Annotated in this window: 116 protein-coding genes, 3 tRNA genes and 1 riboswitch (1 of these 120 running past the window's edge); of the genes, 47 read left to right on the forward strand and 72 right to left on the reverse strand. The window is 36.5% G+C overall.

Features of this window, described 5'->3' with window-relative positions:
• A partial coding sequence (locus RTX21_RS09080) for a hypothetical protein (RefSeq protein ID WP_312767022.1) occupies window positions 1–2,920 on the reverse strand: 2,920 nt, incomplete at its 3' end.
• An 8-nt stretch (window positions 2,921–2,928) separates the two neighbouring features.
• Complete coding sequence (locus tag RTX21_RS09085; protein WP_312767024.1) at window positions 2,929–3,987, reverse strand: T9SS type A sorting domain-containing protein; 1,059 nt, start codon at window positions 3,985–3,987, stop codon at window positions 2,929–2,931.
• A 1,182-nt stretch (window positions 3,988–5,169) separates the two neighbouring features.
• On the opposite strand from RTX21_RS09085, the gene RTX21_RS09090 reads away from it, so the two are divergent.
• Window positions 5,170–5,547, forward strand: a complete 378-nt coding sequence (locus tag RTX21_RS09090) for a hypothetical protein (RefSeq protein WP_312767025.1) — start codon at window positions 5,170–5,172, stop codon at window positions 5,545–5,547.
• Between the two features lie 334 nt (window positions 5,548–5,881).
• Here RTX21_RS09090 and rplQ read toward each other — a convergent pair whose 3' ends face one another.
• From rplQ to RTX21_RS09265, 35 genes are all read right to left on the reverse strand, one after another.
• Complete coding sequence (rplQ, locus tag RTX21_RS09095) at window positions 5,882–6,397, reverse strand: 50S ribosomal protein L17 (RefSeq protein ID WP_312767026.1); 516 nt, start codon at window positions 6,395–6,397, stop codon at window positions 5,882–5,884.
• An 8-nt stretch (window positions 6,398–6,405) separates the two neighbouring features.
• On the reverse strand, window positions 6,406–7,401 hold the full coding sequence (locus RTX21_RS09100; protein WP_312767027.1) for a DNA-directed RNA polymerase subunit alpha: 996 nt from the start codon (window positions 7,399–7,401) through the stop codon (window positions 6,406–6,408).
• A gap of 31 nt (window positions 7,402–7,432) precedes the next feature.
• Window positions 7,433–8,041, reverse strand: a complete 609-nt coding sequence (rpsD, locus tag RTX21_RS09105; protein WP_312767029.1) for a 30S ribosomal protein S4 — start codon at window positions 8,039–8,041, stop codon at window positions 7,433–7,435.
• Between the two features lie 20 nt (window positions 8,042–8,061).
• Window positions 8,062–8,451: a 30S ribosomal protein S11 gene (rpsK, locus tag RTX21_RS09110; RefSeq protein WP_027383298.1), complete on the reverse strand. Its 390-nt coding sequence runs from the start codon at window positions 8,449–8,451 to the stop codon at window positions 8,062–8,064.
• Window positions 8,452–8,463: 12 nt separating this feature from the next.
• Entirely contained in the window at window positions 8,464–8,841 is a 378-nt protein-coding gene (rpsM, locus tag RTX21_RS09115) for a 30S ribosomal protein S13 (RefSeq protein WP_074236363.1), read from the reverse strand.
• Window positions 8,842–8,855: 14 nt separating this feature from the next.
• Complete coding sequence (rpmJ, locus tag RTX21_RS09120) at window positions 8,856–8,972, reverse strand: 50S ribosomal protein L36 (RefSeq protein ID WP_007839480.1); 117 nt, start codon at window positions 8,970–8,972, stop codon at window positions 8,856–8,858.
• A 10-nt stretch (window positions 8,973–8,982) separates the two neighbouring features.
• The gene (gene infA / locus RTX21_RS09125) at window positions 8,983–9,198 is read right to left on the reverse strand and encodes a translation initiation factor IF-1 (protein WP_027383300.1); all 216 of its coding nucleotides are present in this window, start codon (window positions 9,196–9,198) and stop codon (window positions 8,983–8,985) included.
• A 9-nt stretch (window positions 9,199–9,207) separates the two neighbouring features.
• Window positions 9,208–10,587, reverse strand: a complete 1,380-nt coding sequence (gene secY, locus RTX21_RS09130; RefSeq protein WP_312767034.1) for a preprotein translocase subunit SecY — start codon at window positions 10,585–10,587, stop codon at window positions 9,208–9,210.
• A gap of 10 nt (window positions 10,588–10,597) precedes the next feature.
• Window positions 10,598–11,047, reverse strand: a complete 450-nt coding sequence (rplO, locus tag RTX21_RS09135) for a 50S ribosomal protein L15 (protein WP_074236361.1) — start codon at window positions 11,045–11,047, stop codon at window positions 10,598–10,600.
• An 81-nt stretch (window positions 11,048–11,128) separates the two neighbouring features.
• Window positions 11,129–11,305, reverse strand: coding sequence for a 50S ribosomal protein L30 (gene rpmD / locus RTX21_RS09140; RefSeq protein WP_027383303.1), 177 nt, complete (start codon window positions 11,303–11,305; stop codon window positions 11,129–11,131).
• An 11-nt stretch (window positions 11,306–11,316) separates the two neighbouring features.
• On the reverse strand, window positions 11,317–11,835 hold the full coding sequence (rpsE, locus tag RTX21_RS09145) for a 30S ribosomal protein S5 (protein WP_027383304.1): 519 nt from the start codon (window positions 11,833–11,835) through the stop codon (window positions 11,317–11,319).
• Between the two features lie 18 nt (window positions 11,836–11,853).
• Entirely contained in the window at window positions 11,854–12,207 is a 354-nt protein-coding gene (rplR, locus tag RTX21_RS09150; protein WP_116034131.1) for a 50S ribosomal protein L18, read from the reverse strand.
• Window positions 12,208–12,218: 11 nt separating this feature from the next.
• Window positions 12,219–12,764 carry a 50S ribosomal protein L6 gene (rplF, locus tag RTX21_RS09155; protein WP_312767037.1) on the reverse strand — a complete coding sequence of 182 codons (546 nt, stop codon included), beginning with the start codon at window positions 12,762–12,764 and terminating at the stop codon, window positions 12,219–12,221.
• Window positions 12,765–12,782: 18 nt separating this feature from the next.
• Window positions 12,783–13,181: a 30S ribosomal protein S8 gene (gene rpsH, locus RTX21_RS09160; protein WP_027383307.1), complete on the reverse strand. Its 399-nt coding sequence runs from the start codon at window positions 13,179–13,181 to the stop codon at window positions 12,783–12,785.
• Between the two features lie 128 nt (window positions 13,182–13,309).
• Window positions 13,310–13,579 (reverse strand): 30S ribosomal protein S14, encoded by a 270-nt coding sequence (gene rpsN, locus RTX21_RS09165; protein ID WP_027383308.1) that lies wholly within the window; start codon window positions 13,577–13,579, stop codon window positions 13,310–13,312.
• A gap of 3 nt (window positions 13,580–13,582) precedes the next feature.
• Window positions 13,583–14,134, reverse strand: coding sequence for a 50S ribosomal protein L5 (rplE, locus tag RTX21_RS09170; RefSeq protein ID WP_089870965.1), 552 nt, complete (start codon window positions 14,132–14,134; stop codon window positions 13,583–13,585).
• 11 nt (window positions 14,135–14,145) lie between these two features.
• The gene (rplX, locus tag RTX21_RS09175; RefSeq protein ID WP_089870963.1) at window positions 14,146–14,466 is read right to left on the reverse strand and encodes a 50S ribosomal protein L24; all 321 of its coding nucleotides are present in this window, start codon (window positions 14,464–14,466) and stop codon (window positions 14,146–14,148) included.
• A 17-nt stretch (window positions 14,467–14,483) separates the two neighbouring features.
• Entirely contained in the window at window positions 14,484–14,852 is a 369-nt protein-coding gene (rplN, locus tag RTX21_RS09180) for a 50S ribosomal protein L14 (protein WP_027383311.1), read from the reverse strand.
• Window positions 14,853–14,854: 2 nt separating this feature from the next.
• Entirely contained in the window at window positions 14,855–15,109 is a 255-nt protein-coding gene (rpsQ, locus tag RTX21_RS09185) for a 30S ribosomal protein S17 (RefSeq protein WP_015806738.1), read from the reverse strand.
• Between the two features lie 12 nt (window positions 15,110–15,121).
• Window positions 15,122–15,307: a 50S ribosomal protein L29 gene (rpmC, locus tag RTX21_RS09190; RefSeq protein ID WP_312767045.1), complete on the reverse strand. Its 186-nt coding sequence runs from the start codon at window positions 15,305–15,307 to the stop codon at window positions 15,122–15,124.
• An 11-nt stretch (window positions 15,308–15,318) separates the two neighbouring features.
• Window positions 15,319–15,744 (reverse strand): 50S ribosomal protein L16, encoded by a 426-nt coding sequence (rplP, locus tag RTX21_RS09195; protein ID WP_027383314.1) that lies wholly within the window; start codon window positions 15,742–15,744, stop codon window positions 15,319–15,321.
• A gap of 78 nt (window positions 15,745–15,822) precedes the next feature.
• Window positions 15,823–16,560, reverse strand: coding sequence for a 30S ribosomal protein S3 (rpsC, locus tag RTX21_RS09200; RefSeq protein WP_074236352.1), 738 nt, complete (start codon window positions 16,558–16,560; stop codon window positions 15,823–15,825).
• 8 nt (window positions 16,561–16,568) lie between these two features.
• Window positions 16,569–16,964, reverse strand: coding sequence for a 50S ribosomal protein L22 (gene rplV / locus RTX21_RS09205; RefSeq protein WP_074236351.1), 396 nt, complete (start codon window positions 16,962–16,964; stop codon window positions 16,569–16,571).
• A 2-nt stretch (window positions 16,965–16,966) separates the two neighbouring features.
• The gene (rpsS, locus tag RTX21_RS09210; protein ID WP_027383317.1) at window positions 16,967–17,245 is read right to left on the reverse strand and encodes a 30S ribosomal protein S19; all 279 of its coding nucleotides are present in this window, start codon (window positions 17,243–17,245) and stop codon (window positions 16,967–16,969) included.
• A 2-nt stretch (window positions 17,246–17,247) separates the two neighbouring features.
• Entirely contained in the window at window positions 17,248–18,069 is an 822-nt protein-coding gene (gene rplB, locus RTX21_RS09215) for a 50S ribosomal protein L2 (RefSeq protein ID WP_312767052.1), read from the reverse strand.
• Window positions 18,070–18,088: 19 nt separating this feature from the next.
• On the reverse strand, window positions 18,089–18,379 hold the full coding sequence (rplW, locus tag RTX21_RS09220; protein ID WP_027383319.1) for a 50S ribosomal protein L23: 291 nt from the start codon (window positions 18,377–18,379) through the stop codon (window positions 18,089–18,091).
• Window positions 18,380–18,382: 3 nt separating this feature from the next.
• Entirely contained in the window at window positions 18,383–19,012 is a 630-nt protein-coding gene (gene rplD / locus RTX21_RS09225) for a 50S ribosomal protein L4 (RefSeq protein WP_027383320.1), read from the reverse strand.
• Window positions 19,003–19,629 carry a 50S ribosomal protein L3 gene (gene rplC / locus RTX21_RS09230; RefSeq protein ID WP_312767056.1) on the reverse strand — a complete coding sequence of 209 codons (627 nt, stop codon included), beginning with the start codon at window positions 19,627–19,629 and terminating at the stop codon, window positions 19,003–19,005. Before rplC ends, rplD begins: the two co-directional genes overlap by 10 nt.
• Window positions 19,630–19,844: 215 nt before the next feature.
• Window positions 19,845–20,297: a low affinity iron permease family protein gene (locus RTX21_RS09235; RefSeq protein WP_312767059.1), complete on the reverse strand. Its 453-nt coding sequence runs from the start codon at window positions 20,295–20,297 to the stop codon at window positions 19,845–19,847.
• 82 nt (window positions 20,298–20,379) lie between these two features.
• Window positions 20,380–22,662: a reprolysin-like metallopeptidase gene (locus RTX21_RS09240; RefSeq protein ID WP_312767061.1), complete on the reverse strand. Its 2,283-nt coding sequence runs from the start codon at window positions 22,660–22,662 to the stop codon at window positions 20,380–20,382.
• Between the two features lie 237 nt (window positions 22,663–22,899).
• A complete protein-coding gene (rpsJ, locus tag RTX21_RS09245) occupies window positions 22,900–23,205 on the reverse strand; it encodes a 30S ribosomal protein S10 (RefSeq protein ID WP_002661363.1) in 306 nt (101 codons plus the stop codon).
• Between the two features lie 17 nt (window positions 23,206–23,222).
• The gene (gene fusA / locus RTX21_RS09250) at window positions 23,223–25,340 is read right to left on the reverse strand and encodes an elongation factor G (protein ID WP_312767063.1); all 2,118 of its coding nucleotides are present in this window, start codon (window positions 25,338–25,340) and stop codon (window positions 23,223–23,225) included.
• 6 nt (window positions 25,341–25,346) lie between these two features.
• Entirely contained in the window at window positions 25,347–25,823 is a 477-nt protein-coding gene (gene rpsG / locus RTX21_RS09255) for a 30S ribosomal protein S7 (RefSeq protein WP_312767065.1), read from the reverse strand.
• Between the two features lie 23 nt (window positions 25,824–25,846).
• The gene (rpsL, locus tag RTX21_RS09260) at window positions 25,847–26,260 is read right to left on the reverse strand and encodes a 30S ribosomal protein S12 (protein WP_031503575.1); all 414 of its coding nucleotides are present in this window, start codon (window positions 26,258–26,260) and stop codon (window positions 25,847–25,849) included.
• A gap of 144 nt (window positions 26,261–26,404) precedes the next feature.
• A complete protein-coding gene (locus tag RTX21_RS09265) occupies window positions 26,405–27,775 on the reverse strand; it encodes a hypothetical protein (protein WP_312767070.1) in 1,371 nt (456 codons plus the stop codon).
• A gap of 130 nt (window positions 27,776–27,905) precedes the next feature.
• Here RTX21_RS09265 and RTX21_RS09270 point away from each other — a divergent pair, with 130 nt between their 5' ends.
• The 6 genes from RTX21_RS09270 to RTX21_RS09295 all read left to right on the forward strand — a co-directional run bounded on the left by RTX21_RS09270 (window position 27,906) and on the right by RTX21_RS09295 (window position 36,893).
• Entirely contained in the window at window positions 27,906–28,382 is a 477-nt protein-coding gene (locus RTX21_RS09270) for a Dps family protein (RefSeq protein WP_312767071.1), read from the forward strand.
• A 177-nt stretch (window positions 28,383–28,559) separates the two neighbouring features.
• On the forward strand, window positions 28,560–29,714 hold the full coding sequence (locus tag RTX21_RS09275) for a hypothetical protein (RefSeq protein ID WP_312767073.1): 1,155 nt from the start codon (window positions 28,560–28,562) through the stop codon (window positions 29,712–29,714).
• Between the two features lie 64 nt (window positions 29,715–29,778).
• Window positions 29,779–31,413 (forward strand): T9SS type A sorting domain-containing protein, encoded by a 1,635-nt coding sequence (locus tag RTX21_RS09280; protein ID WP_312767074.1) that lies wholly within the window; start codon window positions 29,779–29,781, stop codon window positions 31,411–31,413.
• A 209-nt stretch (window positions 31,414–31,622) separates the two neighbouring features.
• Window positions 31,623–34,970 carry a methylmalonyl-CoA mutase family protein gene (locus tag RTX21_RS09285; RefSeq protein WP_312767078.1) on the forward strand — a complete coding sequence of 1,116 codons (3,348 nt, stop codon included), beginning with the start codon at window positions 31,623–31,625 and terminating at the stop codon, window positions 34,968–34,970.
• A 201-nt stretch (window positions 34,971–35,171) separates the two neighbouring features.
• The gene (locus tag RTX21_RS09290) at window positions 35,172–36,377 is read left to right on the forward strand and encodes an FAD-binding oxidoreductase (protein WP_312767080.1); all 1,206 of its coding nucleotides are present in this window, start codon (window positions 35,172–35,174) and stop codon (window positions 36,375–36,377) included.
• 60 nt (window positions 36,378–36,437) lie between these two features.
• Complete coding sequence (locus RTX21_RS09295) at window positions 36,438–36,893, forward strand: YciI family protein (protein WP_312767083.1); 456 nt, start codon at window positions 36,438–36,440, stop codon at window positions 36,891–36,893.
• Between the two features lie 50 nt (window positions 36,894–36,943).
• Here RTX21_RS09295 and RTX21_RS09300 read toward each other — a convergent pair whose 3' ends face one another.
• The 6 genes from RTX21_RS09300 to RTX21_RS09325 form a co-directional block, all read right to left on the reverse strand.
• Window positions 36,944–37,468 (reverse strand): DUF4252 domain-containing protein, encoded by a 525-nt coding sequence (locus RTX21_RS09300; protein ID WP_312767085.1) that lies wholly within the window; start codon window positions 37,466–37,468, stop codon window positions 36,944–36,946.
• Window positions 37,469–37,479: 11 nt separating this feature from the next.
• A complete protein-coding gene (locus tag RTX21_RS09305; RefSeq protein ID WP_312767087.1) occupies window positions 37,480–38,811 on the reverse strand; it encodes a DUF4252 domain-containing protein in 1,332 nt (443 codons plus the stop codon).
• Between the two features lie 103 nt (window positions 38,812–38,914).
• Window positions 38,915–39,637 carry a hypothetical protein gene (locus RTX21_RS09310; RefSeq protein ID WP_312767088.1) on the reverse strand — a complete coding sequence of 241 codons (723 nt, stop codon included), beginning with the start codon at window positions 39,635–39,637 and terminating at the stop codon, window positions 38,915–38,917.
• Window positions 39,603–40,121: a sigma-70 family RNA polymerase sigma factor gene (locus RTX21_RS09315; protein ID WP_312767089.1), complete on the reverse strand. Its 519-nt coding sequence runs from the start codon at window positions 40,119–40,121 to the stop codon at window positions 39,603–39,605. The genes RTX21_RS09310 and RTX21_RS09315 overlap by 35 nt, the downstream gene beginning before the upstream one ends.
• Window positions 40,122–40,314: 193 nt before the next feature.
• On the reverse strand, window positions 40,315–40,893 hold the full coding sequence (locus tag RTX21_RS09320; protein WP_312767092.1) for a hypothetical protein: 579 nt from the start codon (window positions 40,891–40,893) through the stop codon (window positions 40,315–40,317).
• 67 nt (window positions 40,894–40,960) lie between these two features.
• Complete coding sequence (locus RTX21_RS09325) at window positions 40,961–41,113, reverse strand: hypothetical protein (RefSeq protein WP_312767094.1); 153 nt, start codon at window positions 41,111–41,113, stop codon at window positions 40,961–40,963.
• A gap of 551 nt (window positions 41,114–41,664) precedes the next feature.
• Between RTX21_RS09325 and RTX21_RS09330 the strand changes: the two genes are divergently transcribed.
• Window positions 41,665–41,916, forward strand: coding sequence for a helix-turn-helix transcriptional regulator (locus RTX21_RS09330; protein ID WP_312767096.1), 252 nt, complete (start codon window positions 41,665–41,667; stop codon window positions 41,914–41,916).
• On the opposite strand, the gene RTX21_RS09335 is transcribed toward RTX21_RS09330, so the two are convergent.
• From RTX21_RS09335 to RTX21_RS18025, 8 genes are all read right to left on the reverse strand, one after another.
• The gene (locus RTX21_RS09335) at window positions 41,900–43,159 is read right to left on the reverse strand and encodes a serine hydrolase domain-containing protein (protein ID WP_312767098.1); all 1,260 of its coding nucleotides are present in this window, start codon (window positions 43,157–43,159) and stop codon (window positions 41,900–41,902) included. The two genes, RTX21_RS09330 and RTX21_RS09335, sit on opposite strands and share 17 nt — an antisense overlap.
• A gap of 103 nt (window positions 43,160–43,262) precedes the next feature.
• On the reverse strand, window positions 43,263–44,195 hold the full coding sequence (locus RTX21_RS09340; RefSeq protein ID WP_312767100.1) for a 2-hydroxyacid dehydrogenase: 933 nt from the start codon (window positions 44,193–44,195) through the stop codon (window positions 43,263–43,265).
• Window positions 44,196–44,285: 90 nt separating this feature from the next.
• Entirely contained in the window at window positions 44,286–44,807 is a 522-nt protein-coding gene (locus tag RTX21_RS09345; RefSeq protein ID WP_312767103.1) for an acyl-CoA thioesterase, read from the reverse strand.
• Entirely contained in the window at window positions 44,779–45,456 is a 678-nt protein-coding gene (locus RTX21_RS09350) for a hypothetical protein (protein WP_312767106.1), read from the reverse strand. The genes RTX21_RS09345 and RTX21_RS09350 overlap by 29 nt, the downstream gene beginning before the upstream one ends.
• Before the next feature lie 92 nt (window positions 45,457–45,548).
• Complete coding sequence (locus RTX21_RS09355; RefSeq protein WP_312767107.1) at window positions 45,549–46,217, reverse strand: T9SS type A sorting domain-containing protein; 669 nt, start codon at window positions 46,215–46,217, stop codon at window positions 45,549–45,551.
• Window positions 46,218–46,373: 156 nt separating this feature from the next.
• Window positions 46,374–48,473, reverse strand: coding sequence for a TonB-dependent receptor plug domain-containing protein (locus tag RTX21_RS09360; protein ID WP_312767108.1), 2,100 nt, complete (start codon window positions 48,471–48,473; stop codon window positions 46,374–46,376).
• A 121-nt stretch (window positions 48,474–48,594) separates the two neighbouring features.
• Window positions 48,595–48,686: riboswitch (TPP riboswitch) on the reverse strand.
• Between the two features lie 24 nt (window positions 48,687–48,710).
• Window positions 48,711–49,379, reverse strand: a complete 669-nt coding sequence (locus RTX21_RS09365) for a WG repeat-containing protein (RefSeq protein WP_312767110.1) — start codon at window positions 49,377–49,379, stop codon at window positions 48,711–48,713.
• A gap of 15 nt (window positions 49,380–49,394) precedes the next feature.
• Window positions 49,395–49,685, reverse strand: coding sequence for a DUF2752 domain-containing protein (locus tag RTX21_RS18025; protein ID WP_409414973.1), 291 nt, complete (start codon window positions 49,683–49,685; stop codon window positions 49,395–49,397).
• Window positions 49,686–50,118: 433 nt separating this feature from the next.
• On the opposite strand from RTX21_RS18025, the gene RTX21_RS09370 reads away from it, so the two are divergent.
• Both RTX21_RS09370 and RTX21_RS09375 read left to right on the forward strand, forming a co-directional pair.
• A complete protein-coding gene (locus tag RTX21_RS09370) occupies window positions 50,119–52,896 on the forward strand; it encodes a bifunctional aconitate hydratase 2/2-methylisocitrate dehydratase (RefSeq protein WP_409414974.1) in 2,778 nt (925 codons plus the stop codon).
• A gap of 300 nt (window positions 52,897–53,196) precedes the next feature.
• Window positions 53,197–55,467, forward strand: a complete 2,271-nt coding sequence (locus RTX21_RS09375) for an aconitate hydratase (RefSeq protein ID WP_312767111.1) — start codon at window positions 53,197–53,199, stop codon at window positions 55,465–55,467.
• Between the two features lie 86 nt (window positions 55,468–55,553).
• Here the strand turns inward: RTX21_RS09375 and RTX21_RS09380 are convergent, their stop codons facing one another.
• The 5 genes from RTX21_RS09380 to RTX21_RS09400 form a co-directional block, all read right to left on the reverse strand.
• Window positions 55,554–56,402 carry a neutral zinc metallopeptidase gene (locus RTX21_RS09380; protein WP_312767112.1) on the reverse strand — a complete coding sequence of 283 codons (849 nt, stop codon included), beginning with the start codon at window positions 56,400–56,402 and terminating at the stop codon, window positions 55,554–55,556.
• A gap of 228 nt (window positions 56,403–56,630) precedes the next feature.
• On the reverse strand, window positions 56,631–57,116 hold the full coding sequence (gene ribH / locus RTX21_RS09385) for a 6,7-dimethyl-8-ribityllumazine synthase (RefSeq protein WP_312767113.1): 486 nt from the start codon (window positions 57,114–57,116) through the stop codon (window positions 56,631–56,633).
• A 3-nt stretch (window positions 57,117–57,119) separates the two neighbouring features.
• Window positions 57,120–57,824 (reverse strand): tetratricopeptide repeat protein, encoded by a 705-nt coding sequence (locus RTX21_RS09390; protein ID WP_312767114.1) that lies wholly within the window; start codon window positions 57,822–57,824, stop codon window positions 57,120–57,122.
• 81 nt (window positions 57,825–57,905) lie between these two features.
• Window positions 57,906–58,442 carry an adenine phosphoribosyltransferase gene (locus RTX21_RS09395; protein WP_312767115.1) on the reverse strand — a complete coding sequence of 179 codons (537 nt, stop codon included), beginning with the start codon at window positions 58,440–58,442 and terminating at the stop codon, window positions 57,906–57,908.
• 9 nt (window positions 58,443–58,451) lie between these two features.
• On the reverse strand, window positions 58,452–59,615 hold the full coding sequence (locus tag RTX21_RS09400) for an NTF2-like N-terminal transpeptidase domain-containing protein (RefSeq protein ID WP_312767116.1): 1,164 nt from the start codon (window positions 59,613–59,615) through the stop codon (window positions 58,452–58,454).
• Between the two features lie 149 nt (window positions 59,616–59,764).
• Here RTX21_RS09400 and RTX21_RS09405 point away from each other — a divergent pair, with 149 nt between their 5' ends.
• The 4 genes from RTX21_RS09405 to RTX21_RS09420 all read left to right on the forward strand — a co-directional run bounded on the left by RTX21_RS09405 (window position 59,765) and on the right by RTX21_RS09420 (window position 62,231).
• Window positions 59,765–60,196 (forward strand): RNase adapter RapZ, encoded by a 432-nt coding sequence (locus RTX21_RS09405; protein WP_312767117.1) that lies wholly within the window; start codon window positions 59,765–59,767, stop codon window positions 60,194–60,196.
• Between the two features lie 83 nt (window positions 60,197–60,279).
• Entirely contained in the window at window positions 60,280–60,993 is a 714-nt protein-coding gene (locus tag RTX21_RS09410) for a sugar phosphate nucleotidyltransferase (protein ID WP_312767118.1), read from the forward strand.
• Window positions 60,990–61,700 carry a TIGR00730 family Rossman fold protein gene (locus RTX21_RS09415; protein ID WP_312767119.1) on the forward strand — a complete coding sequence of 237 codons (711 nt, stop codon included), beginning with the start codon at window positions 60,990–60,992 and terminating at the stop codon, window positions 61,698–61,700. The genes RTX21_RS09410 and RTX21_RS09415 overlap by 4 nt, the downstream gene beginning before the upstream one ends.
• 57 nt (window positions 61,701–61,757) lie before the next feature.
• Window positions 61,758–62,231 (forward strand): DUF6702 family protein, encoded by a 474-nt coding sequence (locus tag RTX21_RS09420; RefSeq protein ID WP_312767120.1) that lies wholly within the window; start codon window positions 61,758–61,760, stop codon window positions 62,229–62,231.
• A gap of 41 nt (window positions 62,232–62,272) precedes the next feature.
• Here the strand turns inward: RTX21_RS09420 and RTX21_RS09425 are convergent, their stop codons facing one another.
• The 8 genes from RTX21_RS09425 to RTX21_RS09460 form a co-directional block, all read right to left on the reverse strand.
• The gene (locus RTX21_RS09425; protein ID WP_312767122.1) at window positions 62,273–63,010 is read right to left on the reverse strand and encodes a sulfite exporter TauE/SafE family protein; all 738 of its coding nucleotides are present in this window, start codon (window positions 63,008–63,010) and stop codon (window positions 62,273–62,275) included.
• On the reverse strand, window positions 63,001–63,450 hold the full coding sequence (locus tag RTX21_RS09430; RefSeq protein WP_312767125.1) for a FixH family protein: 450 nt from the start codon (window positions 63,448–63,450) through the stop codon (window positions 63,001–63,003). The genes RTX21_RS09425 and RTX21_RS09430 overlap by 10 nt, the downstream gene beginning before the upstream one ends.
• Before the next feature lie 10 nt (window positions 63,451–63,460).
• Window positions 63,461–64,915: a cytochrome c oxidase accessory protein CcoG gene (gene ccoG, locus RTX21_RS09435; RefSeq protein ID WP_312767126.1), complete on the reverse strand. Its 1,455-nt coding sequence runs from the start codon at window positions 64,913–64,915 to the stop codon at window positions 63,461–63,463.
• Window positions 64,916–65,020: 105 nt separating this feature from the next.
• Window positions 65,021–65,905 carry a cbb3-type cytochrome c oxidase N-terminal domain-containing protein gene (locus RTX21_RS09440; RefSeq protein WP_312767127.1) on the reverse strand — a complete coding sequence of 295 codons (885 nt, stop codon included), beginning with the start codon at window positions 65,903–65,905 and terminating at the stop codon, window positions 65,021–65,023.
• Window positions 65,906–65,923: 18 nt separating this feature from the next.
• Window positions 65,924–66,121, reverse strand: a complete 198-nt coding sequence (locus RTX21_RS09445; RefSeq protein WP_027383357.1) for a hypothetical protein — start codon at window positions 66,119–66,121, stop codon at window positions 65,924–65,926.
• Window positions 66,122–66,134: 13 nt separating this feature from the next.
• Entirely contained in the window at window positions 66,135–68,420 is a 2,286-nt protein-coding gene (gene ccoN / locus RTX21_RS09450; protein WP_312767128.1) for a cytochrome-c oxidase, cbb3-type subunit I, read from the reverse strand.
• Between the two features lie 15 nt (window positions 68,421–68,435).
• Window positions 68,436–68,621 (reverse strand): cbb3-type cytochrome oxidase assembly protein CcoS, encoded by a 186-nt coding sequence (gene ccoS / locus RTX21_RS09455; RefSeq protein ID WP_312767129.1) that lies wholly within the window; start codon window positions 68,619–68,621, stop codon window positions 68,436–68,438.
• A 110-nt stretch (window positions 68,622–68,731) separates the two neighbouring features.
• Window positions 68,732–71,110: a heavy metal translocating P-type ATPase metal-binding domain-containing protein gene (locus RTX21_RS09460; protein ID WP_312767131.1), complete on the reverse strand. Its 2,379-nt coding sequence runs from the start codon at window positions 71,108–71,110 to the stop codon at window positions 68,732–68,734.
• Window positions 71,111–71,205: 95 nt separating this feature from the next.
• Here RTX21_RS09460 and RTX21_RS09465 point away from each other — a divergent pair, with 95 nt between their 5' ends.
• The 8 genes from RTX21_RS09465 to RTX21_RS09500 all read left to right on the forward strand — a co-directional run bounded on the left by RTX21_RS09465 (window position 71,206) and on the right by RTX21_RS09500 (window position 88,246).
• Window positions 71,206–71,919 (forward strand): Crp/Fnr family transcriptional regulator, encoded by a 714-nt coding sequence (locus tag RTX21_RS09465; protein ID WP_312767133.1) that lies wholly within the window; start codon window positions 71,206–71,208, stop codon window positions 71,917–71,919.
• 86 nt (window positions 71,920–72,005) lie between these two features.
• The gene (gene panB / locus RTX21_RS09470; protein WP_312767135.1) at window positions 72,006–72,821 is read left to right on the forward strand and encodes a 3-methyl-2-oxobutanoate hydroxymethyltransferase; all 816 of its coding nucleotides are present in this window, start codon (window positions 72,006–72,008) and stop codon (window positions 72,819–72,821) included.
• A gap of 71 nt (window positions 72,822–72,892) precedes the next feature.
• The gene (locus RTX21_RS09475; protein ID WP_312767136.1) at window positions 72,893–73,756 is read left to right on the forward strand and encodes an alpha/beta fold hydrolase; all 864 of its coding nucleotides are present in this window, start codon (window positions 72,893–72,895) and stop codon (window positions 73,754–73,756) included.
• A 248-nt stretch (window positions 73,757–74,004) separates the two neighbouring features.
• The gene (locus RTX21_RS09480; RefSeq protein ID WP_312767137.1) at window positions 74,005–74,556 is read left to right on the forward strand and encodes a hypothetical protein; all 552 of its coding nucleotides are present in this window, start codon (window positions 74,005–74,007) and stop codon (window positions 74,554–74,556) included.
• 346 nt (window positions 74,557–74,902) lie between these two features.
• Window positions 74,903–86,257 carry a GEVED domain-containing protein gene (locus RTX21_RS09485; RefSeq protein ID WP_312767140.1) on the forward strand — a complete coding sequence of 3,785 codons (11,355 nt, stop codon included), beginning with the start codon at window positions 74,903–74,905 and terminating at the stop codon, window positions 86,255–86,257.
• Window positions 86,258–86,338: 81 nt separating this feature from the next.
• Complete coding sequence (locus RTX21_RS09490; protein WP_312767142.1) at window positions 86,339–86,869, forward strand: hypothetical protein; 531 nt, start codon at window positions 86,339–86,341, stop codon at window positions 86,867–86,869.
• Window positions 86,870–86,895: 26 nt separating this feature from the next.
• Window positions 86,896–87,417: a hypothetical protein gene (locus RTX21_RS09495; protein WP_312767144.1), complete on the forward strand. Its 522-nt coding sequence runs from the start codon at window positions 86,896–86,898 to the stop codon at window positions 87,415–87,417.
• Window positions 87,418–87,568: 151 nt separating this feature from the next.
• Window positions 87,569–88,246 (forward strand): RluA family pseudouridine synthase, encoded by a 678-nt coding sequence (locus RTX21_RS09500; RefSeq protein ID WP_312767146.1) that lies wholly within the window; start codon window positions 87,569–87,571, stop codon window positions 88,244–88,246.
• Between the two features lie 36 nt (window positions 88,247–88,282).
• On the opposite strand, the gene RTX21_RS09505 is transcribed toward RTX21_RS09500, so the two are convergent.
• The gene (locus RTX21_RS09505) at window positions 88,283–90,430 is read right to left on the reverse strand and encodes an outer membrane beta-barrel protein (RefSeq protein WP_312767148.1); all 2,148 of its coding nucleotides are present in this window, start codon (window positions 90,428–90,430) and stop codon (window positions 88,283–88,285) included.
• Window positions 90,431–90,510: 80 nt separating this feature from the next.
• A complete protein-coding gene (locus RTX21_RS09510) occupies window positions 90,511–92,613 on the reverse strand; it encodes an outer membrane beta-barrel family protein (protein ID WP_312767150.1) in 2,103 nt (700 codons plus the stop codon).
• 171 nt (window positions 92,614–92,784) lie between these two features.
• On the opposite strand from RTX21_RS09510, the gene RTX21_RS09515 reads away from it, so the two are divergent.
• The 9 genes from RTX21_RS09515 (at window position 92,785) to RTX21_RS09555 (ending at window position 98,957) form a co-directional block, all read left to right on the forward strand.
• The gene (locus RTX21_RS09515) at window positions 92,785–93,132 is read left to right on the forward strand and encodes a hypothetical protein (protein ID WP_312767151.1); all 348 of its coding nucleotides are present in this window, start codon (window positions 92,785–92,787) and stop codon (window positions 93,130–93,132) included.
• Window positions 93,129–94,139 carry a sensor histidine kinase gene (locus tag RTX21_RS09520; RefSeq protein ID WP_312767152.1) on the forward strand — a complete coding sequence of 337 codons (1,011 nt, stop codon included), beginning with the start codon at window positions 93,129–93,131 and terminating at the stop codon, window positions 94,137–94,139. Before RTX21_RS09515 ends, RTX21_RS09520 begins: the two co-directional genes overlap by 4 nt.
• Entirely contained in the window at window positions 94,132–94,818 is a 687-nt protein-coding gene (locus tag RTX21_RS09525; RefSeq protein ID WP_312767153.1) for a LytTR family DNA-binding domain-containing protein, read from the forward strand. The genes RTX21_RS09520 and RTX21_RS09525 overlap by 8 nt, the downstream gene beginning before the upstream one ends.
• Window positions 94,819–94,904: 86 nt before the next feature.
• Window positions 94,905–95,126 carry an acyl carrier protein gene (locus RTX21_RS09530; protein WP_312767155.1) on the forward strand — a complete coding sequence of 74 codons (222 nt, stop codon included), beginning with the start codon at window positions 94,905–94,907 and terminating at the stop codon, window positions 95,124–95,126.
• The gene (locus RTX21_RS09535; RefSeq protein WP_312767157.1) at window positions 95,126–96,340 is read left to right on the forward strand and encodes a fatty acid--CoA ligase family protein; all 1,215 of its coding nucleotides are present in this window, start codon (window positions 95,126–95,128) and stop codon (window positions 96,338–96,340) included. Before RTX21_RS09530 ends, RTX21_RS09535 begins: the two co-directional genes overlap by 1 nt.
• A 66-nt stretch (window positions 96,341–96,406) precedes the next feature.
• Window positions 96,407–97,129: an SDR family oxidoreductase gene (locus RTX21_RS09540; RefSeq protein ID WP_312767158.1), complete on the forward strand. Its 723-nt coding sequence runs from the start codon at window positions 96,407–96,409 to the stop codon at window positions 97,127–97,129.
• A gap of 10 nt (window positions 97,130–97,139) precedes the next feature.
• A complete protein-coding gene (locus tag RTX21_RS09545) occupies window positions 97,140–97,715 on the forward strand; it encodes an acyltransferase (protein ID WP_312767159.1) in 576 nt (191 codons plus the stop codon).
• 241 nt (window positions 97,716–97,956) lie between these two features.
• Window positions 97,957–98,508: a sigma-70 family RNA polymerase sigma factor gene (locus RTX21_RS09550; protein WP_312767160.1), complete on the forward strand. Its 552-nt coding sequence runs from the start codon at window positions 97,957–97,959 to the stop codon at window positions 98,506–98,508.
• 11 nt (window positions 98,509–98,519) lie between these two features.
• On the forward strand, window positions 98,520–98,957 hold the full coding sequence (locus RTX21_RS09555; RefSeq protein ID WP_312767161.1) for a hypothetical protein: 438 nt from the start codon (window positions 98,520–98,522) through the stop codon (window positions 98,955–98,957).
• Window positions 98,958–99,069: 112 nt separating this feature from the next.
• Here RTX21_RS09555 and RTX21_RS09560 read toward each other — a convergent pair.
• The 3 genes from RTX21_RS09560 to RTX21_RS09570 form a co-directional block, all read right to left on the reverse strand.
• Window positions 99,070–99,153: transfer RNA gene (locus RTX21_RS09560), tRNA-Leu, on the reverse strand.
• Window positions 99,154–99,166: 13 nt separating this feature from the next.
• A tRNA-Gly gene (locus tag RTX21_RS09565) sits at window positions 99,167–99,239 on the reverse strand.
• A 42-nt stretch (window positions 99,240–99,281) separates the two neighbouring features.
• Window positions 99,282–99,363, reverse strand: a tRNA-Leu gene (locus tag RTX21_RS09570).
• A 166-nt stretch (window positions 99,364–99,529) separates the two neighbouring features.
• On the opposite strand from RTX21_RS09570, the gene RTX21_RS09575 reads away from it, so the two are divergent.
• The 5 genes from RTX21_RS09575 to RTX21_RS09595 all read left to right on the forward strand — a co-directional run bounded on the left by RTX21_RS09575 (window position 99,530) and on the right by RTX21_RS09595 (window position 104,121).
• A complete protein-coding gene (locus RTX21_RS09575) occupies window positions 99,530–99,913 on the forward strand; it encodes a DUF3127 domain-containing protein (RefSeq protein ID WP_312767162.1) in 384 nt (127 codons plus the stop codon).
• Window positions 99,914–99,999: 86 nt separating this feature from the next.
• Window positions 100,000–100,803: an N-formylglutamate amidohydrolase gene (locus RTX21_RS09580; protein ID WP_312767164.1), complete on the forward strand. Its 804-nt coding sequence runs from the start codon at window positions 100,000–100,002 to the stop codon at window positions 100,801–100,803.
• Between the two features lie 263 nt (window positions 100,804–101,066).
• Complete coding sequence (gene hutF, locus RTX21_RS09585) at window positions 101,067–102,431, forward strand: formimidoylglutamate deiminase (RefSeq protein ID WP_312767166.1); 1,365 nt, start codon at window positions 101,067–101,069, stop codon at window positions 102,429–102,431.
• A 161-nt stretch (window positions 102,432–102,592) separates the two neighbouring features.
• Entirely contained in the window at window positions 102,593–103,240 is a 648-nt protein-coding gene (aat, locus tag RTX21_RS09590) for a leucyl/phenylalanyl-tRNA--protein transferase (protein ID WP_312767168.1), read from the forward strand.
• Entirely contained in the window at window positions 103,237–104,121 is an 885-nt protein-coding gene (locus RTX21_RS09595) for a DMT family transporter (protein ID WP_312767171.1), read from the forward strand. Before aat ends, RTX21_RS09595 begins: the two co-directional genes overlap by 4 nt.
• Before the next feature lie 10 nt (window positions 104,122–104,131).
• Here the strand turns inward: RTX21_RS09595 and RTX21_RS09600 are convergent, their stop codons facing one another.
• Entirely contained in the window at window positions 104,132–105,079 is a 948-nt protein-coding gene (locus RTX21_RS09600; protein ID WP_312767174.1) for a hypothetical protein, read from the reverse strand.
• Window positions 105,080–105,459: 380 nt separating this feature from the next.
• Here RTX21_RS09600 and RTX21_RS09605 point away from each other — a divergent pair, with 380 nt between their 5' ends.
• The 11 genes from RTX21_RS09605 to RTX21_RS09655 all read left to right on the forward strand — a co-directional run bounded on the left by RTX21_RS09605 (window position 105,460) and on the right by RTX21_RS09655 (window position 113,474).
• On the forward strand, window positions 105,460–105,624 hold the full coding sequence (locus RTX21_RS09605) for a hypothetical protein (protein ID WP_312767176.1): 165 nt from the start codon (window positions 105,460–105,462) through the stop codon (window positions 105,622–105,624).
• 47 nt (window positions 105,625–105,671) lie between these two features.
• Entirely contained in the window at window positions 105,672–107,339 is a 1,668-nt protein-coding gene (locus RTX21_RS09610) for a hypothetical protein (RefSeq protein ID WP_312767179.1), read from the forward strand.
• Window positions 107,340–107,349: 10 nt separating this feature from the next.
• The gene (locus RTX21_RS09615; RefSeq protein WP_312767182.1) at window positions 107,350–108,015 is read left to right on the forward strand and encodes a response regulator; all 666 of its coding nucleotides are present in this window, start codon (window positions 107,350–107,352) and stop codon (window positions 108,013–108,015) included.
• Between the two features lie 370 nt (window positions 108,016–108,385).
• Window positions 108,386–108,676, forward strand: coding sequence for a membrane protein insertion efficiency factor YidD (gene yidD, locus RTX21_RS09620; RefSeq protein WP_312767184.1), 291 nt, complete (start codon window positions 108,386–108,388; stop codon window positions 108,674–108,676).
• Between the two features lie 10 nt (window positions 108,677–108,686).
• Window positions 108,687–109,019, forward strand: coding sequence for a YegP family protein (locus RTX21_RS09625; protein ID WP_312767186.1), 333 nt, complete (start codon window positions 108,687–108,689; stop codon window positions 109,017–109,019).
• Window positions 109,020–109,028: 9 nt separating this feature from the next.
• On the forward strand, window positions 109,029–110,099 hold the full coding sequence (locus tag RTX21_RS09630; protein WP_312767189.1) for a type I restriction endonuclease: 1,071 nt from the start codon (window positions 109,029–109,031) through the stop codon (window positions 110,097–110,099).
• A 7-nt stretch (window positions 110,100–110,106) separates the two neighbouring features.
• The gene (locus RTX21_RS09635) at window positions 110,107–110,385 is read left to right on the forward strand and encodes a hypothetical protein (protein ID WP_312767191.1); all 279 of its coding nucleotides are present in this window, start codon (window positions 110,107–110,109) and stop codon (window positions 110,383–110,385) included.
• A 2-nt stretch (window positions 110,386–110,387) separates the two neighbouring features.
• Window positions 110,388–110,828, forward strand: a complete 441-nt coding sequence (locus RTX21_RS09640; protein ID WP_312767193.1) for a DUF6804 family protein — start codon at window positions 110,388–110,390, stop codon at window positions 110,826–110,828.
• On the forward strand, window positions 110,821–111,231 hold the full coding sequence (locus RTX21_RS09645; RefSeq protein ID WP_312767194.1) for a hypothetical protein: 411 nt from the start codon (window positions 110,821–110,823) through the stop codon (window positions 111,229–111,231). The genes RTX21_RS09640 and RTX21_RS09645 overlap by 8 nt, the downstream gene beginning before the upstream one ends.
• Before the next feature lie 3 nt (window positions 111,232–111,234).
• Window positions 111,235–112,572, forward strand: a complete 1,338-nt coding sequence (locus RTX21_RS09650) for a beta-carotene 15,15'-monooxygenase (protein ID WP_312767195.1) — start codon at window positions 111,235–111,237, stop codon at window positions 112,570–112,572.
• An 11-nt stretch (window positions 112,573–112,583) separates the two neighbouring features.
• Entirely contained in the window at window positions 112,584–113,474 is an 891-nt protein-coding gene (locus RTX21_RS09655; RefSeq protein ID WP_312767196.1) for a hypothetical protein, read from the forward strand.
• Window positions 113,475–113,518: 44 nt separating this feature from the next.
• On the opposite strand, the gene RTX21_RS09660 is transcribed toward RTX21_RS09655, so the two are convergent.
• Entirely contained in the window at window positions 113,519–114,889 is a 1,371-nt protein-coding gene (locus tag RTX21_RS09660; protein ID WP_312767198.1) for a tetratricopeptide repeat protein, read from the reverse strand.
• A gap of 162 nt (window positions 114,890–115,051) precedes the next feature.
• Window positions 115,052–115,343: the 3' end of a hypothetical protein gene (locus tag RTX21_RS09665; protein ID WP_312767199.1), read on the reverse strand. It continues 389 nt past the right edge of the window; 292 of the gene's 681 nt are visible here — the last part of the coding sequence; its start codon lies off the right edge, out of view; it ends in the stop codon at window positions 115,052–115,054.

Below are 115,343 nucleotides of genomic sequence, written 5' to 3' on the forward strand. Positions count from 1 at the left end.
CTGTTACCAGATCCAATGCGGAGACGGATGTAGGTAGTAACAAATTTCCGGTCTGTGCATCTGGTAAAATATCAGGATAGATTGTCTCTGTCTTGGAAATGGTCTTTCCGTTCTTCTTTGTTTCCACAACTAATGGGATACCCACCATGTTCGCATCAATCAGTTTTTGATTGGGCTTGTCGTTAGGATATGTAAAAAGGGTATTTATAATATCGTTTCCAGCTCGTGATATAGATTCTATTGGATAGGTATGTTTATAGGATGGGATTGAGTAATTGTTGGTATGTAAAGTCTCAACATAGTCCACACCATTGGTATAGTTTCTTATCCTTGTACTATCTTCTCTAATCCAAGTATTTCTAAGTGAATAGAAATAAAGATTGAACGTGGATAAAAAGCCAGCAGGTATAGGATTTCCATCTAGATAGTATGGTTGTGCCCCTTTCTTTTGTATCTTTAATCCGTTACCCATAGAAACATCATTATTTGCATTACTATCATACTTAGTGTTGAAATGTCCGTCAAATTTATAGGATTTATATGTTTCCTTTACCTTTTGATTGTTAGAATTGAACAGGATCTCTTCTTTTAATAGTCCATTTTCCATATTGCCCGGCGACCAAGTTGAACTCATTGCATTATTCTCATTATACATAAGATCATAATCTTGGTTATTGATGAACTCATATTCTTTCCGGTAAGAATTCTCTGGATGGCTATCATCTTTATAGTGTTCCTGAACATAGGAATAAGCTATTGGTTTACCATTTATGTTGGATATTTGCCATCCAGGATTATTAACCACTAAAGTCTCTACGGCAGTTCCTACATCTGCATTTGCAGGGCTCACCCTTAAAACTTTACTGTTGAAAGATTCATCACCGTGGATAATTCCACTTGAATCCAAATATGGTAACAAATGATTCTCAGTGGGAATTCTGTAAGTATATTCCCTTGTGATTTTACCTCCATTGTTATCAAAAGATTCTATCTTTTTTACCCTTATGGTCCCAATTGGTTTGGTGTCTACATTAATTGTATCTATAGGCGTGGGATCTGCAATCGTAATAACATCTTTTTCTTCCCAAATATAAGATGCTGTACATTTTTGAGGTGGATAATCGCCTCCTCTTTTCATATATAATCGGTAATTTCCAGCAATATCATTTCGCTCAGTCGAAATTTGTTTAGTTCCAAAACCAACTTCCTTCTGCGTATCTAAATTATAAAGTTGCCAACTGCAAGAAAATGGGTTGGTATTTGTACCATCGGGAGGATATTTTGTTAATGTAAAATACTTATTTATAGCTTTTTCGGGGATATAAAAGGTTGATTCTTCAAGGTCGGGATTTTTTGTATAATCATATTTTGCCTCATAGATATGTTCCTCTTCCTTCACTTCAGTATGGTATTCGTATATAATCTTTGTGGTAAGGGAGCCATTATTATCTGCTTCATACTCGATATTGGTATAACCTCCTGTAGGATAGCTGATTCTCTTTAAGTTCCCAAGGATACCATAATTAATATTAGGATCTTTATTAGCCCTTAAATATTGTTGCCCTTTATTGTAATAGGGGATCTCAATAGAAGCTATGGCTTTAACGCCATTCCCTGCACCATTATAGACACCCCAAAAATCCTGATCGTTGGATGTACGGATTGGTAGATTATTACCATAATATTCAAATACATATTTGCCACCAGTAAGGTTATCAGTAACACCTGTCAATTTTAGACGGTAATTCATCCCTGCTATATACTCACCCATATTCATATATCCATCGTTTGAGGTTTTTGGAAGAGGGTCTGTAGATGAAAAATAATCATAATGAAGGATAAGGTCTTTTATAACCTGTCCATTATTGTTGACCACCTTTATGCTTTTAAGATAAACATCTCCAGGTAGGTCTGATCGTAGTTCTGCTGCCCTGTCACTATATGTAAACAGAACCTTTCCCCCATTGAACTGAATCTCACTCAAAACCGACTCTTTTGAGTCTGCATAATTGATACATTTAATATTTGGATTTGGAACAGCTGGAGGCCCGACTATGCTACCAGAAAATTTCCCCAAAGCTACTTGAGTCTGTACACTTGTAATGTATTTAGTATTGGCCACAAATGGAGTATAGACAAATTTTACACCTTCATTATTCGGAGATATGATCTGCTGAATTTTATAGTTTGGATCGTTATATTGAAAATCACCAATAGTGGTCACACAAGTATTCCTGTTTAATATCTGATTATCCACAGAACTGTTGAAATTGTATTTAAAACCTTGCTCATCATAAAGATCCATTACATTATGATTATTATATGTTGTTACAATTTTGGTCTGATCATACGGAATAGGCACCCCTTTTGCGCCTGTACGATCCAATATGTACTTGCCCGATTTATCGAGCAATCGATATGTGAATATATCTGGCTCGGGATCGAATTGTGGTTGCTTCAATCCTGCTGCTCTTGTTGCAAGAATATAGTCAGGATCTTGCGGACTGGAAGCACTATTTGGGTTGAAGTAAACAATATCAGGTCTTTCATGCATGTCTTGATTATCCAGATTGCCAATAACCTGTACCGATAAAGAAGGACCTGTGTCAAGTACCCACCCCAGTCCTACACGTGTAGCTATCTGGTCTACTTTGATTCCTGTTGTGCTATACTGCAAAGCTATGGGGATTTTCCGCCCATCGAATTCTATAGTATAGATAGGAATAGAAAAATCGGCTACGCCCGTATAGTTACCCGCTGGTATATCTACAAATCGAGATAAAGCAGCAGCCTCTGGCGATTTGGGAAACATATCTATAGTCTGTGAAATATTAGATGCATTACCTGCTTCATCTTGTGCCTTAATTCCTATAATAATTGTAAATAATAGGATTAATGATAATTGTAATTTCTTTCTCATAGTGTTTTTTATTCTTTCACAATTTTAGTAGTTAGTTTTTTATCTTTCAGTGTCGGGATAATCGCTTTGATGATGTAAACACCCTGTGGCAGCCTTGAGGTATCCACCTTTGTCACCCTGTTTCTGGTCTGCAACTGTTGGATGACCTTTCCCGTCATGTCATACACATAGATGTCCGCAGAGAACCCTCCAGCACTCACACCCTCAGACCCCCCAACACCTATCTCCACATAGGCATAATCTTTCACGGGGTTCGGGTAGATCCTGATGTCCCTGTTCTCCATCAGGTCATCCAGATCTTTATCTCCAAGCTTCACGACCTTCCAGTTCTCCTTGCCCAGTTCCTCGGCGCTCGTTCCGGCTAAAAGATAAGAGCCATCACTCTGCAATCTTGCAGATACCAGCCGCTCCTCATTCTTCTTCTCCTTGCCCTCCACATGTTTGCGCCATTCCTCTTTGCCATCCGTATCGATATACAGCATCCAGAACTTCTCATCATCTTTTTGTACTTTTCCCTCTGCCTGGGTATAACCTCCAAGCAAGAATCCCTTGTCCTCACTATAGTTATCCTTGTTGGTCCTCCTGATGACATCCAGGCTCATCGCAACATCCCGGTTCCCGAAGCTGTAACTCTTCTGCCATATCTCATTGCCTGATTTATCTAAATTGATTACCCATAAATCCGTTCCTTCTTTAATGTTTTCCTTCTTGTTGCCTGATGACCAGCTGGTACTTTCACCTGAAACGATGTATCCGTTCCGGGTATTGGCTATTGTTTTAGGTCTGTCGTCCCCACTTCCGCCATACGTCCTCTGCCACTCGACATTGGAGTTCTTGTCCAGCTTCACAATCCAATAATCGCCATTGCCATAGTTGTCTTCGGATTTACCAATGAATGTTTTTACCATTGAGGTTAGTTCCGGTCTTGTAGTTTCGTGTTGAGAATTCGCACTTTGAGAACTATTGCCTTGAGCAGAATTTTGACTTTCAATATTATTCAGGTTCTCGGATTTTCCGCTTGTAGAATAAATCAGGACGACAGCTCCTCCATCCTGGGTCGGGACCATATCGGTAACCTCGTCCAGAGCCTTTCCGCCGAGAATGGTCGTCTGTTTCAATTTGCCATCCTTGTCCAGTTTTGAGACGAACACATCCTTGGAACCGAACAGCCTCTTATTATCATTGATATTCCCTGCAACGAAGAATCCCTGGTCGGTGGATTGTACTATTGCCGATGCCTCGTCATTGCTTTTCGTTCCGAGAGTTTTCTGCCAGAGTTCCTCGCCATTGTCATTTAACCTTATCAACCAGGCATCGCTTCCGCCAAGGTTGTTCTCCCTCTTATCACCCGAGGCGTTGGAAAACGATGTCCCGAAGAGCACGAAACCTCCCTCCTGAGTGGCGATAGAGCCCATCAGATAATCGTGCCTCGTCCCACCGAGATATCTCTCCCAAACCTTGGAGCCTTGCTGGTCGAGCTTGACAATGTGGTAATCGTAGCCTCTGTTCTGTTGTTGGTTGTCGGTTGATAGTTGTTGGGACTTTTGATTGATGGAGCTTCCCGATAGCAATATCTGCCTGTCGATAGTGGTGGTCATTGTCGTGAGAAAATCCTGTGTGGTGGACGGGATGTCCCGCTGCCAGGTTACCTTCTGGCCATGGACATGGCATAGGGCGAGAATCCCCACGCCGAGGCTAAGTCTTTTCATGATCTGAGTTTTTTTTAATTGTTATTTCCTCTCTGCAATATTAGCAGCGAGGGACGACAAAACCTGTCGCTTTTTATTTTTAAATCATTAATATCTTAATTCTATTTCACATGTCACCAAAAAAACCGTGGAACTATGCTTATTCCTGTGCTCTTTAAAATTACCAGTTTTCCAGAACAAGAAAAGCAAATGCTTTAATTTTTTGTTGATGCAGATTGCTAAAGTATAGAAAAAAATTTACATATATCTATTTTTTATTAATAGCCTTTATCATATTTACAAAAAAAATACTAAATTTGATTCATAACATTAAAATTTATACACAAATGACACCAGAAACAGGACACGCAAACAACATTGCAAATGCAAATCTTCTGAACACCCACATTATGCAACTGGGTTCTCTTTATAAGCCAAGTAACCCGGAGCTATAATTGGCCAGCCTTCAAGCTTTCTATAATAATGCCTTTTCTTCCCAACAAGCGGTCAATACGGCATTACCTCCTTACACATTGGCAGTGGATAGCAGAGAAGCGGTATTTGCCCCGGTTAGCAAAAAGAGAAGACCCGCAAACGCAGAACTCGGTATCACACATGGGTTATGACCAGCGCACCAACAATTTCGGACAGCTGGTAGAATTACTTCAAAACACTCCAAACTATACCCCGAACGAAACAGAATACCAAATAGCAACATTACTGTCCGAGAAAGACAAAATGCTACAGGTGACTCAAGCAGTTGCAGACACCTTCATCCCGCTTGGCATTGCAAGAGGAGCCAGAAACAAGATAATGTATCAGGACACAAACAATCTGGTTGACACCTTCAACAAGGCAAAAGATTATCTCTTCACCATCCTGGACAGTAACTCTCCACAGTACAAAGCCATATCAAAGATCAGGTTTAGAAAAGCATAATGTCAACCAATAATGATATTAAGGTCTGTAATATTTACAGACCTTTCTTTTTTAGAAGTCTGTTCCTACAAAACAGTTATGACCTCCGCAAAAACAGTTAACACACCCGCAAAAATAGATAACCCATATTACAAAGCAAAAAAGGCTTCCGCCAAAATAGATAGAGCATCATGTAAAAAAGAATGAGCTTCCGCCAAAACAATATAGCCTATCGCACAATCAGATAAGCCATTCTCCAAATTATAATAGGAAACCTCACAATTTGAATATAGCAAATAGAAAAAAAAACCATCTCGATCGAGATGGTTTTTTATATTTCAAAAACTTGAGATTCTTATTCTTCAGTTTTTTCTTCTGTAGAAGTCTCAGCAGCAGGAGTTTCTTCAACTTTAGCTTCAGTAGCTTCCACAGTTGCAGCAGCTTTAGGCGCAGCAGTAGATCTTCTACTTCTTCTGGTTGTTTTCTTCTCTTCTGCATTCGGATTGTAGATATCGTTGAAATCTACCAACTCGATAAGTGCAGTATCAGCAGCATCACCAGGTCTGAAACCTGTTTTGATGATTCTGGTGTAACCACCATTTCTTTCAGCAATTTTAGGAGCTACAGTTCTGAACAATTCAGTAACAGCTTCTTTACTTTGTAGGTAAGAGAAAACTGTTCTTCTATTGTGTGTTGTATCTTCTTTAGCTTTAGTAAGGATTGGTTCCACGTAAACTCTTAAAGCTTTCGCTTTAGCAACAGTAGTGTTGATTCTTTTATGTTCAATTAGCGAACAAGCCATGTTAGAAAGCATTGCCTTTCTATGCGGCGCCGTTCTACCTAAGTGATTTATTTTTTTACCGTGTCTCATTTTAAGGATTATTTATCAGCGTCTAACTTATATTTTGCAACATCAAACCCGAAATTTAGTCCTTTTGAGTGAACCAATTCTTCAAGTTCTGTTAAAGATTTTTTACCAAAATTTCTGAATTTCATCAAATCAGACTTACTGAAAGAAACAAGCTCACCAAGAGTTTCTACTTCAGCCGCTTTCAGACAGTTAAGGGCTCTTACAGAAAGATCCATATCTGCTAATTTTGACTTAAGAAGTTGTCTTGTATGAAGTGTCTCTTCGTCATATTGGATAGAAGCTTTCACAGCCTCAGTCTCAAGAGTGATTCTCTCATCAGAGAACAACATGAAGTGATAAATCAAGATCTTAGAAGCTTCTGTTAAAGCATTCTGCGGTGTGATAGATCCATCAGTTTCGATATCCAATACTAGTTTTTCGTAGTCTGTTTTTTGCTCTACACGATAATTTTCTATACTATACTGTACTTTCTTGATCGGTGTGAAGATAGAATCAATAGCAATAGTTCCAATAGGAGCGTTGTTTGATTTGTTCTGATCAGACGGAACATATCCTCTTCCTTTTTCGATATTGAAAGTGATCTCAAAAGTTACATCGTTCGCCAAAGTAGCGATTACCAATTCTGGATTAAGAACTTCAAAGTTAACTATTGAACCTCCTAGATCGCCAGCAGTAACAACCTCTTTTCCAGTAATCTTTGCAGTAACCTGCTCGTTACCTGGATTTTCAGTTTTAGCTTTCAGACGAAGTTGTTTAAGATTAAGAATAATCTCCGTAACATCTTCGATAACACCTGGTATAGTTGAAAATTCGTGCTCTACGCCTTCTATTTTGATAGATGAAATAGCATATCCTTCCAGAGAAGATAATAAAACTCTTCTCAATGCATTACCGATAGTAAGCCCGAAACCTGGTTCCAAAGGTCTGAATTCGAATTGTCCTTTAAAATCAGTTGAGTTTAGTAGGATTACTTTATCGGGTTTTATAAATGTTAAAATTGCCATAGTCTGGTTGAGCAAAAATTTGAAAAAATTATTATTTAGAGTATAATTCGACGATCAACTGTTCTTTGATATCTTCAGGAATCTGAATTCTCTCAGGCGCACTTGTGAAAGTACCAGTTTTTTTCTCGTCATTGAATTGTAACCACTCATAATTTGCTTTGTAAGCTAATGCATCAGAAATCACTTCAAGAGATTTTGACCTCTCTCTTACTGCGATTACATCACCAGCTTTAAGCGAATAAGAAGGGATATTAACAAGTTCCCCGTTCACAGTGATGTGTCTGTGAGAAACCAATTGTCTAGCAGCAGCTCTTGTCTTAGCAAAACCTAATCTGTAAACAACGTTATCCAATCTTGACTCACAAAGTTGTAATAGAACTTCACCTGTTACACCTTTGCTTCTATGAGCTTTATCAAAAAGGTTAGCGAATTGTCTTTCCAAGATACCGTAAGTGTACTTAGCTTTTTGCTTTTCAGCCAGCTGAGTAGCGTATTCTGATTTCTTCGCACCTCTTCTTTTGTTAGGACCGTGTTGTCCTGGTGGTTGATTTTTTCTTTTCTCGAAGCTTTTATCGTCTCCGTAAATTGCCTGACCAAATTTTCTAGCAATTTTTGTTTTAGGTCCAATATATCTTGCCATAATGTGTAAATTCTAAAAAATTAAACTCTTCTTCTTTTAGGTGGTCTACATCCGTTGTGTGGCATAGGCGTCACATCAACGATCTCGCTTACTTCGATTCCAGAGTTGTGCAGAGTTCTGATTGCAGACTCTCTACCAGCACCTGGACCTTTTACAAACACCTTAACTCTTCTAAGACCAGCTTCGAAAGCTACCTGAGAACAGTTTTCTGCAGCCATTTGAGCTGCGAATGGAGTATTCTTTTTAGAACCTCTGAAACCCATTTTACCGGCAGAAGCCCAAGAGATAACCTCTCCTGCTTTATTTGTTAAAGAAATGATGATGTTATTGAAAGAAGCCTGAATATGCGCTTCACCAATAGCCTCAACTTTTACTTTTCTTTTTTTAACTACTTTAGTTTGTTTTGCCATAATTCCTAACGATTATTTACTTGCCTTTTTCTTGTTAGCAACTGTTTTTCTCTTTCCTTTACGGGTTCTAGAGTTGTTTTTCGTTCTCTGGCCTCTTAAAGGTAGTCCTAGTCTGTGACGTATTCCTCGTTGGCATCCTATGTCCATCAATCGCTTGATGTTCAATTGCACTTCAGAACGCAATTCTCCTTCAACTTTTACGTTGTCTGAGATATAACCTCTGATTGCAGCCAATTCATCGTCATTCCATTCGTTGACTTTCTTGTCTTCGCTGATTCCAGCGTTTTTCAAAATTTCTGAAGCAGTACTTCTACCTACACCATAGATGTAAGTAAGTCCGATAACGCCTCTTTTGTTCTTTGGTAAATCAATACCTGAAATTCTCGCCATAATTTAATCGGTTCTTAACCTTGTCTTTGTTTAAATTTAGGGTTCTTCTTGTTAATTACGAAAAGTACACCTTTTCTGCGTACAATTTTGCAATCAGCACTTCTTTTTTTGATAGATGCTCTAACCTTCATTTTGTTATTTTTAATATCTAAAAGTTATTCTCCCTTTAGTCAAGTCATAAGGAGAGAGTTCGAGTCTTACCTTGTCTCCAGGTAAGAGTTTAATATAATGCATTCTCATTTTACCAGAAATATGGGCAATCAATACATGCCCATTCTCTAGCTCTACACGAAACTGCGCATTCGAAAGTGCTTCCGTAATAACGCCGTCTTGTTCTATATGTTTCTGTTTTGCCATTTACTACAATTAATAGTTTGATGATCTCGATAATTTAGATTGCATCAACCCATCATAATGATGATTCAGCAGATACGTATTAATTTGTTGAACAGTATCCAAGATAACTCCAACCATGATTAACAACGATGTACCCCCAAAAAAGAGAGCAAATCTATCTGTCTGAACAAACGCTCCATGCACTATTGCCGGAAGGACTGCAAAGATAGATAAAAAAATCGCACCTGGCAAGGTTATTTTCGATAAAATATCATCCAGATAATCAGCTGTCTCCTTCCCAGGTCTAACCTTAGGAATAAGCCCACCATTACGCTTCAAATCATCAGCCATCTGATTCACAGGAATGGTAATTGCTGTATAGAAAAATGAGAAAATTATAATCAATAACGCAAACAATACATTGTACTGCCAGCTAAAAACATTCTTGAAACCTGCCAAAAATGTATTTGATTCATCAACTTTCGTAAGTAATCCCGGAACAAACATTAATGCCTGTGCAAAGATGATCGGCATTACACCTGCAGCGTTCACTTTCAGCGGGATCCACTGTCTGGCGCCCTCCATCAGGTTTCTGCTCACACCACCTCTTGCCTGAGCTCTACTTACATACTGAATTGGGATTTTTCTAACTGCTACCGATAAGATAATCGCTAAAAGAATCACCAACAACCAAAATACAATTTCTACCAATATCATGATGCTTCCCAATCCACCTTTACCATTCTGTGTAAGAACTTCTTGATAAAAAGCAGTTGGAAGATCAGCAAGGATACCCACCATGATCAAAATAGAAATACCATTACCGATGCCTTTGTCCGTGATCTTCTCTCCTAACCACATTGCAAATACAGAACCTGCTACGAGGATAATGATACTTGGCAACCAGAACATAATAGATGCGGGATCTATATAGTAAGCCGATTGGAACTGTGAGTAAGGTAAGAAGAACTGCGTAACTGATGTCAAATATGAAGGTGCCTGAACAAGACAAACCCCTATAGTCAACCATCTGGTAATTTGGTTCAAAGTATTTCTCCCACTTTCGCCATCTTTCTGTAGCTTTTGAAGATAAGGAATAGCCATTCCCATCAACTGTACAATGATAGAAGCCGAGATATATGGCATAATTCCTAATGCCATAATGGAAGCACGGCTAAATGCCCCTCCCGTGAAAGAAGACAATAAACCCAAAAGGCCGGCCCCTTGTTGGTTCCCGCCCTGGTTTTTGTAATGCTGTAGTAAGTTTCCTACTTCCGCAGTATTAATTGCAGGAAGAGAAACATAAGATGCGAATCTATACACAAGGACCAAAGAAAGCGTTAAGAGAATTTTGTCTCTAAGCTCTTTTAGACTCCAAATGTTTTTAAGTGTTTGTATAAATTCTTTCATTAGTTATTAATTAAAGAGTAATTGCTTTACCTCCTGCTTTGTTGATTGCTTCTTCAGCAGACTTAGTAAATTTGTCAGCAGAGATAGAAACACCAGATTTCAAATCACCTCTACCTAAGATTTTTACTAATTCGTTTTTAGATGCAAGACCGTTTTCTACCAATACGTCTCTAGTGATATCACCAGTGATATTTTTAGTATCGATCAAAGTTTGGATAGTATCAAGATTGATTGCTCTAAACTCTTTTCTATTAATATTTTTGAAACCAAATTTAGGTAGTCTTCTTTGCAAAGGCATCTGTCCACCTTCGAAACCGATTTTCTGAGAATAACCAGCTCTAGCTTTTTGACCTTTATGCCCTTTTGTTGAAGTACCACCGTATCCGCTTCCTTGGCCTCTACCAATTCTTTTTGTGCTGAATGTAGAACCAGCTGATGGTTTTAAATTATTTAAATTCATTGTTGTATTGAGATTATAGATTAAAAGATAAGAGACAAGAGACTGCTAAAAACGAGTCTCCTTTCTCTATGTCTATTGTTCTTATTTCTGAACTTCTAATAAGTGACTTACAGAAGCGATCATTCCTAAAATGGAAGGAGTAGCTTCGTGTTCTACAACTTGTTGAAGTCTCTTAAATCCTAGTGCTTCAAGTGTTCTTTTCTGAGTTTTAGAACGATTAATAGCACTTCTAACTAATTTTACTTTGATTGTTGCCATTGCTATATTGATTAACCGTTAAACACTTTACTTAAAGAAACTCCTCTCATTCTTGCAATCTCTTCTGGTCTCCTGATATCCAACAATGCGTTGAAAGTAGCTTTCACAACATTGTGCGGGTTAGAAGAACCTTTAGATTTTGACAATACATCGTGTACACCTGCAGATTCTAGTACCGCTCTTACCGCACCACCGGCGATAAGTCCTGTACCATGAGATGCTGGTCTCAAGAAGATATCAGCACCACCATATCTTGCAGAAGTCTGGTGAGGAATTGTATGGTTGATCACAGGAACTTTTACCAAGTTTTTCTTAGCATCTTCTACTGCTTTAGCAATTGCAGAAGCTACTTCTTTAGATTTACCTAGTCCGTATCCGATAATCCCATCCTCGTTTCCTACAACAACAATTGCAGAAAATCCGAATGCTCTACCACCCTTGGTTACTTTAGTTACTCTGTTAACAGCAACCAGACGATCTTTTAATTCTAATCCTCCAGGTTTAACTCTTTCTATATTACTATCTACCATGTTTTCTAGATTTTAAAATTAGAATTTAAGACCAGCTTCTCTAGCACCGTCAGCAAGAGCTTTCACTCTACCGTGGTATACGAAACCATTTCTATCAAATACAACATTCTCAATACCTGCTGCCTTAGCTTTAGCTGCAATAGCCTTACCTACCGCTACAGATACTTCTGTTTTCGTTCCTTTAGCGTCTACTCCCTTCTCTCTAGAAGATGCAGATACTAATGTTTTTCCGTCTTTGTCATCTACCAATTGAGCGTAGATCTCTTTATTGCTTTTGAATACAGATAATCTTGGTAAAGATGCAGATCCTGAAATCTTCCCTCTTACTCTTCTTTTGATTCTGATTCGTTTTTCAACTTTTGTTAATGCCATTTTCTTAAATTTTATGCAGATTTACCGGCTTTTCTTCTGATGATTTCACCCACGAATTTAACACCTTTTCCTTTGTAAGGTTCAGGTTTTCTGAAAGATCTGATCTTCGCAGCCACCATTCCAAGAAGTTGATTATCGTAAGAAGATAATGTAATGATCGGGTTTTTCCCTTTTTCAGTCAACGTATCTATTGTAACTTCTTTTGGAAGTTCCAAAACGATACCGTGAGAAAATCCAAGAGCCAATTCTAATCTTTGGCCATTGTGAGATGCTCTGTATCCAACTCCTACTAGCTCTAATTGCTTAGTGAATCCTGTAGAAGTACCAACAATCATATTGTTGACAAGCGCTCTGTATAAACCGTGAAGCGCTTTGTGTTCTTTTGAGTCAGAAGGACGGGTGAATGTAAGTACACCGTCTTCTTGTGAGAAGCTGATTCCTCCTGTAAGCTCCCGAGATAATTCTCCTTTAGGACCTTTTACCGTTACAACACCTTCTTTTTCAGAAACTGTAACTCCAGCAGGAACTTCTATAATTGCTTTACCAATTCTTGACATTTTCCTTGTTTTAAAAAATTAATATACGTAGCAAATTACTTCACCTCCCACTTTCTCCTGTCTAGCTTTTTTATCAGTCATTACTCCTTTAGAAGTAGAGATGATAGCTACACCTAGTCCGTTAAGTACTCTTGGAAGTTCTTCTGAACCTTTGTACTGACGAAGACCTGGTCTAGAAGCTCTTTGGATAGACTTGATAGCTGGTTTGTTCGTTTGCTTGTCATACTTCAAAGCGATCTTGATAGCTCCTTGAACTGCATTATCCTCGAACTTGTAGTTCAAGATATAACCTTGGTCAAAAAGAATCTTAGTGATCTCTTTTTTGATTTTCGATGCAGGAATTTCCACCACTTTGTGGCCTGCGCTTTGTGCGTTCCTTACTCTTGTTAGGAAATCTGAAATTGGATCTGTTACCATTTCTTTGTTTTAAATTATTGGTTAATGACAACCAGTATTGAAAAGACTTGAAGATAGAGATATCAAAAATTTGACATCTCTATCTTTAGTATCTCAACAACTTAATTGCCTCGATTTTTTTTAATTGCTTACCAACTAGCTTTCTTAACTCCTGGTATAAGACCATTGTTAGCCATTTCACGGAAAGTTACTCTGGAAATACCGAATGTTCTCATATATCCTCTTGGTCTTCCTGTCAATTTACATCTGTTGTGTAATCTTACAGGAGAAGCATTTTTAGGCAATTTTTGTAATGCTTCATAATCTCCAGCTTCTTTCAAAGCTTTTCTTTTTTCAGCATATTTAGCTACAGTAGCTTCTCTTTTGCGCTCACGCGCTTTCATTGATTCTTTAGCCATTTCTTAGTTCTTTTTGAAAGGTAAACCGAAGTGAGTTAATAACGCTTTTGCTTCTTTATCTGTATTAGCAGAAGTTACGAAAGTGATGTCCATCCCTTGGATTTTTTTCACCTTGTCGATAACGATCTCCGGGAAGATAATCTGCTCGGTAATACCTAAGTTATAATTACCTCTTCCGTCGAAACCTTCAGCTTTGATACCAGAAAAATCTCTAATTCTTGGTAGAGCAGAAGACGTCAATCTGTCAAGGAACTCATACATTTTATCAGCTCTAAGAGTTACTCTAGCTCCGATTGGCATTCCTTTTCTAAGTTTGAAAGCAGCCTCATCTTTTTTAGATAAAGTACCTACAGCTTTTTGTCCAGTGATAGCAGTCAATTCTTCTACAGCATAGTCAACGATCTTTTTGTCTTGAACAGCTGCACCAAGTCCTTGGCTTACAACGATCTTCAATAATTTAGGAACCTGCATTACAGATTTGTACCCAAATTCTTCCATCATTGCAGGAACAATCTTGTCTTTATATTGTTGTTTTGGTCTTACTATATATTCCATTGTAATTTAAATTATAAAGTTTCACCGGTTGTTTTAGCAACTCTTACTTTTTTATCACCTTCTACTTTGTATCCAACTTTGGTAGCTTTTCCGCTTTTATCAGTCAATGATACGTTTGAAATATGTAGTGAAGCTTCCTTTTCAACGATCCCACCTTGAGGATTCTGTGCAGACGGTTTAGTATGTTTTTTAACAATATTGATACCTGCAACGATAACTCTAGGATCTTTACCTTCTTTCTTGATCACTTCAAGAACTTCACCTTTACTCCCTTTATTTTTTCCAGTAGTAACGATGACGTTGTCTCCTCTTTTTATTTTAACTTTTGTCATTTTTGTAAATTTTAAAATTAAAGTACTTCAGGAGCTAATGAAATAACCTTCATATATTCTTTGTCTCTCAACTCACGAGCAACTGGTCCGAAAACACGTGTCCCTCTCATTTCTCCAGCAGCATTTAGAAGTACGCAAGCATTGTCTTCGAATTTGATGTAAGATCCATCTTTTCTTCTAACTGCTTTTTTAGTTCTTACTACTACTGCTTTAGATACTTGACCTTTTTTAGCGTTTCCTGATGGCGTAGAATCTTTGATAGTAACAACGATTTTATCACCAACTGAAGCATATCTTCTTCTAGTTCCTCCTAGAACTCTGATAACTAGTACTTCTTTTGCACCTGTGTTATCAGCAACTTTTAATCTTGATTCTGTTTGTAACATTATTACTTAGCTTTTTCAATGATTCTTACTAATCTCCATCTTTTGCTCTTGCTCAAAGGTCTAGTTTCAGTAATTAAAACTGTATCTCCTTCTGTGCACTCGTTGTTCTCATCATGTGCAGTATATTTTTTCGTTTTCAAAACGAATTTACCGTACATTGGATGTTTCACTCTTGTAGTTTCACTAACAACAATAGTCTTTTCCATTTTATTGCTGGAAACTATTCCAATACGTTCTTTTCTTAAATTTCTGTCCATTGTAAAAAGGAATTATTGTTTGTTAGTTAATTCTGTGTTAAGTCTTGCAATCGTTTTTCTCAAATCTCTGATCTGAATCGGATTTTCAACTGGGCTAATTCTGTGAGCTAATTTCAATTTTGAATAGTTAGCTTTAGCGTCATCCAATTGAACTTTGATATCCTCTACGCTTAAATTTTTGATGTCAGCTTTTTTCATTTTAATAGAGATTATAGAGGTTTAACGAAATCGTTTGCAACTACGAACTTGGTAACGATCGGTAACTTTTGAGCAGCAAGCCTAAGAGCTTCTTTTGCTACGTCATAAGGTACACCACCAACTTCGAACATAATTTTACCTGGTTTTACTACAGCTACCCAATATTCCACAGCACCTTTACCTTTACCCATACGTACTTCCGCTGGTTTTTTGGTAATTGGCTTATCCGGGAAGATTTTGATCCATAGCTGACCTTCTCTTTTCATATATCTTGTAGCAGCGATACGAGCAGCTTCAATTTGTCTTGCAGTAACCCAAGCTCCCTCTGTAGCTTTGATTCCGAAAGTTCCGTAAGCAAGTTGATTACCTCTTTGAGCAATCCCCTTCATTTTCATCTTATGAACTCTACGGAATTTGGTTCTTTTTGGTTGTAACATAATTTCTTAAATTTTAGATTTTAGAATTTAGATTTTAAAAAAGTAACGGTCATTTAAAAACTATCCTCTAAAATTTTATTAATTATTTCTTCTTGGTTTTCTGTCGCCTCTTTCTCCTCTGTCATTTCTTTCGTTTCTACCTCCAGCAGGCGCTTTTTTCTGTTGTCCCACAAGTGGAGTAAGGTCTCTTTTACCATATACTTCTCCTTTCATGATCCAAACTTTAACACCTAGCTTACCGTATTGAGTCAATGCTTCACCGATGTGGTAATCGATATCTGCACGGAAAGTAGACAAAGGGATTCTTCCTTCTTTGAAGTTTTCAGAACGTGCCATCTCAGCTCCGTTCAATCTTCCAGAAATCTGAACTTTGATACCTTCAGCTCCCATTCTCATTGTAGAAGCGATAGCCATTTTCACAGCTCTTCTGTAAGAGATACGGTTTTCGATCTGCTTAGCGATGCTGTCCGCAACCAATACTGCATCAAGCTCAGGTCTTTTGATTTCGAAAATATTGATCTGGATATCTTTTCCAGTCAATTTTTTCAACTCTTCTTTTAGTTTGTCAACTTCCTGTCCCCCTTTACCGATGATAAGTCCCGGTCTAGCAGTTGTGATAGTCACAGTTACTAATTTAAGTGTTCTCTCAATATAAATTTTTGAGATACCACCTTTAGATAATCTTGCTTCAAGGTATCTTCTGATCTTGTAGTCTTCCGCGATTCTGTCTCCATAATCGTTTCCACCAAACCAGTTAGAATCCCATCCTCTGATGATACCTAATCTGTTACCAATTGGATTTGTCTTCTGTCCCATACCTTGAATTAATTTTTAGTACCTAAGATTAATGTAATGTGGTTCGATCTTTTTCTGATTCTATAACCTCTACCTTGTGGAGCAGGTCTTAGTCTCTTCAATTGTCTTGCACTGTCTACAAATATTTCTTTAACGATTAGGTTAGCTTCTTCGATATCAGCACCTTCGTTTTTTGACTGCCAGTTTGCGATAGCAGAAAGCAATACTTTTTCTAATTTATTAGAAGCGTCTTTCTTAGAATATTTAAGAATAGATAAAGCTTTTTCTACCTCTACTCCTCTAATGATATCAGCAACTAATCTCATTTTTCTTGGAGAAGATGGGCAATCGTTGTGTAACGCTTTTGCTACATCTTGGTTTGCTATTTTACGTGCTAATGCACTTTCTCTTTTTCTTGATCCCATGATTATCTACCGCCTTTATTTTTGTTACCACCGTGACCTCTGAAAGATCTTGTCGGAGAAAATTCGCCTAATTTGTGTCCAACCATGTTTTCTGTAACGTAAACCGGGATAAAAGATTTCCCGTTGTGTACAGCGATAGTTTGACCTACAAAGTCTGGAGAAATCATAGATGCTCTAGACCAAGTTTTGATTACAGTCTTCTTACCAGACTCTACATTTGCCTGAACCTTCTTATCTAAAGTATGATGAATGAATGGTCCTTTTTTAAGTGATCTTGCCATAATTATTTTCTTTTAGATACGATGTAACGGTTAGACACTTTGTTTTTCTTTCTAGTTTTGTAACCTTTAGCCGGTTTACCGTTTCTAGATCTTGGGTGACCTCCAGAAGAACGTCCTTCACCACCTCCCATTGGGTGATCAACCGGGTTCATCACTACTGGTCTAGTTCTTGGTCTTCTACCTAACCATCTGCTTCTACCAGCCTTACCTGATACAGTCAACTGATGGTCTGAGTTAGAAACAGATCCAATCATTGCATAACACTCAGTAAGAATCATTCTAGATTCACCTGAAGGCAATTTAACGATTGCATACTTACCATCTCTAGAAGTCAATTGAGCTGAAGAACCGGCACTTCTTGCAAGGATAGCACCTTGTCCCGGCTTCATTTCGATACAAGAAATCACAGTTCCTAGTGGAATGCTTTTCAATTTCATCGCGTTACCTACATTAGGCTCTACACTTTCTCCAGAAATAACTTTCTGGTCAACTTTGATACCATTTGGTGCGATGATATATCTCTTTTCTCCGTCTGCATACTCCAATAGAGCGATAAATGCAGTTCTGTTTGGATCGTACTCCACAGTTTTTACCGTAGCTTCAATATCTTGCTTGTTTCTTTTGAAGTCGATAATTCTGTATTTCTTTTTGTGTCCACCGCCGGTGTAACGCATGGTCATTTTACCAGTTTGGTTACGTCCACCTGACTTTTTAATACCAACTGTTAGAGATTTCTCTGGTTTGTTGGTAGTAATTTCCTCAAAGTTATTAACAACTCTGAATCTCTGTCCCGGGGTGATAGGTTTTAATTTTCTAACAGACATTACTATTATTTATAATTAATTAATTTGTTGCGAAAATATCAATAACTTCTCCAGCAGCTAATGTTACCACAGCTTTTTTCAATTTATTGGTCTTTCCAACTTGAAGTCCTTTTTTTGTATGCTTAGCAGAAACTTTAGGCGCATAGATCATCGTTCTAACGTCCGCTACTTTTACACCGTAAGCTGCCTCTATAGCACCTTTGATCTGGATCTTGTTTGCTTTTGGGGCAACCAAGAAAGAATAAGCACCTCTTAGATCTGTAAGATAGTTTGCTTTTTCCGAAATAATTGGTTTAATAATAAGTGACATGATCTATTTCTTTAAGTTTTCCTGAAATTTTTCTACTGCATCTTCTAAGAAGATAATCTCACCTGCGTTGATCAAATCATAAGAAGAAATCTCGTTATAATTCAATACTCTTGTTTTAGGCAAGTTTCTTGAAGATAAATATACATTCTTGTTAGCCTCAGGAAGTACGAACAATGATTTCTTACCTGTAAGAGTCAAAGCATCCAACAAAGTGATGAATTCTTTGGTCTTAGGAGCTTCGAAAGTCAAATTCTCTACAACTCTGATACTATTATCTCTCAATTTTTGAGAAAGAACAGATTTTTTAGCCAATCTCTTAAGTGCTTTGTTCAATTTGAATCTGTAGTCTCTTGGTTTTGGACCAAAAACTCTACCTCCACCTTTGAAAGTTGGTGACTTGATATCACCATATCTCGCAGAACCTGAACCTTTTTGTTTCTTAAGCTTTCTTGTAGAAGCAGTAATTTCGCTTCTCTCTTTTGATTTATGAGTACCTTGTCTTTGTGCAGCAAGATATTGCTTAACCTCTAAGTAAACCGCATGCTGATTTGGCTCAATTCCGAAAACTGTTTCGTCTAGAGTTACTTTTCTTCCGGTCTCTTTTCCTGATGTATTTAATACTACTAGTTCCATTTCTTGATAATTACATAAGAATTTTTAGCTCCCGGAACAGCACCTTTTACCACTAAAAGATTTTGTTCTTCATCTACTTTTAACACTTGAAGGTTTTGAACAGTTACCTGCTTACCTCCCATTCTACCAGCCATTCTCATTCCTTTGAATACTCTTGAAGGATCCGATCCAGCACCGATAGAACCTGGAGCTCTAAGTCTGTTGTGCTGACCGTGAGTAGCTTGCATTACACCTCCAAATCCGTGTCTTTTAACAACACCTTGGAAACCTTTACCTTTAGAAGTTCCTGTTACATCCACATACTCACCTTCTGCAAACATGTTAACTTCTACCAAATCTCCTGTTTTAACCTCGTGCTCGAATGCATTTCTGAATTCTACCAACTTAGCCTTAGGAGTTGAACCAGCCTTTTTGAAATGGCCAGCTAACGCTTTACCAACGTTCTTCTCACTCTTGTCATCGAAACCTAGCTGTACGGCAACATACCCGTCAACTTCTTCGGTTCTGACCTGTAAAACCGCGCATGGACCAGCCTGAATAACTGTACAAGGAATGTTTTTTCCTTCTTCGCTAAACAAAGATGTCATACCGATTTTTTTACCAATAATACCTGACATTATTTATATATATCTATTATATTAAAACTTAGCATTTTAGCGGTGTTCGTCATATTCTATGTCTGAAATAGGCATACTCCTTCCCTAAAATGAGTGTGCAAATTTATGAATATTTTTTATATTGACAAATAAATATTCGGAAATTATTTGATAATTTGTGAGTTACGTGATTTTGGCAAAAAATTCTCTTCAAAATCAAGGTTTGGATAGCTTATTTATAATTTACTCTCCTCATCAAAATATTTACTCATATGCTTTTTCTCGGCAGCATCTATAGAATAACATTTGTGAATATTCTCTGCTTTTTTGGACAGCTCAGCTATCCTCACAAAATATTGATGCAGCTGATCCAATTCTTTTTCTGTGAGATCCTCTATATCTACCATTCTATTACTAGCCTGCTTGCTCGCAGCAATGAGTTCATTAAGTTTTAACTGAATTGCCTTACTATCCTTATTCTGAGATTTTTGAATCAGAAAAACCATAAGAAAAGTGATGATTGTAGTCCCTGTATTGATCACCAATTGCCATGTTTCAGAATAGTTGAAAACCGGACCACTAACTGCCCAGATTATAACAATTGATACAGCTGCTATGAAAGCATATGAGCTACCCGTAAAATTAGTAGCCCAATTTGAGAATTTCTCGAAGAGGTTTTTATTGCTCATTTTATTTTCAAAGTTAATTAATTTTATAAAGGAAAAGACCTCCAAAATTGGAGGCCTTGATTGAAATATCATACTAGAATTATTATTCTTTTACGAATTTAGTTTTAGTAACTGTTCCGTTATCATCTATGTTGATAAAATAAACACCTTTGGTTAATTTATTCACTAAAACTTTACCTGTTGACAAAGTTCCTTTAGAAACGATTTGACCGGCAGTATTGAAGATTTCGTAAGATGAAGTTGAGGCTGCATTAGAAACACTCAATACATCTTTCACAGGGTTTGGATAAACTTGGACTGATTTTCTGTTAACATCTGATACAGCCAAAGTTGCAACTGAAGCCGCTTTCACAGCATAAAATATATTCCCTATAGCAGACACTCTAATATGTCCTGATTTACCAGACAATGATGATGGCACATCAACACTAGCCGAGCCTGAGTTAGGTACAGATTCTGCTAAAGTAGTCCACGTAGCTCCATTGTCAGACGTGAAATCGATTTTAACATTCGCTACATTATAAGGCGAGGCCGTTGTTCCGGATGGCACCCAGGTAATAGTTGAATTAGAGCCCGCTGCCAATGAAGTTGTACTTACTGTAAATGCTGCAGCAGAACCTACCGTTACCACTTGATTAGCAAAAGCAGTTTGCGGATTGGTTGCATTTAAATCCCTAACAGTAACTCTAAATACCGTTGATCTTGCCACTGAAGATGTCGATTCCCAATTTGATAAGTTTTTCACAGCCCCACCTAGTACAGTTGCAAGTGCCGGAAAATATCTTGTTGGTGAGGATACAGGAGGCAATGATCTAAACATAGCTCCTGAAGCAGTTGCCCCTAACACATGACCACTTCCATAAGAGGTATTATTACTAATACCTGCACCTGTCCCCCATGGCTCGCCAATTGCAGAAGTAGAGCTATTTGCTTGCTCCCAACAATAAGTCATAGCATCTCCGTCAGGATCCGTAGCTGTAGCAGTCAACACAAAAGCTGTATTCAATGGAATTGTATAAGTAGGCATTGCGGTAATTACTGGTGGGCTATTTGTGATAGCTGTTTCTATATCGCAGGTTTTAGATGAAAGTGCCAAATTTGTCTGTATGTTCGTAATACTTCCAACATGGAAATAAGCATCTGAATGTGCTTGAACATCAAGGTCACTTCCTGTGATTCCAGCATAGCCCATTATGGTAGATCCTGAGCCTGGTTCATAATTAACACCTGTACCCTCATACCAGCTATAAGTATGATAAGCACCAAGCTGATGCCCCATCTCATGAGCAACATAATCTATATCGAAGCTATCGCCGGAAGGTGGATATGTTGTAGAAGCATTTTTAGTTCCTGTGGCAGGAGAAGTAATTCCCGCTCCTTTATATGTATCTGTAGCACTTCCATTTCCGATTGCGAGCGTATTGCTACAAACGCAACCAATACAACCTGCATTACCTCCACCGCCAGAAGCACCAAACAAATGCCCAATATCAAAATTAGCATCACCTACAACAGAATGCAAAGTATTCATTAATTGGCTATTCCAAGCACTTGGAGGAGATGTAGCACTAGTTACCGTAGAATAAGGGTCTGCAGTGACTGTGCCATAATATAATAAAGAGGGATAATCTTGCATGATCAAATGAAGACCCAATTCTTTTTCAAATACGCCGTTTACTCTTGTTAAAGTTGCATTGACTTGAGTCAAGGCCCCAGCAGTTGTTCCACTAAAGAAGTTACCATATTCTGCCGTAGTAGACATTGCCAAACGTAGTGTTCTGTATTTTTTATCAGAACTTCTTTGTGTAAACATTGGACTATTTACATAATCACTACCTTGTTGAATTAATTTGCTCATGTCTTCACGTCCTGGTTCTTTTGTAGAACAAAAGACTCCGTTCGCTTCCGATTTACCAGTTTTGTAATGGACACCATAAACTGTTTTGTCTGTATTGGCAGGCTCAATAAATTCTGAAACGCCATTTCTGAACATCATAGACTGGAAATCATTTGGAGCAACACTAAATCTAACTGTAACAGCAGGGTCAGACACACTCACGCCATAATATGACCCAAGCTGGTACTTCTCTGCAAGTTCGTCCACCATTACAGGGAAACTGAAAACTTTGAACCTTTCCGTCTTCCCATCTATAGTCGGGATACTGATTTCAATTCCATTGTTTCCTTCTCTCATTCTTTGAGCTGATGACAATTGATTTCGCAATTGAGACAAATCTAAAGTATAATAAGACTTATCATCCGCAGTTGCTCTAAGTTTACTGCCATGCATTTCTGTTTTGCGCCACTGTGCACTTACCAAAGGAAGTGTTGAAGCGAACAACAAAGTGATTAAAATTTTCTTCATATTTTTAAAATTAAGGCGACAAATGTAATATTTTATTACGATTAATTCATTGATTTTAAAAAAATAATAAAATTTTAACAATAGCATTTAATTTATCTATAAAAAACATAGATTTTAATAAATTTATTAAATACTTCTTTAAGCTTTTTTTAAGGTTTGTTAATCATCTATTGAATTAGATATAAATAAAAAGCCATTCTCAAAATGAGAATGGCCTTTGTTATAGTATGTGAATTATCACACTTTAATTTCTACGTCAACTCCTGAAGGAAGTTCTAATTTCATTAGAGCATCAACAGTTTTAGAAGAAGAAGAGTAGATATCCATCAATCTCTTGTGAGCTGATAATTGGAACTGCTCTCTTGCTTTCTTGTTTACGTGCGGAGATCTCAACACTGTGAAGATTCTCTTATTCGTTGGCAATGGAATTGGACCGTTTACAACAGCACCAGTAGCCTTTACCGTTTTTACGATTTTCTCAGCAGACTTGTCTACCAAGTTGTAATCGTAAGATTTTAGTTTTATTCTGATTCTTTGTGACATTTCTTGTACTTTAAAAATTAACCTTTTGCTTTAGCAATGATATCTTCAGCAACGTTTTGCGGAGTAGCTTGGTACTTCTCTAATTCCATAGAAGAAGTAGCTCTTCCTGATGAAAGTGTTCTTAGAGTAGTAACATATCCAAACATTTCAGACAATGGAACTGAACCTTTGATAACAACGGCACCGTTCTTCTCTTCCTGACCACTGATAGTACCTCTTCTCTTGTTAAGGTCACCAATGATGTTACCCATATATTCTTCCGGAGTTACAACTTCCAATTTCATAATAGGCTCCATGATTACCGGTTTAGCAGCTTTACCTGCCTCTTTGAAACCAAGCTTAGCAGCTAATTCAAAAGAAAGTGCATCCGAATCCACTGCATGGAAAGATCCATCTTTAAGAGTAACTTTGATACCTTCAACTTCGAAACCAGCTAAAGGACCGTTTTTCATTGCAGCTTTAAAGCCTTTTTCAATTGCAGGAACAAATTCCTTAGGAACGTTACCACCTTTGATCTCATTAACGAATTCTAAACCGATTTTACCCTCTTCAGCAGGCCCTAGTTCAAATACAATATCAGCAAATTTACCTTTACCACCAGATTGTTTTTTGTAAACTTCTCTGTGGCTAGCAACTTTTGTCAAGTTTTCTTTGTACTCTACCTGAGGTTGTCCTTGGTTTACTTCAACCTTAAACTCTCTCTTCATACGGTCAACAATGATATCCAAGTGAAGCTCACCCATACCAGAGATGATCGTTTGTCCAGAAGCTTCGTCAGTTCTTACAGTAAAAGTAGGATCTTCTTCAGCCAATTTAGCTAGAGCGTTACCCATTTTATCCTGGTCAGCTTTAGTTTTAGGCTCAACAGCGATACCAATTACCGGATCAGGGAAAACCATCGATTCTAGAACGATCGGGTTTTTCTCGTCACACATTGTATCACCAGTTTTAATAGATTTGAATCCAACAGCAGCACCAATATCACCAGCTTCAATATATTCTACCGGATTTTGCTTGTTAGCGTGCATCTGATAGATTCTAGAGATTCTTTCTTTATCTCCTGAACGAGTGTTCAAGATGTAAGAACCTGCATCTAATCTTCCAGAGTATGCTCTGAAGAATGCCAATCTTCCTACGAAAGGATCGGTAGCAATCTTAAATGCTAATGCAGAGAAAGGCTCATCTACAGATGGTTTTCTTGTGATTTCAGCGTCAGTTCTTGGGTCAGTACCTTTGATATCATCTTTATCCAATGGAGAAGGCAGGTATTTACATACTGCATCTAACATAAACTGCACTCCTTTGTTCTTGAATGAAGAACCACAAGTCATTGGGATAATAGATAGATCGATAGTAGCTTTTCTAAGAGCTTCGTTGATTTCTTCTTCAGAGATTGAATCCGGATCTTCGAAGAATTTCTCCATCAAAGTCTCATCGTAGTCAGCAACAGCTTCTACTAGTTTCTCTCTATATTCTAAAACTTCAGCCTTCATGTCTTCAGGAATTGGCACTACCTCGAAAGTAGCTCCTTGTCCTGCTTCATCCCAGATGATCGCTCTGTTTTTAATTAAGTCAACAACACCTTTGAAATCTTCTTCAGCACCGATTGGTAAAACGATTGGAACTGCATTAGACCCTAACATTGTCTTAACCTGATTTACCACGTTAAGGAAGTCAGCACCTTGTCTGTCCATTTTGTTTACGAATCCCATTCTTGCAACTTTGTAGTTGTCAGCAAGTCTCCAGTTTGTTTCAGACTGAGGCTCTACTCCATCTACTGCAGAGAAAAGGAATACCAATCCATCCAATACTCTCAAAGACCTGTTAACCTCTACTGTGAAGTCAACGTGTCCCGGTGTATCGATGATGTTGAAGTGGTAAGGTTTAGTTTCTGGCAGAGCTTTTCCTTGGTCTGTTGGAAAGTTCCAAGAACAAGTAGTTGCAGCAGAAGTAATTGTGATACCTCTTTCTGCTTCCTGCTCCATCCAGTCCATTGTAGAAGCACCATCGTGAACTTCTCCAATTTTGTGGTTTACACCTGTATAGAATAAAATTCTTTCTGTAGTGGTAGTCTTACCCGCATCAATGTGCGCAGCAATACCGATATTTCTTGTAAATTTAAGATCTCTTCCCATTTCAGATTAGAATTTAAAGTGTGAAAACGCTTTGTTAGCTTCCGCCATTTTGTGAGTATCACTCTTTTTCTTGTAAGCAGCACCTTCTTCTCTAGAAGCAGCTACAACTTCGTTAGCCAATTTCAAAGCCATAGACTTATCATTTCTAGCTTTAGAATATTTGATCAACCATTTCATCGCCATAGAAATTTTTCTATCCGCTCTGATCGGCATCGGAATCTGGAAGTTAGCTCCACCTACTCTTCTGGAACGCACTTCTACGTGAGGCATAACGTTTGTCAATGCATCTTTCCAGATCTCTAATGAAGTTTTTTCAGTTTCACCTTTTTTAGTTTCTACGATATCCAATGCATCATAGAATATTTTGAATGCAATTGACTTCTTACCATCAAGCATCAAGTTGTTTACGAATCTAGTTACCAATTGATCATTAAACTTTGGATCTGGTAACAACGGTCTTTTTTTCGCTTTTGTCTTTCTCATTGTTTCTGTACCTTATTTAATGATTACTTTTTCTTACCTTTAGCTGGTGCAGCAGCTGCCTGACCTGGTTTTGGTCTCTTAGCTCCGTACTTAGATCTTCTTTGTGTTCTTCCGTTTACTCCAGCAGTATCCAACGCACCTCTTACGATGTGGTATCTAACTCCTGGTAAATCCTTAACTCTCCCTCCGCGTACCAATACTATCGAGTGCTCTTGAAGATTATGTCCTTCGCCCGGGATATAGGCGTTAACTTCTTTTCCGTTTGAAAGTCTTACCCTTGCAACTTTTCTAAGTGCAGAGTTAGGTTTCTTAGGAGTGGTAGTATATACTCTCGTACATACACCTCGTCTTTGTGGACAAGAATCAAGGGCAGCCGATTTACTCTTCTTGGTAAGTGCGACTCTTCCTTTTCTAACTAATTGTTGAATAGTAGGCATTTAATTGCTTTTTATTTTAGGGTGCAAAAGTATGAATAATTTTTTAATCCACAAGTAGTTATGACTAAAATAAATAAAAGTTTTAATAAAGAAATGGTAATTTTACAAGGATGGTCATAAAAGGCTGTTTTAATAACTCAAATATTACTTAAACCTTATTTGGGAGGTGTATAAGACTTTTGATTTATCTTTAATGGTATCATTCATTAACCATTTAATTTTTGGATTCAAAGCTCCAACAATGTTTTCTTTAATACTGCCTTTTTGTTTATTGGTGTGTTTATATTGAAAAGTTTTGTTAATTAAAGGAAAATGATAATTAGTAATAGTTTCTATTTGAGTTTCGTCATTATACAAATATTTTTTATTTGAAAACCGAGACATTTGTGGTTCTATTATATTTTTATTTCTTAAAAAAATATCGTAGTCTTTCAGATTATATAATGAAAGAAACACAAAAAAGAAACAACTTATTCTCCATATATATTTATCTGAAGTTACATTTTTAAAATATAAAATGAGGAATGAAAAAAACAAACAGATATTTGCAACAGCCATCATCCTTACGTTCATTTCTTCAATCTGCTGAAACCACCCGGAAACTAATAATGCAAGTGCATAAACAGATGCTATAACCCATAATAATATATGAAAGTAATAAGTAGTATCTCGTTTTGCTTTTCTATAAAATTTTAGCAGATAAATAAACATTCCAATATCCATCGCCAGTACAAAAAACTGAAACATCATACTTACGAAACTCAATGAAGATGGCTTTATTCCAATAAAAGGATCAACTACATTCACCACACCTAAAATACTCCTTAATATATATATTGGTAAGTTTGCCATTGCGGCACCTCTTAAATTTTCACCAGTAAAACTTCCAAAATGCAAATAATTAAAAATCAAATAAGAAACAATTCCTAGTCCCGATAAAAAAACGAACAGTAAAAACTGTTTAAAAAATGAAGCCTGTCTTAGTTTAAAAAACATCAGTAAGAAAAATACCCAAACTGATACATATATATAGATTCCAGAATACCTTACCAGAAACATACAGATCATAACCAACGAAGCAAAAACGGTATTTTGATAACCTTTGCCTTTCCCAAAAAACATCTGGTACAAAAAATATAGGAGAAAATATAAGAGCAGGGTAAATGGGCCTTCTGACATCGCTTGCACAAAGACAAAAAAACAAGTTTTTCCCGTAAACAATAAAACCGTTTCCCTGAAATAAAATTTTTTAAAATAAGAAAAACTCAGAGTCACAATAATAAACAGCAAGCTCAAGACCCTTGATGCCCAAAACCAATCCTGAGTAAAACCATATGCCAATCTTAATAATACAGGATAGCCCAAAGGAAAAAGATCTGTTTCTGGATGAGGCAGATCTGCTGCAATTCCAAAATAAGAAAGACTATCTGCACCAATCCCTCCGCTAGAAAAGAAAAAAGGCAGCAAAAAATAGACGATCACTATTATTACGGCCAAAATTTTATATTTCAACATTCTTTGCTTATTAATTTTTCACAATAATAAGAAATCTTACTCATAGCTCCTTTAAAAACTTAATCAAGACATCGTTTCTAAATAAATTTATGGCATGATATTTCCTTCAAAATATCAAACAAACATACTTATGAAAAACGCCAATATTATTGGATTAAAAGAATCCGATTGTAAAAACATTTCAGAAAAACTAAATGTACTTTTAGCAAATTATTCCATATTTTATCAAAATACAAGAGGCTCCCACTGGAATATAAAGGGGGAACAATTCTTCACACTTCATCCAAAATTTGAGGAACTTTATAATAGTTTGGTTTTGAAAATCGATGAAATAGCAGAAAGGATTTTGACATTGGGAGCGACCCCAACTCACAATTACTCTGATTATTTAACCGTTTCTACCATCAAAGAAAGTAAAGAAGTAAGCGACGGAAATAAAAGCGTTGAAATAATCCTAAATTCCTTCAAAGTCGTAATTGATCTACAAAGAGAACTATTGGACATCACGGACAAAGCTGGAGACGAGGGAACCAACTCCCAAATGAGCGATTATATCACAGAACAAGAAAAAGAGGTCTGGATGTACAATTCTTATCTTGGCAAATGAATCTAATCTAAAAATCCTGTTCTTGAAGCGGGATTTTTTTGTTTGTGCATTTTGAATAAAGTCATTTTGTAAAATCTCCATTTAAATTATTTTTTCTAATTTCATAACAACTACATCTTCACAACTGCTTTCTTGATATTTGGAAATTAAATTTTATTTTTGTTTCCAAAGACTATTATGAAAACAAAAATCTATACTACAATCCTCATGATCTATCTTTCCATCATGAGTTTTTATTTTTACACACATCAGTATTACAATGTAGATATAGAGGCTTATATGGGGTTGGTATATAAAATTACCGAACCTGAAATGGATATCGAAGAAATCCATAAAAAAGTCTATGATGAACTGGCTATCAAAAAGCCAGAAATATTTTCTTACAGAAAATCTATAACAGAGGCAGAGACCATTGGTTCTGATTCTTATTATTATATATTATCTAAAAATGTAAAAGCTTACGAGGAAGAATTAGAGTTTTTTTCTGTAAAACCTTTATACAACATCATCAATTCTATATTTTTTAAACTAGGATTTTCTGCAGCCACCTCAACATTTTTGATATCTATTATTTCTTATGTTTTAATTATTTTTTTTATGTTCTTATTCCTTAACAAAGAACTTAAAAGGACAGAATTGGCTTTTGCAATTACACTTCTCATTTCCATTTTCAAACCCATACTAGATTCTACAAGGCATGCTACACCTGATATGCTGGGTTGTCTATTGTTATTACTCACATGTTATTTCTTTATTTACAAGAAAAATATGATAGTTACAACTATTTTGGCCATGCTTACAATATTCACAAGGCCAGAATATTTTATTTTCTTTAGTCTTTTATTGGTCTTGATCTTATTTTTCAGAAAATCCTTTACTTACAAAATTTCAGAAATAGGAATTAGCTACCTTTTCATCACAATATCTTTTATTATCATTCAGCTATATTCTAAAATCTCTTGGGGAGTACTTTTTATGAATCAGTTTACCAAGGTGCAGATTTATCCTATTTCCAATCCAGACCCTTTTATTCTAAGTCACTATATCAATTACATCAAAAGGAAAATCTTCCTAGAATTCAATTCCTCATACTTTATTATTTTATTAATATTCACAATTGTAATACTCGGAAATACTTTATACAATAAGCACAGGACAGACAAAAAACCACTATTGGTACTTTCCTTTGCTATAGCTACGATGATAAGTGTCCTTATCAGATTTCTTGCTTTTCCAGTATTGGTCAATAGGATGATGGTTGGATTTTATTTATTGATAATTCTAGCAATTACACTCTATCAGTTTTCTGATAAAAAAAATGTTAATCATTAATTTTCAAAAAAAGCAGAAAGTAAAAGTATTATCAATTATATTTGCCTTTTAATTTTACACAGATTTGAAAAAAGCTCTATTCTTTTTACTGATTTCCAATTTCCTGTTCTCTCAATGGAGCATCTCCAATGCTGAAAGAAATGCACTTGTAAATATATATAATGCTACAGATGGCGAAAATTGGAATAGAACGTGGGACTTGGAAAAAGATCCTAAAACGTGGTTTGGGGTCTCTGTAAAAAACGGCGTGGTGGATGAGCTCAACCTTACAGGTAATGCCCTGAAAGGTGTTTTCCCAACATTCTTTTCATCACTTACCCATCTTACCAAACTGGACCTTAGTAACAACCAGCTTTCCGGGGAAGTTCCAATGGGAATTTCTTCATTAAGTTCTTTGACCAAATTAGATATTAGTAATAACAGATTGAATGGCGACCCTACCAATTCTTTGACAGGGTTTTTCAATGTCCAAGATCTTGCTTTGGGTGGCAACAGCTTTACAATTCCAGATGTCAATGGATTATTACAAAGTTTTAATAATATCAAAAGTCTGAACATTGCTGATCTCGGACTTCAAAGCATTCCAACAAAGATCACCACTTTCTCAAATCTTGAAAGTCTGACACTAGATAACAACTCAATTTTGGCAAATGCTTATGGTAATATCGCAGGACTTTCAAAACTGACCTACCTTTCACTTTCTGGTAATTCTTTGACACAAATCCCGACTCAGGTCTCTTTACTGACACAACTTACCAGCCTTGATCTAAGCAACAATAACTTAACCGAGCAAAATACTTCTGGATTATCTACCTTAGTGAATTTAGAATGGCTTTCTTTGGAAAGCAATCAATTAGCTCAGATTCCGACTCAAGTTTCTTTATTGAAAAAACTTCAGACTCTGAATCTTGGAAGAAATAAGATCTCAGGAGGAACTTCTATATTGACCGGACTGCCGGTCCTTCAACAATTGTTCTTGAACAACAATTCATTATCGGGAAACATTCCTGCAGAATTTATAGGAATGCCAAAATTATTGATGCTGAATCTCAACAGCAATCATCTTTACGGAGATATCAACGATAAATTACCTGCAATCACGCATCTCAGCAACAATCGTTTTAATAAAAGCCAATTATCCAGTTACATTGTAGATTACAACGAGCAGACAGAATTGGACTATTCACCTCAACGCTATGATGAGACCGTACAGGTTTTAGGGATCATCGGACAGCCCGCAAAGTTGGAACAATCCCTTTCTGGTAACGAGTACACCTTTACCTGGTTCAAGAACCTAGACCAGAAAATGAATATTGCCACAACAGACCTCAGCTTCAATAGTGTAGAAGAATCAGATTTCGCAACATATACAGTCGAAGCTTATACCTACTCCGTTTTGGATAACAATGTCATTTTTGACCTGTCACTTTTCCGCGACCCGATTTCTCTTGTAAAAATTCTTGGAACTGCAGAAACTGCAAAATATCTCAACATTTATCCTAATCCCACTTCAGACTATATCAACATCGTAAGTTCAAAATATGACATCCAAAAAGTTCAGATCTATGATTTGAGCGGAAAACAAATGCTTTCAGAAACCAAATCGAAAATCGATGTTTCCAAACTTCCAAGCGGTGTCTATATGTTGATCATCAAAACACAGGAAGGGAACAAAAACTTCAAGTTCATCAAACAATAATTTTTCAGGAGCTTGATCCCACTTTCCACTATATCTTTTTTATGATTGCGAAAGGCGTTGAGCAGATTTTTAGAAACTTTTTCAGCGCAATCACAAAAAAGGATGCCGTTGCAATCGGGGCTATAAAAACATCCGGCTTCTGACTTCCAGCCTCTGACTCTTTTCCATTTCACAAAAAATATTATCTTTGGAAACATCGATTTTAAGAAATGGAAAACCAAAAATATATACCTAAAAACAAAGTAAGAATCGTAACAGCAGCGTCTTTATTTGACGGTCACGATGCTGCCATCAATATTATGCGTCGTGTGATTCAGGGAACGGGATGCGAAGTCATTCACCTTGGCCACGACAAATCTGCAGAGGAAGTTGTAAATACAGCAATCCAAGAAGATGCTAACGCCATTGCATTAACCTCTTATCAAGGCGGTCACAACGAATATTTTAAATACATCTACGATCTTTTAAGAGAAAAAAACGCTTCGCAGATCAAGATATTTGGTGGCGGTGGCGGTGTAATTCTGCCTGAAGAAATCGAAGACATCATGTCTTACGGCATCGATAGGATTTATTCTCCGGATGACGGTCGTGAGCTTGGTTTACAGGGAATGATTGACGATTTAGTAAAAAGATCAGATTTTCCGACAGGAAAAGATGTGAATGTGGAAGATCTGTATTTAATCAGTTTTGAAAATTCTACCAGCATTGCAAAAATCATTTCAGCAGTAGAGAATTTTTCGGAAGAAAAACCTGATTTGGCAAAAGCAATTGACGAAAAATCAAAAGACTTAAATATTCCAATCATCGGTATTACAGGTACAGGTGGTGCAGGAAAATCCTCATTAACAGACGAATTGGTAAGACGTTTTCTACGTTCAAATCCTGATAAAAAGATTGCTATCATTTCAATTGACCCTTCGAAAAAGAAAACAGGAGGTGCATTGTTGGGCGATAGAATCCGTATGAATGCCATCAATGATCCGAGAGTTTATATGCGTTCTATGGCAACAAGAGAAAACAATGTGTCAGTTTCTCCGTTCATCCATTCTGCTCTGAATGTTTTGAAATTGGCTCATCCAGATGTTATCATTTTGGAGACTTCAGGTATTGGACAATCCGGTTCAGAAGTTTCTGATTTTGCAGATGTTTCTATGTACGTAATGACTCCTGAATACGGAGCTTCAACACAGTTGGAGAAAATCGACATGTTGGATTATGCAGATTTAGTTGCTTTAAATAAATCCGACAAAAGAGGTGCTCTTGATGCACTTCAAGCGGTTAGAAAACAGTTCCAGAGAAACCATTTGTTGTGGGAACAGCCATTGGATGAAATGCCGGTTTACGCAACAAAAGCATCGCAGTTCAACGACCACGGTACGACGGAATTATACAACAGATTGGTTTCCAAAGTGAATGAAAAGTTTGCTGATTTAAATTTACAAGACTTTGTTGAACAGGAAATTACAGACGAAGTAACAATCATTCCTCCAAAAAGAGTCCGTTATTTATCTGAAATTGTTGAAAACAACAGAACTTATGATGCCAACATCGAAAAGCAAGCTAAACTGGCGCGAACAATGTATCATATTGATGGCGTTAAAAAAATTATTTCAAACGAAACTTTAGACGCTGAATATCAAAAGGCGGAAAAAGAACTTCAACAGGAAAATATCGACTTCCTGAAAACTTGGGCCGATACGAAAAAAGCTTTCCACGAAGAGTTTTATTCATACTTTGTAAGAGGAAAAGAAATTAAAGTAGAAACCTCAACAGAATCTTTATCACATTTAAGAATTCCAAAAATCGCATTACCAAAATACAACGATTGGGGTGATTTAATTAAATGGAAAGGTCAGGAAAATCTTCCGGGAGGATTCCCTTTTACTTCGGGAATTTATCCTTTCAAAAGAACGGGAGAAGATCCAACGAGGATGTTCGCCGGAGAAGGTGGCCCTGAAAGAACCAACCGAAGATTCCATTATGTTTCTGCGGAAATGCCTGCAAAACGTTTGTCTACAGCGTTTGACTCGGTAACATTATATGGACAAGACCCTGCTTTACCACCGGATATTTATGGAAAAATTGGAAATGCGGGAGTTTCAATTGCTACTTTGGATGATGCTAAAAAACTATATTCAGGTTTTGATCTGGTGAATGCATTAACTTCAGTTTCAATGACCATTAATGGCCCTGCGCCAATGTTGCTGGCTTTCTTTATGAATGCGGCCATCGACCAAAATGTTGAAAAATATATTGCTGAAAATGGTCTGGAGTCTAAAGTTGAAGAAGTTTTAAAAGCGAAATTTGACGATAAAGGTTTAGCAAGACCAAAATATAACGGAGAGCTTCCACCTTCTAATAATGGTTTAGGATTAAAATTATTAGGAATTACAGGTGATGAAGTGATTCCAGCTGATGTTTATGCTGAAATTAAAGCTAAAACGATCGCAACTGTCCGTGGAACTGTTCAGGCAGATATTTTAAAAGAAGATCAGGCACAAAATACGTGTATTTTCTCTACTGAATTTGCCTTAAGATTAATGGGCGACGTTCAGGAATATTTCATCAAAGAAAAAGTAAGAAACTTCTACTCTGTTTCTATTTCAGGGTATCACATTGCGGAAGCTGGTGCAAATCCGGTTTCTCAATTGGCTTTCACTTTGGCAAATGGTTTCACTTATGTGGAATATTATTTGTCAAGAGGAATGGACATCAACGATTTTGCACCGAACTTATCATTCTTCTTTTCCAACGGAATCGACCCTGAATATTCAGTAATCGGACGTGTTGCAAGAAGAATCTGGGCAAAAGCAATGAAACTGAAATACGGAGCCGATGAAAGAAGCCAAATGTTGAAATATCACATTCAAACTTCTGGTCGCTCTCTTCACGCTCAGGAAATTGATTTTAATGATATCAGAACGACTTTACAGGCGCTTTATGCAATCTACGATAACTGTAATTCATTGCACACAAATGCTTATGATGAAGCCATTACAACTCCGACTGAGCAATCTGTAAGAAGAGCAATGGCGATTCAGTTGATTATCAATAAAGAATTAGGTTTGGCGAAAAACGAAAATCCGCTTCAAGGTTCATTTATTATTGAAGAATTAACGGATTTGGTTGAAGAAGCTGTTTACGCAGAATTCGACAGAATCACTGAAAGAGGTGGTGTCCTGGGTGCAATGGAAACAATGTACCAACGTTCGAAAATCCAGGAAGAATCAATGCATTATGAATGGCTGAAACATACCGGAGAATATCCTATTATCGGTGTAAATACGTTCTTAGGAAAAGATGGTTCGCCAACGGTTCGTCCGGGAGAAGTTATTCGTTCGACGGAGGAAGAAAAGCAATTCCAGATTGAAATGCTTCATAATTTCCAAAATTCTAATGTAGATAAATCCGCAGAAGCTTTAAAAACATTACAACACGCAGCAATCAATCAGCAAAACTTATTTGAAGTGATGATGGATGCCGTGAAATATTGTTCGCTTGGGCAGATTACCAATGCACTTTTTGAAGTGGGTGGTAAATACAGAAGAAATATGTAACGACTGTGCCGTAGACAATTGTTGACTACTAAGCGTATCAATAATTTATAAATTCAAACCTCAAGGAATTATCTTTGAGGTTTTTATTGTCAAAAAATCCAACGGTTTACTTTTTGATTAGAACAAAAAAATCAAATCAGAAATAAACTATGAAATTGCTTTGCAATTACATATGACCTTTAAAAACAACTAAATCTTCATATGAAACTAAAATCTCCCGAACCATTCTGGCTCGTAAAGGACGGATTGAAACATTCTTATCCATCACTCCGAGAAAATATTGAAACAGAAATCCTCATCATCGGAGGTGGAATCACGGGTTCTCTCCTTGCGCATCAAATGATAAAAGATGGTTATAAAACTGTTCTGGTTGACCGTCGGGAAATCGGGAACGGAAGCACGAGCGCCACAACTTCTATGTTACAATATGAGATTGATGTTCCGCTTTTTGAACTTTCCAAAATGATTGGTAGAAAAGGTGCTGAAAAATCTTATTGGGCTTGTTATAATTCGATTGATGATTTGCAGAAAATCTCAAAAGAAGTCAAATCTGATTGCGGTTTCAAGAAAAAACAATCGCTCTATTTTGCGGCACTCAAAAAGGATGTTCCAGGTTTGAAGAAGGAATTCGAAGCTAGAAAATCGGCGAAGTTTCCTGTGAAATGGCTATCGTCAGACGAAATCAAGAAAAAATTTAAAATCAATAATACTTTTGGTGGTATTTTTTCTGAACAAGGCGGAAGCATCGATGCATTTTGTTTGGCGCACGACATTCTTCATTTCAATTATAAAAAAGGATTGCAGGTTTTCGATAAAACAGATATTATTAAATTTGAATACAGGAAAAACGGAGTTACAGCAACAACAGATTACGGAAACACGATTAAAGCCAAAAAAGTGATTTTCTGTAACGGTTTCGAAAGTACAGAAATCATCAAAGACAAATTTGTGAATCTTCTTTCCACTTACGCCATTGTTGGTGAACAACACGAGAAAGACCACAAGGAACTGAACGACCTTTTGGTTTGGAACACCGCAGAACCTTACATTTATATGCGCACAACGGACGATAATCGAATCTTGATTGGCGGTGAAGATGAAGAATTTGTTAATGCACAAAAACGAGATTCTTTACTTTTTGACAAGGAAAAAAAGTTAGTTAAAAAACTCGACAAATATTTACCAAAAAACAATTTTCGAACAGATTTTGTCTGGGCAGGTACATTTGGCGAAACTAAAGATGGGTTGCCTTACATCGGGAAACATCCGGATTTTCCAAGTGCTTATTTTGTTTTAGGATTTGGAGGAAACGGGATTACTTTTTCTGTGATTGGGATGGAAATGGCTTCTGATTTTCTGAAAGGAAAGAAAAACGAATTATCAGAATATTTCAGGTTTAGAAGATAATTGTCTTATCTCAATCTGAGATTTCATTTTTTATTCTAAATTTGGAATAAACTTAAACAAATGAAATCACTGTTTACAATTCTGTCATTAGCCTTATTTTCTTCATTCGTCAATGCTCAAAATAAAGGATTTGACCAAAAATTAGCAGATTCTCTCGGAGCCGACCAATACGGAATGAAGACTTATTATCTTGTGATTCTCAAAAAAGGAAAAACCGAAATCACAGATAAAGCCAAAAAATCGGAATTGATGAAAGGTCATATGGATAACATCAGCAAATTGGCAAAAGATGGAAAACTGATTGTCGCTGGCCCAATGGCGGAGAAAAATGATAAGAATTATTCAGGAATTTTCATTCTCGATGCGAAAACCAAAGAAGACGCTGAAAGTTTAGTATTGACAGACCCTTCTGTAAAATCTGGAATTTTTGATGTTGAAATTTATAAATGGTATGGCTCTGCCGCACTTCCACTCTATTTGAAATCTCACGATAAGGTGACTAAAGTTCATTTTTAGAAATTCTCCAACGCACAAAAAACCACTATAAAATAGTGGCTGTTGAAAAATTAATTTCTATTGATTTTGATTTGATTTTTTTCGGTAGCGTTGATAATTTTTGATATATCATCTGGCGTGAATTTCCCTTTCACATCCACGAAAATACTTTGGTCATTATCATCATTAACTGTGATTATCATTCGCTTGATTAAGTCTTTTGATTGTTGTGCATTGATACTCACAACCTGACCTTGCTGCTTTACAGACATCCATTCTTCGTAATTATTTTTGGTCAGATATTTCTGAAATTCTGCTTTCACAGGTGTTTTAGAACTTTCTACAATCAGAACTTTCACATCGCTGATTTTCTTTACCAAGTCTATGACTTCCTGACTCTCTCCGTCTTCTCTCAAAGCATTCTTCACATATGATTTTGCCAAGAAGGTGGGAACATTGATGCTTACAAAAGTCGAATTTTCTTTGAATCCTGGATTGTCAAAAAAATCAGTATGAACTTTATTTTGAGAAACCATACACGACTGAAGAAAAAAACCGACAATCGTCAAAATAATGATGTATAAGAATCTTATCATAGCTTTAGTTTTTAGTTGATTGAGTTAATAGTTGAACCTGTTCTTTCGTTGGCAGATTTTGTCACTTTAGAAGGATTTCCTCTGTATTGCACAGACGCTGCTGATGTTGCACTTGCTGTTAAACTTTCGGTTGTATTGATTTTCACACTTGACCCTGAAGAAGCATCTACAACAGCCGATTTGGTTACGAAATCTCCTGCTGAGATAGAACTTCCACTGCTTGCACTGTAAACTCCCGAATCTGCTTTTCCCGCTAGTCTGATAGAACTTCCGCTGCTAGCTTCTAAAGCAAGAGATTTGGTTTCAAGATTGATTTTTACATTCACACCAGAAGAAACATCCAATGCTGTATTTGTAGAGATTTTAAAATCTCCTGAAACCTGTGACCCAGATGAACAACTTGCTGCGAAAGTAGTTTCATTAATAGGCGTAACAGCCTTGAAACTAGAACCTGATTTAGTAATTAATTTCGACAGTTTTGGTCCGGAAACAATCACTTTAAGACTATTGAAGTTCAAGTTTTTAACGCCTTTATTTCTCACAAAGATTTTCAAAACACCGTTTTCAACTTCCGTAATAACATATTGCTGTTTTTCAGGGTCTACTTTTACAACCACACTTTGTTTTGGACTTTGGCTGAATTCTACATCAACACCTGAAGAAGTTTCTATCCCATTGAAAGCTGGAACATTTCTCTCGCTTCCAATATTTGATGTACCAGCATTATCCGTAGTGGTAAAAGTTGTTGTTCCAGAACCGTCTGTTATAGTATGAGTGGATGTGCTTGTTTGAGAAAATGTGGAAGAATTAATCGTTTTTGCAGGATTAATAGAAGTTACATTTTGGCTCTCCTCCATCATTTTGCTCACATCATCCATAGAGATTTTCCCATCCAACATCATCAGAACAGAACTGTCTTCTGACATAATGTTAAGAATCAAATTATCCATAACATTGGCTGTGATATCCTGAGCCATAAACTTGATTTTAGCATCACGATTGTTCACGGTTACCAGTTCCTCATACTTCATATTTTTAAGAGAATTGGAAATTTCTTTCTCTATTTTCTTTTCATCTACAAGAGGATTTTTTGATGTTTCCGGTTTTTCCAGAATCAGCATTTTCAGTCCATTAACCTTTGCAAGCAGTGGTTGAATTTTTCCAAGTTCTTCGTTATCGATTTTAAGGTTATTCAATAACTTGAACATAGGTTTTGCAATCTTGATAGAGGTCACACCTTCTGTGTCCTGATACTTATCAAAGAGCTTATTAAGTTCTTCTGTTTGTCCGAAAATATTAGTGGACAGAAGAAATAATACGATGAATATTGATATTTTTTTCATAATAATTTTTGGTTGTTGTCTAAGGTCTTATGCAATCGCCATTTCGTTAGTACTATTTCAGAAGATTCGTAGATAGCGATTTCATTTTTTGATTTGATTGATATTAAAAATTAAGAATCCTGTAAAAATCCAATGATTGATTTTGGGCAGATTCCGCGTGATTTATGGTTTGGGTAACGTTACTTGCAAAATAATTAAAAGTATCCTCTGTTATAGCAATAGCTTCCTGCTCATTGTAGATTGGTTTTCCATTGATGATAACATAATTCGGATTATAATCTGAATCTGAGTTTACTTGATTTTGAGATTGATTATCAGTTTTAATTTGTTTCGGTTGATGAGAAGCGAATCGCATTTTTGACTCTTGATTGTCAACTGTATTTTTCTTCTCATTCGTTCGCTTTCTTGGCTGCACATCTTGCTGAACTAAGACCGTTTGTTGAATCTGAGTTTCTTCAACTGGAACAACTTTTCGAGCTTTACCTTTCTTAGGTTTTTCAGTATGACTAGCAACTTGAGGTGCTATGTTCTCAGGATTATTGAACATCCAAAGTCCTGTGATTCCCATTAGCAGAACCAAACTCGCTGCCATCCAATATTGAGTGTAAGATTTCCTTTTTACAATCGGAAGCGGAACTATTTTTGGTTCTTCAGTTTTCTTCAAGAAATCCTCGAAGCTTATATTTAATTTCTCCTGTTTCTCTTCATTCAGAAAAGAAAAATACGGATTATCACTTTCGTTTTTGAGAAACAGATGTTCTTCCGGCGTCAGCTCTTCGCCTTCGAAGAATCTAGATTCCCAATCCTTGTATCTGTCTGTTTTCATATTCATAAAGTTTGTTAATTGAATCTTTCACTTTTTGTCTGGCTCTCATCAGGTTGACCCGGACTGCATTTTCTTCCATTTCCATCATTTCCGAAATCTCCGAGATCTCATACTCCTCGACATCTTTTAAGTGAATGACCATTTTTTGTTTCTCGGGCAGTTGGTTGATAAATCCCAAGATCTGCTCTTTCATATTATTTGTCTCAATCTGGTAAAGTTCTGACTGATGTCTCGTCTGGCTTGCAAATCCGAGTTTAACTTCGTGATGTTTCAGGCGGTTCAGACATTCGTTCTTCACACTTCGCAGGGCAAAACTTTTCAAATTTTCCACAACCATTAATTCTTCTTTTTTCTGCCAAAACTTCATCATCAGATCCATTACAACATCTTCGGCTTCGTCTGCGCTCATCAAAAACTTTTTCGCAAAACGATACATCTCATCCTTGAGAATAAATACCGTTTGTTTAAAGATTTCTTGAGTCATAGATTCAGTTTAATGTTTGAGGTTAAAAGTTTTTACTCTTTGAAACCTTTTTAATTTCTTGGTTGTTTAAAAGTAAGACATTTTGGAATTACAAATTATTACATCAAAAATAAAAAAAGAACTTTAATAATTATTAAAGTTCTGATAATCAATTTATTAAATTTATATTTATTTTTCCAACAATGACTATAAACTATTTATTAACTAAATCATATAATTGTTGCATTTTTTCATTTCCTATAATATCCCAATTATTATGAGCACATACGTTATTTGATTGGTCTAAAACATAAAAACTGGAGAATCCCATTTTTTGGTAAATGCAATCCTTACAGATAGTCTTAGTTAAAAGATCTAATCTCTTGAATGGATTTCTCTTATTACCATATAATTCTGTATCCAAAAAATAAACAGGAGAGTAATATTGAATTTTTTCTAAATATTCTTTTATCTCGCTAAATCTAGTATATCTGTAACCTACTATCGGAATTAATTCAAAATCATTATGAGTTTTTAGAAATTCCATTATTTTAGGAAAAGATTCTGTTGAAGAAGGACAAGTTGCAGAGAAATTGTAAACAATCTTGTATTTTATCCCAGATTTTTGTATTATGGTTTTAATTGATTCAATATCTGCTATATAAATATTTGTACTATTAGAATCATAATTTTTACTGGTAATCTTTTCTAAATTATCTTTTGCATAAAGCATACCCTCTTGTGAAAAGCAATAAATTGAGAAAAAAATCAGTATTGTTATAATGTATTTCATATCTTGAAAATTAAGAAATAAAAAAAATCTATATCACAAATAATAAAATATTAATGTTTTTTTAAGTTTAATCTAAATAAATCCTATATCCTCCATATTCTCCTAATGAAGCATCAAAGGCATAGGTGTTTTGTTTAACTGTTAAATTTTCGCCAATTTCTTGTTGAATATTTATTGCAATATCTTCATCAACTTTAAGCGAAATTTCTTCTATAGGCATATCAGACGGAACTGGTGCAGATAATAAAAAATCAACATAATACTTATTAGTAGATGTATCACGTTCAAGTAAAGTTGCCTTTTCCCCATTCTGTATAGAACCTGCCCCTTTAACCTGCCATTGAAAATGGCAAAGATCAAAACCATGACATTGCCTACTTGTTCTACCCCATTCTTCAAACGTAAAAAGGATAATTTTAACTTTTGAATCTCCAAGGTTCGCAATTCTATCATTTACATCTACAAATTTAAGTCAGCTTGCAATTGTTAATTCATCAACTGGTGTTTTGATTTCATCATTATTGCTTGTACAAGAACTAATTGTACATAAAGCAATTAAGCTTAAACTTGAAATAATTTTTTTCATTATTTTAATTGTTTTGAAAATTATAGTTTTTTAATAACACTTAAAAACATTTGTGCACTTGTGTTTTTAATAAAGGTAAAAGTCTAAAAAAAATTTAATCGTACCTATTCCTATAAAAATAAAATATTCTAATAGGAATATGAAATTCGATAAAATTTATTTACTTTTAACTAAATAAAACACCAATGAAAATAAATTTAAAACTAATAAAAGAAGCAAGAATAAGGAAAGACTACCGCCAAGATGATGTTGCAGAAATATTGGGAATATCACAATCACAATATTCCAAATTAGAAAATGGTGAAGTTAGTTTTAATATATTACAAGTAGGAATTTTGCTTGATAAACTTGACCTTAATCCTTTTGACATCATTGAATTTTCTAAGAACAGGATTGAAGGCAAATTAAACCGTCCAATAATCAATCCCCAGAATTAACATTAGCTGAATCGCTTTCCGATGATGTGCCTTTTGGATTCATTGTTTTATTAAGTTTATCCATCTCGAAAGGGAAATTTTCAAACAATCCTGATAATGATAATGCGGAATAAACTCTTTGCGAATATTTGTTTCCAATAGCGATAATCGTCACTTTCGATTTAAGAAGATGCGCAAAAACCGAATTGGTTCCGTGCCACCAGCCGTTATGGTAAGTCAGCTTTTCACCGTTATCAAATTCCTTCATTCGGAAACCCAAACCATAATTATTGATTCCCTTTTTCTCGTTGCTGTATGGTTCGAAGATTTTACTTGCCAATTCAGGCTTCAAGAAATCTTTTGAAAATAGCGCCACTGAAAAATTCAGTAAATCTTTTGGTGTTGTATAAACATTTTTATCTCCATAAATCAAGTCCAGATTTGCCAATGGATACAATCTAAAACCGCTATAAAACGATTGTGAAGCTGTCGGAATATCTTTTTTCTGGAATATAAAAGTATGATTCATTTTCAAAGGTTTGAAAACAATCTCCTGCATCGCTTCCGGAAAAGGTGTTGCAGTCACTTTTTCAACAATCAGCGCCAACAAAGCAAAGTTGGTGTTGCAATACATAAAACCAGTGTTGGAAAGTCGCGCCAATTCCGGTTTGTATTTAATCAACATATCCAAAACATCCTGATTCGTAATGAAGTCTTTTTTCAATTCTTCAGGAGCAGGTTTGATACCTTGGTCAAAATGCTCATATTTTGGAAGTCCACTTCTTTGGGACAACAAACTGAAAACCGTAATATCTTTATAAGGAAACTTTGGAAAAAACTTGGTCAAATCATCTTCTAAGTTCAGTTTTCCACCTTCTACCAGTTTCAAAACAGCCATTGCAGTCATCGTTTTGCTGACCGAAGCCACGTGAAGCGGCGTATTTTCATCAATTGGCATTTGCTTGTTTTCTCTGCCAAAACCTCTGTATTTTTCAAAGATGATTTTATCGCCTTTCGCAATGAGAATCCCACCACTCAGGTCGCCTTTTTCCCAGACTTTCTGATAATAATTATTGATGAGCGGAAGAATTGCAGCCTCGTTTTCTAATGTAGATTCTGCCGGCGTAAAAACTTTGGATAAATCGACGTTGCTGTAATTGGGAAGTTTGGATTGGTAGATTTCTGCTGTTTCTTCTTTTTGTTTTTTGCAGGAAATGATGGTTGCAACTGCTAAACTGGCCGTAATTATTTTTCTAAAATTCATTGTTATCCAAACTTCGTTAAGGCTCGCAAGTTAACATAAAATGAGTCTTTAGAAGACACCAATTTTCTTAAGAATTGTTAAATGTGGAGAAATTTTTCGAGACTTAATTTTTAAAATCTGCAAGAATTTTATCTACAATAACTTGTGCCAATTTCTCTTTACTTTGATGTGTCCAGCCTCCAATATGCGGTGTAACAATCACTTTTTCAGAATCTAATAAATACTTCAAATCCTGATTTTCTGTTTCCAGATTTTCAAAAGATGGCTTTTCGTATTCCAAAACATCCAGACAAGCACCTAAAACTTTTCCTGACTCGATTGCTTCTACTAAAGCTTTAGTTTTTAAATTTTTCCCACGAGCTGTATTGACTAAATAAAAATTCTTTTCCATTTTTAAAATAAATTCTTCATCAATCAAATAATTAGTTTCGTCTGTCAAAGGAATATGAAGACTTAAAATATCTGCTCTTTTTTGAAGTTCTTCCAAAGAAACTTGCGTTGCAAATTCATTGGAAAGATTGGGTAAAATATCGTGGAAAATAACTTTAACTCCAAAACCAGAAAGTCTTTTCGCTGTTGCTTTTCCCATATTTCCGTAACCAATGATTCCGAAAGTTTTTCCTAGCAATTCATCACCACGATTTTCTTCGCGTTTCCAGATTCCGTTTTTCACTTCATTAGATGCAATGAATAATCGGTTCATCAGAATCAATAACATTCCAACAACGTGCTCCGCAACAGAATCTCGGTTTCCTTCTGGAGAATTGATTAGCTTAATTCCTAAATTCTCTGCCGTTTCAATATCGATATTTTCCATTCCTGCTCCTACTCTAGCAATGAACTTGAGATGAGAAGCTTTCGTCAGAAAATTTTTATCCAGTGGAATCCGGCTTCGGATGATGATTCCTTCATAATTCTGGATTTTTTCCAAAACTTCATCATAAGTTGAAGAGTGGTCTTCTTCTACAACAAAACCTTTTGCTGTGAGTTGTTCGGAAATAAGTGGATGGTTTTTATCTAGTTGAAGGATCTTCATTAGAATGACTTTATATTTTTAGAATAAATGAGTGTGCAAAATTAAAAAACGAGCTTTAAATAAAGCCCGCTCTTAGTTTATATTTTTTAATTATTCTGTTCCCAGAAATAACTTTTTGAGTTCTACAGATTCTGAAGGTTTCATTCTTCCGGAAAGAATCAATGATAATTCTTTTCTTCTCAATGCCGCATCGTAACGGATAATTTCTAATTCTGTTTCAGGTTCTATTTTAGGAATCGGAATCGGACGATTGAATTCATCAACTGCTACAAAAGTATAAATTCCTTCATTAGTCTGGATTTTCGTCTGATTAATCGGGTCATCTAACCAAACATCAACATAGATTTCCATAGATGTACCAAATGCTCTGGAAACTTTGGATTCCAAAACTACGATTCCCCCTTCAGGAATCGGATGATTAAAGGAAACGTGATTCACAGAAGCCGTTACAACTCTTCGTTCGCAATGTCTTGTTGCTGAAATAGAAGCTGCTCTGTCCATTCTTGACAATAGTTCTCCTCCGAAAAGATTTCTTAAAGAATTGGTTTCGTTGGGCAGGACGATGTTCGTCATTACCGTAAGGCTATCTATTGGTTTTTTGGATTTTTGCATTCGTTGTCGGTTTTATACTATCTATTTTAATTGAATCTTGTTTAGGAATTGTCACCACTTTTTTGGGTTCAGCTTTCTTTACAATTCGCTTTGTTGGGATATTTGATGATTTTCCGAATATCAGTTCCTGGTCTCCAAAAAGAAATAATGCAGCAGTTCCAACAACAATTACACTTATAAAAGTCCAAATTACATCTTTCTTGAAATTGTAATCTTCTGTGAAATTATTTGTTGATTTCAAAGTTTTGAGATGTTGCAAATCTACTTTTTCAAAACCAAAAACATCATCATCATTGTCTGTTACTTTAACAACGCTGTTATTCTCATTTAATTGATATTGTCCAAGATTTTCCAGATTCAGAATAGTTTCTGTCTGTAGTTTCTGAAACCACTTTGCGACTTCATTTTTCAGACCAGTCTCAACAGTAAAAAGGTTGGAGTTGGTTTCATCAGCAATATATCTCGCTAACTGATTGTCGTAGCCAGACGGTTTATACTCGAAAGTGACAGTCTCTTTCGGAGGAATAATAATAGAATTTTCTGCATCAATTTTAGCAGATTCCCTGGTGAGCTCGAAAACACCGAATTCCGGAACTTCTGCCCTTTTATGCTTCAGAAGATATTGATATAAAAGATATTCAAAATTCATCGCCACAAAACTACATAATTTTTGATGTTATAGAAAATATAAAAGGTTGCTTTTACGGCAACCTTTTTTGAATTGATATGAATTAATTAAACTTAGTATGCAAATTTCACAGATTCTGAGATATTTTGTCCGGAAATTGTCATCAGATAGATCCCTTTTTGAGAAAGGTTTAAATCGATCGGGTTTCCATTTGCAGTTACTTTTAAGGTTTTGATCACTTTCCCTCCGAAATCATAAACTGTGATATCCAGATTTCCTTTCACAGAAGTAAATAATTTTCCTGCTGCAACCTGAGATCTTGTTTTTGAACCAGCTTCAGATACAGCTAGTGTTGTCAAAGTTGTTGGCCCTTCAAGGTCTCTATCTCCAGATTGGAAATCAGCCCCATTTTGTTTGTTTTTAAATACGACTCCAATTCTTTGAACGACAGTCCCTGCCGGCATTGTATTATTAGAATTTGTGAAAAGCTTAGAATTCAAATTAATTGTCCCAACATAAGCTCCCTCTGTATCGCTCCAAGTCATCGTGGTATTCGAGTTTGACCAAGCGTCATCAAAGTTTCCTTGATTATTGTCACCATCAGATTGAGCAGACCAAACATGGATATAGAAAGTTGGCTGACTTTGTGGATCATAGAAACTCCAATCACCTGATTTTCCGTAAGTAAGATTATAAACACCGTTCGATACGGTATAAGTAAGCTGCGCAGAAAGCGTAACACCTGCCAATGCGGCAAGCATTAATGAATAGATTTTTTTCATAAATGTAAATTTTTAAGGTCTATATATAATTTCAATGTACATTATACACGTACTTGAAATTGTTGTAAATCTAATATTAATTTTAAGTTAACAAATAAAAATTTACAAAATAGACCTTAATTTTTTACAACTAATTGATTTTCAATTTAAAAATTTTCATCTAAGCTTTATAGAAACCCCAAAAAGGAAGTTAATTCCTGCTTGTGCGAAGTAATACGGTCCACTAAAACCGTTGTTGACATACTTCGTATCGGTGAAATTATTTAACAAGAACCTCAAAGTCACATCTTGTTTCTTAAGAGGCAGCTTATATGACATATTAAAATCAGGAACAAAATACGCGTCCAATTGATTCTCTTTATCTCCATTGTTATCCAGATGTTGTTTGCCAACATATTGCGCTGTAACGCCAAGATTAAAATTTTTGAAAGGTGAATAAAGAATATTCCCATTGGCAAGGAAACTTGGCGAAAAAGAGATTTCTGTATTTCCTAAGTTCTGAATCCCGGACTCTGTCTCTATATAAAAATCGTTGTTTTTGTTATCGCTGAAAGTTGCGTTAGCAGAAACCTGTAAATCTTTTGTGATTTTTGACAGAATTCCTAATTCCAGACCCAGCCTGTAACTTTTTCCACTATTGGTTCTGATAAAGGCTCCGACATTGTTGACCTGTCCATTCAAAACCAGCTGGTTTTTGTAATACATATAATATGCGTTCGCTGTCAAAGCAACTTTTCCGATTTGCTGTTCCCAACCTGCTTCAAAATCGTGAAGTGTTTCGGCTTTTGTTTCCGGATTGGCGAAAAGATCATCTCTGTTTGGTTCACGATGTGCATTAGCATAAGAAACAAAAACTTTTCCATTTTCTATATTAAAATTAACACCTGCCTTTGGATTGAAAAATGTCCAGTTCTTATCAAGATCCACCCCTTCACCATCGCCTTGCTGGATCACTTTTGTATCATAATCGATATTTCTCAATTGTAGATCACCAAAGAACTCGAATTGATTAAGCTTATAGATTGCCTTTGCAAAACCGGAAACTTCATTTTTCACAGAACGATTTCTGTAATACTCGAACTCATCAATCTGAGGAATAAAAACGCCGGTGACATTTCCGAAATGTCTTCCATAATATTGATTTGCAACCGCTCCAACGTTAAGACTCAAATCGCCCAAATTACCATATAAAGTTGAGATCACACCATAAAAATCATTGTCAAGCCATTTTTTTCTTATAAAATCGGAAGTTTTGATTTCAATCCCGTTTTCAATGATATTTGGCAGATTGTATTTAGAAAATTTAGCATTTTGTTTGTAATTCTCATAATAGCCCTTTCCTTTGGTATAATGCGCTGTTGTTTCTAATTTCCAATCATCAGAGAATTTTTGATTCCATAATAATTGATAATGATTTTGTCTGTAATTATCTGTTTCGTTGTCGTAATATCTTATATCTCCATTGGCCTCATAAATTTCTCCAGAATAATTATACCTCGGATCAGTTTCCCAGGTCGCTTTGTCAACTCCATTCCAAGCTTGATAAGTTTTCTCCTTCCCTCCAAAAGCCAGGAATCTCAATTCTGTGTTTTTTTCCTGGAACAAAGCAGAGAAGTTATAGGAATGAAGCTTTGAAAAAGCCCTGTCAATATAACCATCAGAATGGATGTAAGTATATCTTCCCATTACAGACAATCTGTTTTTCCAGAATTTACCTGAATTAACTTCAGCAGAATATTTGTAAGTATTGAAAGAACCATAAGAATCATCTGTTTTTACAGAAAATTCATCAGACGGATCTTTAGAAATCACGTTCACACTTGCTCCAAACGCCGAAACTCCGTTTGAAGACGTCCCGACACCTCTTTGAATCACAATTTGTGAAGCGGAGCTCGTGAGATCCGGAACATTCACAAAGAACGTCCCTTGCGACTCAGAATCATTATAGGGAACGCCATTCAACATGACATTGATACTTGTTCCCGCAGCCCCTCTAATCCTAAGTCCTGTATAGCCTACTCCATTTCCAGCATCAGAAGTAGAGACAACTGACATTTGGTTTTTCAAGAGAATTGGCAAATCCTGTCCCAGGTTTTTGTCCGCCAAATCTTTTTCGACATTGATGATCGCTTTTGCAACGGGCGTCCTTTTTGTGAACTCAACTGCAGGAATAGAAGTAATTTGCGTAGAATCCTGAACAGTTTGTGAAAGATAAAATGGAGCAATGAATACTCCTAAAAAAATAAATCCTTTCATTCGTTTAAATCTTTGTTGTTAAAATTTATTGGAATAAAAGGGGCGAAAAGAATTAGCAATGAAAAATCAATAATTTATAATCTCCGGAAATTACATTTTATTAATTTTTTCAATTTTTAATTATTCATTAAAAATCGTTTCCCTAAACAGCATTATCTGTTCCAGGTTCATTGGGTATAATCTCAGCTTGTTACAGCACCCCTTAAATTTCTGACTGCGAAATTACATCTTTTTTAATTAATATGCATTATTATTTCTGTCGATAAAAAAATATTCCTCTCCATCTTTGGAAACCTCAAAAAGATTAGCCGTTTTCCACGATAAATTAGTTTTTATATCCTCATAGATAAAAGGGACGATTGTTTTATTATTCTTATCTACAATACCAAATTTATCATTCTTCACAGCCACAATCATGGGACTTTCCATATCACCCTGCAAAACATAAAGCATCTGATACTGAGGATAAATATTAAAATCTTTGTAACCAGTGATATCTACATCTTTTTTACTTACCAATCCATAACTACCATTGAGAGCAAAAACCTTGTAAACAGAAGAATGATAGGACGAAACACACCTTCCGAGATCAGACTGTCTGTAACGATAGACTCGATTCCCTTTTTTATCTATCCTATACGAGACCTCATCTTTTTCCACAGTGGCATAATCTGAGCTTCCGAAAATCGCAACATTTTTATTTGGCGAGTTCAACAAATTACAATCTTCAGAAAAAAACATAGCAATATGATACTCTGGAGAAATAATAAAATTTCCACTTTGATCTATATATCCAAATTTTTGATTTACTGATTGGGGAATAAGTTCAGGAATCTGGTCTTTTTTCATCTGAGAATTAGACAAAAAGAACCAGCCTATCAAGAGTAAGCTAAATTTTTTTTTCATCGATATTGTTTGTGTTTAAAGATATTCGATTATCGCTTTATAATAATCAGAATTTCTAAGCAACGAAAATACAAAAATTATTATCAATACAAAAACAATGATTTTTTTATTAAAAACATAATTATCCAATTTAACACTTAACTTGTCATTCTTATTAAATAAGTACAAAAGCAAAGCCAATATCAAGAAAGGGATTGAAATAACAAACAATGGATTGAACTTAAATGCTTCCAATAATCTAAAATGCAACAAGGAATGAAAAGATCTCTGAATACCACAACCAGCACAATCATAACCTGTGATCATTTTCAAAGGGCATTTTAAAAAGAATGGGCTCTTGGTAGGGTCAAAAAGATAATAGACACCTATCAAAGTCACAAAAAAAACAAAAATTATAGCTTGTTTATTATATCTTTTAATTAATCCCTTGATTTGCAATACAATGTGATTTTTAAAACTGTTCGATTTTCAAAATAGAAATTATTATGATAAAAAACATAAAATATAGATAAAACATATCTAATTTATTTTCAATCTAAATTATTCCATTCGTGAAAAAGCGTAGAATTTCGTAAATTTGGGCGAATTTAACAAGAAATTAAATTCCATCGATAGAATCAGGAATTTATTTAAAATAAAAATCTGAAACCTATCTCCTTACGCGTAGATTTTGTTCCTATCCGAATCTTTCAATAGTAACAAATCTTCTAAATTAAAGAATGAAAAGACTTCTATTATTATGAATTATCAGGATTACATCCAAGAGATTGAAGAAAGAAAAAGCCAAGGCCTTCATCCGAAGCCTATTGACAGTGCAGAATTATTAAGTGAAATCATTGCACAAATCAAAGATACAGCTAACGAATATCGTGCCGATTCTCTTAAATTTTTTATCTATAATACTTTGCCTGGTACAACTAGCGCCGCTGGCGTTAAGGCAAAATTTCTAAAGGAAATCATCCTTGGCGAGTCTGCTGTTGCAGAAATCACGCCAAGTTTTGCTTTTGAGCTTCTATCTCATATGAAAGGAGGTCCGTCAATCGAAGTATTGCTTGATCTGGCTTTAGATAATAATGAAAACATTGCAACCCAGGCTGCTGAAGTTCTTAAAACTCAGGTCTATCTTTATGATGCAGATACAGCTCGTTTAAAAGAAGCGTATGAGTTGGGAAGCAAAATCGCTAAAGACATACTGGAAAGCTATGCAAAAGCAGAATTTTTCACTAAACTTCCAGAAGTTCCGGAAGAAATCAAGGTTGTAACATTCATCGCTGGTGAAGGTGACATTTCTACAGACTTATTGTCGCCAGGAAATCAGGCGCATTCACGTTCAGACAGAGAACTTCATGGAAAATGTATGATTACACCAGAAGCGCAGGATGAAATCAAAATGCTTCAAGCCCAACATCCTGATGCAAGCGTAATGCTGATTGCAGAAAAGGGAACAATGGGCGTTGGTTCATCTCGTATGTCGGGAGTAAACAACGTTGCACTTTGGACAGGAAAACAGGCAAGTCCTTATGTACCTTTCGTAAACATCGCTCCAATTGTTGCGGGGACAAACGGTATTTCTCCAATTTTCTTAACAACCGTTGATGTAACCGGAGGTATCGGAATCGATTTACAAAACTGGGTGAAGAAAACTGACGAAAACGGAAATCCAATCCGTAACGAAAATGGAGATATTGTATTGGAAGAAAAATATTCTGTTGCTACAGGAACAGTTCTTACTATCAATACTAAAGAGAAAAAATTATACAACGGAGAAACTGAATTGAAAGATATTTCAAAATCATTTACTCCTCAAAAATTAGAATTCATCAAAGCTGGTGGTTCTTACGCTATCGTTTTTGGTAAAAAAATCCAGACGTTTGCTGCTAAAACTTTAGGAATTACAGCTCCCACAGTTTTTGCGCCATCTAAAGAAATTTCTATTGAAGGACAAGGTTTAACTGCCGTTGAAAAAATCTTCAACAGAAACGCAGTGGGTGTTACTGAAGGTAAATTATTACACGCAGGTTCTGACGTTCGCGTAGAAGTAAATATCGTTGGTTCCCAGGATACTACAGGCTTGATGACTTCTCAGGAATTGGAATCAATGGCTGCAACGGTAATTTCTCCAATTGTTGACGGAGCTTATCAGTCAGGTTGTCACACGGCTTCAGTTTGGGATAAAAAAGCTCAGGCTAATATTCCTAAATTAATGAAATTTATGAATGATTTCGGAGTGATCACCGCACGTGACCCGAAAGGTGAATACCACGCAATGACAGACGTTATTCACAAAGTTCTTAATGATATCACGGTGGACGAATGGGCCATCATCATCGGAGGTGACTCGCACACGAGAATGTCTAAAGGGGTTGCTTTCGGAGCTGACTCCGGAACCGTAGCACTTGCTTTGGCAACAGGTGAAGCTTCAATGCCGATTCCTGAATCTGTGAAAGTGACTTTCAAAGGAGATATGAAAGAGCACATGGATTTCCGTGATGTGGTTCACGCAACTCAGGCTCAGATGTTGAAGCAATTTGACGGAGAAAACGTTTTCCAAGGTAGAATTATAGAGGTTCACATCGGAACACTTCCGGCTGACCAAGCGTTTACATTCACAGACTGGACTGCAGAAATGAAAGCTAAAGCTTCTATCTGTATTTCTGAAGACGATACTTTGATTGAATCATTGGAAATTGCAAAAAGCAGAATCCAGATTATGATTGACAAAGGAATGGACAACAAAAACCATGTTCTTCAAGGTCTAATTAACAAAGCAAACAAGAGAATCGAGGAAATCAGAACAGGTGACAAACCTGCTTTAACTCCAGATGCTAATGCAAAATATTATGCTGAAGTAGTTGTTGACCTAGACATTATCGTTGAGCCAATGATTGCTGACCCGGATGTAAACAACGACGACGTTTCTAAAAGATATACTCACGACACCATCAGAGACCTTACGTATTACGGAGGTGAGAAAAAAGTTGACCTTGGTTTCGTAGGTTCTTGTATGGTTCACAAAGGCGACTTGAAAATTGTTTCTCAGATGTTGAGAAATCTTGAACAGAAAAATGGTAAAGTAGAATTCCAGGCTCCCTTAGTTGTTGCGGCTCCTACTTATAATATCATTGATGAATTAAAAGCTGAAGGCGACTGGGAATTATTGGAGAAATATTCCGGTTTCGAATTCAACGATGCAGCTCCGAAAGGTGAGGCTCGTACGCAATATGAAAATATGATGTACCTTGAGCGTCCAGGTTGTAACCTTTGTATGGGTAATCAGGAAAAAGCTGAGAAAGGAGACACTGTTTTAGCAACTTCTACTCGTCTTTTCCAAGGAAGAGTTGTAGAAGATTCTGAACGTAAAAAAGGAGAATCTTTATTGGCTTCAACTCCGGTGGTTGTTCTTTCCGCAATTATGGGAAGAATTCCAAGTATTGAAGAATATAAAGAAGCAGTTGAAGGAATTGATTTAACGACTTTCGTTCCGTCTATTAAAGAATTGGTAACTGTTGGTCATTAATTAAATTAAATTTTAGTCGAAAGGCTTTTTAAATATAAATGGAAGATTTCTTTTTGAAGTCTTCCATTTTTTGTTTAGAATCTTTCCATTTTAGAAAAGTTGGGATTATTTTAACCTATGTCAATGAGAAGATTTTCATTTTTTGCTTAACTTGATAGACATAAAACATTGTGATTATTCAACTTATTAATCCTATTCCAAAAGCTATAGGAATAGTATTTGATAAATTAACAAAGTAAATTTTCCAACTTCAATCCTTGAGTTTTGGGAATTAATTTAATAATAAAATAAAATCGAGATATGACTTTTGACTTGGATATGATCAAAAAAGTTTATTCTGATTTCGAAACCAGAGTAAACGAAGCAAGAGCTTTTATGGGAAGACCTCTTACTTATTCAGAAAAAATTCTTTGCGCCCATCTTTTTCCATCTCAGGCAAAAGAAGCATTTAAAAGAGGAGAATCTTATGTAGACTTTGCTCCTGATAGAGTGGCAATGCAGGATGCAACGGCGCAAATGGCTCTTTTACAATTTATGCAGGCTGGAAAGAAAAAAGTTGCTGTTCCATCAACAGTTCACGCTGATCACTTGATTCAGGCAAGAGTTGGTGCAGCCAAAGATCTGATCGAAGCTGAAAATAAGAATAACGAGGTTTATCAATTCTTACAATCAGTTTCTAATAAATATGGTATTGGTTTTTGGAAAGCTGGAGCCGGAATTATTCACCAAGTGGTTTTGGAAAATTATGCTTTTCCTGGCGGAATGATGATTGGAACCGATTCCCACACTGTGAATGCTGGTGGACTTGGAATGGTTGCCATCGGCGTCGGTGGAGCCGATGCTGTAGATGTAATGGCAGGAATGGCTTGGGAACTTAAATTCCCAAAAATGATCGGCGTTAAATTGACAGGAAGACTAAATGGCTGGACTGCTCCAAAAGATATCATTCTTAAAGTAGCAGGAATTCTTACCGTAAAAGGAGGAACTGGTGCTATTGTAGAATATTTTGGTGAAGGTGCCAATTCGCTTTCTTGTACCGGAAAAGGTACGATTTGTAATATGGGTGCGGAAATCGGAGCCACTACTTCTATTTTCGAATATGACCAAAATATGAGCAAATATCTCCGTTCAACAGACAGAGAAAATCTGGCGGATGCAGCCGATTCCATTGCTCACGTTTTGAAAGCCGACCCAGAAGTTCACGCAAATCCAGAGAAATATTATGATGAAGTTATTGAAATCAATCTGGATACTTTAGAACCATATCTCAACGGTCCTTTCACTCCGGATTTGGCAACGCCTATTTCGCAAATGAAAGAGATTGCTGAGAAAAATGGATGGCCAACAAAAATTGAAGTAGGATTGATTGGTTCTTGTACCAACTCATCATACGAAGATATTGCCAGAGCAGCTTCTGTCGCCAAACAAGCTAAAGAAAAAAATCTCGAAGTAAAAGCAGAATATACAATTACGCCTGGTTCTGAACAAGTAAGGTTTACCGTAGAAAGAGATGGTTTCTTGAAAACGTTTGATGAAATCGGAGGTAAGGTCTTTGCTAATGCCTGCGGACCTTGTATCGGGCAATGGGCTCGTGAAGGAGCTGAGAAACAAGAAAAAAATACGATCGTACACTCTTTCAACAGAAACTTTTCTAAAAGAGCGGATGGAAATCCAAACACTTATGCTTTCGTTGGTTCGCCAGAATTGGTTACTGCTTTAGCAATTGCAGGAGATTTGAGATTCAATCCTTTGACGGATAAACTTAAAAACAAAGATGGCGTCGAAGTTCTTTTAGACCAACCAAGCGGAGATGATTTGCCAAAATTAGGATTTGATGTAGATGACCCGGGCTATATTGCTCCTGCTGAAGATGGTTCCAATGTGGAAGTGATTGTTTCACCAACATCAGACAGACTTCAGTTGTTAGAAGAATTTCCAGCTTGGGACGGGAAAAATATTACCGGAGCAAAACTGCTAATCAAAGCTTACGGAAAATGCACCACAGATCATATTTCTATGGCGGGACCTTGGTTAAAATACCGAGGACACCTTGATAATATCTCCAACAATATGTTGATTGGGGCAGTGAATGCTTTCAATATGGAAACCAATAATGTTAAAAACGAAGAAGACGGGCAATACAAACCAGTTCCGGATTCGGCAAGACAATATAAAGCAGATGGCGTTCCTACAATTGTAGTTGGTGATGAGAATTATGGAGAAGGTTCTTCCAGAGAACACGCAGCGATGGAGCCTAGACATCTTGGTGTAAGAGCTGTTTTGGTTAAATCATTTGCCCGTATCCACGAAACAAATCTTAAAAAACAAGGGATGTTAGGAATCACTTTCGCTAACAAAGAAGATTATGACAAGATTCTTGAAGACGACACAATCAATTTTCTTGACCTTGACCAATTTGCACCAGGAAAACAATTGACTCTAGAATTTGTTCACGCTGATGGAGCTAAAGATATTATTATGGCAAACCACACTTACAACTCTGGACAAATAGAATGGTTCAAAGCAGGTTCTGCTCTTAATCTTATTAAGAAAATGGAAAAACAAGGATAATATAAAGTCTATATTTAAATAATAAAAAAAGCAAGAATTGAATGATTCTTGCTTTTTCTGTTTTATAAAATTCTGTTTTTCTTATTTTATTTCAGTAGTGCACTGAAAGTATCACCTTGTCTGATATCACCGGTATTGTAACCTCTCATAAACCATTCTTCTCGTTGAGCAGAAGAACCGTGAGTGAAACTTTCCTGATTTACATAACCTTGACCTCTTTTCTGGATGTTATCGTCTCCTACAGCAGCGGCAGCGCTCATGGCCTCTTGGATATCACCGGGTTCTAATATCTTTTCGCGACTGTCTGTTTGCTTTGCCCAAAGCCCTGCATAAAAGTCAGCTTGTAATTCGTTGGCAACAGAGATTCTGTTGGCTTGTGATTCACTTCCACTTTGGCTTAATTGATGAACTTTATCCAATGTCCCTAAGAGATTCTGAATATGATGCCCATATTCGTGTCCGAGAACATAAGCAACTGTGAATTGTCCAACCTTGGCTCCGAATTTTTGCTGAAGTTCATTGAAGAAACTCATATCCATATAAATGGTCTGGTCTGATGGACAATAGAATGGTCCCATTTCTGATTGAGCGGTCCCACAGCCTGAACTAGTTGTGCTTTCGAACAAAACGACTTTTGCAGGTCTGAATTGGATTCCGTTTTGGTTAAAAACATTTGCCCAGGTTTCTTCATTTTCTTTGGTCAACATTCTCACAAACTCTCTGATGTTGAGTTCTTCCTTGGAAAGTTGTCTCTGTTCAGTTTGTTGTGGAGAATTTGTACTGTTTTGTAAAATTGCAGAAGGGTCACCTCCCAGAAAGAAAACAATGGCTGCAATAATGATGGTTCCTAAACCACCACCAACCAGCATTCCGCCTCCACTGCCGGAACCGCGTCTGTCATCTACGTTGTCACTTCTATCGTTTGTCCATTTCATCTTACAATATTTTGTGTTTTAAAATTAAGAAATTCTTTTTAGCTATAACGAAAAATTATGCCGTTGTTTGTCAATAGCCCGATAGTAGCGGCATCCTTTTTGTTTTTGGATTCTTCGACAAGCTCAGAATGACAAACTTTGAAAAAAACAAAAAAGATATAGCCCTTCAACTTTACTCAGGATAAACTACTGACGGGATCAAGCTCCTAAAAATCTAAATCAGAAGTTCTAATTCGATTTGTTATTGAAATCAATCATTTTCAATGCCGTAACAGCTGCTTCTACACCTTTGTTTCCAAGATTCCCTCCGCTTCTTGCGATAGATTGTTCTTTGGTGTCATCTGTCAAAACACAGAAAATTGCAGGTGTATCTGTCAAAATATTACAATCTTTAATTCCTTGTGTAACGCCTGAACAAACGAATTCGAAATGAGGTGTTTCCCCACGAATTACATTTCCTATAGCGATAACTGCTGCGAACTTGTTTGATTTGCAAAGCTTCATACTTGCAAAGCTCAATTCAAAAGCACCCGGAACGTAATAGATATGAATATTTTCTTCTTTGATTCCCTCTGCTTTCAGCGTTTCGATAGCGCCATTGCGAAGATTATAGGTTACAAAATCGTTCCACTCAGAAACAACAATGCCGATTGAATATTCATCGGCATTGGAAATATTGAGTGGCTTATAATCTGATAGATTAGTTGTTGCCATTGTTTAGTAATATTTTGTCATTTCTATGAAAGCATCGGATTGTCCGTTGTCATAGTCCTGGTATTTTTCCTCGATTGCAGCGAAGTATTTTTTAGCATCAGCATTTTTCTTAAGAGCCAGAGCTAACATTCCTGCTTTTTTTGTGAAATAGTAAGAAGTGTAAGCGTCATCAGAAGCAGAAGAAGCTTTGTCTGCCAATGCAAGCGCATCATCAGCTTTATTAAGGTTTGAAAGACAATCTGCCATTGCCCCATATTTTAGAGCAACCAAAACTTTGTTGTCTGAACTGAATTTGTCCAACAAGTCATAAGCTTTCTGATAATTTCCTTTTTTGAATTCTAACAAACCTGCGTTGTAAGCAGACAGTTTACCCGCTTTTGTTCCGCTATATTCATCGTAAGTTCCGATAAAACCCGGATTTGCTACAGATTTTCCACCAAGAGCTAGGTCTTCTTTTCCGTCGGCCAGGTTTTTCTGAGCAGCAAGGTAACTTTTTGTAGCTTCCTCATTTTTAGGAGCAACAATGAATTGCTGATATCCGAACCAACCCAAAACTGCAACAATCAGAACTCCGAAGCCAATACTAAGTACCTTAGCATTTTTCTCTAAGAATGATTCTATGTTAAGCGCTTCTTTATCAAGGTCTTTAAAGAATTCTACTGTTTCTTTTCCTTCTTGTTCGTGGTTTTTGTTATGCTGGTTTGCCATAATTTTTTTAATAAATAGAGTGCAAATTTAATGTTTTCCTTTTGATATGCAAAAACTTCTTTTTCTGATGGTTAAAATATTTTAATATTTCAGAATCGAATACACTTCTGCATTAAATTTTTTGAGCCTTTCTACACCATTGAGATCTTTTAGATCAATCAAAAAACTGAATTGCGTAGGAATTGCTCCTTGCTTGGAAACTAGTTTTGCAGCAGCTTCCGTAGTTCCACCGGTTGCCAAAAGGTCATCATGGATCAAAACGCGTTGCCCTTCTTTCAAATGCCCTGTTTTCATTTCGATTTCCGCTGAACCGTATTCTAAGTCATATTTTTCTCCGATGAAAGGAGGCGGAAGTTTTCCTGCTTTTCTAATTAATACAAAAGGAACGTCTAGAGCAACAGCAATTGCAATCCCGAAAAGATAGCCTCGGCTTTCGATGCCGCAAACGACATCAATTTTTCCACGACTGAAATCAGCCAAATCTGCGATTACTTCTTCATATAATTTTGGCTGAAGAAAAATTGGGCAAATATCCTTGAACTGGATTCCCGGAATCGGAAAATCAGGAATATTATCTATCGTTTCTTCTAATTTCTTGATCAGTTCTGCAGATGCCATCTTCTATTTTTAATTGTTGATTTTATAAGTGGTGATCTTCCAATTGTTGTTAACCGCTTTCAGTCCATAGGTCACATTCAGAGAAGTGGTTTTCCCGTTTTTGTCAGTTACATCATAAGTGACGTTAACGTTTGCTGAATTATCTTTGTTATAAGGAACGGCAATGTTTTTTACACTGATGTTTTTTACGGATCCAAACCCAGAATTCGGATTTGAGAATTTGTCATAGGAACCCCAATTCGGATTTTCCGAAGCATCATAAGCTGCCTTGAAATTCTGAGAAGACAAATTATTCAGGAATTTTGTTACAGTCGTTTTCGGGTCTGCAGTCACTTTTGCCGGAGCAGGCGGAGGCGTAACAGTTTCGCCGGTCTGAGGGTCAACTTGTGTTTCCGGAACTTGAAGTGAGTCAGAAACTACAGGTGCCGGTGGTGTATAGAGCGCTTTTCCATTTACAGGAATTCCCATTTTGATCATTTGTAAAAGCTTTCTAGTTGTTTTTACGGTCAGTTTGATATCTATCTTTTCTTCAAATATTTTTTCTTTTGGAAGTGTTGAATATTTGATTGTAAATCCTCTGAAAGCCGGGTCTTGCATCAGGTTTTTCGAAGTAGAGATCTTGTTTCCGCCACTTGATATTTCCATTACAGTTTCCAATGCAGCGCCCTCAAAATCAACTTTCTTTCCATTGTTGTCCACCAATTGCGGCGTAACGATCAATCCTTTTGAACCTGTCAAACTATCGCCGGCAATATTGGTCACAATGATATTAAGTGCCGCTGCATCAATATCGTTCGGGTCTTTTTCAGAAGCCACTTCGTTTCCGAATATGTTCATTTCACCTAAACTTGGCGGAGCTGTACTACTCCAGTCGATACCATTTTTTTGTGCCACCTGATCTGCCAAAGCAAAGATCTCTGCGGTCTTTTTACCATCCAGAAGTTTTCCAAGTGCAGCAATTTCTGCAATATCCCCTTCAGCTTCTACACCGAAGGTTTTCAATATATATAAAGCCTCATTGAATTTTACCTGTTTCAATGTCGGCAAGCTGGAAGCCATATCATTGATACTTTCCTGGAAACTTTTGCGGCTGCTTCCGTCAACACTTGTTTTTTTGCAACCTACCATCAGAATCAGTAAAGTTGCTAACAGACAGTATTTTATAAATTTCATTTTGCGTAAGATTTATTTTTAAAAATAAGGAATATGTTTGATTCGAAACGCCTTATATCAATTAATATGCAAAATTAAATTTAAAATTCAGAATTGATCGATTTTTCAAAGAAAATTAAAAAAAGTAACTTTACACAAAATTAAAGTTGATGCAGAATAAATTAGTAATTGATATTCACAGTTTTTCTTATAAAAAAGGAGGAATCCCAAAAGATAATACAGACAACGGAGGCGGCTTTGTTTTCGATTGCAGAGGAATTCTAAATCCTGGAAGAATAGAAGAATACAAGGCACAAACGGGAAATGATATTGGTGTTCAGGAGTTTCTTGAAAATAAAACAGAAATGCCGGATTTCTTAAAATCGATTTACAGTCTTATTTCTATCAGCATCAAAAATTATCTTGAAAGAGATTTTGAAAATCTCCAGATTAACTTTGGATGTACCGGCGGGCAACATCGTTCGGTTTATGCGGCTATCAAAACGGCAGAGTTCATTAGAAAAAACTTTCCTGATGCAAAAGTAAAGATCCATCACGATGAACAATTGCATCTTAATTTATCGTCAGCTTCTAGCAATTAGATTTTTGCTGTTAACTTAAACCTTTATTTTAAAATTGATGAGTGAATTAATCATTCATCAATTATTATTTATCATTTAAAAATATGAAAGCATTACTATTTGCTGCGGGAATGGGTACCCGATTAAAACCTTTTACAGATAATCATCCAAAAGCTTTGGCCAAAGTGAATGATGTTACACTTTTGGAAAGAAACATCAAGTATCTGCAGAGTTACGGCATCAATGACTTTGTGATCAATATCCATCATTTCGGAGGACAGATCTTGGCTTTCTTGGCAGAGAATGATAACTTCGGGGCCAATATAGAAATATCAAACGAGTCCGAAGAACTTCTGGAAACTGGTGGCGGATTACTTTTTGCCAAACGGTTCCTTGAAAATGAGAAGACATTCTTAATTATGAATGTTGATATTCTGACCGACCTTAATATCACCAATTTTATAAAAATCCACGAACTCAAAGGTGGGATGATTACTTTGGCAGTTTCGGACAGAGATAGTTCCAGAAAACTGATGTTCAATGACAAGATGTTCCTAAAAGGCTGGAGAAACCTTAAAACCAATAAGAAAACTGTTGTCGGCGGAATATTCAAATTAAGGGAATTGGCTTTTAGCGGCATCCATTGTGTGAATTCTGAGATATTCGGGAAATTAACACGAACCGGAAAGTTCTCTATTATGGACGAATATATGGACCTAATGAAAGAAGATATTATTATAGGTTATCAACATACGGCCAATTTGATCGATGTTGGCAAGCCAGAATCTATTGCAGAAGCAGAAAAATTATTCAGATGACACAACAAGACGAAGAGAAGAGATTACAAGAAAGCCTGAGACAGAAAACCTGGGATGAAACCATTACCAAAGATAGTTGGATGGTTTTCCGGGTAATGTCCGAATTTGTAGATGGTTACGAAAAAATGGCAAGGATTGGCCCTTGTGTTTCTATTTTTGGTTCAGCTAGACTGAAACCAGAAAGCTACTATTACAAAATGGCTTCCGACATCGCCAAGAAAATCACTGAAATAGGTTTTGGAGTGATCACCGGAGGCGGTCCGGGAATAATGGAAGCCGGAAACAGAGGAGCACAAGGAAACGGAAAATCTATCGGGCTGAATATCGAATTGCCTTTTGAGCAACATTTTAATCCTTATGTGGACAAGGGTTATAATATCAATTTTGATTATTTTTTCGTTAGAAAGGTAATGTTTGTAAAATATTCTCAGGGATTTGTGGTAATGCCCGGAGGATTTGGAACTTTGGATGAGCTTTCGGAAGCTTTGACTTTGATTCAAACTAACAAAATAGGAAAGTTTCCAATTGTGTTGGTAGGAAGCGAATTCTGGAGCGGTTTGTTAGATTGGTTCAAGGGAACATTGCTGAAAGAAGGATTGATCGCAGAGCAAGACCTATCGCTATTTCGAGTTGTAGATACCGCAGAAGATGCAGTTGAGCACATCAAATCTTTTTATGATAAATATTCTGTTAGTGTCAATTTCTAATGTGTGGCATATAATTTGACCTCATATCTTCAATAAAAGTTATTTAATTTTATAAAAATGAAAAAATCTATATTTATATTATCTCTAGGAATTTTACTAATAAGCTTTTTTAGTTTTAAAGACCTTGATTTCTTTTCGTCTATGACCAAAGTTGATTATATCGACGGAACCAAAACTTTGAAATTCACGACAAAACTCAACACATCTCATGTTTCTCAGGCTACAAAAATTGACCCTAACACGGCAGGTTTTGAAGCAGAAGTGAAGAAATATGTGAATAATAATGTAGATGTTGCTATAAATGGCGCTCCAAAAACCTTGACATTTACAGGAAGCCAAGTGAACGGAGAGTCGGTCTGGGTTTATTATGAAGTAGGAAATATATCAGATATCTCAAGCCTGAAAATCAGGAACAGTATACTGATCGGTCAATTTCCAAAGCAGGTCAATATTATGAATATCACTTATAAAGGTAACCTGAAAACCGTAAACTTCCAAAAGGGTAAGGAAACTGCTGAAGTTTCTTTTTAAAATATAAATCGGTCATTTGGCCGATTTTTTTTGTTAAAGATTTAATGACAATTCGTATGGTCTGTGTGAAACCCATCTGTAGAATGATTGACATGCAAAGATTCGGAATGTGGGGAAACGTACGGAATCCCTAGTTCCAGACCTCTTAAAACGAATAATCCGCCCAAGATGATCATCATTACCGGAATGACTTTCAGAATTCTTATCCGGAAAGCTGTTGTGATGAAATTCCCTAAGAAAACAACCGCAAACATAAATGGGAAAGTTCCCAATCCGAAAAGAAACATAAAGAGTGAACTCTGCCAAATTCCGCCAGCTGCTAACGAAGCAGTTAAAGCCATATAAACCATTCCACAAGGTAAAAAGCCATTTAATATTCCTGTTGCAAAACGAGATCTATAATCAGGACGCTGAAGTATCTTTCCCAATTGCATTTTGACTTTCAATAAGGCTCTCGAAATGAAAGGAATCTTTGTAGCGAAATCCTTCCCTCCGAAAGAAGAAATCGCCATTATAATCAATAAAATCCCAACAGAAACCGTCAAATATTTTTGAAAACCGGCGAACTCAAAACTTTGACCAATAATTCCCAGAACTGCTCCTAAAAAGGAATAGGTTAGGATTCGTCCAAATTGATAAGTCAAGTTCTGAAGATAGAAATTAGCTTTCTGATTTTTGGTCAATCCCATAGAAAGCGCAATAGGTCCGCACATACCAATACAATGAAATCCGGATGCGAATCCCAATCCAATTGCAGATATGATGAGTGCTACTTCCATAAGATATCGTAATCTACCTGATAAGGTTTTTTATTCTCTGTCCATTTTAGTTTAAGAGTATAAGAACCTTTGGATATTACTTTTTTAGGAATCAGGAAAACATTATGCTGTAAACCTACCTCTTTTCTTACATCCAGATTAGAATCATCCGTACGAAACAAAACGAAATTCACCTTGTTCTCATCCACTTTTATAGTTTCCGGAAAAGAAATCAGCATACCTTCCGACGTTGCATTATAAACTGGCACTTTTTCAAGTTTAGCTGCATTTTCCTTTGCATCAATAATGTCCTGATAGTGGAGTTCTTCTTCGTAATAGTTATTTGAGATCATTTCCGCGTTCTGTTTTCCCATCGGAAAAATGAATATCAGAAACAGGATGAAAAGGATGAAACAACCTAGTGCAATCATCAATCCGTGTCCCCAGTTTAGGTTTTTCATTCTTTAATATTTAAAATTGAAATTTGAATGGTCCTTCAAAATAAGTTTTATAAGAATCCAATAGTTCACCATTCATATCGTAAACACCCAATTCCAGATTTTGTTTTGACAGTTTGATCTGACTTTCTGGGAAGCTTACTGTAATTGTCCCTTTCACCATCGCATCTCTCTTCAGAACAATTTTACTTGAAGCCGCACTGGAAGATATTTCACCATTCGCAGGCTCAATGATTTTAATAATGACAGTTTTGGTTTCGTTTGACTTATTAAGAAAAGTATAATTATAGGTGTTATTGATCTTCCCGTCCCTTACGAAGAATGTCGATCCTGGAGGTTTGAGGAATTTGGCTTCCATCTCTCCCCTATTGTATAACAAACCGCCTAAGAAAACAACAAGAGCAAGCAAAACAACGGAATAAGCTTTCATTTTTCCAGAGAACTTGAAATTCTGTTGCTCCTCGATCTCTTTTTCAGAAGCATAACGGATCAGTCCTGTCGGAAGTCCAACCTTCACCATCACTTCATCGCAAGCATCGATACAAGCAGTGCAGTTCACACATTCCATTTGCAGACCATCGCGGATATCGATTCCTGTAGGACAAACGACAACACATTGTTTGCAATCGATACAATCACCTTTTCCTGCTGCTTTTCTATCTTCTCCTTTTTTCCACTTAGCTCGGTTTTCACCTCTTTTGTAATCGTAGAAAACGTTGATAGTTTCTTTGTCTATCAGCACACCTTGTAATCTTCCATACGGACAGACCATGGTACAAACCTGCTCTCTGAACCACGCAAATACAAAATAGAAAGCAGCGGTAAATAGGATCATTACCAAGAAATTCGTAGGTTTGGCAAACGGACCTTCCTGCATAATGCGAAAAACCTCTTCATAACCTACAATGTACATGAACATGATATGGGTAATGATAACCGATATCAAGATGAAGATACTCCATTTCAAAGAACGTTTCCATATCTTTTCGGTATCCCAGGCCTGGTTGTCCAATCTGATCTGCTTATTTCTATCACCTTCTATGGCATATTCTATTTTACGGAATATCATTTCCAGGAAAATCGTTTGAGGACATATCCACCCACAAAAGATTCTTCCGAAAACAACGGTGAAAATAATAATGAATATCAGTGAAGCAATTGCCCCTAATGCAAGAATAAAGAAATCCTGAGGATAGAATGGCTGACCGAAAATAAAGAACTGACGTTCTATAATGTTGAATAAAAGAAGTGGATTCCCATTGATTTTAAGAAAAGGAATTACAAAGTAGATTGTTAATAATACAATACTAACCAAATACCTGTAATTGGTATATTTACCCTTTGGTTTTCTTGGAAATACCCATCTTCTTTTTCCGGTATTATCCATTGTCCCAACAGAGTCTCTGAATGTCTCAGCTTCTACCACCCAGCTTTCCGCTTCGTTGTATTTTTTTTCTGTCCCACTCATAATATTTAGATAAAAAAAGAGATTGTCCGAAAAACGAATTGTTTCAATTCATTTTCCAAATATCATTCCGAACAGAACGACATTTTGACAATCTCTTTTGTATGTTTATTTAGATTTTTCCCAGTGTGCCTCTGTTCCTTGCGGAGCGGCACCACCCTGTGCAGGTGTGATAGGAGCTTGTTCTTGGTTGATATGATAGACATAAGCTGCCACATTTTGCATATCAAATCCAGAAACTACACCATTTTTACCCCACGCCTGCATCGTTGGGTTATTTTTACTACCATTATCAACCATATAGAATACATTTTTGAACAATGTTTTCTCAGGTTGGTTGATCCAGAAATTATCCGTCAAGTTAGGACCAATACCTCCTTTTCCTCCTTCTCCGTGACAAGACACACAGTTGGTCTCGAAAACCGCTTTTCCAGCTTCTACGTTATCTTCTGAGAAAACAGCAGTTTCTAGAGTTGGCTGAGTTACTGTTGCCATATACTCATTGATCGCTGCAGTCTGCTCTCTATATTCCTGCTCATATTCTTTGTAAGGATGAGCAAAATCTGTCAAGAAATATGAAGAAACATAAAGGATACAGTAAGCTGTACCGAAATAGAAAAGACCTAACCACCATTTTGGAAGCTGATTGTCTAGCTCCATGATTCCATCGAAACCGTGGTCGATAAGGATATCTTTTTCTTCTTTTTCACCTTGACTTTTGAAAGCTCCATTCCAAAGGAATTGGAAGTAAGGGATTTTTTTCTCAGCTAGATAATTTGCTTTTTCAGCATCGGTTAATTTTTTGAATTTCTCATTCTCAATCAGATCTCCAATAGCATTCTGAATAAAAACAACAATGATACTGATCAACGCTGTTCCCAAGAAAAATCTGGTAGATAGAAAATCCGATGTCTGTGAGAACATAAAGAAAACTACAAATAATAATCCTAAAACGATTAGAATATTAATATAAACAGGTGTTCTTCTTTTCATTATTAAATATCTTTTTAATTACAAAGTAAATTTGTCATCGTCGTGGTCTTTTTCCAAAGGCGCATTTTCTTCTTCGCTATAATATTTTTTAGGTCTGTTGATTACGATGTAAACCACAACCACAAAAAATAGAATGAAGATGATCATTGCCAAAGTTTGGAAGAAACCTGCGTTTTCCACATTGGAGACGATGTCTTTAAAACTTTGCGGAATCATTTTATTTTAAATATTAATTACTAGCTGTTTTTACTTCTGTAGTCTTGATATCCGTACCTAATCTTTGTAGATATGAAATCAATGCTACGATTTCTCTCTTCTCAAGCGGAACGAATTTCTCTCCAGCTTTCTCTTTGTTGGCTTTAGACTCAGCGAAAGATTTCTTAACGTCATCAGCTTCAGAGAATACATTCTTCACGATAGCACTTGCCTGGTTATTCATCCAGGTATCCATAGAGTCAATTTGAGCTTTTGTATAAGGAACATCGAAAGTATTCTTCATTAATTCCAATTTAGCTTTAGACTTACTTCTATCCAATGTATTTTCAATCAACCAAGGATATCTAGGCATAATAGAACCTGCAGATGTAGACCTTGGGTTGTACATATGTTTGAAGTGCCAAGAATCCGGTCTTACACCTCCTTCTCTCTGCAAATCCGGTCCGGTTCTTTTGGAACCCCATAGGAATGGTCTGTCATAGATGAATTCCCCAGCTTTTGAATACTGTCCATTCTTACCGTTGAATCTTACAACTTCATCACGGAAAGGACGAATCATCTGTGAGTGACAAGCATTACAACCTTCTCTGATGTAGATATCCCTACCTTCTAATTCTAAAGGAGAATAAGGCTTAACTGCAGAAATTGTAGGAACGTTTTCTTTCACAAATATTGTAGGGAAAATTTCTAATGAACCTCCAATTGCCAAAACTATAAATGAAAGTATTGATAAATATAGAGGAGTTCTTTCTAACCAAAGGTGGAAAGTTTCTCCTTCTTTTCTTCCTTTTTTTACGTTAGCTAAAGCTGGTGCTTCTGCAGAAACGTCTTTTTGGAAAGAGCCTTTTCTTGCTGTTGCAATCAAGTTCACAACCATAAGAATAGCTCCAGAGAAATATAAGAACCCTCCAACAAACCTCATTTTGAAATATGGAAGAATTGCTGTTACAGTATCCAGCCAGTTTTTATAAACCAAAGTTCCGTCCGGATTGAATTGTTTCCACATCAAACCTTGTGTAAATCCTGAGATATATAATGGAACTGCATAGAAAATAATCCCGAAAGTTCCTAGCCAGAAATGCCAGTTAGCTAATTTTACAGACCACAATTTGGTTCTCCACAAAATCGGAACCAGGTAATAAATAACACCAAATGCCATAAATCCGTTCCATCCAAGTGCACCTAAGTGAACGTGACCAATTACCCAGTCAGTAAAGTGACCTACTTTGTTTACTGTTTTAGTTGCCAGAAGCGGACCTTCAAAAGTTGCCATACCATAACAAGTTACAGCGACTACGAAGAACTTAAGAACCGGATTTTCTCTTACTTTATCCCAAGCTCCTCTTAGTGTAAGAAGTCCGTTCAACATACCACCCCAAGATGGTGCAATCAACATAATAGAGAAACCTGTTCCAACAGCTTGAGCCCAGGCTGGTAGAGAAGTATATTGTAGGTGGTGAGGGCCAGCCCAGATATATACGAAGATTAATGACCAGAAGTGGATAATTGATAATTTGTATGAGAAAACTGGTCTGTCAGCCGCTTTTGGTACGAAGTAATACATCATCCCAAGAACTGGCGTGGTCAAGAAGAATGCAACCGCATTGTGACCATACCACCATTGTACCAAGGCATCTTTAACACCTGCATAAGCTGAATATGATTTCCAAGTTGAGAAAGACAATGGGACTTCTAAGTTGTTGAATATGTGAAGCATTGCAACGGCAACCCAAGTTCCGATGTAGAACCAAATCGCAACATACAAATGTCTTACTCTTCTGATCGCAACCGTTGCGAACATATTGATTCCGAAAATAAGCCAAACAACCAAAATCAAAAGGTCAATCGGCCATTCGTGTTCTGCGTATTCTTTGGAGGTGTTAAGACCCATGAAGAATGTGATAATTGTTGTCACCAACATCAATTGCCACCCCCAGAAATGCATCCAAGACAGCGTGTCACTCCACATTCTTGTTTTTAATAATCTTTGGATAGAGTAGTAGAATCCTGAGAAAAAGCTGTTCCCCACAAATGCGAAAATCACCATACTGGTGTGCATCATTCTAATACGACCAAATCCAAAGGCACCCTGAGAATGAACCAATCCCTGCAATCCTTCACTTCTAAGCGTTCTGATTGTCGGGTCGTCTGTTCCCAGGAAAAATTCTGGTAATTCAGGATAAAATAATAACAACGCGGCAGTAAGTCCCAATAAAAAACCTACCAAACCGAAAACAACCGTCGCAATAAGAAAAGCGCGAACAATCCCGTTGTCATAACTAAACTTTTGTGTTTCCATATCTACAAATAGCAATTATTCATTTTCATTTTTAGGAGTTTCTATCTCCTTTTCTCTCTTCACCTCGTCATCGAAAAGAATCCTGACCGCCGGCGATTCATCGTCTTCAAACTGTCCTTTTTTAGCTCCAATAATGAAAATTATTAGAAAAATTACAGCTAAAGAAACGCTGCAGATAATCATCAAGTAGAGAATCTCCATACCAGCCGCAAATTTAAGGTAAAACAGTCGTCAAATTTAGTGAAAATTACTGACTTTGGTCAGAATGATAGAAATATGGATAATTTATAATCACTCTAAATAAAGGCTTTCTAAATCTTTATTTTAAAATATTTGGAACTTCTAAGCCAAGTTGAAAGTGTCGTGAACGTTACAACAGTTACAGAGCTCAAAGGCATAAAAATCGCAGCGAAAAGCGGATGCATATGTCCGGAAACGGCAAAGCTGACTCCGATAACATTATAACACAAACTAATTATGAATGTGATTTTTACAATCGTAATTGCATCTTTTGAAAGTGCTAAGAATTTATCCAATTCCGGAATTTTATCGCCATTCATAATCACGTCTGATGAAGGTGTAAAAGAATTGCTGTCATCTGAAATTGCAATTCCGACATTGCTCTGTTTCAAAGCTCCGGCATCATTCAATCCGTCGCCAAGCATCGCTACTTTTTGTCCTTTGTCCTGTAATTCTTTGATAAAATCCAGTTTGTTTTCCGGATTTTGATTGAATTTCATCTCGGAAACATTCGGAATGAGTTTTTCGAGAATTGGTTTTTCTGAAGGATTATCACCACTTAAAATATTAATGGCGTAATTTTTCAGGTTTTTGAAAAGCTGAGAAAGGTTATTTCGATATTCATTTTTGAAAGTGAATTTTCCAATGAAAGTCTCATTTTTCTTGATATAAACTGCCGTTTCCAAATCTTGGGATTTCTCTCCAACGAAGCTTGCAGAGCCGATTTTATAATTAATCCCTCTTACTTTCGCTTGATAACCTTTTCCTGAAATTTCCTCAAAATCTTCCACTTCAAAATAATCATCATTCACTTCGATGAAATTATAAAGTGACTTGGAAAGCGGATGATTGGAGTTTTTAAGTAAAGATTTAATATTTCTCAAATCAAAATCTTCAATCTCGCTTCCGATGTAATTGATATTCGACTTTTTACTTTCCGTAATTGTTCCTGTTTTATCGAAAACCAACGTGTCAACTTTAGCCAATCTTTCGATGGTTAAAGTATCTTTTACATAAAAATTATTACGACCAAGAATTCTCATGATATGCCCAAAAGTAAATGGCGCTGATAAAGCTAAAGCACACGGACAAGCGACAATCAGAATCGCGGAAACAACTTGGAACATTTTCTCCACATCGATTCTCGACCAATAAATTCCGGCAAAAAGTGTGATTCCTAAAATGATGAATGTGAAGTATTTACTGATTGTATTCGTCAAAGTGTCAAGGCCAGTGTCCATTTTCTTGAAAGCTTCCTTGTTCCAGAGTTGAGTCAGGTAACTTTGATCAACGCTTTTAATTACTTCAAGTTCCAGAATCGAACCTGTTTGTTTTCCTCCGGCAAATATTTTATCGCCCGGTTTTTTGGAAATGTGAGCAGATTCTCCAGTTATAAAACTATTATCAATGTTTCCTTCGCCTTTAATCAAAATCGAATCTACAGGAATGATTTCTTGATTTCTGACCATAATTCTATCACCGACTGCCAAATCTGAAAGAAGAATATTCTCCTGCTTACCATCAAAATCAACTTTTGTTACGGCAATTGGATAAAAAGATTTGTAATCCCTGTCGTATGAAAGCGTGTTGTAAGTTCTTTTCTGAAAGGTTTTCCCGAGCAACATAAAGAACAATAATCCACAAAGTGTATCGAAATAACCTGGGCCATAATCGGTTACAACTTCATAGATACTTCTTCCATAAAGCACGAATATTCCCAAAACAATCGGAACATCGATGTTGATGATTTTATTCTTCAAGCCGTACCAAGCAGACTTGTAATAATCTGAAGCCGAATAAAATACAACAGCTGTTGCCAACAAGAATAAAATAATTCTGAATAGATGTTTATATGAATGAAACCAAACGTCATCACCAGAAACATATTCCGGAAAGCTGAAAAACATTCCGTTTCCGAAAGCAAATCCTGCAACGGCCAATTTTATCAAAAGACCTTTGTCTAATTTTTCGTACTTTTTCTCAGCAGTTTCAAGGTTGATGATTGGCTTGTATCCAAGATTTGTTAAGAATTTCGCCAATTCACTCAGTTTCAATTCTTCTTCTTTGAAAGAAACCTGAAGCGTTTTTCTGGTGAAATTAACCTGAGAGTATTTGATTTTATTATTAATCGTGTGAAGACTTTCTAATAGCCAAATACAAGAAGAACAATGAATTACAGGGATTTTGAAAGTCACAAGTGTCGTTCCGCCTTCGGAGAAATCTACAACTTTGGTAAAGATCTCAGGCGTGTCAAGATAATCGAATTGTGAATTGTTCTCGTTGCTCGGTCTTATCCCAGAACGTTGATTGATATTGTAAAAATTATCAAGGTTGTGAAAATTCAGAATTTCGTAAACGGATTGACAGCCGTTGCAACAAAAGATTTTCTCGTCAAAAAGAAGGCGTTCTTTGTCGATTTTCTGACCGCAATGAAAGCATTGTTCTGCCATTAAAAAGTTCTCAGATATTTGGATTGCAAAATTACGTCAAAAATCTTGGTATGTAGTGTTAAAAAGTCTTATTTTTGCTGACAAATGTCATAGGTATGTCTCTTGAACAACAATTGGTTATAGAAGAAAATTTCTCAAAAGCATTTAATCAAGAATCTTTACGCGAAAGTTTGAATCCGGAAGATTTTGAAATCTATAGTAATGCGCTTAAAGTTCTAGAATTCTCAAAAGGTGATGTCGTTTTCGACGATGGTGAATCGCCGAAAGGTGTTTATTTTATCGAAAAAGGAACGGCTAAATTATCGAAATCGGGTGTTTATGGTAAAGACCAGATTTTGAGATTCTGTAAAGAAAATGACCTAATAGGTTATCGTTCATTGCTTTGCGGGGAGAATTTTCAAGCTAAAGCAGAAGCTATGACGCCAATGAAAGTTCAGTTTTTGCCTTCGGATGTTTTCTTGAAATTATTGGAAGTTGACCCAAAATTGTCTTACGCAATGCTTCAAAAAATTGCTTACGAATTGGGTGAATCTGCAAATACAGTAACTTTCCTTGCTCAAAAAACAGTGAGAGAAAGATTGGCAGAGATTCTTGTTTTGTTGGAGCAAAAACTGGGAACAGACCCAGAAGGCTTCATCAAAATCTCTTTGACAAGAGAAGAAATCGCCAACCTGATCGGAACTGCAACAGAAAGCGCCATTCGATTAATCTCCGAATTCAAGCAAGATGATTTGATTTCTGTAGAAGGTAGAAATATCAAAATCCTTAACAGAGAAAAATTAATCAAATTAGGTCACGTGGTGATATAAACGATAAAAGATAAGTGATGATTGATTCCAATCATCATTTTCATTTTTAATCATTTATCACTTATAAATTATCATTAATAATTCTTATGTCTGTACATTCTGAAATTAAAAAAATTACGACTGAAACCTTACGGAAAATGAAATTCGATAAGGAAAAGATCACAATGCTGACGGCTTATGATTTTACAACTGCGAAAATGGTTGACGCTGGTGGTGTTGATTCAATTCTAATTGGTGATTCTGCGGCGAACGTAATGGCTGGTCACGAAACGACTTTGCCAATTACATTGGACCAGATGATTTATCACACACAATGTGTTGTTCGTGGTGTGGAAAGAGCTTTGGTTGTGGCTGATTTGCCTTTCGGAACTTATCAGAGTAATCCTGAAAAAGCTTTGGATTCTGCCGTGAGAATGATGAAAGAAGGTGGCGCACACGCTATCAAAATCGAAGGTGGAAAAGAAATTGAAGAATCGATTAGAAAAATCGTGAATGCTGGGATTCCTGTTTGTGGACATCTTGGATTGACGCCTCAAAGTATTTATCAATTCGGAACATATAAAGTAAGAGCGAAAGAAGATGCTGAAGCAGAAAAATTGATTGCTGACTGTAAATTATTGGAAGAATTGGGATGTTTTGCGGTTGTTTTGGAAAAAATTCCTGCAGCACTTGCCAAAAAAGCTTCGGAAAGTATTTCTATTCCTACAATCGGAATTGGAGCAGGGCAAGATTGTGACGGACAAGTTTTAGTTTATCACGATATGGTGGGGATGAATCAAGGTTTTTCTCCAAAATTCTTGAGAAGATACCTTGACCTTTATTCTGAAATCACAGGTGCAGTTTCTCAATACGTAAAAGACGTGAAAAGTTCTGATTTTCCGAATGATAAGGAGAGCTATTAAAAATTAATTCAAAATAAAATTTGCCCTTTCGGAACTTGAATTCTGAAAGGGTTTAATTTAAAATATCGCCAATGTTTAAGTTGTTTAAAGTTTCATTATTTCTGTTCGGAATCCTGTTTCTATTTTCCTGCACTTCGCAGAAGATGAAATATGGATCGAAGACTGAATTTCACGATAAAGCTGATTCCTTACAATCATTAACCAGAATCAAATACATCAAGAGTCTGGATTATTCTGATTTCAAAGCTGGGAAATTTGATAATGGAAAAGTAGCTGTGAACTATCGTTTTTTGAGGCCAAAGACAATAGAACAGAATAAAAAATATCCATTAGTTTTGGTATTTCACGGTTCAGGAGCAATTGGTACGAATAATACTTCTCAAATGGGCATTTTGTCTAAAATGTGGCTTCTTCCCGAAAACAGAGAACAATATCCGGTTTATGTTTTATCGCCGCAATTTCCAATTCGTTCGTCCAATTATCATCTCGATGAAAGAAGAAATGTCAAAGCTTCTGAGTCTAATGAACATTTGGATTTAGTTTTGAAGTCCATTGATTCTTTAATCATTAATGAAAATATTGACCGTGACAGAATCTATGTAATGGGATTTTCTATGGGAGGCGCGACAACTTCTAATGCGATTTCCAAAAGACCAGATCTGTTTGCTGCGGCTATTAATATTTCTGGGATTTCCCAATTTGATAAAATGGATGAACTTCTTAAAATGCCAATCTGGATTGTTCACGGAAGTCTGGATACCGATAATTTTCCGCAAAGCAATTTCAAGTTTTTTGATGAAATGAAATCCAAAGGCAAAGTTTTTCTTTGGGAATATAAAGACAAATATCACAACAATATCCTTTCCGCAGAACTCATGGACGAAATCCCGAAGTGGATTTTGAAACAAAATAAGAACCAGCAAAATCCTAACTAATTATTATTATATTTTTCAATTAACAAATATAGTTTGTTTTTACAATCAAGAATATATTACACTATTTTTAATTTTCCTTTGAACTCTTTTTGCAATTTACCCTTCTGACAAGGTAAAAAATTGCAATTTTGCACATTATTAACAAATGTTATTATAAAAAATGTTAATATTTGTTGAATTTCCATATATTTGCAAAATCAAGTGATATTATACACAATATTATCACTTGTCACACAATGATGAAAAAAATGCAAATAGGAAGTGTTTTCTTTACACAGAGAAGGTTATATAGCCTTTTTCTGTTCCTTTTGTGTTTTTACAATCTATCCGCCCAAATCTATGTGAGCGAGGGTACAACATTGGTTGTAGGAAAAAACACTATCATAACTGATAGTATTAAAACCATTTCCTCGAAAGAACTTGCAGATATCTACAAGGCAAATGACGAGCCCGATTTATCAAAAGACAAGGAACATCTAGCCACAAAAGCTAAACTTCCTGTTCTTGAAGTAAAAAAAGAGGCAAAACCTAAAGCACAACCCCCAAAACACAAGGATCAGGAATTCACTCATTTTGTTTCCACTGACCCAGAACATCAGATTGTTCCTTTCCGGAAAACAGCGAATTCTGTTACCGTTCCGGTCAACAATCTTGTTATGTTCTTTGTCACACCTTATGTGGCTCCTGAGACTGTTTTTGTTTTATTCAATATATTACCAGAAGCATTACCGGAAAGCTACAAGGCTATTCCTTTTTATTCTTTTTCAGTAATAAGACCTCCCCCATCTAATATTATCTAATGCTAGATGTAGTGATTACTTACACACTACATATTTTCAATGTTTTTTATTCCCGGATATGTATATGGACATGAGAAACCCTATATGTCTTTCTTATGTTTATTATTAATGCTTTCATTTCTGAAAAATGATAGATCTTAAGTATATCAGGATTATCTGAAAACATTGCGAATAGCTATTCAACATTTGTTTTTGCTTAATATGGTCTGATGACCAGAATGGTTTAATACTTTATTACACCATCAATCTGAATATTAAACTTTATGAAACATGGAGTTCAATATCCTTGTAACATGCTTACAAAAGAAAGCTAAAACTTAAGAATATTATTTAATATTATTTTTTTATGAAATTAACACAAATACAATATGGTCTCAGGAGATACATCTCTCGGGTAGCAATATTTATTTTTGTGATGGTCGGTAGCTTCACTACTATAAAATCGCAAAATTTGCTTACCGAAAGCTTTAATTATCCTTCAGGGACTTTGCTTACAAATGCCAATTGGCTTCAGATAGCAGCGGGTCCTCCCAATGTAACTGTTACAAATGGTAATTTAGCATATGCCAGTACTATTGCCAATAATTTTGGGAACAAGGTATCCTTAACCACATCTGGACAAGATGTATATCGTGGTTTTACTTCTACGACATTAAGTACTACAATTCCTTCACTATATACCAGTGCAATAGTGAATGTATCTGCAGCACAAACAGCTGGAGACTTTTTCCTATCCCTAGGAACAACAACACCCGCTTCGATAGCAAGATTATATATCCGTTCCAATGGATCGGGATTTAATTTTGGAGTACTTCGAACTACTTCGGCAGGAACTGGTACAGTAGAATATGAAACTACAGTAAGACCTTTTAATACCAATATGCGGGTCGTACTAAAATACGAACAAATATCAGGTTCGACTAATGATGTTGTGAAACTTTACGTTAATCCATCTTCGGTAAATGAGCCTACAACGGCAGATATTTCGCATACGGGTACATTGGCTGACACTGCTACATTTAATGCTGTACAACTCTATCAGGGAACAGCAACAAGTGCGCCTACAGTCGATTTAGATGGCATTACTGTTGGGACTACATGGGATAGTCTTACATCTGCGATTTACGACCATGGAGATACTCCGGCAACTTTTGACATTACGAAGGACGGGGTCTATTCACCGGCTTCACATGCTTTGTTGACAGGCCTGTCATTAGGGAGTATTGCTCCTGACCTGGAGTTGACTCCAAATAGTGTAACAGCCGGTGCTGACAACAATGGACTGAACGGCGATGGGGCGGACGAAGATGCCATAGTGGTATCTGCAAACCAGATCAGAAAAGGGGCTGCTTATAGCCTTAGTGTACCAGTTACGAATCCAGCAACTAGTGCCAAATACCTTATGGCATGGATCGACTTTAATGGTAATGGGAAATTCGAAGCTGGGGAGGCATCTAATAATGGTAGCTTTGTAACCTTTACTACAACAGGAAGCACCACTCAGACATTAAACTGGACTGGGGCTCAGACCGCAAATATACCTGCAGGCACCACCAAACTCTACATGAGGGTCAGACTTTCCGACCGTTCGCTTATAGATTATACGACGGGCACGGGAGCGACCGACATCGACGAGAGAAGCATCGGCTTTGGGGCAACATCTACTTCCAATGTCTTGGAATTTGCCACGGCGTCCAATGGTGAGGTTGAGGATTATCAGATCGATGTCGTAAACACATTCGATTATGGGGATGTGCCTAGCACATTCGAGCAAGATATTGCAAACACGGCATTGTCTGCCGTGCATGCGCCATTGACCGGTTTCACCATAGGTAGCCTTTATGATGTGGAGGCCTCACCTGCTTCAGTGGCATCGCCGAACCAGAACAACTCGGCCGGTGACAACGCCGTGGGAATCGCAGACGAGGACGGACTTACAGAACTTGTGAGCGTGAGCCGAGGGCTCGCATACAGCATTACCATACCGGTAAGCATCCCGAGCACTATGAGTGGGACAAAATACTTGTTCGGTTGGCTTGACCTTAACGGAGATGGACGTTTTCAATTGGGAGAAGCCGCAACCACAACAACGACGGCGACAACAGCGACAAACCTGACCCTTACATGGACCGCTGCTAATACGACAAGTATTCCATCTGGAACGACCAAAATATACTTGAGGTTGAGATTATCGGACATCAATTTTGCGGATTTCACCTCAGGTGCAAACAGTGCCTTGATAGATGAAAGAAGTATAGGTAATGGTGCTTCGGCAACAAACAACTCGGTCAATGCAAGTGCTGTAGCATTTGGTGAGGTGGAGGACTATCAGCTTCCTGTTGACCTTTATGATTTCGGGGATGCGCCTGCAACCTATGACAACGACAATGCCGGTACCGCAAGACCTGCGGGACATATAGCATTGGCTGGTCTATCATTGGGAAGCATAGTTCCTGACATCGAACAGGGACCTCAAAGCGTAGCTACTGGAGCAGACAACAATGGTACGAATGGAGATGGTGCCGATGAGGATGCCATTATTGTTTCCTCAGCGCAAATCAGAAAGGGAGCGGCATACAGCATCAGTGTTCCTGTGACGAATCCGGCGACTACCACAAAATACCTTATGGGTTGGATCGACTTCAATGGCAACGGGAAGTTCGAAGCGGGAGAAGCTTCAAATACCTCAAACTTTGTGACATTCACCACAACTGGTAGCAGTACCCAGACATTGACATGGACAAGTGCCCAGACCGCTAGCATACAGACAGGCACAAACAAGCTATATATGAGACTCAGACTCTCTGACCGTTCACTTATAGATTATACGACAGGAACGGGAGCAACAGATGTCGATGAGAGAAGTATCGGATTCGGGGCAGCAGCAACGAACAACATCGCTAACTTCGCATCAGCATCCAATGGTGAGGTGGAAGATTATCAGATCAATGTCGTAAACACATTCGATTATGGGGATGTTCCTAGTACTTTCGAGCAAGATATTGCAAACACAGCATTGCCTGCCGTGCATGCGCCATTGGCCGGTTTCACCATAGGTAGCCTTTATGATGTGGAGGCCTCGCCTGCTTCGGCGGCCTCGCCGAACCAGAACAACTCGGCCGGTGACAACGCCGTGGGAATCGCAGACGAGGACGGACTTAGCACGTTTGTGAATATAAGCAGAGGTGTAGCATATAGCTTGACAGTGCCAGTAAGCATTCCTAGTTCTTTAGCTGGAACAAAATATGTATTTGGATGGTTAGATTTTAACGGGGACGGACGTTTTCAATTGGGAGAAGCAGCAACGACAACAACCACTTCAACTGCCAATACTAATGTCACTTTAACTTGGACAGCTGCCAACACAAGTACTATACCTTTAGGTTTAAATAACATTTATTTGAGATTGAGATTATCAGATATCAATCTTTTAGATGCGACAGCTACGGCTATTGATGAAAGAAGTATAGGAAACGGAGCGACAGCAGCAGGTAACTCTGCGAATGCTGCAGCAATAGCTTTCGGAGAAGTTGAGGATTATCAATTACCGATAGAATCATATGACTATGGAGATGTTCCAGTAGGATATGAAAACAATAAGGATGGTGGTTATGCCCCGGCTGCCCATACACTACTTACTGGTCTATCATTAGGAAGTATTGCCCCTGACCTTGAATTGGCTCCGCACAGCGTTGCAGCAGGAGCGGACAACAATGGCCTCAATGGTGACGGTGCCGACGAAGATGCCATAGTAGTATCTGCAAACCAGATAAGAAGAGGTGCTGCATATACACTGAGCGTACCAGTAACAAGCACTACTGGTAACAAGTACCTCATCGGGTGGATCGACCTTAACGGTAACGGGAAATTTGAATCTGGGGAAGCATCAAATCTTGTTACATTTAGTGTCGCAGGAAGTAGCACGCAAGCCTTGACATGGTCAGCAGCACAGATAGCAACTATCAGCAATGCTACGACAAAGCTTTACATGAGACTTAGGCTTTCTGACCGTTCACTTATAGATTATACGACCGGGACGGGAGCAGCAGATATCGATGAGAGAAGTATTGGTTTCGGGGCAACATCAGCCTCAAGTGCCGTAAACTTTACTACCGCCTCTAATGGTGAGGTTGAAGATTATCAAATCGAAATCGTCAACACCTACGATTATGGAGACGTACCGAGTACATTCGAGCAGAATATATCTAATACTCCGTTACCTGCCAACCATGCGCCATTAACAGGATTCACAATAGGAACATTGTTGGATACAGAAGCTTCACCAGCTTCAGTGACATCTCCGAACCAGAATAACACGACTGGAGATAATGCTGTAGGTCTGGCAGATGAGGATGGGATTAGCACGTTTGTGAATATAAGCAGAGGTGTTGCATATAACCTGACAGTTCCTGTTACAGTTCCAAGTACCATGACCTCAGGCATAAAGTACTTATACGGATGGCTTGACCTTAACGGAGATGGCAGATTCCAGATTGGGGAAGTTGCAACAGCAACGATACCTGCAGCAACTACTGGAAACGTGAGCTCTACTCTTATATGGACAGCAGCAAATACAGCTACTATAGCTTTGGGAAGAAATAATGTCTATTTGAGATTGAGATTGTCGGATATCATACTCAATGATTTTTCAACGGGAACAGATAATGCTCTAATAGATGAAAGAAGTATCGGAAATGGCGCAACAGCTACAAATAATTCAGCAAATGCAGTGATTGTTCCATTTGGAGAAGTCGAGGATTATCAATTACCTATAGAATCATATGATTATGGAGATGTTCCAGTAGGATATGAAAACAATAAGGATGGTGGTTATACCCCGGCTGCCCATACACTACTTACTGGTCTATCATTGGGAAGTATTGCCCCTGACCTTGAATTGGCTCCGCACAGCGTTGCAGCAGGAGCGGACAACAATGGTCTCAATGGTGACGGTGCTGACGAAGATGCCATAGTCGTATCTGCAAACCAGATAAGAAAGGGTGCAGCTTATAGCTTGACCGTACCAGTGAACAATCCTTCAGCTACCACAAAATATCTTATGGGATGGATTGACTTTAATGGCAATGGAAAATTCGAGGCCGGAGAAGCATCTAATGCCTCAAACTTTGTGACCTTTACCGCAACAGGTAGCAGTACCCAAACATTGACATGGACTGGGCTTCAGACGGCAACCATACCGGGAGGTACAACGAAGCTCTACATGAGACTCAGACTTTCTGACCGTTCACTTATAGATTATACGACAGGTACTGGAGCAACAGATATCGATGAGAGAAGCATCGGTTTTGGAGCAACATCCACCTCAAGTGCAGTGAACTTTACTACCGCCTCTAATGGTGAGGCTGAAGACTACCAAATTGAAGTCGTTAATACGTTTGACTATGGAGATTTGCCTGCCTCATTTGAATTAGACAGTGGAAATGTACCACTACCAGCAGTACATGCCCCATTAGCAGGTTTAATGATAGGTAGCCTTTATGATGTTGAGACAACTCCTGCATCTGTAACATCTCCGAACCAGAATAACACGACCGGTGATAATGCAATCGGCTCAGCGGACGAAGATGGTATTACTGAATTTATAAGTGTTAGCCGAGGAGTAGCATATAGTGTTACGGTTCCACTTACGGTTCCGAGTACCATGACCACTACAAAATATGTATTTGGCTGGTTGGATTTTAACGGAGATGGACGTTTTCAAGTTGGAGAAGCTGCTACAGCAACTACTACAGATACTGGAAAAACAAGTGTGATACTCACTTGGACAGCTGCACAAACTGCTACTCTAGCATCAGGAACAACGAGTATATATCTAAGACTGAGATTGTCTGATATCAATCTTTTAGACGCAACAGCTACGACTGTCGATGAAAGAAGTATCGGGAATGGTGCTACTTCTACGGCAAGTTCAGTTAATGCTACAGCGATAGCCTTTGGAGAAGTAGAAGATTATCAACTTCCTGTAGATCTATATGATTTCGGGGATGCTCCAATAGCATATGATACGAACACCGCTAATGCTTTTGTCCCTGCAAGACAAATGGCTAGTTCTGTATACACTATCGGACAGACAATTGATTATGAACCTGCCGCTCAAAATGTAGCTGCAGGAGCAGATAACAATGGAACAAATGGAGATGGGCTAGATGAAGACGGTATAGGAGCTCAAACTATTACCAGAGGGGCTCCATTCACGTTCTTCACCAATGTAAATGCAAATACAGCATCCAATGTTATTGCATGGATAGATTTCAACAATGATGGTAAATTCCAGGCAACTGAAGCTGCTTATGCCACATCCATGGCAACAACAAGCGGATATCAAACAGTTACTGGAGAAAATACTGTTCATTTTTGGTTCAGAGGTGCTCAGACAAGTCAGATTCCAGCAGGAGTAAGTAATCTTTATGCAAGAATAAGACTTACCGCAACTGCAGGCACTGATAATACTGGTACAGCAAATATCGATGAGCGTTCTATCGGAGATGGTGCAACTACCGGAATATATACGGCTCCAAGTTTTGGGGAGGTAGAAGATTATCGTTTCACAGTAGGTAGTGATCTTTATGACTTCGGAGATGCTCCTATAAGTTATGAAATGGATAAAAATGGAACTGCAAATCCTGCCAATTTCAAACCTGCGAGAAATCTGAGTACCCAATATCTATACTTAGGAACTTCTTATGACCATGAGACAGCTCCTGCTTCGGTGACGATGGGCGCTGATAACAACGGTAACAATGGAGATGGATCTGATGAGGATGGTTATATTGGCTCATTACTAATTAATCCTGGAGCAATTAATACATATAATGTAGAGGTTAAGAATTATACTGGAGCTAATGCTACTTTATATGGTTGGATCGATTTTAATAATAATGGTCGTTTCGAAGCATCTGAAGCATCTACACCAGCTACTTTAGCTCCTGGAGGATATGGAGTTACAGTAAGCTTTACCGCTGCACAGACCGCTCTTATACCAACTACACTTGGAAAAGTTTATATGCGTATAAGACTTGTACAACCAGAGGCCGGTGTAACGATTGCAGATGATACAGCCAATACAGTTGTCGATGAACGTGCTATAGGTGATGGCTTATCTACAGGACTTTATGGATACGTAGCTCTAGGAGAAGTTGAAGATTACCAGTTACAAGTCGTAAGAGACTATGGTGATGTTCCTGTGTCCTATGAAAATGGTGCCCCAGCATTCCATACCAATGCTGCGGTCCCCGATCTTTATATGGGAGCGACAGTTGATTATGAGATAGCTGCTAATAGCGTTGCTGCAGGAGCTGATAATAATGGTACGAATGGTGATGGCGTAGATGAAGACGCGTTCTCTGCTCCACTTACTATTACAAGTGGAAGTCAGTTTACAGTTAGTGTACCTGTAAGTACCAGAACAACAGGAACTAAGTATTTATACGCTTGGATAGACCTGAATGGAGATGGGATTTTTAGTGGAAATGAAGCTGCTACTGTTGCAAGTGCGAGTGTTACTGCAGGCGTAGCAAGTAATTTTAACCTTACATGGACTTCTCCGGTAGCTTCGGCAGGAGTGATTAGTTCAGGTAAGGCGTATATAAGATTTAGACTTTCCGCCGCATCACTTACCAATTCAAATTCTGCTACAGCAACTCTTATTGATACTAGAAGTTATGGTGGAAGCAATGCTTTTGGTGAGATAGAGGATTATCAATTCAACGTGGTAAGTAATACATTCGATTATGGTGATGCACCAGCAATCTATTCCAGAAACCAAGCTGGTACAAATGTGGAGCCGAGACAATCAGTATCATCTGTTCTAAGATTAGGACAAACAGTAAATATTGAGACATCTGCACATACTGTTGGAACAGGAGCTGATAATAATGGAGGTAACGGAGACGGAACTAGTGACGATGGTATTACCACTGTAATGCCTGTTTACAAGAATGCAACATATTATACCAATGTAAGTGTATTCAACAATTCAGGATCCGCTAAAACGCTTTACGGATGGATAGACTTTAATAACAATGGTTATTTTGAAGCTACGAATGAATCCGTATCCCTATCTATTCCTAGTTCACCTGTACAACAAACAGTTCAGTTAACATGGACCGCAGCTAATACAAATACTATTCCTGCAGGAGTAACAAATGTTTACATGCGTTTACGTATCTCAGAAGGAGCATTAACAGACGCTGCAAATGTTTTACTGGATGAACGTTCTATAGGGGATGGTTTAGCTACAGGAGTTTATGGAACAGCATTCGGAGGAGAAGTGGAAGATTACAGATTAATAGTATCTTCAGAATATGATTATGGTGATGCTCCAGATTCATATGACACTAGTAGAAATGCTATTCTTGCACCTGCCAGACAAGCAGTCAGCAGCGCATTGTATATAGGTAATACACCTCCTGATTCTGAAACTGCTAAACACACTTCTGCAACAGCATTAGGAGATGACACAGCGGGAATAGATGACGAAGATGGAGTAATTATTTCTCCAATGTTTGGTACAGGAGGTTATGCTTATTCTGCCCAGGTTAAAGTTTATAATAGCACAGCATCAGCTAAAACACTTTATGGGTGGATAGACTTTAATAACAATGGAATTTTTGAAGCTACAGAATCTGTAACAGCGAATGTTCCAATCAATACAAATGGAAACGTCTCTCTGAACTGGACAGCTGCACAAAATGTGATCACGGGTAGTCCAACACAGTTATACATGCGTTTACGCCTATCTGAGGGGACTTTAACTGATCTTTCTGCTGCTGGTTCTGTAGATGAGAGAGCTATAGCTGACGGTCTTAATACAGGAGAATATGCTGCATCACCTATTATTTATAATGGTGAAGTAGAAGATCATGTGATACCTGTGACAACCCAGCTTGATTATGGAGATGCGCCAGCAACTTTTGAAGAGAACTTTATTAGTGCTCAAATTGCCGCTCGTCATATTCAGTCAGAGAACTTGATGTTAGGAAATACTGTTGATATAGAAACAGGACCTCACAGTGTTGCAAGTGGTGCTGATAACAATGGAGTAAATGGTGATGGATTGGATGAAGATGGTATCGATATACCACTGCCTACTATGTATTCCGGAGCTGAATACAGCGTAAATATCAGAGTTAAAAATGACATCGCATCTATAGCTACAGTTCATGCTTGGATAGACCTTGATGGCAATGGAAGATTCACGGCTGATGAATATACATCGGCTTCTATACCTGCAAGTGTAGGAAATTATATCTCCAAGCTGACATGGGCACTTCCAAACTACACGAGTACGGCCAACTATAGTTATATGAGAGTTCGTATAACAAACGCAACACTTGCTGATAATACATCAACTACCAATGTAGATGAAAGGTCTATAGGTGATGGCTTATCTACAGGAGCTTTTGGTGCGGCATCTCTCGGAGAGGCAGAGGATTATTACTTGCCTGCTGTACCAAACCGTACTACAACTGTAGCATGTGAGAATACAGATGACAGATTAGGTGTAATGGATCCATTACAAGGACTCTTCCACTCTACCATTGTAAAAATGCGTACTGGAAATTGGCTTGTTTTTGGTGCTACCGCTATGCCAAACGGTACTACAGACCAGCTGACACCAATACAAATTACACCAGCAAATGGATACAACTATTCAGGTGTACCACTATTTGTTACGGGTGCATCTCAATTTACAGGTGCTGCGGACTCATATACCAATTCACACCAATATATGATGATTGCTTCAGGTGGTCTATATGTTTGGGGACCAGGTAAAGTTTTTGCAGGAGCCACTGCTTTCCGCCAAGTTGCATTGCCAACTGGAGTAGGAGCGGCAAATATCAAAATGATAGATGCAGGAGCAGGAACCGTAATAGGATCTTTTGCCCTCTTAACTAACGCGGGAGAAGTTTGGACCTATACCAATACAGTTGGTAGCAATGTACAAGGTGATGGGAATCTTACCACTACCGGATGGCATCAGGTAATGATAGACAGCACTACCCCACTTACCGGTATGAAGGATATCCGAATTGCTGGTGCTGCTGCAATTGCAACAGATGGAAATACTTCATACACTTGGGGTGATAATGTTTATCTGGGTAATGGTCTTTCAAATACCAATAAGAGCTATGCTACTCAAATGACAACCCCAGCAGGAATATCACTTCCTATTAAACAACAAGACATTACAAATGATTCTTCTACTTCATATTTCCTTAGAGATAGTGCGGGTAAAGTATTTGTTTTAGGAAACAATAGTATCGGACAATTAGGTCTGGGCAATACTATAGATGTAACTTCTTGGCGCACGGTTAGATTCATCAATGAAGAACCAAATGGTATTGGTGATGAAACTGATGTTACAAAAGCAATACCTGCTGTAAAATGGATATCTGCAAGTAACCATGACAATAGTACAGCTTCCGGTCTCGGAGGATCTCTATTCAGTGTGATTACTTCTGATAAGAGAATTTACAGTACCGGTTCCAATGGAGGTTCTAAAAAAGGAGTTGTGAATGCGACTAACACAGCATTATTAACAGCTGCAACTTCTGGTAATGGAACCAAAATGCTAGATGGTGACATGACCTTCGTAGAAGCTGGAGGGCATATTTCCATCGCAGTAAGACAAGGTAGTGACAGATTTGGTTATGTTGGACATACTGTTCAAGGTAGTGATGGTTGTAATAATTGTACTGCCGATCCTGTAGAATACAACTTTACCTCAACTCCTGCAATTGGTCAGGTTTGTGGTAACAAGTTGCTAGACTATGGTGATTTGGATGATAATTACAATCTAGGAGCTAAAGCAGCACACGAAGTACTATATTCGCCGACTGATGCTATTCTAAAACTAGGAGCTTCAGGTCCTGATAGCGAAGACGGTCCATTATTTACCATTACCGGAAGCGGAAACAATGCCCTAGGTGATGATAACAATGGTATAGATGACGAAGATGCATTTACAGGAACTTTACCTGTAAAAACAGCAGGCTCATCTTACACACTGAATGTACCTCTTACAAACAATACTGGAACGACTGCTTACCTATATGGTTTCATCGATTGGAATTTCAACGGAGTTTTTGAACCAGGAGAAGCTGTAGCACAAAATGTACCGGCATCTGCATCACAACAGACGATAGCTCTTACATGGGCAGATAATCCGGACATTTGTACAAATGGCAGTACTGCGGTGAGAAGCTTTGTACGTTTACGTTTGACTACACAATTATTTGCAGATGATTCATCTACCGTAGCTGATGAAAGAAGTTTCGTTGCCGCACAAGATGGTGAAGTAGAAGATTATTATGTAGACTGGAATCCAATTCCATGTGCTAACGTTTGCTACAAACCTGGTATTAATACAGGAGGAACTGTTTTGGATACCAAAGTCGGAATCACGTCTCTAGCTAGAGCTGGTGAAAATGATGCCGATAACTGGCCGATGGTAAGAAAAGGTGGCTGGATAGCATTAGAATCCAAGACCAAAGGTTTTGTACCAAATAGAGTTGCTTTCAATGGAGCAGGCAATCCTATAGGAATCGCTGTAGCCAATTTTGTAGAAGGTATGATGGTTTACGATACAACTAACAAATGTTTGAAGATCTATACATCAACTGATAATGGAACAACATTCGGATGGTATTGTATCTCCACGCAAACCTGTCCTGATTAAATGTGATCTAAGCTGTAAGCAAAGGCAACGGATATCTATCTGTTGCTTTTGCCCAAAGCTTTTAATTTAAAAATTTATATAATGAAAAAAATATTGATAAATTTCAAAATTCTCTTTTTGTTTTTATTGACATTGGTCTGTGAATCTGTCTATGCTCAAAAAAACAGTCATAATGATGCGATCATGATAGATAAAAATCCTATATACTCGTTTACGGGCATTGGATACAAAGAAACAGAGGGGAAATATCGTATGAACTTTTCAACACTTAGCGTCAAGGGCAATAACACAAACGAGGTATATTTTAAGGATAATGAGGTTACTGTAAAAAAAGATGGTGTTTATAGAATTTATATCTCATCAGATATCAATAAAGGGAACGAAAACCCCGTAAATTATTTGATCAATCTAAATTCTAAACCAGCTTTCCAGTCAACTAAAAGTTTATTATCCGAAGACAATTCCTATTTTTTCCAAATGCAATTAAAAAAAGATGACGTTTTAAGTTTTGATATTGAAAATGATAAACCTAACGGTAATCAATGGAATAACAAATTGATCATAAAATTTGCTGACCCTAAGTTAATGACCATATCTGAGGGACCTCATTAATCCATTTAATTAATAAGATTAAAACAATGAAAAAGATAACAGCAATCATATTCCTATTAGGAATTATTGGCGTAAGGTCTCAGGTAGCCATTGGGAAAAATAATGTGACCAACGCTTCCGTATCTTTAGAATTTGGTGACACCCAAGCTAAAGGGATGATATTGCCATACGTTACGGACAAAAGTGCAATTACCGAGAATGGTACTATTCTATATAATGCAACAACTCATAAAGTAGAATATCTGAAAGATACTAACTCTTGGTTCGACCTCAGCGTGGATACTGCAGGTGTAGCAGATCTTTCTATACAAGGTTCCGATAAGACAGAGCAAACAGTTGCTAAAACAACTATCGGTTCCAATAGTGCTACCGATACAACTCCTGGTATACTAGTACTATCAGATGCGGACAAGGCAATGATATTACCAAAAGTGGCAAGTCCACACCTTAACATCATCAATCCAAGCCCAGGCATGGTCGTTTACGATACCACTAAAAGACAATTGGCCGTTTATAACGGTACCAACTGGAGTTTTTGGAAACCTTAAGATCAATAAAAAACAATGAAATTTGGACGGGACGAATATGTTCCGTCCTTTTTTTGTTCTAATATCTAATGGCATAGCTATTATTTATTTCGATGTATGATAAAATAAATCTCTTATTTAATATTTCCATAGTTTTGTGAAAAAATTACCGATGCAATCTCAAATCGTTTACGAAGACAACCATATGATGGTCATCAACAAAAAAGCCGGGCAACTGGTTCAGGGTGATAAAACCGGTGACCTATCATTGTTGGAACTGATCAAGGAGTTCATCAAAAAAAGAGATGACAAACCAGGTAATGTCTTTCTCGGTCTGGTTCATAGGATCGATAGGCCAACTTCCGGATTGGTCATTTATGCGAAAACTTCCAAAGCGCTTTCCCGACTGACTCAAATGGTAAAAAATCGCGAGATAAAAAAAACGTATTGGGCAATTGTTGGCAAAGAGATGATTCCGAGTTCACAGAGATTGGTTCATTATCTCAAGAAAAATGAAAAAAATAACAAAGCGATCGTCTATCCAAAAGCAACTGACGGAGCCAAAGAATCTATATTGACCTACAATCTGGTCAAAACTTTGGACAATTATCTTTTGTTGGAAATCGATCTGGAAACAGGAAGACATCATCAGATTCGTGCACAGCTTTCGAAGATCAGGGTACCAGTCAAAGGAGATTTGAAATATGGTTCGCCACGTTCCAATTCCGACGGAGGAATATCACTTCATGCTAGAAAACTGAATTTCATTCATCCCGTCACAAAAGAAAATATTGAAATCGTAGCGCCAGTTCCGCAAAATGACGCGATTTGGAGAGCTTGCGAAGAATAAAAAAAACCGAAAGAAAAATTTTCTTTCGGTTTTAATCTACAAAGTAGAGGTTTCTTCTTTTTTCTCCTGATTAAGCAGGTTTGGAGATTCTTTCGCCAACTTATTTTTCGTCGGGATTTTATAATTGAAAGAAAGTCCAAAGTTTCTCGTATCATTTTTATTTCTGATGTACACATTTGGAAGTGCGTTAGTTGTTCTCAGATTCGTTTCGTTGGTGTTGAAAATATCATTTGCAAACAGCGTTAACGTCATTCTGTCTTTATTGAATTTCCTTGACAGCGATAAATTCAATGTATTATAGAATGATTTGTTTGGATAATAAAAGAACTCATTTCCTTTGGTAAGATACGTATAATTGGCATTGAACTTAACTTTGTATGGCAAAATAAACTGTCCGGAAACATTATATGTCCAGTAACCTTTCGGATTGATAATCTGATCCATTTGCTGCAACTGATAAGAACCATAGAGGAAAATAAAACTCACTTGGTCAGGATTCATATCCATTTTCATAATGTCTTTGAACGGTGTGTTGAAAATGGCCAAAGGAATTGGGAATCCGATATTGAAATTATGCGTTTTCAAACGGTCAAGATTGTCGCTTGTTTGGATAATCAAATCGCCTCTTCTCTCAACAATCTGAACCACTTGATTTTTAGCATTTGTGAAGTTATAACCAATGAATGCATAATTCAAAGCACTTAATTTTATTTCGAAATTATCGAAAATCGTTGGTTGAAGATTTGGATTTCCTGAGAAATCGATATTTTCATTTCCATATCTTGTGTTGTTCGGATTCAGATTGGCAACGTTCGGTAAGGTGATTTTCTTGTTATAATTAATATTAAAGAAAGCGATTTTTGGAATAATGTTGTACTGAATACTCGCATTGGGGAACACTTTGAATTTTTCAAACGATCTCAGGTTGTCATAATTTCCATTATCAAAATTGAGACTCGTTCCATTGATGTTATAATACTCTCCACGAAGTCCCAAAACAAAATCCATTTTGCCTTTGGTTGCACTCGCTTCGGAATAAAAAGCCGTCGTTTTACTCTTGTAATCCAAGTTTTCTACGCCAAAATTATCCGCTGAAAATTCCAATTGGTCATAGAAGGCGCCTAAACTCAATTTTCCTTCATCTAAAACCTTGATTGGCTGAGCATAATCTACTCTGAAATTGTAAACATTTTGATTGGAGCCATTGTTTAAAACCTTATCGCTCGTAGAAGGTGTTGGCAAGATATTTCTTCCGGTTTGATCAAAATCATTGCCGAAATTGGTGTAAGAACCTTTGAACTCCAGTTTTTTGTTTTTATCGTCAAATTTTTTCTGATACGTCGCTGTCAACTCATTTCGTGTATTGCTTTGGTCAATGATATCTCGGCCGGTAGATTCGGTTCCGTTGAATAGAGAATACTTGTCCACGTAACGGTCAGAAGAACCTAGCGAAAGATTATAATTCAAAAGCAATCGGTCTTGTCCGATATCAAATGTGAACGCACTTCTCAAATATTGATTTCTGTTGACGTTATCATTGTAAAGTCGTGAGATTTCGTCAATCGTGGATTTTGTTTCGCTTTCGTTATAATTTTGTCCGACATTCAGCTGCCATCCAAACCATTTATTTTTTGAGTTGAGCGTTAAACTATTATTGAACTTACTTCTGTAATGGTCATAATTGCTGAAACGATAACCACCAGCGTAGGTTGCAGACAAATAGGACTTGGCGGTTCTGCTGGTAATAATGTTGATGATAGCACCACCGGAAGTCGCCGGAAATTCTGCGCCAGGCTGTGTAATGATTTCAATTCTCTCGATGCTGTTGGCTGGAAGCCCTTCCAAATATGCGGTAAGCTGCGAGCTATAGATATTCAGCGGACGGCCGTCCATATAAACGTCCAGCGATTTTCCCTGATAAATCATTCCCGCCATCTCGGAAACTACCAACCCAGGGATTTTTTGCAAACCTTCTAATGTATTTCCGGAGTTAAGATGTGGTTGTTCGGAAAAATCATAGATAGTTCTGTCCGCTTTTTGTTCGACGGCTTTTTTAGTTTTAGTAATCGTTACCGCTTCTATTTCTTTTTCCTTGTTGTCTGTTTCCTTTTTTTCAGTTTCCTGGGCAAAGTAGATTTGACTTAGAAATAGAGCCGAGATTGGAAGAATAGATTTTACTTTCATAGTTTAGTTTGTACCTTATTAGACAACCGAAAGGAGGATTTGTTACATCTTTTGTAAAAAATCCTCTCATTCTGATTGGCCTAATTCGCCCGGTTAACTTCCTCGAAGTTGATATTCTTTTTCTGGATTTGTTTTTTCTTGTTGCCAAATGTGTAATTCACGCTCAAACGGAAACTTCTTCCATCCCAATAATTATTGAAATATTGGCTGTTATCACTGAAATACATATCTCCACGAAATCTCTGAGCAAAGATATTCGTCACCGTTGCATTGATTTGAAGTTGTTTTTCCATTAGAGAAAACTTGATTCCCGAATTCAGATTGGAAAAATTATGGAAATAAGAATTCACATTTTTGTAAGGTAAACTTTGGTCGTAGTTTAGGAACAGAGAAACCGTTTTTGATTTATTTAAAATAAATGTGTTGTTGATAGAATAACTTACCGAAGTTCCTTTGGATGTTTCCGCACTGATATTGAAAACTTCTGAGTTTTGATAAGATGCGTTTGCAGAAATAGTGGCTTCCCAGAATTTGAAGAAAGTATCCGTGTAAGAAACATTAGCTCCATAAAAATTATTATTATAGTAGTTCTGATAATCTCCATTTTGAGAAATACCATCCAAGTAACCGATTTGTCCAAAAGCATTAGTCAATCGAAGATAATAAACGCTCGCCGAAAGCTTGTTATTATACGTATAACCTAATTCATAATTGTTAATGTAAGAAGGCTTTAACAAAGGATTTCCTGATGAATAAGAATATGGGTTTTCATACCATCGGAATGGATTCAGATTGCTCATACTAGGTCTGTTGATTCTTCTGGAAAAGGAGAAGCTGAAAACATTTTTATCCTCTTTATAAGAAACATAAGCCGAAGGAAACCATTGCCCGTAAGAAAAATTATTCACAGAACTTTTTACAATGGTATTTTCATATCGGATTCCTGCTTTTGTTTCCCAATGTTCTCCGAAATTTTTCGCAAAACTTCCGTAAACAGCATAATTCTCCTCGCGATAATTGAAAGTGCTACTTTTTTCATTATCAATGATATATTGGTTGTTTTCAAAATCTAGGTATTTCAAATCTGCAGAGTTTCTGAATTGATTGAACTTAACACCTGTTTCAATCGTTCCAAATTTAAATGGCAATTCTAAATCGCCTTGAACGGAGAAAATCTGAGGTGTGATTTTCGACAACGTTTTCACATCTTGACCGGTATTTTCAGGAAGAGTCAAAGTGGAAAAATTAACTTCTGTATCATTATTATTTTTATAAAAATTACCTGCAAAACTCAATTTCTTTCCAAGCGAATCCAACTTCAAATCATAATAAGCACTCAAAGTATGCGTTGGCGATTTTTCTCTGTGAAAAGTATTGGTTAACAAGTTTTTTTCTGTCAAATCAGAACTGATGTTTCTCGTTGTGTTAAAGATATCCATTCCTGATTTTTCGTGTCCGAAAATATACTCCACTCCAGCTTCGGAGTTTTTATTGATTTTATAAGATGCATTAATGCTTGGTGTTAAATCCTGCCACATATCTTTTCTTGTAGACTCACTGTAATTTTGAGATTTTCCAAGTATAATATATCTTTCATTAGAGCGTTTTGCACCATCAATGTAGCTGGTTTTCAAGCTTAAACTAAGCTTTTCGGTTTGATAATTGAAAGTTCCGTTGGTTGTTCCGTTGAAATAGGTTCTCTGTGTCAAACCAGTGCTGATATTGCCGCTGAAACCAAGATTCGGATTTTTCTTTAGAATGATATTGATGAGTCCGCTGTTTCCCTGTGCTTCATACTTTGAAGGAGGCGTTGTAATGACTTCTATTTTTGAAATATTTTCCGAACGGATGGATTTCAGATAATTCAAAAGTGCAGTTCCGGAAAGATTCAGCATTTTTCCATTGATCATTACATTCACACTACTTTTTCCAGTGATAGAAATTGTCCCCATATTCTCACCTACTTTCAACATTGGAACATTTGCCAAAGTTTCACCAGCGTCCATTCCTTGCGAAGCGATGGATGCATCGACATTGAAGATCAATCGGTCGGCTTTTCTTTCCAGTAATTTTTTCTTTACCAAAATATTAACTTGCTCAATTTCTTTTAAGCTGTCTTTTTGAGTTTGGGCAAAAGTTGCTATTGATAGAATGCTTGCGATGAATAAGTAACTTAATTTCATAATTTCTAATAGTTTAATTTCTTGAGACAAAAGTATTTTCAAACTAATTTTTATAAAATAGCATTTAGATTTGACCCAATTTTAATCCGACCAAAATATTTTCATCGATAAAAAATCGGGGTTCATAGAATTTGACAAGAATAATTGATGTGTACTTTCTATTTTTGAAGTATGAAAAATTTAGTAATCATAATGGTATCGTTGCTAATGTATTCCTGTATTGGAAAACACAGAGTAGACGTTTGGAAAACAATGACAATTGCACCAGGAGACAGCATCGTTGTTGGTAAAACAAAAGCACCGGCAGTTTTAGAAATCAAAAACCTATCGGATGAAAATCTATTGTTGGTTTCCCAACTGAAAATGCAGAAGCAGATTTTGGCGAGATCATCGTTTTCTTACAGCTTGCCAAAAAAGAGCGGTTTGATATTGGAGAATCCAACTAAGAATCCGCTTTCAATTCATTTGCATTATTCGTCTAATAAACCGATTCTAATTAATCACAAACAACTACGATGAAAAAACAACAGCTTTTATTTCTTCATATATTTTATTGGTGTATTTACATTCTCGGAACTTTTATATTTCCTTATTTAGTATTCGGAACAGAAGCCGATTATTTTAAAATAACCTTTGCTATTACAAGCTTTATATGTTTTTACGTCAACTATTTTTTTGTAATCCCGAAGTTCTTCAATATTCAAAATCTCTCCAAAACACTGCTCGCTTTTCTTTTAAGTGTTTTTTGTTTTGTATTGATTCGCTATTGTGTGGAAGAGATTTTATCGCCTTATTTTTTGGGGATCAGGAATTACAATGAGAAAACGTCTTTGAGTTTTTATTTTTATGATAATATCTATTACAGCAGTACAACGATTTTTATAAGCACGGTTTTTTGCTTGTTCAAGTTGATGTCCGATGCCGAAATTGAGAAAAGACAATTGATAGAAGAAAAAAAGAATTCTGAACTTCAGGCTTTGAAAACTCAGATCAATCCACATTTTATTTTTAATACACTTAATAATATTTATTCTTTGGTCTATCAAAAATCAGAAAAAGCATTACCAGCGATTGAAGAACTGAGCCAATTATTGAGATATAGCACAAAAGATCTTGAAAGAGATTTCATTTCTTTGGAAAAGGAAGTTGGATATTTGGAAAGTCTGATAGAATTAGAAAAACTCAGAATCAAAAATCCCGAATTATTAATGATCAATAAAAAAATCAACTTCCCGAATCTGAATATTTCTCCGATGTTGCTGGTTCCGTTTGTAGAAAATGCCTTCAAGCACGGAGATTTCTCAGGAAAAGGATTTACCTTGAAAATTTCTGATGATAATCAAAGGTTAAATTTTTATCTTCATAATTTCAAGAAACAAAAATCAAAAGATTCGCTTTCCGGAATTGGAATCGGCAATGTTAAAAAAAGACTGGAAATCCTTTATCCAAACCAACACGAACTCGATATTATTGAAACCGAAACCGATTTTGCCGTAGATTTGAAGATTGATTTGAGAAATGGATAAAATTAAATGTATTGTTGTAGATGACGAGCCGCTTGCAGTTTCTTTGTTAGGAAGTTATGTAGAGAAAATGCCGTTTCTGGATTTGGTTTTTTCCACGGAAAATCCAATTGAAGCTTTAGAATATATTCAGAAAAATGAAGCTGATCTGATTTTTCTGGACATTCAGATGCCAGAACTGACTGGAATCAATTTCATGAAAATCTTAGGCAACAAGCTGAAATATATTCTCACAACAGCTTACGCAGAATATGCTTTGGAAGGTTACGAACATAATGTTGTCGATTATCTTTTGAAGCCGATTTCTTTTGGGCGTTTTGAAAAAAGTGCCTTGAAAGCGCAGGAACGTTTTGCCATCAATCAAGATTCTCAGGATTCTTATTTCTTTGTCAAGTCTTCGGGGAAGCAATATAAAGTCAATTTCAATGACATTCTTTTCATAGAAAGTATCAAAGATTACGTCAATATCAAAACCGAAAACCAAGAATATATTGTCCTTGATACTTTGAAATCTCTGGAAAACCAATTGCCGGAAAATTTCGCAAGAGTTCACAAATCTTTTATTCTCAATCTTGAGAAGATTGAGAAAATCGATGTTAAAAATGTCATTCTCGATTCTGGAAAAGAAATCCCAATTGGAGAAACTTACAAATCCGAATTCTTCTTGAAAATCAAAAAATAATAATTTATCTCTAGCATATTCTAAATTCTGTATATTCTCTTGCCTTTTTACTAAGAATAATGCTAAATTTGCATCAAACACACAGAATGATGCAAGAAAAACTGTTAGCAATTATCAATTCTATCAAAAAAAATAAATTTGAGGAATCTCTTTCAGAGATCACTCCTGAACAAAAACTCAGAGAAGACCTCAATTTTGACTCTTTTGATCTGGCCGAACTTACCGTAAAAATTGAAGAAGAATTTGGAGTAGATATATTTGAGGACGGGCTGATAAATTCGGTTAACGAAATCTACTCAAAACTCTGATGTTTTTTCTGATAGACCACAATTCTTCGCTTTCATACGAAGAAATCCTGCAACATATTAATTCCGGAAACTCCTATGCCGATTGTTATATCTACCCTGATTTGAGATCATTTTTTCTAAACTGGATCTTTGCATTAGTCAATCAAAGGAATATTGCCCTTATGGATTCTGACATCTCCGAAAAAGAGATCCTGTCAAACAATCTACAAGTCAATCAATTAATTAGAATTGAGAATCCGATTAAGGTTAATTCAGTTGAGGAATTGTCCAATTTTATCAGTCATTCCAATTCTGAAATTACACTTTTCACTTCCGGAACTACAGGATTTACGAGAAAATTCACACATCCTCTGAAAAATCTTATCAGAAAAATCAATATTTCCAGCGAAAGAAAGAATGACATTTGGGGATTTGCGTTCAATCCGACTCATGTTGCCGGCGTTCAGGTCTTTTTTCAAGCTATTTTGAATCAGAATCTTTTGGTGAATGTCTTTCTGGCTCCGAAAGATTTTGTGACCAATGCTATCGATGAATATAAAATAACGAATCTCTCATCAACACCCACTTTTTACCGATTGTTATTACCATTGAAAAAGTCATTTGACTCGGTAAATAAAATCACAGTTGGCGGCGAAAAGTCAGATCCTTTTTTGATATCAGAAATACAAAAGGCGTTTCCGAATGCAAGGATCAACAATGTATATGGCTCAACGGAAACCGGACCTTTGTTCTCGTCTCAGGATGATGAGTTTTTTGTTCAGGAGAAGCATATTGGTCTTATAAAAGTTGTGGATGACGAATTATACATTCACAAAGATCTTTTTGGAAAAACAACCCAGTTGAATATGGTTGATGACTTTTATCCAACAGGAGATCTGATCGAATGGATAGATGACAAACAAAGAAAATTCCGTTTTACATCAAGAAAAAATGAATTGATCAACGTTGGTGGTTATAAAGTAAATCCTTATGAAGTTGAAGATGAACTGATACAGCATTCCAAAATCCGGAATGTAAGAGTTTACGGAAAACCAAATGCTGTCTTAGGGAATATCATCTGTTGTGAGATCGAATTGCATCCGGGTTCTGAATTGAAAGAAGAAGATATAAGATTTTTCCTGAATGGGAAGATCCAGAATTTCAAAATACCACGCAAAATAAGTTTCGTCGATAAAATAGAATTAACCAGGACCGGAAAAAAGAAAATAGTATGAAATCAAAACTTTAACTGTAACTAATGAAAGCGGTAACATATGACATTAAAAAAATATAATCTAAATATGAATGTTTTGATCACAGGTGTCTCTAGAGGTGTTGGCTTGGAAATCAGCAAATTATTCCTGGAAAATGGACATACGGTTTACGGGATCAGCAGAACAGAATCGGAAGAGTTGAAAGTTTTGGAGAAACAATATCCCAATAATCTTTTCTTCAAAGCTTTTGACCTGTCGAATCCGGAAGATATCAAACAATCTGTTTTCAAAGATTTTGTGAACAACCATATTCCGATTCACGTTCTGATAAACAATGCGGCAGTCGCTTACGATGATATTGTGACCAATCTTCATATCGATGATTTGAGAAAAATGTTTGATGTCAATCTCTATTCGCCAATGTTTTTGACAAAATATGCGATCCGAAATATGATCTATAACCGAATTCCCGGAAGCATTATTCATATTTCTTCCATCAGTGCCCATACAGGCTACAAAGGACTCTCCATGTACGCATCTTCCAAAGGTGCCTTACAGTCTTTTTCCAAAAATATCTCCAGAGAATGGGGCGAGCGTGGTATCCGTTCCAACATCATCGTTCCGGGTTATATGGAAACTGCGATGAATGCAAAATTGACCCAGGAACACAAAAACAGGATCTTCAAAAGAACTGCTTTGAAAAAAGCAACAGACATGAGATCCGTTGCAGAAACAGTTTTGTTTTTGGCAGGAGAAAAATCAAATTCGATTACCGGGCAAGAAATCTGTGTAGATTCTGGAACGTTATAAAATTAAAACCATGATCAATCTAATTTATAAAGCGCTTAACATCATACCAAAAACAATTGTAAAAATTGAAAAGCTTTATTCTTTCAGCATTCTCAATTCTCATTCCGGGGTCAAGCTTCATTCTGACTTGAAGATTGGTAAGGCGACTACTTTTGAATTGGATGATAACGCCAAATTCGAAATTGGGAAAAATGTCATTTGGAGAGACCATAATGCAATCAGAATCAGAAAGGGGGGTACACTTATTTTTGGAAATAATGTGGATCTCAGTCATTATATTTCCATCAATTGCCTTGATAAAATTGCGCTTGGAGACAACACTTGTGTTGCAGAAGGATGCAAGTTCTATGACCACGACCATGCTTTTGAAACGAAACCGGAATATATCTGGCATAAAGACAAATTCAATACAGCACCGATCATTATTGGCAAAAATGTCAAGATCTACAGCAATGTTACCATTCTCAAGGGTGTAACAATTGGTGATAATTGTATCATTGGGGCCAACTGCGTCATTTCCAGGAACGTACCTGCCAATTCGATCATCTTCGGAAAGCACGAATTGATGAGGTTACCGTTGATGTAATTTCTATCCTTCATTAGTGAAGCTTGATCCGCCTTCTGTTCCCGCTTTTTGTGTCATTGCGAACGAAGTGAAGCAATCTATAGAAGTTTTTACAATCGCAATGTCAGAAAAAGAGCTCCCTCAAATCGTGCTGCGAGAGATCCACCGTTTAAAAAAATACTATGAAAAAAATTAAAAACTTTTTAAGGTAAAAAAAAATCTGTGGCGTCATATTCATATGGAGTCGCTATCTTTACAGCAAATGGCCGAAAAAAAATCTGCATCGATTACGGAAGTCGTGAAAAATTACGGCTCTCAACTCTTGCGCTTTATCAATTCTAAAGTTGCAAAGACAGAAGATGCGGAAGACATTTTGCAGGAAGTCTGGTTTCAGACCAGTAGATTGACCAACCTGGATGAGCTGGAGAATGTCGGAGCCTGGTTATATTCGGTCACCAGAAACAAGATCATCGATAGTTACCGGAAAAAGAAAACTGAATCACTGGAAGATTTTGTCTATCAGGACGAAGATGGTGAGCTGAATGTGAAGGATATCCTTTTGGCAGATGATAGCAATAATCCCGAAATAGGCGTTTTCAAAGAAATGTTCTGGAACGAGTTGATGAAAGCTTTGGATGAGTTACCGGAAAAACAAAGGCGTGTCTATATCCAAAATGAGCTCGAAGATAAAACACTGCAGGAAATCGCAGATGAAGAGGGCGAAAACATAAAAACAATAATCAGTAGAAAATCTTATGCTGTAAAACATCTGCGAAAAAAATTGCAGACACTTTACAACGATTTGAACGATTAATATAATAAAGAATGAAACGTAATAAAAAGAAATTTTGGCTGATCTTCCCTTGTGTGATTGCTGCAATGGGATTGTTCATTTGGTTTTTCCAATGGCTCTGGAATACACTTTTACCAGATATTTTGGGAGTGAAAGCAATTAATTATTGGCAGGCATTCGGAATTTTGCTGTTATCCAAAATCTTATTTGGAGGCTTTAACGGGAAGAAATTCGGAAAAAGAAATCATTTTGAAGGACGAGATGATATGAGAGCGAACTGGAAACACAAGTTTGAATCGAGATTTTGCGGAACCGAAGAAGAGCGTGAGGAATTCAAAGAGATGTGGAAACAGAAACTGGAATCTAAATTTTTTGGAACAGAAGAGGACAAAGACAAGTTCAAAGAAATGTGGAAGCAGAAATTTGAATCCAAATTCTGTAGACCTGAGCCGGAAGAAAACAAAATTTAATCCGACATAAAAAAAAGATTTTGATAGAATTATTAACATGAATTAATTGTCCGTAATTTCTTCTCCGTTTAAAAATAAAAAAAGCTTTCTAAAATTTAGAAAGCTTTTTAAGTACCCCAGACGGGACTTGAACCCGTACATCCTTGCGGATACAGGATTTTAAGTCCTGCGTGTCTACCAATTCCACCACCAGGGCAAAGTAGAACTTGAGCGAAAAACGGGACTCGAACCCGCGACCCCAACCTTGGCAAGGTTGTGCTCTACCAACTGAGCTATTTTCGCATAAAAAAAATTCCTAATTTCTTAGAAATTTTTTAATTATAGTGCGGATGAAGGGACTCGAACCCCCACGCCTCACGGCACCAGATCCTAAGTCTGGCGTGGCTACCAATTACACCACATCCGCATTTTCTAAGAACTCCTTTTCTTTTGTTTTGGTGAGTGCAAATATATAACACTTTTATATTTCCTCCAAAATAAATTCAATCTTTTTTTGAAGTTTTTTGGCTGTATGATTTTGAATAACATCAATACTTTTTATTACCTTTACAGACTTAAAACATTTTCGAGATATGGAATTAACAGGAACGATAAAGAAAATTTCTGATTTACAAACTTTTAGCAGCGGATTTCAAAAGAAAGAACTGGTCCTTTTGACAGAGGAGCAATACCCACAACCTATTAATATTGAATTTTTATCGGAAAAAGTTGACCTTCTCAATACATATAAAGTTGGCGACAAGGTGAAAGTCCATATCAATATCAGAGGGAGAGAATGGACAAGTCCACAGGGTGAAGTAAAATATTTCAATTCTATTACAGCTTGGAGAATGGAAAAAGACGGTTCTTCTGACTTCAATGAGCCAACTGAAGCATCCCCAAATCAAGGTCAATCTCCTGCAACTGAAAACAAGAATGTTTTCGCAGAAGATGAAGATGACGATTTACCTTTCTAATTTAGATAATTTAATCAAAATAAACTTCCCTGTACATTCATTTGTGCAGGGATTTTTTTATAAATTCGGGGTCATTATAAATGATCATGGAAATCTTTAAAATCATTGAGCCCACAGTTGCGAAAGTCCCCGTTATCATAAGTGTTCCGCATGCCGGAACCTTTATTCCGGAAGATATAAAATCTAAAATGAACTCTGAAGTTTCAAACCAATTGGATGATACTGATTGGTTTATCGATAAGCTTTATGGTTTTGCAACAGAACTTGGAATTACAATTATTGTAGCGAATTACAGCAGATGGGTTGTTGACCTCAATAGAAATCCTAAAAACCAACCGCTTTATAATGACGGAAGAGTCATTACGGACGTTGTAACAATAACAGATTTCAATGGAAATAAAATCTATAATGATGATTATGTTCCAAACGAAGAAGAAGTTTCCAGAAGAGTTGAATTATTTCACAAACCTTACCAGGAAAAACTGGATGAACTTTTAATTGAAACTAAAAATGAATTCGGGAAAGTGTTGTTGTTTGATGCTCATTCTATAAGAAAATCTGTTCAAGGGATTCGTTCGGAGGATTTTCCTGATTTGATTCTTGGTGATAATGATGAAACTTCTGCTCATCCGGAACTGATTAAAACAGCTATTAATTCTTTAAAAAATAAGGGTTACGAATTTTCTCACAACTACCCTTTCAAGGGTGGATTCATTACCAGAAATTTCGGAAAACCAAGTGAGAATATCCACGCTTTGCAATTGGAAATGTGCAAGACCAATTATATGGATTCTTCGGAAACGATTTATGATAATGGAAATGGAGAACGAATTCAGAAGGTTTTGAAGGAAACGCTGGTAAATCTTATTGGAACTATAAATAAAATATAAATTCTCGCTGATTGGGCAGATTTTGCAGATTCTATTTTGGAACAGAGAATCGCTCGCAGCACGACTTGAGCGGACTCGTCGAGAGCCTCAGAGTGACAAATTGGGAGTTCTTCGATAGTTTGACAAGCTCACTACAGGCTAAGCTCAGGATAGATTACAGGCGGATAAGCTGCCCAAACCTAACGCAGTGGTCGACGCAAAAACATAAAAGGCTTCGAGAATATCAGCCTGACAACTAAAAACCAAACACAATCAACTATAAAATGTATACATTCAAAGGATTACTGACCGAAAACGGATGGATAGAAAATGCTTTTGTAAAGCTGGACGAATCCGGAAATATCTCTGACCTGAAAACCGTGGAAAAACCCGAAGGCGAATATGTTGACGGATATGTTTTACCCGGATTTCAGAATGCACATTCGCATGCGTTTCAGTATGCGATGTGCGGATTAGCGGAGTATTTTGAAGGGTCGGAAGTTCCGGATGATTTCTGGAGCTGGCGCGATGCAATGTACAGAATTGCACTTTCATTATCGCCCGAACAAATGGAAGATGTTGCTGCGATGTTGTATGCAGAAATGCTGAGAAACGGTTATACATCGGTTGCAGAGTTCCATTATGTGCATCACGATAAAGATGGAAAACCTTATCAAAACCTTTCGGAATTAGGAGAAAGATTGGTTGCTGCGGCGAAAAGAGCTGGAATTAGAATTACTTTAATTCCAATGTTTTATCAGAAAGGGAATTTCGGAACGGAACCTTATGATTTGCAGAGACGTTTTATCTCGAAAACAGTTGACGAATATTATCAATTGCTGGAAGCTTCCAAAAAATCGATTCAGTTTTATGACAAAGCGAATCTGGCGGTTGGTTCGCATTCTTTGAGGGCGGTTCAGAAAGAAGATCTGATCGAATCTTCGCTGCTTTCCAAAGATTATCCGTTTCATATCCATATTGCAGAACAATTGAAAGAAATCAAAGATTGCATTGACTTCTACGGAAAAAGACCTGCAGAATGGCTTTTGGAAAATTGTGATGTGAATGAGAATTTCAATTTGATTCATTGTACTCATCTTGAAGATAACGAGGTTGAAGGCATTGCAAAGTCTGGTGCAAACATCGTTCTTTGTCCATCAACAGAAGGAAATTTGGGCGACGGAAAATTCCGATTCAAAGACTATCAGAATTTTGGTGGTAACTGGTCAATTGGAACAGACAGCCAAATCTGTGTCAATCCTTTGGAAGATTTACGTTTGTTAGATTATAGCCAAAGAATCAATACACACAGACGTGATACTTTTTTCAAACCAAATCTTGGAGACAGCGGATTCAATGCGTTGAAAACAGCATGGAAATCCGGACGAAAATCAATGGGACTTGAGAATGAAAATTTCTTCAAAATCGGGCCAAGTTTTGATGCGGTTGTTATTGATGCGAAAGCACCTTTGATTGAGACTTCTTCTCTCAAAAATCTTTGCAATACAATTGTTTATTCGTCTGATCCCTCACATCTTTTGGGAACTATTGTTGCCGGAAAATGGGTGGTGAAAAATGGGAAGCACGAGAATTATGAAGATGCTAGACAAAGTTTTGTCAAGTCTATTAATGATATTAAAATCAGATAGATATTTTCTTGCAGATTGTGCTAAATTAGCAGATAATAATATTTTAACGCAAGGTTCGCAAAGTTTTTTATCATTAATTACTCTTATTTTAAGATTCGCAAAGGCGTTTCACTCAGCAAAATTTTGAAAAAATTGTATTCAAATAAAATTCATTCCTAAAAATGATTTGGTTAGACCCTGATGACATTTCTTTTCCCGACACAGAACTTTATGACCCAAAAGATGGGCTGATGGCGATTGGTGGTGATTTGAATCCGGAAAGACTTTGGTTTGCTTATCAATTGGGATTATTTCCTTGGTATAATGAAGGTGAAGAAATTCTTTGGTGGTGTCCGGACCCGAGATTTGTCCTCTTTCCGACTGAACTTAAAATCTCAAAATCAATGAAGAAAATTTTGAGAGATAATATTTTTGAATTCACGGAAAATGAATGTTTCGAAGATGTGATGAGAAACTGCAAAATAGCTGAACGAAAAGGACAAGACGGGACCTGGATCAATGAGAAACTCATCGATTCTTTTGTGAAACTTCATCAATTCGGGAAAGCAAAAAGTTTTGAGGTTTGGCAGAACGGAGAATTGGTTGGAGGATTTTATGGAATCCAAGTCGGAAATGTCTTTTGCGGTGAAAGTATGTTCTCCAAAGTTTCCAATGCTTCGAAAGCGGGATTTATCCATTTCACAACCAAATATCAAAACAATTGGGAGTTGATTGACTGCCAAATCTATTCTGAGCATCTGGAAAGTCTTGGTGCGAAGATGATTCCGAAAATCGATTATTTAAAACTATTAAAACAACAAAAATCTTGAATACTGAAAAACAAAAATGGGTTCTTCTGATAGCGTTGTCTGTCATTTGGGGTTCATCATTTATACTGATAAAAAAATCTCTGGAACACTTCAATCCGTATGAAGTCGGTGCATTACGTGTCCTGATTTCCGGAATCGTCTTGATGCCTTATGCGATTTCCAAAATCAAATTATTCCCAAGAAAACATTTGAAATGGCTGATTGTTGCAGCGATGACAGGAAGTTTCATCCCGATGTTCCTCTTTCCAATGGCAGAGACTGAAATCAGCAGCAGCATTGCGGGAATCATCAATTCTATGATGCCGATTTTTGTGATTATCGTTGGTTCTTTAGTTTGGAAATTTTCAACAAATAAAAGACAACTGATAGGTGTTCTGATAAGTTTTATTGGTGCTTGTATATTAGCTCTCGGAAGCGGAGAAAGTGGTGAGATTAAAATCTATCCGATTCTATTATTAATTCTTGCAGTTCTACTCTATGCGATATGTACAACAACTATCAAATCCAAATTGTATGAAGTTCCGGCAATTTTGATGTCGGCTTATGTTTTTTCATTCGTCTTGTTTTTACCCTCATTGATTGCTTTAGTTTTCTCAGGTTTTTTCAAAGATTTTAGTTTGAATCAAAGTACGTTTGAGGGATTGGGTTTTGTGGCAATATTATCCATTTTCGGAACCGGATTGGCCATGATGATGAATTATAAATTACTAAGTATCTCTACACCATTATTTGCATCAACAGTTACTCTGCTGATGCCGATTGTTGCTATTATCTGGGGAATATTGGATGGGGAGAAACTGACAACTCAGCAATCTATTGGAGCTTTGATCATCTTGGCTGGTTTGATATTTTTGAGGAGTAAGCCGAAAGCTTTAAAATGAGTTTCTTCGTCTAGTTTTTAGAAAGAATATATTTATTCAAAATATGAGCTGTTAAAGGATGCAGTTCTTTATCATTTTCAGGATTTTTTCCATCTGCTGTAAAAAATTCCACCAAATTGTCTTTTTTAGAATACCAGACTTTTTTTAATGACTTGATAGTAATCGTGTCTGGGCAAGTGATTTTCCTGAAATATTTGAATTGGGGTTCATTCATTGGAAACACTTCAAACTGTCCTCCAAGATCGGCTTCGGCTGTTGCTACAAATCGTTCTCCATTCCAATACATATAATGCTCTAACCTTTCCATAGGTTTTTGTATTGCATTCTCTACGACTCTGATTATTTGAGTCGCAGGGATTTTTTCCTTCTCAATATCAGCCTCATAATAAACTGTCGAATCATTTTTTAGGGAAGAGTAATCCATTATTCCAACTACTTTTTTAGATTTTGAAGCTTCCGGAATTTTTTCTTCGCCAGTAACGAATTGCTTCCCGACAAATATTCCTCCAATCAGCAACACTCCCAAAATTCCCATTCCGCTTTGTTTTGTAAGAAATTCCGGAAGCTTAAAAACAGGTGTTGTTGTAATATTAACAACAATCTGAGATAGTTTCTCTGTTAAAGATTTTTCGGGTTCATCTATACTTACTTTCACACTCGTAAAACTTGAATCTTCATTCGTTTTTGTGAAAGTTTCTGTCTTACAAAAGTCATCAAAATTCTTAAATCCCAAATATTCACTCAACTTATTGAGAACTGGCGTATCAATATTGACATCTTTCCCATCCCTAAAAAAAGCATCATAATATCTAACAAGTGTTTTGTCAGAGATTTTAAACTTCAAATGCTCTTCAAAATAAGCCCATAGATAAAGGGCAATTCCATTTTTCTTATCCTTCCCCGACTCCTTTTTTCCTTGTTTAAAGACTTCATGAATTAATAGTTTTTTTTTGGACATATATTCTATTTAACCTTATACAAAATAGGTGATTTTCAAACACACTCAATTACGGAAATCCGTAACACAATCTTTTTTATCGCCTGTCCATTTGTGTCCGGAGATTGTCTAACACTCACTTTCATTTCTTCCACATCTTTGCCTCAGAAATCAGTGATAAACAAAACATTACAAAAACAAAGTTACAAAACTGATCTCAAAAAACAACCTGATAAGACGGAGGAAGATCTCTGACTTGGGAAGCAGAAATTTCTCTTCCGTTTTTGAAGGTCACTTCCCAAAAATTTAAGAAGCGCTTCTTTTTTCAAAACTGTGTAAACATACTTGCGACCGGTGTCGCAGGGAAGAACACGAATGTCAATTTTTAAATTTTTAAAATCATGTTACAATTTCTTTTAATACTATTGGGACTAATTTCAAATCCTAACTCAAATAATAATACGTCCAACTGCGGAAATGATGGTGGGACAACACCAACTGTTGTACAACCAAATCCGGGTGATACGGGAGGAGAAACCGGGCCAACGCTACCTCCAAAAAAATAATAAAACAAAGACCATTCTTTTTAGAATGGTTTTTTTATTTTAGTAAAATGATAAAATATTTATTTTTCTTTTTTCTTTTGTTGGTTTCTTGTGAAGAAAAAATCAAAAATAACCTTGATGCTATTAATGGAGACAAATTATACCAGGAAGGTATTTTACTGCTTCAAAAAAATGATCTCGAGGCTTATAAAAAATTTCAGTCAGCAATTAGTTATTATAAAAAGTATAATGATTATTCAAATATTTCTAAAAGCCTGATTTGCCAGGCAATAGCGCAACAAGGCAGAGGTGATATTTTTGGAGCAGAATCAACATTGGTTGAAGCATTAAAAATTATGAAGGATGACGACGAAAGTCTTTTTTCGGTTTATGATACTATGGCGAATTTGAAATTAGATCAGAAAGAATATTTACAAGCCATTAAATGGTATGATAAAGCCCTGTTAGCAAACATCCCTTCTGAAGAATCAAAAACGAGTATTTTAAATAATAAATCGGTTGCATTATTCAAGTCTGGTGATTATTCTGATGCACTTAAACTTTTGCAGCAGCTTGAGATAACCAATCTTTCTGACGTAAAATTAAAAAACAGGATAAAAGATAATATTGAATATGTAAAATGGTTAAAAGATAAAAATTATCCCGCTCAAAAAAGCATAGAAAGAATTGCCCAACTTAAATTACAAAATTCTGATTTCTGGGGACTGAACTCTAGCTACGCTCATTTGTCTGAAATCAATAAAAATCATGATTTACAGAAGTCGCTTTATTATGCAAAAAAAATGCTTGAGATTGCAAATAAAAATAAAAGTCCAGAAGACAGACTGGAAGCGATTGAAAGAATCATTTTAGTAGATAATGCCAATAATGCTAAAAAATATTTCTCAGAATTTAAAATCCTTTCTGACAGTATCCAAATTAGCAGGAACGATTATAGAACACAATTTGCATACATTAAATATGACAGTGAGAAGAAGGATGCAGAAAATCAGAGTTTAAAACTTAAAGATGCAGAGAATAAAATTAATATAATCTATTTAGGTTCTGGCCTAATGTGTTTAACGTTGATTTTAATCTTCGGATACTTTTGGAATGAAAGAAGAAAGAAAAATATAAGATCCGAAAAGGAACAAGAAAAACTTTTAGAAGTAAAAAATACGGAATTAAAATACTCTAAAAAAGTTCACGACCGTGTTGCTAACAGAATCTATCAAATCATATCTTTCGTAGAAAACACATTGCATCTGGATAAAAATTCTATTCTTTTTGCATTAGAAAATGTCTACGAAACGTCTCGGGACATCTCTTATGAAAATCTAGATGTGAATGAGAAACAAAATTATCGTGTCCAGCTTTCCAATATGCTAAGCTCCTACTCTTCACCCGACATTGCAAAAGTAATCATCACTGGAAATGATGATGAAATCTGGCAAAACACAAGTTTGCTTCAGAAAACAGAAGTTTACTTAGTTCTTCAAGAATTAATGACGAATATGAAAAAGCATAGTCGAGCTAACATCGTTTCTATTAAATTTTCCAGAGAAAATTCAAACATAAACATCTCATATACAGACAACGGAATCGGAATAAAACAACTTTCTCCAAAAAATGGTCTTCAAAATATGGAAAACCGTATTAATTCCATCAACGGAACAATTATTTTTGACACAGAAACCAATAATCTATTGAAAATCAATATTTCATTTCCAGTCTAAAATAACACTTATGTTTACAAAAATCCTTATTGCCGAAGATTACGAAAGTTCCAATATATCTGTCCAAAAAGTTTTGGAAGAGCTTAAAATTCCTAATCCAAAATATGTAAATTATTGCGATGATGCCATCAACAGGATCAAAATGAGTTTGCGGGAGAAGGACCCTTTCGAACTTTTAATCACAGACCTTTCTTTTGATGAAGACCATCGAGAGCAGAATCTTAAAAATGGTCAACAACTTATTTCTGCCGCAAGAGAGCTACAACCAGATTTAAAAATCATTGTTTTCTCTGTAGAAAAAAAGGAAGTCATTATTGAAAAGCTTTTTACAGAACAGCAAATCAACGGTTATGTAAAAAAAGGTCGTGAAGATGTAAAAGATTTGAAAAAAGCAATAAAGGCAGTTTTCAATGATGAAAAATATCTTTCTTATAATCTGAAAAGTAAAAGTCCTGAAAGAAATTCTTTCGAATTTTCCGAATATGATACTTTACTTGTTTCTTTATTAGCCAACGGTATTCTCCTTAAAAATATACCAGATTATCTGAAAGAAAATAACATCAAACCCGCTAGTATGAGCGCTGTCGAAAAAAGATTAAAGGAAATAAAAGAATCTTTGGACATCAATAGCAATGAACAACTTATCGCTTTTTGTAAAGACTTTGGGATTATCTAATCTGCTATAGTAATCACATTTAATTAAAAACTTTCAAATAATATTTGAAAGTTTTTTGTTTTTACGGATTTCCGTAAAAAAAGAATAACGGGCAGAACTACTTTTGGATTGTTAAACAAATAAAAATAATCTATTATGGAATACAAAATTGTTCCTTTTGTTGCAACTCTTAACCAGCAACAACAGAACACGAATATCGTAGCTCAACAATTAGAAGATTTAGTGAAAAATTACGTTAGCTAAGGTTGGAAATACGTGAGGCTTGAAAGTGTGTCAACATACATTCAGCCAGACAATGGATGTTTTGGAGCAGGTACAAAACAAGGTTTTATGGCTTCATACCAAATGGTTGTATTTAGCAAAGAGAATAATGTTTAAATATTTACTGATTCTGCCAATTAAATTGTATTGGTTTTTAATTCCTAAGTCAAAAAGAAAGAAATGCATTTTCCGACAAAGTTGTTCCAGATATGTATTTGATAAAACGATTAATGAAGGAATAATCTCGGGATTAAAAGCCTTGAAATATAGATATTATAATTGCAGAAGTGGATTCCACATTTTTGAAAATCCATTCACAAAACAAATTCAAATTATTTTACCGAACAATTGTGCTCTTGAGGAATACGAAATATCCGAAAGATTCATTCATAACAAATAAAAAAATAACAATGGGAAAATTTATCATTACAAAAAGAATCAATAATGAATATCAATTCAATCTGAAAGCTAGCAACGGAGAAATCATCTTGACAAGTGAAGGTTATGTAGCAAAATCGGGATGCAAAAACGGAATAGAATCCGTAAAAGTTAATTCACAGATCGATTCGAGATTTGAGAGAAGAACTACTGTGAACGACAAAGATTATTTCGTTCTGAAAGCTGGCAATGGAGAAATAATCGGCAAAAGCCAATTATACTCTACAAAACAGGGAATGGAAAACGGAATTACTTCTGTAAAAGAAAATGCGCCAACTGCAGAAACTATTGATGAAACAAATTAATTGATAACTATGGAACTCAAATTAAAACTGGAGCAGCTTCATCAGCGTGTCAATGGGCTTAAAGACCAAATCCAAACAGAGGAAGCTACGAAAACGGCTTTCGTCATGCCCTTTATCCAGATTCTTGGTTATGACATTTTCAATCCTACAGAAGTTATTCCTGAATTCATTGCGGACATTGGAACGAAAAAAGGAGAAAAAGTGGATTTTGTCATCAAGAAAGATGATGAACATATTCTTATTATAGAATGTAAAAATTGGAAAGAAAATGCAGACGCTCATAACTCGCAACTTCATCGCTATTATCACGTTTCCAAAGCAAGATTCGGAGTTTTGACCAACGGAATTATTTATAATTTTTACACCGATTTGGAAAAACCAAATATTATGGATGAGAAGCCATTCTTTACCATTAATCTGAATGATTTAAAGGATAATTCCATCAAAGTTCTTGAGAGTTTTACAAAATCAGGTTATAACCTTGAATCGATTTTGGATTCTGCAGAAGCTTTAAAATATATCAAAGCCATCCGAAAAGAATTCGAAAAGGAAATTGAAAATCCATCTGATGAATTGGTAAGATTACTCGTTAATCGATTTTTTGAAAGACCACTAACAGCGAATAGAATGGTTGCTTTTAAAGAATATACCAAAAGAGCTTTGAGCCTATCAATTTCAGAATCTATTAGTTCACGTTTAAAATCTGCTTTGGTTATCAATGATAATATCGAAACTGAGAAAACAACTGTTTCTACGACAAGTATTGACCAGAATAATGAGACTTCAAAAGTTATAACTACGGACGAAGAATTAGAAGCTTTTCAAATTGTAAAAGCTATTCTACGGGAGAAAATCTCCGCAGAAAGAATTGCTTACAGAGACACCCAATCTTATTTCGGGATTCTGTTGGATGACAATAATAGAAAACCAATTTGCAGATTTCATTTCGGAGCTAATAGAAAACTAATCGAAATCTTCCACAACGGAAAAGACTCTGGAGAGAAAATAAGTCTTGATTCACTTGATGAGATTTATAATCACAGAAACGAACTTCACCATACCATTGAAAACTATAATTAAAACAACTATGAAAAAACTACTTTTTATTCTATTGACTTTAGGATTGTTAATCCCAACAACTTACAACGCTTCAACAAACAATTCTTCTAATACAGGATTCTTTGCCTCAAAACAGAAGAAAAAGAAAACTTCTAAAAAGAAAAAATCAAGAAAGACTTATTCACAAAGCAATGGTTGTACTTACAATGGTCATCAACTATTTGTTGGCAAAAGAGGTGGATGCTATTATTATTCCGGAAACAGCAAAGAATACGTGGACAGAAGCTATTGCTCAGGATGTAATTAACGATGGAAGCAACTAGGTCTAAAAATGATTTCAAACGACTGGAAATTATTTACAAAACATTTTTCTCTTTTTGTGCACTCTGCTGCTTCTTTGCTATTCTTCCTCTTCCACTATTGTATTATACTTTTCTCAGAATCATCGTTTTCATTGCATCGGGAATTGTAATTTATTATTTCGGAAGACAGAAAGAATATCATTGGGTAATCGTTTTCGGGATAATCTTGATTTTATTCAATCCGATTTTTCCAATCCATCTTTATTTTAAGAGCATTTGGATTCCGATTGATATTGTTACAGGAATTTTGTTCTTGTTTCTTGTTGTGATCAAAAGAAAACAGAAAGAATTATCAAGAACCGCAACAGAAACGCTATCACAATCAAAAACATATAGCAGAGACAGAATCATTAAAACTTCATCAAAAAACAATAATAACAATGAATGATATTATAGAACCGACAGAAAATCTTAAAGCTCATTTTTTAAGGCTTTATCAAATGGCAATTTGTGATGACAATTTTAGTTCGCTGGAACTGAAAGCGCTTTACAGATCAGCAGAAGAAAGAGGAATCTCTCAGAAAAATCTGGACGAAATTCTTCTAAATCCAATTAGTTCAAAAGTCACAATTCCTGAAAGCATCGAAGAAAAAATCGATTATTTGTACGATTTGACGGTGATGATTTGGGCCGATGGAGAAGTTTCTCCTAATGAAAGAGCTTCTTTGGAAAAATACGTCCTGATGTTCGGATTTATGGAGGAGAATGCATTGCAAATCGTGGAATATCTCATCGATTCCGTAAAAGAAGGAAAAAGTAAAACTGACATTTTTAACGATTTAAAAAACTAAATTATGACGAGTAATATCAAAAACATTTTCAGACTGAAACCAGTTTCAGTCGAGAAGGAAGAATCTCTTCTTAAAGTTGTTGAAACAAATGTCAATGGAGAATCTACGGAGGAAAGCAGAAAGAGAACTTACCACGAATCCGGTTACAGAGACAGCTCCCGCAACAATGGAAATCACACTGCTTTATCGATTTGCCTGGACGCTATCTATTCCAAATTCCAGAATGAAGAAAAAGAATTGGCTGAAAAACAAAACAAATTGAAAGAACCTTATATCAACGAGCAAAAAAATAAGGAAACCGAAATCAAAGGTCTTACCGTTTCTCTCGATAATAAGGAAGAGCAAATCAAAGAAGTTCAGCAAAATATTGATACGGTTATGGATAAAATAGAAACGTTGAAATTCGAAATCAATGATATTCCGAAAAATCCGGAACTGTATCAAATCAATGCTAGCAAAGGCGCTTCTACAAAGTTTTGGATTGGATTGTTGCTCTTGATTCCAATCAGTTTGTATCTGTTTACATTTTATATCTCAACATCGTTTTCGGCGTTTTTTAAAACATTTGACCCGAATGTGAGCATTATGCAAAGTGTTTTAGATGCGCAGGCGTTCAACAAAGCTTGGGACGAAGGGCCTTTGGAAGGTGCTTTTGTGACATTGATTCCATTTGTTTTTCTCGGTTTAGGTTACTTGATTCATATGTTTGGGGAAAACAAAAACTGGTTGAATTACGTAAAGATGTTTTTACTCTTTGTAGTGACTTTCGTTTTTGATGCCATTCTAGCCTATGAAATCGAATCTAAAATCTATGAGCTTAATAAAACTTTCGATTCTCCGCCTTTCGACCTGTCGATTGCTTTCACAAAAAATCAGTTTTGGGGAATTATATTCGCTGGATTTGTGGTTTATATTATTTGGGGACTGGTTTTCGATTTCATTATGAAGGAACATAAAGAAAAAGATAAAATCAAACATGAGCAAATCAAAAAACAAAAAGATATCCTTGTTCATCAGGACAGAATCACTGGATTTGAAAAACAAATGGAAGAGATCAAAAACGGTATTACAAGCATCAAAGAATTGATCATCAAAGCCAGAGGAAGAATCGAAGAACTTCAGAATATTATTGATGGCGTTATCATTCCTACAAAAGAATACAAATCTTATGCATCAGAATATGTTCAGGGCTGGATTACATTTATTGGCGAAAAGTTAGCCGTTTCCCATCCTGTAAAGCAAGAAATGATAGAGGAATGTAAAAATCAATACAATTATAACCTTAACAAAGTCGGCGCAAATTCGGACAATCAAAACTCGGTTTATGTCTCTGTTCTTTAAAACTAATAATTATGAAAAAAATATATTATTTATTGATTTTGTCATTGTTTTTTATTCAATGCAAAAAAAGTGAACAAAAAGTAGATGACAATGGAAAGGTCAATGATTCAATTTCAAATAATAAAAATTTGAATATCAGCATTTTGATCGACTTATCTGACAGAATCGACCCGGAAAAATATCCAAATCACTCGATGGAATACTATCAGCGTGATTTGGAATATATAAAAGCGATAAAAACTGGTTTTATAGACCATATTAAAGGTAAAAAAGTAATTCAGCTGGATGACCAAATGCAGATTTTTTTCAATCCGGAACCTTCGGATCCTGAAGTCAATAATCTGGCGAAACAACTGAAAGTCTCTTTTGATAAAAACACGTCTAAAGAAAATATCAAAATGGTTGATGAAAAATATTCGACTCTTCCGACAAAAATCTATCAATCTGCAATAACCGATAAACAATATGTTGGTTCTGATATTTGGGGATTTTTCAAAAGTAAAGTCAAAGATTATTGCGTCAAGGAAAAGCACAGAAATATTTTGTTTATTCTTACGGACGGCTATATGTTCCACAAAGATTCTAAATTCACAGAAGATGGTAAAACTTCATATCTAACGCCAGAACTGGTAAAATCATTAAAATTGAATAGTTCCGATTTTAAAGATAAAATGAATGATAAAGTTCTCGGCTTCATAAAAGCCAACGACGATTTGAATAATCTCGAGGTGATCGTTTTGGGTATCAATCCCGAAAAAGGAAATCCTTTTGAAGGCGATGTCATCAAAACTTATTGGGAAAACTGGCTCTCAGAAATGAAGGTGAAAAAGTATCAGGTCAAAGATGCTGATTTACCAACTAATCTTGAACCTGTGATTCAGAAAATAATTTCGGGTAAATAAAAAAAACTTCAAAACAAAAAGCTCAGAATAATCTGAGCTTTTATCTATTTCTTTTTGGTCTTTATCTTTTTGACCTGTTCTTTTATGAATGGATATTTCTGTTGCATATCCTTGCTAAGTGTCGGATCCAATTCCAAAGCTTTTTCCAGTTTCAAAATTCCTTCCGTATCATTTTTCAGATTGAAATAACAGTTACTTAACTGATAATACAACTCCGCTCTAGGATGGGCTTTCAAAGCTTTCTCCAGAACCGTCACAGCTTCTTCATATTCTCCTATCAGCATCAAAACCTCAGAGTAAGCATACCAATTGTAAAATCTTGTTGGCTCTGCTTCTATCAATTTTTTCAGACAAGTGAGACTTTCTTCGTACTCTCCGCAAGTGATATAAAGAAATGCCAAACGTTTCTGGTATTCTAGATTTCCTTCGTTCAAAGCAACAGCTTCCTGAGCAAAATAAAGTGCCTCTTTTGGATTTCCCATATCTTCATAAATCTGAGATTGTTCCATCATAGCCAAATAAAACTGAGGATCTTCTCTCAATGATTTTTGAAAAGATGTCAATGCAGGAACCAATTTTTTGGCTTCCTTATAGCACAACCCTATCTTGTAGAAAGTGAATGCTTTCGTGTATTCCAGATCTAGCATTTCTTCATAGACAGCAATGGCTTTATCCCATTCGCTCATTGCTTCGTAACAAGCGGCTTTATTAGCATAAACACCAACTGCTCCAGAGTTGATCGCTAAGATATAATCGAATCCTCTTATAGCCTCATCATAATTTTTCTTATTGAAGAAAAACTGGCCATACTCGTACCAAGCAGTTTCGGAGAAAGGGAACTTGTCTAAATATTGATTCAAGAAATCCAAAGCTTCCTGTGGGCGATTGAGCTTGTTGTAACACAGCATAACATTCTCCAAAGAGTAATCATCATATGGATCATGCTCCAACGCCGAGGTATAATGCTTCAATGCATTGAATGGATCGTCCAGATTGACATATTCATCCGCAATGAAATTGTGAAGGAAATTCTCTTCTTCTTGCAATTCCAACGCTTTTAAACAATACTCTATCGATTTTTTAGGATTTCCTAGGTTAGAATAATATTTGGCACAACAAACCAAAAAGTCTGTCTCTTCCAAAGACGACTGATGCAATTCATCGATCAGTTCTTTAGCTTTTGTGTAACGCTCCAGTTCCAGAAAGACTTCCAGCTGTTTCGTTTTTACTTCTAAGGAATTTGGATGGATTTTCAAAGCATGGTTTACAGCCATTTCTGCATAACTGAAATCTCCCAACTCCAAGTAATAAATAATGATCTCTACATATTCCTCTGTATCGAAATAGAATTCTTCATTATTCTCTATCATTTCCTCGAACTTTTTAGCAAGTTCGTTTTCAAAAAATTCTTCCAATATATGTGTGATTTAGATTTGAGATTCAGCTCCGCTCAGAATGGTTTTACTCCATGTGAGGTCTGTAAACGAATTACAATTGCCCGGTCTTAAATCTTCTTTTATAAAGTTACTCAATTTTATTCTGAAAATAAGTCAACTACATGTTATAACTTATTAACATTAATCGTTTTTCTGTTCAGAATATATTGTAGTCAAAAACATACCAAACGATTTTTCCAAACCTGAAATATCGCCTGATTTAAGGTTAACACCTCCGTAGATGCTATCATTGCTACGAATCTTGAAATTTGACAAAGAAAAGTAAAGAGACTGTTGTCCAGATTTTCCTGCCAATTTTACCGTAGATCCCAACAATTTTCTGGTAGAAACTGTCACAACTTCATTATCAACCAGTTTAATTTTCAAATAATGCCTTGGTTGCATTTGCAAAGTCTTATTATCGATAGCGATC

Source organism: Epilithonimonas sp. (genome assembly GCF_032054305.1).
Classification (GTDB): domain Bacteria; phylum Bacteroidota; class Bacteroidia; order Flavobacteriales; family Weeksellaceae; genus Epilithonimonas.

Coding starts and splice junctions, on each gene's coding strand:
- RTX21_RS09085 (WP_312767024.1), bottom strand. CDS start 3,987: ATGGTCCCGACCCAGGATGGAGGAGCTGTCGTCCTGATTTATTCTACA.
- rplQ (WP_312767026.1), bottom strand. CDS start 6,397: ATGAGACACGGTAAAAAAATAAATCACTTAGGTAGAACGGCGCCGCAT.
- RTX21_RS09100 (WP_312767027.1), bottom strand. CDS start 7,401: ATGGCAATTTTAACATTTATAAAACCCGATAAAGTAATCCTACTAAAC.
- rpsD (WP_312767029.1), bottom strand. CDS start 8,041: ATGGCAAGATATATTGGACCTAAAACAAAAATTGCTAGAAAATTTGGT.
- rpsK (WP_027383298.1), bottom strand. CDS start 8,451: ATGGCAAAACAAACTAAAGTAGTTAAAAAAAGAAAAGTAAAAGTTGAG.
- rpsM (WP_074236363.1), bottom strand. CDS start 8,841: ATGGCGAGAATTTCAGGTATTGATTTACCAAAGAACAAAAGAGGCGTT.
- rpmJ (WP_007839480.1), bottom strand. CDS start 8,972: ATGAAGGTTAGAGCATCTATCAAAAAAAGAAGTGCTGATTGCAAAATT.
- infA (WP_027383300.1), bottom strand. CDS start 9,198: ATGGCAAAACAGAAACATATAGAACAAGACGGCGTTATTACGGAAGCA.
- secY (WP_312767034.1), bottom strand. CDS start 10,587: ATGAAAGAATTTATACAAACACTTAAAAACATTTGGAGTCTAAAAGAG.
- rplO (WP_074236361.1), bottom strand. CDS start 11,047: ATGAATTTAAATAATTTAAAACCATCAGCTGGTTCTACATTCAGCACA.
- rpmD (WP_027383303.1), bottom strand. CDS start 11,305: ATGGCAACAATCAAAGTAAAATTAGTTAGAAGTGCTATTAATCGTTCT.
- rpsE (WP_027383304.1), bottom strand. CDS start 11,835: ATGGTAGATAGTAATATAGAAAGAGTTAAACCTGGAGGATTAGAATTA.
- rplR (WP_116034131.1), bottom strand. CDS start 12,207: ATGGCATTAACAAAAGTTGAAAAACGAATCAGAATCAAAAGAAGAGTA.
- rplF (WP_312767037.1), bottom strand. CDS start 12,764: ATGTCAAGAATTGGTAAAGCAATTATAGAAGTTCCTGCTGGAGTTACA.
- rpsH (WP_027383307.1), bottom strand. CDS start 13,181: ATGGTAACAGATCCAATTTCAGATTTCCTAACAAGAGTAAGGAACGCA.
- rpsN (WP_027383308.1), bottom strand. CDS start 13,579: ATGGCTAAAGAATCAATGAAAGCGCGTGAGCGCAAAAGAGAAGCTACT.
- rplE (WP_089870965.1), bottom strand. CDS start 14,134: ATGGAATATATAGTAAGACCAAAACAACAATATAAAGACAAGATTGTT.
- rplX (WP_089870963.1), bottom strand. CDS start 14,466: ATGACAAAAGTTAAAATAAAAAGAGGAGACAACGTCATCGTTACTACT.
- rplN (WP_027383311.1), bottom strand. CDS start 14,852: ATGTTACAAACAGAATCAAGATTAAAAGTTGCTGATAACACAGGTGCA.
- rpsQ (WP_015806738.1), bottom strand. CDS start 15,109: ATGGACAGAAATTTAAGAAAAGAACGTATTGGAATAGTTTCCAGCAAT.
- rpmC (WP_312767045.1), bottom strand. CDS start 15,307: ATGAAAAAAGCTGACATCAAAAATTTAAGCGTAGAGGATATCAAAGTT.
- rplP (WP_027383314.1), bottom strand. CDS start 15,744: ATGTTACAACCAAAAAGAACCAAATTCCGTAGAGTTCATAAGATGAAA.
- rpsC (WP_074236352.1), bottom strand. CDS start 16,560: ATGGGACAGAAGACAAATCCAATTGGTAACAGATTAGGTATCATCAGA.
- rplV (WP_074236351.1), bottom strand. CDS start 16,964: ATGGGATCAAGAAAAAGAGAAAGTGCATTAGCACGTAAAATAGCAAAC.
- rpsS (WP_027383317.1), bottom strand. CDS start 17,245: ATGGCAAGATCACTTAAAAAAGGACCATTCATTCATCATACTTTAGAT.
- rplB (WP_312767052.1), bottom strand. CDS start 18,069: ATGTCTGTTAGAAAATTAAAACCTATCACCCCGGGACAGAGATTCAGA.
- rplW (WP_027383319.1), bottom strand. CDS start 18,379: ATGTCACTTATTATTAAACCAATTATTTCGGAAAAAGCAAACTATCTT.
- rplD (WP_027383320.1), bottom strand. CDS start 19,012: ATGGAACTAGTAGTATTAAATACATCAGGAAAAGAGACCGGAAGAAAA.
- rplC (WP_312767056.1), bottom strand. CDS start 19,629: ATGTCAGGTATTATTGGTAAAAAAATCGGTATGACATCTTTGTTTAGC.
- RTX21_RS09235 (WP_312767059.1), bottom strand. CDS start 20,297: ATGAGCAATAAAAACCTCTTCGAGAAATTCTCAAATTGGGCTACTAAT.
- RTX21_RS09240 (WP_312767061.1), bottom strand. CDS start 22,662: ATGAAGAAAATTTTAATCACTTTGTTGTTCGCTTCAACACTTCCTTTG.
- rpsJ (WP_002661363.1), bottom strand. CDS start 23,205: ATGTCACAAAGAATCAGAATAAAACTAAAATCTTACGATTACAACTTG.
- fusA (WP_312767063.1), bottom strand. CDS start 25,340: ATGGGAAGAGATCTTAAATTTACAAGAAATATCGGTATTGCTGCGCAC.
- rpsG (WP_312767065.1), bottom strand. CDS start 25,823: ATGAGAAAGACAAAAGCGAAAAAAAGACCGTTGTTACCAGATCCAAAG.
- rpsL (WP_031503575.1), bottom strand. CDS start 26,260: ATGCCTACTATTCAACAATTAGTTAGAAAAGGAAGAGTCGCACTTACC.
- RTX21_RS09265 (WP_312767070.1), bottom strand. CDS start 27,775: ATGTTGAAATATAAAATTTTGGCCGTAATAATAGTGATCGTCTATTTT.
- RTX21_RS09270 (WP_312767071.1), top strand. CDS start 27,906: ATGAAAAACGCCAATATTATTGGATTAAAAGAATCCGATTGTAAAAAC.
- RTX21_RS09275 (WP_312767073.1), top strand. CDS start 28,560: ATGAAAACAAAAATCTATACTACAATCCTCATGATCTATCTTTCCATC.
- RTX21_RS09285 (WP_312767078.1), top strand. CDS start 31,623: ATGGAAAACCAAAAATATATACCTAAAAACAAAGTAAGAATCGTAACA.
- RTX21_RS09290 (WP_312767080.1), top strand. CDS start 35,172: ATGAAACTAAAATCTCCCGAACCATTCTGGCTCGTAAAGGACGGATTG.
- RTX21_RS09295 (WP_312767083.1), top strand. CDS start 36,438: ATGAAATCACTGTTTACAATTCTGTCATTAGCCTTATTTTCTTCATTC.
- RTX21_RS09300 (WP_312767085.1), bottom strand. CDS start 37,468: ATGATAAGATTCTTATACATCATTATTTTGACGATTGTCGGTTTTTTT.
- RTX21_RS09305 (WP_312767087.1), bottom strand. CDS start 38,811: ATGAAAAAAATATCAATATTCATCGTATTATTTCTTCTGTCCACTAAT.
- RTX21_RS09310 (WP_312767088.1), bottom strand. CDS start 39,637: ATGAAAACAGACAGATACAAGGATTGGGAATCTAGATTCTTCGAAGGC.
- RTX21_RS09315 (WP_312767089.1), bottom strand. CDS start 40,121: ATGACTCAAGAAATCTTTAAACAAACGGTATTTATTCTCAAGGATGAG.
- RTX21_RS09320 (WP_312767092.1), bottom strand. CDS start 40,893: ATGAAATACATTATAACAATACTGATTTTTTTCTCAATTTATTGCTTT.
- RTX21_RS09325 (WP_312767094.1), bottom strand. CDS start 41,113: ATGCCTATAGAAGAAATTTCGCTTAAAGTTGATGAAGATATTGCAATA.
- RTX21_RS09330 (WP_312767096.1), top strand. CDS start 41,665: ATGAAAATAAATTTAAAACTAATAAAAGAAGCAAGAATAAGGAAAGAC.
- RTX21_RS09335 (WP_312767098.1), bottom strand. CDS start 43,159: ATGAATTTTAGAAAAATAATTACGGCCAGTTTAGCAGTTGCAACCATC.
- RTX21_RS09340 (WP_312767100.1), bottom strand. CDS start 44,195: ATGAAGATCCTTCAACTAGATAAAAACCATCCACTTATTTCCGAACAA.
- RTX21_RS09345 (WP_312767103.1), bottom strand. CDS start 44,807: ATGCAAAAATCCAAAAAACCAATAGATAGCCTTACGGTAATGACGAAC.
- RTX21_RS09350 (WP_312767106.1), bottom strand. CDS start 45,456: ATGAATTTTGAATATCTTTTATATCAATATCTTCTGAAGCATAAAAGG.
- RTX21_RS09355 (WP_312767107.1), bottom strand. CDS start 46,217: ATGAAAAAAATCTATTCATTAATGCTTGCCGCATTGGCAGGTGTTACG.
- RTX21_RS09360 (WP_312767108.1), bottom strand. CDS start 48,473: ATGAAAGGATTTATTTTTTTAGGAGTATTCATTGCTCCATTTTATCTT.
- RTX21_RS09365 (WP_312767110.1), bottom strand. CDS start 49,379: ATGAAAAAAAAATTTAGCTTACTCTTGATAGGCTGGTTCTTTTTGTCT.
- RTX21_RS18025 (WP_409414973.1), bottom strand. CDS start 49,685: ATGATCACAGGTTATGATTGTGCTGGTTGTGGTATTCAGAGATCTTTT.
- RTX21_RS09370 (WP_409414974.1), top strand. CDS start 50,119: ATGAATTATCAGGATTACATCCAAGAGATTGAAGAAAGAAAAAGCCAA.
- RTX21_RS09375 (WP_312767111.1), top strand. CDS start 53,197: ATGACTTTTGACTTGGATATGATCAAAAAAGTTTATTCTGATTTCGAA.
- RTX21_RS09380 (WP_312767112.1), bottom strand. CDS start 56,402: ATGAAATGGACAAACGATAGAAGTGACAACGTAGATGACAGACGCGGT.
- ribH (WP_312767113.1), bottom strand. CDS start 57,116: ATGGCAACAACTAATCTATCAGATTATAAGCCACTCAATATTTCCAAT.
- RTX21_RS09390 (WP_312767114.1), bottom strand. CDS start 57,824: ATGGCAAACCAGCATAACAAAAACCACGAACAAGAAGGAAAAGAAACA.
- RTX21_RS09395 (WP_312767115.1), bottom strand. CDS start 58,442: ATGGCATCTGCAGAACTGATCAAGAAATTAGAAGAAACGATAGATAAT.
- RTX21_RS09400 (WP_312767116.1), bottom strand. CDS start 59,615: ATGAAATTTATAAAATACTGTCTGTTAGCAACTTTACTGATTCTGATG.
- RTX21_RS09405 (WP_312767117.1), top strand. CDS start 59,765: ATGCAGAATAAATTAGTAATTGATATTCACAGTTTTTCTTATAAAAAA.
- RTX21_RS09410 (WP_312767118.1), top strand. CDS start 60,280: ATGAAAGCATTACTATTTGCTGCGGGAATGGGTACCCGATTAAAACCT.
- RTX21_RS09415 (WP_312767119.1), top strand. CDS start 60,990: ATGACACAACAAGACGAAGAGAAGAGATTACAAGAAAGCCTGAGACAG.
- RTX21_RS09420 (WP_312767120.1), top strand. CDS start 61,758: ATGAAAAAATCTATATTTATATTATCTCTAGGAATTTTACTAATAAGC.
- RTX21_RS09425 (WP_312767122.1), bottom strand. CDS start 63,010: ATGGAAGTAGCACTCATCATATCTGCAATTGGATTGGGATTCGCATCC.
- RTX21_RS09430 (WP_312767125.1), bottom strand. CDS start 63,450: ATGAAAAACCTAAACTGGGGACACGGATTGATGATTGCACTAGGTTGT.
- ccoG (WP_312767126.1), bottom strand. CDS start 64,915: ATGAGTGGGACAGAAAAAAAATACAACGAAGCGGAAAGCTGGGTGGTA.
- RTX21_RS09440 (WP_312767127.1), bottom strand. CDS start 65,905: ATGAAAAGAAGAACACCTGTTTATATTAATATTCTAATCGTTTTAGGA.
- RTX21_RS09445 (WP_027383357.1), bottom strand. CDS start 66,121: ATGATTCCGCAAAGTTTTAAAGACATCGTCTCCAATGTGGAAAACGCA.
- ccoN (WP_312767128.1), bottom strand. CDS start 68,420: ATGGAAACACAAAAGTTTAGTTATGACAACGGGATTGTTCGCGCTTTT.
- ccoS (WP_312767129.1), bottom strand. CDS start 68,621: ATGGAGATTCTCTACTTGATGATTATCTGCAGCGTTTCTTTAGCTGTA.
- RTX21_RS09460 (WP_312767131.1), bottom strand. CDS start 71,110: ATGGCAGAACAATGCTTTCATTGCGGTCAGAAAATCGACAAAGAACGC.
- RTX21_RS09465 (WP_312767133.1), top strand. CDS start 71,206: ATGTCTCTTGAACAACAATTGGTTATAGAAGAAAATTTCTCAAAAGCA.
- panB (WP_312767135.1), top strand. CDS start 72,006: ATGTCTGTACATTCTGAAATTAAAAAAATTACGACTGAAACCTTACGG.
- RTX21_RS09475 (WP_312767136.1), top strand. CDS start 72,893: ATGTTTAAGTTGTTTAAAGTTTCATTATTTCTGTTCGGAATCCTGTTT.
- RTX21_RS09480 (WP_312767137.1), top strand. CDS start 74,005: ATGCAAATAGGAAGTGTTTTCTTTACACAGAGAAGGTTATATAGCCTT.
- RTX21_RS09485 (WP_312767140.1), top strand. CDS start 74,903: ATGAAATTAACACAAATACAATATGGTCTCAGGAGATACATCTCTCGG.
- RTX21_RS09490 (WP_312767142.1), top strand. CDS start 86,339: ATGAAAAAAATATTGATAAATTTCAAAATTCTCTTTTTGTTTTTATTG.
- RTX21_RS09495 (WP_312767144.1), top strand. CDS start 86,896: ATGAAAAAGATAACAGCAATCATATTCCTATTAGGAATTATTGGCGTA.
- RTX21_RS09500 (WP_312767146.1), top strand. CDS start 87,569: ATGCAATCTCAAATCGTTTACGAAGACAACCATATGATGGTCATCAAC.
- RTX21_RS09505 (WP_312767148.1), bottom strand. CDS start 90,430: ATGAAAGTAAAATCTATTCTTCCAATCTCGGCTCTATTTCTAAGTCAA.
- RTX21_RS09510 (WP_312767150.1), bottom strand. CDS start 92,613: ATGAAATTAAGTTACTTATTCATCGCAAGCATTCTATCAATAGCAACT.
- RTX21_RS09515 (WP_312767151.1), top strand. CDS start 92,785: ATGAAAAATTTAGTAATCATAATGGTATCGTTGCTAATGTATTCCTGT.
- RTX21_RS09520 (WP_312767152.1), top strand. CDS start 93,129: ATGAAAAAACAACAGCTTTTATTTCTTCATATATTTTATTGGTGTATT.
- RTX21_RS09525 (WP_312767153.1), top strand. CDS start 94,132: ATGGATAAAATTAAATGTATTGTTGTAGATGACGAGCCGCTTGCAGTT.
- RTX21_RS09530 (WP_312767155.1), top strand. CDS start 94,905: ATGATGCAAGAAAAACTGTTAGCAATTATCAATTCTATCAAAAAAAAT.
- RTX21_RS09535 (WP_312767157.1), top strand. CDS start 95,126: ATGTTTTTTCTGATAGACCACAATTCTTCGCTTTCATACGAAGAAATC.
- RTX21_RS09540 (WP_312767158.1), top strand. CDS start 96,407: ATGAATGTTTTGATCACAGGTGTCTCTAGAGGTGTTGGCTTGGAAATC.
- RTX21_RS09545 (WP_312767159.1), top strand. CDS start 97,140: ATGATCAATCTAATTTATAAAGCGCTTAACATCATACCAAAAACAATT.
- RTX21_RS09550 (WP_312767160.1), top strand. CDS start 97,957: ATGGCCGAAAAAAAATCTGCATCGATTACGGAAGTCGTGAAAAATTAC.
- RTX21_RS09555 (WP_312767161.1), top strand. CDS start 98,520: ATGAAACGTAATAAAAAGAAATTTTGGCTGATCTTCCCTTGTGTGATT.
- RTX21_RS09575 (WP_312767162.1), top strand. CDS start 99,530: ATGGAATTAACAGGAACGATAAAGAAAATTTCTGATTTACAAACTTTT.
- RTX21_RS09580 (WP_312767164.1), top strand. CDS start 100,000: ATGGAAATCTTTAAAATCATTGAGCCCACAGTTGCGAAAGTCCCCGTT.
- hutF (WP_312767166.1), top strand. CDS start 101,067: ATGTATACATTCAAAGGATTACTGACCGAAAACGGATGGATAGAAAAT.
- aat (WP_312767168.1), top strand. CDS start 102,593: ATGATTTGGTTAGACCCTGATGACATTTCTTTTCCCGACACAGAACTT.
- RTX21_RS09600 (WP_312767174.1), bottom strand. CDS start 105,079: ATGTCCAAAAAAAAACTATTAATTCATGAAGTCTTTAAACAAGGAAAA.
- RTX21_RS09605 (WP_312767176.1), top strand. CDS start 105,460: ATGTTACAATTTCTTTTAATACTATTGGGACTAATTTCAAATCCTAAC.
- RTX21_RS09610 (WP_312767179.1), top strand. CDS start 105,672: ATGATAAAATATTTATTTTTCTTTTTTCTTTTGTTGGTTTCTTGTGAA.
- RTX21_RS09615 (WP_312767182.1), top strand. CDS start 107,350: ATGTTTACAAAAATCCTTATTGCCGAAGATTACGAAAGTTCCAATATA.
- yidD (WP_312767184.1), top strand. CDS start 108,386: ATGTTTAAATATTTACTGATTCTGCCAATTAAATTGTATTGGTTTTTA.
- RTX21_RS09625 (WP_312767186.1), top strand. CDS start 108,687: ATGGGAAAATTTATCATTACAAAAAGAATCAATAATGAATATCAATTC.
- RTX21_RS09630 (WP_312767189.1), top strand. CDS start 109,029: ATGGAACTCAAATTAAAACTGGAGCAGCTTCATCAGCGTGTCAATGGG.
- RTX21_RS09635 (WP_312767191.1), top strand. CDS start 110,107: ATGAAAAAACTACTTTTTATTCTATTGACTTTAGGATTGTTAATCCCA.
- RTX21_RS09640 (WP_312767193.1), top strand. CDS start 110,388: ATGGAAGCAACTAGGTCTAAAAATGATTTCAAACGACTGGAAATTATT.
- RTX21_RS09645 (WP_312767194.1), top strand. CDS start 110,821: ATGAATGATATTATAGAACCGACAGAAAATCTTAAAGCTCATTTTTTA.
- RTX21_RS09650 (WP_312767195.1), top strand. CDS start 111,235: ATGACGAGTAATATCAAAAACATTTTCAGACTGAAACCAGTTTCAGTC.
- RTX21_RS09655 (WP_312767196.1), top strand. CDS start 112,584: ATGAAAAAAATATATTATTTATTGATTTTGTCATTGTTTTTTATTCAA.